This window comes from Streptomyces sp. MS06, assembly GCF_047200655.1.
GTDB lineage: Bacteria > Actinomycetota > Actinomycetes > Streptomycetales > Streptomycetaceae > Streptomyces.
Genome location: NZ_JBJZOJ010000021.1, coordinates 1 through 114,531 on the forward strand (window position 1 = coordinate 1; position 114,531 = coordinate 114,531).

At 72.1% G+C, this 114,531-nt stretch carries 93 protein-coding genes, 1 tRNA gene and 1 pseudogene; 38 read left to right on the plus strand and 57 right to left on the minus strand.

Annotation, left to right across the window (positions count from 1 at the left end):
• Positions 1-215 precede the first annotated feature (215 nt).
• The gene (locus tag ACL02U_RS13735) at positions 216-1,628 is read left to right on the plus strand and encodes a maltokinase N-terminal cap-like domain-containing protein (protein WP_412791063.1); all 1,413 of its coding nucleotides are present in this window, start codon (positions 216-218) and stop codon (positions 1,626-1,628) included.
• Positions 1,629-1,657: 29 nt separating this feature from the next.
• A complete protein-coding gene (glgB, locus tag ACL02U_RS13740) occupies positions 1,658-4,249 on the plus strand; it encodes a 1,4-alpha-glucan branching enzyme (protein ID WP_412791064.1) in 2,592 nt (863 codons plus the stop codon).
• On the opposite strand, the gene ACL02U_RS13745 is transcribed toward glgB, so the two are convergent.
• The 3 genes from ACL02U_RS13745 to ACL02U_RS13755 all read right to left on the minus strand — a co-directional run bounded on the left by ACL02U_RS13745 (position 4,224) and on the right by ACL02U_RS13755 (position 7,387).
• Positions 4,224-6,509 (minus strand): HelD family protein, encoded by a 2,286-nt coding sequence (locus ACL02U_RS13745; RefSeq protein ID WP_412791065.1) that lies wholly within the window; start codon positions 6,507-6,509, stop codon positions 4,224-4,226. The two genes, glgB and ACL02U_RS13745, sit on opposite strands and share 26 nt — an antisense overlap.
• 120 nt (positions 6,510-6,629) lie before the next feature.
• Positions 6,630-6,962: a thioredoxin family protein gene (locus tag ACL02U_RS13750; RefSeq protein WP_412791066.1), complete on the minus strand. Its 333-nt coding sequence runs from the start codon at positions 6,960-6,962 to the stop codon at positions 6,630-6,632.
• A complete protein-coding gene (locus tag ACL02U_RS13755; protein WP_412791067.1) occupies positions 6,959-7,387 on the minus strand; it encodes a MerR family transcriptional regulator in 429 nt (142 codons plus the stop codon). The genes ACL02U_RS13750 and ACL02U_RS13755 overlap by 4 nt, the downstream gene beginning before the upstream one ends.
• Before the next feature lie 339 nt (positions 7,388-7,726).
• Between ACL02U_RS13755 and ACL02U_RS13760 the strand changes: the two genes are divergently transcribed.
• Positions 7,727-8,830 carry a hypothetical protein gene (locus tag ACL02U_RS13760; RefSeq protein ID WP_412791068.1) on the plus strand — a complete coding sequence of 368 codons (1,104 nt, stop codon included), beginning with the start codon at positions 7,727-7,729 and terminating at the stop codon, positions 8,828-8,830.
• 208 nt (positions 8,831-9,038) lie between these two features.
• On the opposite strand, the gene ACL02U_RS13765 is transcribed toward ACL02U_RS13760, so the two are convergent.
• Positions 9,039-10,793: an MFS transporter gene (locus tag ACL02U_RS13765; protein ID WP_412791069.1), complete on the minus strand. Its 1,755-nt coding sequence runs from the start codon at positions 10,791-10,793 to the stop codon at positions 9,039-9,041.
• Between the two features lie 130 nt (positions 10,794-10,923).
• Between ACL02U_RS13765 and ACL02U_RS13770 the strand changes: the two genes are divergently transcribed.
• Positions 10,924-11,553 carry a TetR/AcrR family transcriptional regulator gene (locus ACL02U_RS13770; RefSeq protein WP_412791070.1) on the plus strand — a complete coding sequence of 210 codons (630 nt, stop codon included), beginning with the start codon at positions 10,924-10,926 and terminating at the stop codon, positions 11,551-11,553.
• A gap of 109 nt (positions 11,554-11,662) precedes the next feature.
• Here ACL02U_RS13770 and ACL02U_RS13775 read toward each other — a convergent pair whose 3' ends face one another.
• Positions 11,663-12,586, minus strand: a complete 924-nt coding sequence (locus ACL02U_RS13775) for an RNA polymerase sigma-70 factor (RefSeq protein ID WP_412791071.1) — start codon at positions 12,584-12,586, stop codon at positions 11,663-11,665.
• Positions 12,587-12,946: 360 nt separating this feature from the next.
• On the opposite strand from ACL02U_RS13775, the gene ACL02U_RS13780 reads away from it, so the two are divergent.
• Entirely contained in the window at positions 12,947-13,333 is a 387-nt protein-coding gene (locus ACL02U_RS13780; RefSeq protein WP_412791072.1) for a DoxX family protein, read from the plus strand.
• Positions 13,334-13,572: 239 nt separating this feature from the next.
• Here the strand turns inward: ACL02U_RS13780 and ACL02U_RS13785 are convergent, their stop codons facing one another.
• On the minus strand, positions 13,573-14,985 hold the full coding sequence (locus ACL02U_RS13785) for a cation:dicarboxylate symporter family transporter (protein ID WP_412791073.1): 1,413 nt from the start codon (positions 14,983-14,985) through the stop codon (positions 13,573-13,575).
• 191 nt (positions 14,986-15,176) lie between these two features.
• On the opposite strand from ACL02U_RS13785, the gene ACL02U_RS13790 reads away from it, so the two are divergent.
• Both ACL02U_RS13790 and ACL02U_RS13795 read left to right on the plus strand, forming a co-directional pair.
• Positions 15,177-16,895 (plus strand): ATP-binding protein, encoded by a 1,719-nt coding sequence (locus tag ACL02U_RS13790; RefSeq protein ID WP_412791074.1) that lies wholly within the window; start codon positions 15,177-15,179, stop codon positions 16,893-16,895.
• Between the two features lie 95 nt (positions 16,896-16,990).
• Positions 16,991-17,635, plus strand: coding sequence for a response regulator (locus ACL02U_RS13795; RefSeq protein WP_412791151.1), 645 nt, complete (start codon positions 16,991-16,993; stop codon positions 17,633-17,635).
• A gap of 213 nt (positions 17,636-17,848) precedes the next feature.
• Here the strand turns inward: ACL02U_RS13795 and ACL02U_RS13800 are convergent, their stop codons facing one another.
• The 4 genes from ACL02U_RS13800 to ACL02U_RS13815 form a co-directional block, all read right to left on the minus strand.
• A complete protein-coding gene (locus ACL02U_RS13800) occupies positions 17,849-18,220 on the minus strand; it encodes a hypothetical protein (RefSeq protein WP_412791075.1) in 372 nt (123 codons plus the stop codon).
• 13 nt (positions 18,221-18,233) lie between these two features.
• Positions 18,234-18,791, minus strand: a complete 558-nt coding sequence (locus ACL02U_RS13805) for a hypothetical protein (RefSeq protein ID WP_412791076.1) — start codon at positions 18,789-18,791, stop codon at positions 18,234-18,236.
• Between the two features lie 481 nt (positions 18,792-19,272).
• Entirely contained in the window at positions 19,273-19,890 is a 618-nt protein-coding gene (locus tag ACL02U_RS13810; RefSeq protein WP_412791077.1) for a TOPRIM nucleotidyl transferase/hydrolase domain-containing protein, read from the minus strand.
• Positions 19,891-19,987: 97 nt separating this feature from the next.
• A complete protein-coding gene (locus ACL02U_RS13815; protein WP_412791078.1) occupies positions 19,988-20,488 on the minus strand; it encodes an ATP-binding protein in 501 nt (166 codons plus the stop codon).
• 305 nt (positions 20,489-20,793) lie between these two features.
• Here ACL02U_RS13815 and ACL02U_RS13820 point away from each other — a divergent pair, with 305 nt between their 5' ends.
• The 8 genes from ACL02U_RS13820 (at position 20,794) to ACL02U_RS13855 (ending at position 26,114) form a co-directional block, all read left to right on the plus strand.
• Positions 20,794-21,645 (plus strand): helix-turn-helix domain-containing protein, encoded by an 852-nt coding sequence (locus ACL02U_RS13820; RefSeq protein ID WP_412791079.1) that lies wholly within the window; start codon positions 20,794-20,796, stop codon positions 21,643-21,645.
• A 9-nt stretch (positions 21,646-21,654) separates the two neighbouring features.
• Positions 21,655-21,846 (plus strand): hypothetical protein, encoded by a 192-nt coding sequence (locus ACL02U_RS13825; RefSeq protein WP_412791080.1) that lies wholly within the window; start codon positions 21,655-21,657, stop codon positions 21,844-21,846.
• Positions 21,847-21,945: 99 nt separating this feature from the next.
• On the plus strand, positions 21,946-22,137 hold the full coding sequence (locus ACL02U_RS13830; RefSeq protein WP_412791081.1) for a hypothetical protein: 192 nt from the start codon (positions 21,946-21,948) through the stop codon (positions 22,135-22,137).
• 124 nt (positions 22,138-22,261) lie between these two features.
• Positions 22,262-22,981, plus strand: a complete 720-nt coding sequence (locus ACL02U_RS13835) for a helix-turn-helix domain-containing protein (RefSeq protein WP_412791082.1) — start codon at positions 22,262-22,264, stop codon at positions 22,979-22,981.
• A 359-nt stretch (positions 22,982-23,340) separates the two neighbouring features.
• Positions 23,341-23,637 carry an antibiotic biosynthesis monooxygenase family protein gene (locus ACL02U_RS13840; protein WP_412791083.1) on the plus strand — a complete coding sequence of 99 codons (297 nt, stop codon included), beginning with the start codon at positions 23,341-23,343 and terminating at the stop codon, positions 23,635-23,637.
• A gap of 17 nt (positions 23,638-23,654) precedes the next feature.
• A complete protein-coding gene (locus ACL02U_RS13845; protein WP_412791084.1) occupies positions 23,655-24,773 on the plus strand; it encodes an ABC transporter permease in 1,119 nt (372 codons plus the stop codon).
• Positions 24,770-25,498 carry an ABC transporter ATP-binding protein gene (locus ACL02U_RS13850; protein ID WP_412791085.1) on the plus strand — a complete coding sequence of 243 codons (729 nt, stop codon included), beginning with the start codon at positions 24,770-24,772 and terminating at the stop codon, positions 25,496-25,498. The genes ACL02U_RS13845 and ACL02U_RS13850 overlap by 4 nt, the downstream gene beginning before the upstream one ends.
• A gap of 28 nt (positions 25,499-25,526) precedes the next feature.
• The gene (locus ACL02U_RS13855; RefSeq protein WP_412791086.1) at positions 25,527-26,114 is read left to right on the plus strand and encodes a TetR/AcrR family transcriptional regulator; all 588 of its coding nucleotides are present in this window, start codon (positions 25,527-25,529) and stop codon (positions 26,112-26,114) included.
• A 92-nt stretch (positions 26,115-26,206) separates the two neighbouring features.
• Here the strand turns inward: ACL02U_RS13855 and ACL02U_RS13860 are convergent, their stop codons facing one another.
• Complete coding sequence (locus ACL02U_RS13860) at positions 26,207-27,232, minus strand: ATP-dependent 6-phosphofructokinase (RefSeq protein WP_412791087.1); 1,026 nt, start codon at positions 27,230-27,232, stop codon at positions 26,207-26,209.
• A gap of 177 nt (positions 27,233-27,409) precedes the next feature.
• Here ACL02U_RS13860 and pta point away from each other — a divergent pair, with 177 nt between their 5' ends.
• From pta to ACL02U_RS13885, 5 genes are all read left to right on the plus strand, one after another.
• Positions 27,410-29,512 (plus strand): phosphate acetyltransferase, encoded by a 2,103-nt coding sequence (gene pta, locus ACL02U_RS13865; RefSeq protein WP_412791088.1) that lies wholly within the window; start codon positions 27,410-27,412, stop codon positions 29,510-29,512.
• Positions 29,509-30,720 carry an acetate kinase gene (locus ACL02U_RS13870; protein WP_412791089.1) on the plus strand — a complete coding sequence of 404 codons (1,212 nt, stop codon included), beginning with the start codon at positions 29,509-29,511 and terminating at the stop codon, positions 30,718-30,720. Before pta ends, ACL02U_RS13870 begins: the two co-directional genes overlap by 4 nt.
• 83 nt (positions 30,721-30,803) lie before the next feature.
• Positions 30,804-32,234, plus strand: coding sequence for a pyruvate kinase (gene pyk / locus ACL02U_RS13875; RefSeq protein WP_412791090.1), 1,431 nt, complete (start codon positions 30,804-30,806; stop codon positions 32,232-32,234).
• 578 nt (positions 32,235-32,812) lie between these two features.
• The gene (locus ACL02U_RS13880; RefSeq protein WP_412791091.1) at positions 32,813-34,147 is read left to right on the plus strand and encodes a hypothetical protein; all 1,335 of its coding nucleotides are present in this window, start codon (positions 32,813-32,815) and stop codon (positions 34,145-34,147) included.
• 148 nt (positions 34,148-34,295) lie between these two features.
• Positions 34,296-34,901 (plus strand): hypothetical protein, encoded by a 606-nt coding sequence (locus ACL02U_RS13885; RefSeq protein ID WP_412791092.1) that lies wholly within the window; start codon positions 34,296-34,298, stop codon positions 34,899-34,901.
• Between the two features lie 228 nt (positions 34,902-35,129).
• On the opposite strand, the gene ACL02U_RS13890 is transcribed toward ACL02U_RS13885, so the two are convergent.
• The 4 genes from ACL02U_RS13890 to ACL02U_RS13905 form a co-directional block, all read right to left on the minus strand.
• Positions 35,130-36,425, minus strand: coding sequence for a hypothetical protein (locus ACL02U_RS13890; RefSeq protein ID WP_412791093.1), 1,296 nt, complete (start codon positions 36,423-36,425; stop codon positions 35,130-35,132).
• Positions 36,426-36,543: 118 nt separating this feature from the next.
• On the minus strand, positions 36,544-37,314 hold the full coding sequence (locus tag ACL02U_RS13895) for a DUF6114 domain-containing protein (RefSeq protein WP_412791094.1): 771 nt from the start codon (positions 37,312-37,314) through the stop codon (positions 36,544-36,546).
• A 138-nt stretch (positions 37,315-37,452) separates the two neighbouring features.
• A complete protein-coding gene (locus tag ACL02U_RS13900; RefSeq protein ID WP_412791095.1) occupies positions 37,453-38,106 on the minus strand; it encodes a DUF6230 family protein in 654 nt (217 codons plus the stop codon).
• Positions 38,107-38,779: 673 nt separating this feature from the next.
• A complete protein-coding gene (locus tag ACL02U_RS13905; protein WP_412791096.1) occupies positions 38,780-39,751 on the minus strand; it encodes a tetratricopeptide repeat protein in 972 nt (323 codons plus the stop codon).
• Between the two features lie 231 nt (positions 39,752-39,982).
• On the opposite strand from ACL02U_RS13905, the gene ACL02U_RS13910 reads away from it, so the two are divergent.
• Both ACL02U_RS13910 and ACL02U_RS13915 read left to right on the plus strand, forming a co-directional pair.
• A complete protein-coding gene (locus ACL02U_RS13910) occupies positions 39,983-40,612 on the plus strand; it encodes a TetR/AcrR family transcriptional regulator (RefSeq protein WP_412791097.1) in 630 nt (209 codons plus the stop codon).
• Positions 40,613-40,915: 303 nt separating this feature from the next.
• The gene (locus tag ACL02U_RS13915; RefSeq protein ID WP_412791098.1) at positions 40,916-41,653 is read left to right on the plus strand and encodes a hypothetical protein; all 738 of its coding nucleotides are present in this window, start codon (positions 40,916-40,918) and stop codon (positions 41,651-41,653) included.
• Positions 41,654-41,753: 100 nt separating this feature from the next.
• Here ACL02U_RS13915 and ACL02U_RS13920 read toward each other — a convergent pair whose 3' ends face one another.
• The 7 genes from ACL02U_RS13920 to ACL02U_RS13950 all read right to left on the minus strand — a co-directional run bounded on the left by ACL02U_RS13920 (position 41,754) and on the right by ACL02U_RS13950 (position 53,584).
• A complete protein-coding gene (locus ACL02U_RS13920) occupies positions 41,754-42,221 on the minus strand; it encodes a hypothetical protein (RefSeq protein ID WP_412791099.1) in 468 nt (155 codons plus the stop codon).
• Positions 42,222-42,225: 4 nt separating this feature from the next.
• A complete protein-coding gene (locus tag ACL02U_RS13925) occupies positions 42,226-49,347 on the minus strand; it encodes a hypothetical protein (protein WP_412791100.1) in 7,122 nt (2,373 codons plus the stop codon).
• A 398-nt stretch (positions 49,348-49,745) separates the two neighbouring features.
• Positions 49,746-51,446 carry a methylmalonyl-CoA mutase gene (locus ACL02U_RS13930; protein ID WP_412791101.1) on the minus strand — a complete coding sequence of 567 codons (1,701 nt, stop codon included), beginning with the start codon at positions 51,444-51,446 and terminating at the stop codon, positions 49,746-49,748.
• A 386-nt stretch (positions 51,447-51,832) separates the two neighbouring features.
• Entirely contained in the window at positions 51,833-52,171 is a 339-nt protein-coding gene (locus tag ACL02U_RS13935) for a DUF3817 domain-containing protein (protein WP_412791102.1), read from the minus strand.
• A 43-nt stretch (positions 52,172-52,214) separates the two neighbouring features.
• On the minus strand, positions 52,215-52,724 hold the full coding sequence (locus ACL02U_RS13940; protein WP_412791103.1) for a MarR family winged helix-turn-helix transcriptional regulator: 510 nt from the start codon (positions 52,722-52,724) through the stop codon (positions 52,215-52,217).
• Positions 52,725-52,949: 225 nt separating this feature from the next.
• Positions 52,950-53,243, minus strand: coding sequence for an MTH1187 family thiamine-binding protein (locus ACL02U_RS13945; protein ID WP_412791104.1), 294 nt, complete (start codon positions 53,241-53,243; stop codon positions 52,950-52,952).
• Positions 53,240-53,584, minus strand: a complete 345-nt coding sequence (locus ACL02U_RS13950; protein ID WP_412791105.1) for a DUF3817 domain-containing protein — start codon at positions 53,582-53,584, stop codon at positions 53,240-53,242. The genes ACL02U_RS13945 and ACL02U_RS13950 overlap by 4 nt, the downstream gene beginning before the upstream one ends.
• A 1,150-nt stretch (positions 53,585-54,734) precedes the next feature.
• On the opposite strand from ACL02U_RS13950, the gene ACL02U_RS13955 reads away from it, so the two are divergent.
• Positions 54,735-55,211, plus strand: coding sequence for a MarR family winged helix-turn-helix transcriptional regulator (locus ACL02U_RS13955; protein WP_412791106.1), 477 nt, complete (start codon positions 54,735-54,737; stop codon positions 55,209-55,211).
• Positions 55,212-55,673: 462 nt separating this feature from the next.
• Here ACL02U_RS13955 and meaB read toward each other — a convergent pair whose 3' ends face one another.
• The gene (gene meaB, locus ACL02U_RS13960; protein ID WP_412791107.1) at positions 55,674-56,630 is read right to left on the minus strand and encodes a methylmalonyl Co-A mutase-associated GTPase MeaB; all 957 of its coding nucleotides are present in this window, start codon (positions 56,628-56,630) and stop codon (positions 55,674-55,676) included.
• An 89-nt stretch (positions 56,631-56,719) separates the two neighbouring features.
• Positions 56,720-57,919: an acetyl-CoA C-acetyltransferase gene (locus tag ACL02U_RS13965; RefSeq protein ID WP_412791108.1), complete on the minus strand. Its 1,200-nt coding sequence runs from the start codon at positions 57,917-57,919 to the stop codon at positions 56,720-56,722.
• A 149-nt stretch (positions 57,920-58,068) separates the two neighbouring features.
• Between ACL02U_RS13965 and mce the strand changes: the two genes are divergently transcribed.
• From mce to ACL02U_RS14000, 7 genes are all read left to right on the plus strand, one after another.
• On the plus strand, positions 58,069-58,509 hold the full coding sequence (gene mce, locus ACL02U_RS13970; protein WP_412791109.1) for a methylmalonyl-CoA epimerase: 441 nt from the start codon (positions 58,069-58,071) through the stop codon (positions 58,507-58,509).
• A gap of 210 nt (positions 58,510-58,719) precedes the next feature.
• Positions 58,720-62,634 carry a polarized growth protein Scy gene (scy, locus tag ACL02U_RS13975; RefSeq protein ID WP_412791110.1) on the plus strand — a complete coding sequence of 1,305 codons (3,915 nt, stop codon included), beginning with the start codon at positions 58,720-58,722 and terminating at the stop codon, positions 62,632-62,634.
• Between the two features lie 183 nt (positions 62,635-62,817).
• The gene (locus tag ACL02U_RS13980; protein ID WP_412791111.1) at positions 62,818-63,753 is read left to right on the plus strand and encodes a cellulose-binding protein; all 936 of its coding nucleotides are present in this window, start codon (positions 62,818-62,820) and stop codon (positions 63,751-63,753) included.
• Positions 63,754-63,836: 83 nt separating this feature from the next.
• Positions 63,837-64,787: an ABC transporter ATP-binding protein gene (locus tag ACL02U_RS13985; RefSeq protein WP_412791112.1), complete on the plus strand. Its 951-nt coding sequence runs from the start codon at positions 63,837-63,839 to the stop codon at positions 64,785-64,787.
• 3 nt (positions 64,788-64,790) lie between these two features.
• A complete protein-coding gene (locus ACL02U_RS13990; RefSeq protein ID WP_412791113.1) occupies positions 64,791-65,561 on the plus strand; it encodes an ABC transporter permease in 771 nt (256 codons plus the stop codon).
• Between the two features lie 378 nt (positions 65,562-65,939).
• Entirely contained in the window at positions 65,940-67,115 is a 1,176-nt protein-coding gene (locus tag ACL02U_RS13995) for an ABC transporter ATP-binding protein (protein ID WP_412791114.1), read from the plus strand.
• The gene (locus ACL02U_RS14000; protein ID WP_412791115.1) at positions 67,112-67,978 is read left to right on the plus strand and encodes an ABC transporter permease; all 867 of its coding nucleotides are present in this window, start codon (positions 67,112-67,114) and stop codon (positions 67,976-67,978) included. Before ACL02U_RS13995 ends, ACL02U_RS14000 begins: the two co-directional genes overlap by 4 nt.
• 142 nt (positions 67,979-68,120) lie before the next feature.
• Here ACL02U_RS14000 and ACL02U_RS14005 read toward each other — a convergent pair whose 3' ends face one another.
• Positions 68,121-68,453 carry an ATP/GTP-binding protein gene (locus tag ACL02U_RS14005; RefSeq protein WP_412791116.1) on the minus strand — a complete coding sequence of 111 codons (333 nt, stop codon included), beginning with the start codon at positions 68,451-68,453 and terminating at the stop codon, positions 68,121-68,123.
• Positions 68,454-68,707: 254 nt separating this feature from the next.
• Here ACL02U_RS14005 and ACL02U_RS14010 point away from each other — a divergent pair, with 254 nt between their 5' ends.
• On the plus strand, positions 68,708-69,736 hold the full coding sequence (locus tag ACL02U_RS14010; RefSeq protein ID WP_412791117.1) for an LLM class flavin-dependent oxidoreductase: 1,029 nt from the start codon (positions 68,708-68,710) through the stop codon (positions 69,734-69,736).
• 81 nt (positions 69,737-69,817) lie between these two features.
• Here ACL02U_RS14010 and ACL02U_RS14015 read toward each other — a convergent pair whose 3' ends face one another.
• Complete coding sequence (locus tag ACL02U_RS14015) at positions 69,818-70,210, minus strand: SCO5389 family protein (RefSeq protein ID WP_412791118.1); 393 nt, start codon at positions 70,208-70,210, stop codon at positions 69,818-69,820.
• A 269-nt stretch (positions 70,211-70,479) separates the two neighbouring features.
• Between ACL02U_RS14015 and nucS the strand changes: the two genes are divergently transcribed.
• Positions 70,480-71,151 carry an endonuclease NucS gene (gene nucS / locus ACL02U_RS14020; RefSeq protein WP_412791119.1) on the plus strand — a complete coding sequence of 224 codons (672 nt, stop codon included), beginning with the start codon at positions 70,480-70,482 and terminating at the stop codon, positions 71,149-71,151.
• Positions 71,152-71,369: 218 nt separating this feature from the next.
• Here nucS and ACL02U_RS14025 read toward each other — a convergent pair whose 3' ends face one another.
• The 4 genes from ACL02U_RS14025 to ACL02U_RS14040 form a co-directional block, all read right to left on the minus strand.
• The gene (locus ACL02U_RS14025; RefSeq protein ID WP_412791120.1) at positions 71,370-73,988 is read right to left on the minus strand and encodes an ATP-binding protein; all 2,619 of its coding nucleotides are present in this window, start codon (positions 73,986-73,988) and stop codon (positions 71,370-71,372) included.
• A 296-nt stretch (positions 73,989-74,284) separates the two neighbouring features.
• The gene (locus ACL02U_RS14030; protein WP_412791121.1) at positions 74,285-74,608 is read right to left on the minus strand and encodes an STAS domain-containing protein; all 324 of its coding nucleotides are present in this window, start codon (positions 74,606-74,608) and stop codon (positions 74,285-74,287) included.
• Positions 74,609-74,765: 157 nt separating this feature from the next.
• Complete coding sequence (locus ACL02U_RS14035; RefSeq protein ID WP_412791122.1) at positions 74,766-75,614, minus strand: 3-hydroxyacyl-CoA dehydrogenase family protein; 849 nt, start codon at positions 75,612-75,614, stop codon at positions 74,766-74,768.
• 374 nt (positions 75,615-75,988) lie between these two features.
• Positions 75,989-76,855, minus strand: coding sequence for a DUF3152 domain-containing protein (locus ACL02U_RS14040; RefSeq protein WP_412791123.1), 867 nt, complete (start codon positions 76,853-76,855; stop codon positions 75,989-75,991).
• A gap of 832 nt (positions 76,856-77,687) precedes the next feature.
• Here ACL02U_RS14040 and ACL02U_RS14045 point away from each other — a divergent pair.
• The 4 genes from ACL02U_RS14045 to ACL02U_RS14060 all read left to right on the plus strand — a co-directional run bounded on the left by ACL02U_RS14045 (position 77,688) and on the right by ACL02U_RS14060 (position 82,385).
• Positions 77,688-78,728, plus strand: a complete 1,041-nt coding sequence (locus ACL02U_RS14045) for a L,D-transpeptidase family protein (RefSeq protein WP_412791124.1) — start codon at positions 77,688-77,690, stop codon at positions 78,726-78,728.
• Positions 78,729-78,978: 250 nt separating this feature from the next.
• Entirely contained in the window at positions 78,979-79,551 is a 573-nt protein-coding gene (locus tag ACL02U_RS14050) for a cob(I)yrinic acid a,c-diamide adenosyltransferase (protein ID WP_412791125.1), read from the plus strand.
• Between the two features lie 535 nt (positions 79,552-80,086).
• Positions 80,087-81,919, plus strand: a complete 1,833-nt coding sequence (locus ACL02U_RS14055; RefSeq protein ID WP_412791126.1) for a glycosyl hydrolase family 18 protein — start codon at positions 80,087-80,089, stop codon at positions 81,917-81,919.
• 268 nt (positions 81,920-82,187) lie between these two features.
• The gene (locus ACL02U_RS14060) at positions 82,188-82,385 is read left to right on the plus strand and encodes a hypothetical protein (protein WP_412791127.1); all 198 of its coding nucleotides are present in this window, start codon (positions 82,188-82,190) and stop codon (positions 82,383-82,385) included.
• Here ACL02U_RS14060 and ACL02U_RS14065 read toward each other — a convergent pair.
• From ACL02U_RS14065 to ACL02U_RS14190, 26 genes and pseudogenes are all read right to left on the minus strand, one after another.
• Positions 82,372-82,818: a DUF2550 domain-containing protein gene (locus ACL02U_RS14065; protein ID WP_412791128.1), complete on the minus strand. Its 447-nt coding sequence runs from the start codon at positions 82,816-82,818 to the stop codon at positions 82,372-82,374. The genes ACL02U_RS14060 and ACL02U_RS14065 overlap by 14 nt on opposite strands.
• A gap of 168 nt (positions 82,819-82,986) precedes the next feature.
• Positions 82,987-83,361 (minus strand): F0F1 ATP synthase subunit epsilon, encoded by a 375-nt coding sequence (locus tag ACL02U_RS14070; RefSeq protein WP_412791129.1) that lies wholly within the window; start codon positions 83,359-83,361, stop codon positions 82,987-82,989.
• Between the two features lie 110 nt (positions 83,362-83,471).
• Complete coding sequence (gene atpD, locus ACL02U_RS14075) at positions 83,472-84,908, minus strand: F0F1 ATP synthase subunit beta (RefSeq protein ID WP_412791130.1); 1,437 nt, start codon at positions 84,906-84,908, stop codon at positions 83,472-83,474.
• Complete coding sequence (locus tag ACL02U_RS14080) at positions 84,909-85,826, minus strand: F0F1 ATP synthase subunit gamma (RefSeq protein ID WP_412791131.1); 918 nt, start codon at positions 85,824-85,826, stop codon at positions 84,909-84,911.
• 21 nt (positions 85,827-85,847) lie between these two features.
• Positions 85,848-87,437 (minus strand): F0F1 ATP synthase subunit alpha, encoded by a 1,590-nt coding sequence (gene atpA / locus ACL02U_RS14085; RefSeq protein WP_412791132.1) that lies wholly within the window; start codon positions 87,435-87,437, stop codon positions 85,848-85,850.
• A gap of 155 nt (positions 87,438-87,592) precedes the next feature.
• Entirely contained in the window at positions 87,593-88,414 is an 822-nt protein-coding gene (locus ACL02U_RS14090) for a F0F1 ATP synthase subunit delta (RefSeq protein ID WP_412791133.1), read from the minus strand.
• Positions 88,411-88,974 carry a F0F1 ATP synthase subunit B gene (locus ACL02U_RS14095; RefSeq protein WP_412791134.1) on the minus strand — a complete coding sequence of 188 codons (564 nt, stop codon included), beginning with the start codon at positions 88,972-88,974 and terminating at the stop codon, positions 88,411-88,413. Before ACL02U_RS14095 ends, ACL02U_RS14090 begins: the two co-directional genes overlap by 4 nt.
• Before the next feature lie 42 nt (positions 88,975-89,016).
• Complete coding sequence (gene atpE / locus ACL02U_RS14100) at positions 89,017-89,256, minus strand: ATP synthase F0 subunit C (protein ID WP_018571456.1); 240 nt, start codon at positions 89,254-89,256, stop codon at positions 89,017-89,019.
• A gap of 79 nt (positions 89,257-89,335) precedes the next feature.
• Positions 89,336-90,154 (minus strand): F0F1 ATP synthase subunit A, encoded by an 819-nt coding sequence (gene atpB / locus ACL02U_RS14105; RefSeq protein WP_412791135.1) that lies wholly within the window; start codon positions 90,152-90,154, stop codon positions 89,336-89,338.
• 225 nt (positions 90,155-90,379) lie between these two features.
• On the minus strand, positions 90,380-90,817 hold the full coding sequence (locus ACL02U_RS14110) for a hypothetical protein (RefSeq protein ID WP_412791136.1): 438 nt from the start codon (positions 90,815-90,817) through the stop codon (positions 90,380-90,382).
• A gap of 301 nt (positions 90,818-91,118) precedes the next feature.
• On the minus strand, positions 91,119-92,510 hold the full coding sequence (locus ACL02U_RS14115; RefSeq protein WP_412791137.1) for an MraY family glycosyltransferase: 1,392 nt from the start codon (positions 92,508-92,510) through the stop codon (positions 91,119-91,121).
• A gap of 308 nt (positions 92,511-92,818) precedes the next feature.
• Positions 92,819-94,057: pseudogene (glyA, locus tag ACL02U_RS14120) on the minus strand (serine hydroxymethyltransferase); the annotation flags it as partial.
• A 77-nt stretch (positions 94,058-94,134) separates the two neighbouring features.
• Positions 94,135-94,863 (minus strand): protein-tyrosine-phosphatase, encoded by a 729-nt coding sequence (locus ACL02U_RS14125; protein ID WP_412791138.1) that lies wholly within the window; start codon positions 94,861-94,863, stop codon positions 94,135-94,137.
• On the minus strand, positions 94,860-95,507 hold the full coding sequence (locus tag ACL02U_RS14130; protein ID WP_412791139.1) for an L-threonylcarbamoyladenylate synthase: 648 nt from the start codon (positions 95,505-95,507) through the stop codon (positions 94,860-94,862). The genes ACL02U_RS14125 and ACL02U_RS14130 overlap by 4 nt, the downstream gene beginning before the upstream one ends.
• A gap of 52 nt (positions 95,508-95,559) precedes the next feature.
• Positions 95,560-96,405 carry a peptide chain release factor N(5)-glutamine methyltransferase gene (gene prmC / locus ACL02U_RS14135; RefSeq protein ID WP_412791140.1) on the minus strand — a complete coding sequence of 282 codons (846 nt, stop codon included), beginning with the start codon at positions 96,403-96,405 and terminating at the stop codon, positions 95,560-95,562.
• Positions 96,406-96,468: 63 nt separating this feature from the next.
• Positions 96,469-97,539 carry a peptide chain release factor 1 gene (prfA, locus tag ACL02U_RS14140; RefSeq protein ID WP_412791141.1) on the minus strand — a complete coding sequence of 357 codons (1,071 nt, stop codon included), beginning with the start codon at positions 97,537-97,539 and terminating at the stop codon, positions 96,469-96,471.
• A 106-nt stretch (positions 97,540-97,645) separates the two neighbouring features.
• Complete coding sequence (gene rpmE, locus ACL02U_RS14145; protein ID WP_129306556.1) at positions 97,646-97,870, minus strand: 50S ribosomal protein L31; 225 nt, start codon at positions 97,868-97,870, stop codon at positions 97,646-97,648.
• A 338-nt stretch (positions 97,871-98,208) separates the two neighbouring features.
• Positions 98,209-99,312, minus strand: a complete 1,104-nt coding sequence (locus tag ACL02U_RS14150; protein ID WP_412791152.1) for an LCP family protein — start codon at positions 99,310-99,312, stop codon at positions 98,209-98,211.
• A 390-nt stretch (positions 99,313-99,702) separates the two neighbouring features.
• Positions 99,703-101,505, minus strand: a complete 1,803-nt coding sequence (locus tag ACL02U_RS14155) for a trypsin-like serine protease (protein WP_412791142.1) — start codon at positions 101,503-101,505, stop codon at positions 99,703-99,705.
• 220 nt (positions 101,506-101,725) lie between these two features.
• Positions 101,726-103,765, minus strand: a complete 2,040-nt coding sequence (rho, locus tag ACL02U_RS14160; protein ID WP_412791143.1) for a transcription termination factor Rho — start codon at positions 103,763-103,765, stop codon at positions 101,726-101,728.
• A 435-nt stretch (positions 103,766-104,200) separates the two neighbouring features.
• Complete coding sequence (thrB, locus tag ACL02U_RS14165; RefSeq protein WP_412791144.1) at positions 104,201-105,118, minus strand: homoserine kinase; 918 nt, start codon at positions 105,116-105,118, stop codon at positions 104,201-104,203.
• 685 nt (positions 105,119-105,803) lie between these two features.
• Entirely contained in the window at positions 105,804-106,862 is a 1,059-nt protein-coding gene (gene thrC, locus ACL02U_RS14170) for a threonine synthase (RefSeq protein WP_412791145.1), read from the minus strand.
• A 6-nt stretch (positions 106,863-106,868) separates the two neighbouring features.
• A complete protein-coding gene (locus tag ACL02U_RS14175) occupies positions 106,869-108,158 on the minus strand; it encodes a homoserine dehydrogenase (RefSeq protein ID WP_412791153.1) in 1,290 nt (429 codons plus the stop codon).
• A gap of 347 nt (positions 108,159-108,505) precedes the next feature.
• Complete coding sequence (gene lysA, locus ACL02U_RS14180; RefSeq protein ID WP_412791146.1) at positions 108,506-109,897, minus strand: diaminopimelate decarboxylase; 1,392 nt, start codon at positions 109,895-109,897, stop codon at positions 108,506-108,508.
• Between the two features lie 18 nt (positions 109,898-109,915).
• On the minus strand, positions 109,916-111,052 hold the full coding sequence (gene nrtL, locus ACL02U_RS14185; protein WP_412791147.1) for an ArgS-related anticodon-binding protein NrtL: 1,137 nt from the start codon (positions 111,050-111,052) through the stop codon (positions 109,916-109,918).
• Positions 111,053-111,344: 292 nt separating this feature from the next.
• The gene (locus ACL02U_RS14190) at positions 111,345-111,818 is read right to left on the minus strand and encodes a response regulator (protein WP_412791148.1); all 474 of its coding nucleotides are present in this window, start codon (positions 111,816-111,818) and stop codon (positions 111,345-111,347) included.
• A gap of 196 nt (positions 111,819-112,014) precedes the next feature.
• Between ACL02U_RS14190 and ACL02U_RS14195 the strand changes: the two genes are divergently transcribed.
• Positions 112,015-112,086, plus strand: a tRNA-Arg gene (locus tag ACL02U_RS14195).
• A 226-nt stretch (positions 112,087-112,312) separates the two neighbouring features.
• Entirely contained in the window at positions 112,313-113,395 is a 1,083-nt protein-coding gene (locus tag ACL02U_RS14200; RefSeq protein ID WP_412791149.1) for a hypothetical protein, read from the plus strand.
• 39 nt (positions 113,396-113,434) lie between these two features.
• On the opposite strand, the gene ACL02U_RS14205 is transcribed toward ACL02U_RS14200, so the two are convergent.
• Positions 113,435-114,531, minus strand: a 1,097-nt coding sequence (locus ACL02U_RS14205; RefSeq protein WP_412791150.1) for a tyrosine-type recombinase/integrase, incomplete at its 5' end; no start/stop codon positions are given.

Consider the following 114,531-nt stretch of genomic DNA (forward strand, 5'->3'; position numbering starts at 1 on the left):
CCGCACCGACGCCTGAACGTTCCGCCGGGCGCCGGGAGGCGTCCGGCGGAACGCCCGCGGCACCTCCCGCGGCCGGTCCCGCGGCTGCCGGCGGACCTCCGGGACGACCGGCGGCCCCGGTGCGCGGCCCACCCGGGCGAGGCGGTTTCCCCCGCGCCGCCCGGGGCACGCATCAGTAACACCCCGACCCCTCGCGGGGGAGAGGACGTGACGCCATGGCGGAAACGGTCACCGAGTCCGGCACCACCAGCCCCGGCCTGCTCGCGTCACTGGACCCGCTGCTGCGGGAGTGGCTGCCCAGACAGCGGTGGTTCGCCGGCAAGGGCCGGCCGGTCACCGGGTTCTCACTGGTCGCGGCCACCGAGCTGCTGCCGGTGAGCGCCCGGCTGGGGCTGTACCACGTGCTGGTGCGCGCCCATCAGCCCAGCGTGCCGGTACCGGGCGCGGTCGCCCACCCCGCCGACTGCTACCAGCTGCTCATAGGGGTGCGCGAGGCGTTGCCGCCCCGGCTGGCGCCCGCGCTCATCGGCCATGTCGCTCGGGGCCCGCTCGCCGGACGCACCGTGTACGACGCACTGCACGACACCCGGCCCGCCGAGGTGCTCCTGGAGGCCCTGCGCTCCCGGGCCCGCATCGGCGGGCTCCGCTTCGACCGGGACCCGCACCAGGAGATCCGCCCCGGGCTGGTGCCCCGGATGGTGACCGCCGAGCAGTCGAATTCGTCGGTCGTCTACGGAGATACGTTCATTCTGAAGCTGCTGCGCCGGGTCGTGCCCGGCGTGAACCCCGACCTGGAGCTGCCGCTGGCACTGGCCCGCGAGGGCTGCGCCCGGGTCCCCGCACCGACGGCCTGGATACGCGCGGACCTCGGGGAGATCTCCGCGGACCACCCGGAGCCGTACGTGCTCGGTGTGCTGCAGCCGTTCCTGCAGGGCGCCGCCGACGGCTGGGAGCTCGCGCTGCGGCAGCTCGCCAAGCACGAGGACTTCAGTGCCGAGGCCCGGGCGCTCGGCCGGGCGACCGCCGAGGTGCACACCGCGCTCGCCCGCGCGCTGCCGACGGTGACTCTCGGCCACGCGCAGGTGGAGCCGCTGGCCGAGGGGATGCGGGAACGGCTGGACGCCGCCGTGCAGGCGGTGCCCGCGCTGCGCCCTCACGCGCCCGGCCTGCGGACCGCCTTCGACGCGCTGTCCGCGCTCGCCGCCGAGGGCCACACCTGGACGGCTCAGCGCGTGCACGGCGATCTGCACCTCGGGCAGTGCCTGCGCGCGCCGTCCGGGGACTGGTCGGTGATCGACTTCGAGGGGGAGCCGGCCAAGCCGATGGCCGAGCGGCGGATGCCGCAGTCGGCGGTGCGGGACGTGGCGGGGATGCTGCGCTCCTTCGACTACGCCGCGCACTCGGCGGACCCGCCGGACCCGGACTGGGCGCACGCCTGCCGGTCGGCGTTCTGCACCGGCTACGCGGAGGCCTGCGGCCGCGACCCGCGCACCGAGCCGGTGCTGCTGCGGGCCTACGAGACGGACAAGGCCGTCTACGAGGTCCTCTACGAGGCCCGGCACCGCCCCGACTGGCTCCCGGTGCCGATGGCCGCGATCGAGCGGTACGCCACCTCAGACCTGATCTGACCCGACCCTCGCCCGAGGAGGCTGCACCCGTGACTCCCCGCCCTCCCACCAGCGGCCCGGATCCGAACGAGACGGCCGGCAGGATGCCCGAGAAGAAGGCCGGGAAGACGGCCGGGGGAAAGGCCCGCGCGCCCGGCAAGGCGGCAGCCGAGCCGACGGCGGCCGCGAAGAAGGCCACGCCCGAAAAGGCCCCGGCCAAGAAAGCGGCCGCCAAGAAGGCGACGACCAGCAAGGCGACGGCGAAGAAGGCGGCCGCCGGGAAGACCACGGCCGGGAAGGCCCCGGCCGGCAAGGCGACGGCGAAGAAGGCGGCCGCCAATAGGACCACGACCGGGAGCACGGGCGGGCGGCCCGGCCGGGAGCCGGCCGTGCGGCAGCCGTCCGCGCCGGAGGCGGCCGGGCGGCGCACCGCGCCGGAGCCCGTACCCGTCGCCGTCTCCCCCGCCCTGGACGCGGCCGACCGCGCCCGGCTGCTCGACGGCACCCACCACGCCCCGCACTCCGTGCTGGGCGCGCACCCGGCGCCCGGCGGGGTGGTCTTCCGGGCGTTCCGTCCGTACGCGCAGTCCGTCACGGTCCACGCGGAGGACCTGCGGGCCCGGCTGCACGACGACGGGGACGGCTTCTTCTCCGGGCTGCTGCCGCTGCGCGAGGTACCGGAGTACCGGCTGCTGATCGGCTACCGGGACGCGGTCCACGAGACCGAGGACGCCTACCGTTTCCTGCCCACGCTGGGCGAGCTGGACCTGCATCTGATCGGCGAGGGACGGCACGAGCAGCTCTGGGAGGTGCTCGGCGCGCACCCGACGGTCCACCAGGGCGTGCCGGGCACCCGTTTCGCGGTGTGGGCGCCGAACGCGCGCGGTGTGCGGGTGACCGGCTCCTTCAGCTTCTGGGACGGCACCGGCTGGCCGATGCGGTCGCTGGGCTCGTCGGGGGTGTGGGAGCTGTTCGTGCCCGGCATCGGCGACGGCGAACTGTACAAGTTCGACATCACCCGGCCGGACGGTTCGCGGACGCTGCGCGCGGACCCGCTGGCCCGGCGCACCCAGGTCCCCCCGGACACGGCGTCCGTCGTGACGTCCTCCGCGTACCGGTGGGGCGACGGGGAGTGGCTGGCCCGGCGCGCCGAGCGGCCCGCGCACGAGGCGCCGTTCTCCGTGTACGAGGTGCACCTGCCGTCCTGGCGTCCCGGGCTGACGTACCGCGACCTCGCCGAGCAGTTGCCGGCGTACGTCGCGGACCTGGGCTTCACCCACGTCGAGTTGATGCCGGTCGCCGAGCATCCCTTCGGCGGCTCCTGGGGCTACCAGGTCACCGGCTTCTACGCGCCGACGGCCCGGCTGGGCACTCCGGACGACTTCCGGTACCTGGTGGACCGGCTGCACCGGGCCGGGATCGGGGTGCTGATGGACTGGGTGCCGGCGCACTTCCCCCGCGACGAGTGGGCGCTGGCGGAGTTCGACGGGCGCCCGCTGTACGAGCACGAGGACCCGCTGCGCTCGGCGCACCCCGACTGGGGGACGCTGGAGTTCGACTTCGGCCGGCGCGAGGTGCGCAACTTCCTGGTGGCCAACGCGGTCTACTGGTGCGAGGAGTTCCACATCGACGGGCTGCGGGTGGACGCCGTCGCCTCGATGCTCTACCTGGACTACTCGCGCGAGCCGGGCCAGTGGGTGCCGAACGCGCACGGCGGCCGGGAGAACCTGGACGCGGTGGCGTTCCTGCAGGAGATGAACGCGACCGTGTACCGCCGGGTGCCGGGGGTGGTGACGGTCGCCGAGGAGTCGACGGCCTGGGACGGCGTCACCCGGGCCACCCACCACGAGGGGCCGAGCGGTTTCGGCGGGCTGGGCTTCGGGCTGAAGTGGAACATGGGCTGGATGCACGACTCGCTGCAGTACCTGTCGCACGAGCCGGTGCACCGCCGCTACCACCACCACGAGATGACCTTCTCGATGGTGTACGCCTACAGCGAGAACTACGTGCTGCCGATCTCGCACGACGAGGTGGTGCACGGCAAGCGTTCCCTGGTGTCGAAGATGCCGGGCGACTGGTGGCAGCAGCGCGCCGACGAGCGGGCCTACCTGGGCTTCATGTGGTCCCATCCGGGCAAGCAGCTGCTGTTCATGGGCCAGGAGTTCGCCCAGGGCGCCGAGTGGTCCGAGCAGCACGGGCCGGACTGGTGGCTGCTCGACCCGCACTACGGGGCGGAGGCCGACCACCGGGGCGTGCGCGACCTGGTGCGCGACCTGAACGCGGTGTACCGGGCCACGCCCGCCCTGTGGGAGCGGGACGTGCACCCGGACGGCTTCCAGTGGGTGGTCGGGGACGCGGCCGAGGACAACGTGTTCGCGTTCCTGAGGTTCGACGCCGACGGCGGTCCGCTGCTGGCGGTGTCGCACTTCTCCCCCGTCGTCCGGCCCGACTACCTTCTCGGCGTCCCCGACGAGATACCGGCCTGGCGCGAGGTCCTCAACACCGACGCCGCCCGCTACGGGGGCAGCGGCGTCACCAACCCCGACCCGGTCAAGCCGGAGCCGCTCGGCCGGCACGGCCGCCCCGCGAGCATCCGGCTGACCCTGCCGCCGCTGGCTACGGTGTGGCTGCGGCCCGCCTGAGCCCCTCGGGCAGCGTGCCGGTGTGCAGCACGCCGAGCCGCTGCGTGGCCCGGGTCAGGGCGACGTAGAGGTCGCTGGTGCCCCAGTGGCCCGGCTCGACGACGAGGACGGAGTCGAACTCCAGGCCCTTGGCCTGCCGGGCGTCGAGCAGTACGACGGTCCGGGTGAGGTCGGGCTCGGCGCCGGCCGTCACGCCGTCCAGGCGGGCGGCGAGCGACCGGTGCAGCCCGCGCGGGGCGATGACGGCGAGCCGCCCCTCGGCGGGGGTCAGTTCGGCGACGGCCTTCCCGACCGCGCCGGGCAGGTCGTCGGTGGCGCGCACCCAGGGCGGTACGCCGGTGGAGCGGACCGAGGCGGGCGGTGCGAAGCCGGGCTGCTCGGCGCGGACGACGGCCGCCGCCAGCGCCATGATCTCGCTGGGGGTGCGGTAGTTGACGCCGAGGCGGGTGTGGGTCCAGCGGTCCTGGACGTAGGGGTCGAGGATGTCCGCCCAGGAGCCGACGCCGGCCGCCTCCGCGGTCTGCGCCGGGTCGCCGACGAGGGTCATGGAGCGGGTGGGGCTGCGGCGCATCAGGAGCCGCCAGGCCATCGGCGACAGCTCCTGCGCCTCGTCGACGATGATGTGCCCGAACGCCCAGGTCCGGTCGGCGGCGGCGCGTTCGGCGGCGCTGCGGTGGTCCTGCTCCTGCTGCCGTTCGGCGAACCGCTCGGCGTCGATGACGTCGTGCGCGGAGAGGACCTCGGAGGCCTCCGGGTCGTCCTCCTCCTTGTCCTCGAACTCGTAGGTGCGGGAGGCGTAGGAGACGTCGAGGACGCCCTGCGCGTAGGCGATCCGGGTCTCCCGCGCCCGCCGGGCGCGGGCCTCGGCCGGCCGGTCGTCCTCGCCGAGGAGTTCGGCGGCCTCGTCGAGCAGCGGCACGTCCGCGGTGGTCCAGGCACGGGTCACCGGGCGGCGGACGGCGGCGGCGTCCTCCTCGCCGAGGTACCCCTCCGGGGCGGCGAGGAAGTCGGCGACCAGCCGCTGCGGGGTGAGTCGCGGCCACAGCTGCTCGACGGCGGACCAGACCTCGGGGTTCTCTCCGAGTTCGTCGCGGATCTGGGTGAGGTCGGCGGCGTCGAGCAGCATCGTGCCGTCGTAGGGGTCGGTGCCGACGCGTTCGGCGTACAGCTCGGTGAGGGTGTTGAGGACGTGGCCCTCGAAGACCTCGCGGGCGGCGTTGTGCGGCAGCCCCAGGGCACGGGTGCGGTCGCGGGCGACCCGTACCAGGCCGTCGTCGAGCAGCAGGACCTCGCGTTCGTGCGGGACGGCGACGACCGGGTCGGGCAGGGACTGCCGGTCGCGTACGACGGCGGCCAGCACGTCGGCCATGGCGGCGCGGCCCTTGACGGCCGCGGCGGCGGGGGTGTCGGCGGCGGTCGCCCGCACGCCGGGGAACAGTTCGCCGACGGTGGCGAGCAGGACACCGGTCTCGCCGAGCGAGGGCAGCACCTCGCCGATGTAGCCGAGGAAGGCCGGGTTGGGGCCGACGATCAGCACGGCCCGCTTGGCGAGCAGTTCGCGGTGCTCGTAGAGGAGGTAGGCGGCCCGGTGCAGGGCCACCGCGGTCTTGCCGGTGCCGGGGCCGCCCTCGACCACCAGCACGCCGCGGTGCGGGGCGCGGATGATCTCGTCCTGCTCGGCCTGGATGGTCTGCACGATGTCGTTCATGCGGCCGGTGCGGGCGGAGTTCAGCGCGGCGAGCAGCACGGCGTCGCCGGTCGGGTCCTCGTGGCCGGTCCGCTCCCGGTCGCCCAGGTCGAGGATCTCGTCGTGCAGGGCGGTGACCCGGCGGCCCTCGGTGCCCAGGTGCCGGCGGCGGCGCAGCCCGAGCGGGGTGTGGCCGGTGGCCAGGTAGAAGGGCCGGGCGACGTCGGCGCGCCAGTCGATCAGCAGGGGGGTGCGGCCGGTGTCGTCGGCGCGCAGGCCGATCCGGCCGATGTGGTGGCTGTCGCCCGAGGTGAGGTCGATGCGGCCGAAGCAGAGGGAGCCCTCCACCGCGTTGAGCGCGGCGAGCAGTCCCGAGCGCTCGGTGACCAGGATGTCCCGCTCCAGTCGGGCCTGCCGGGGGGTGTGGCCCTGCGCGAGCGCGTCCGAGACGGACGACTCGGTCTCGCCGCGCAGGGCGTCGACGCGCGCGTACAGCCCGTCGATGAATTCCTGTTCGCTCCGCAATTCATCGTCCGGAAAGTCGATGTTTGACAATTCCACTCCCGCGCGCATATACTGTGCCCACTGAACTTGCTTATGCCTTCGTTCCATTGAGGGCATGAATCATCGAATATACGCAACGAAATCCCCCGAGCGCAATTGCCCGGGGGATTTCTCGTGGGTGCGGCCGGACTACAGCACCTCGGCCAGCTCCTCCAGCAGCCGCCGCTTCGGCCGGGCACCCACCATCGCCCTCACCGGCTCGCCCCGGTGGAACACCATGAAGGTCGGCATCGAGAGCACCTTGTAGGCGTTGGTGGTCTCGGGGTTGGTGTCGACGTCGAGCTGGACCACCTTCAAGCGGCCGCCCTCCTCCTCGGCGAGCGCGGCGAGCACCGGCCCCATCTGCCGGCATGGCGGGCACCAGTCGGCCGTGAACTCGACCAGCACCGGCCGGTCCGCCCCGATCACCTCCTCGGCGAAGTCCGCGTCGGTCACCGTCTCGACTCCCGCGACTCTGATCACGTTTCCTGCCCTCCCAGTTCGCACCCGGGTTCCGGACCTCCCGGACCCAGCGCCTCGGCGGCCAGCGCACCCATCGCCCGCTCGGCCCGGTCGAGCTGCGCGGCCACCGTCGCCCGCACCCCGCTCAACTCACCGATCAGCGCGTCCAGCTCGGTCAGCTTGCGCCGGTAGACCGCGACCGACGCCGGGCAGGCGTCGCCCTCGGGATGCCCGGCGCGCAGGCACTCCACGAAGGGCCGGGTCTCCTCCAGCTCGAACCCGAAGTCCTGCAGCGTCCGGATCTGCTCCAGCAGTCGCAGGTCCCGTTCGTCGTAGGTGCGGTGGCCGTTGCCGTCGCGACGTGCGGGCAGCAGGCCCCGGGACTCGTAGTACCGCAGCGTCCGGGTCGTGGTTCCGGCCCGGGCGGCCAGTTCGCCGATGCGCATGCGGACGAACGTACGCCTTGACGCCGACGTCAGGGCAAGGCCGAACGGGCCGGCCGCCCCGCCTCGGCAGCGGTGGGCCCGCGCCACGCCCCGAGGGCCTGCACCCCGGCGCGCGGACCCTCGGGGCGCGGTGCGGGCCCCGGCGCGCGGACCCTCGGGGCACGGTGCGGGCCCCGGCGCGCGGGCCCTCGGGGCACGGTGCGGGCCCCGGCGCCCTCCCCCGGCCCGATGTCGGCGGCTGCCGCGCCGGGTTCCCGCGCGACGGCCGGGGACGGGGCCTGTCGGCGGTGTACGGCATCATGACGGTGCCCCGCCCCCGGCCCAGTGAAGGGTTCCCGCGTGAGTACCGTTCCGCCCCCGCCCGCAGAAGGTCCCGGCGAAGACCCGGACGAGCCCTCGGGCATATCCGACGAGCAGTGGGACGCCTTCCTGCGGGACACGGTCGAGGGCAGCGGAGCCGCCGCGCCGAAGGAGCCGTCCGCGCGCGCCCGGATGGTGGCCCGGCGGCTGCGGGAGGAGGCCGAGGCGGAAGCCCGGGTCCAGGCCCGGCCCCAGCCCCGACCGCGGCGACGAGGGCTCGGGCGCGGGCGCGGCTGGAAGGGCGGCACGGTCGGGGGGTGGCTGCGGGGCGCCGTCCCCTGGATCGCGGCGGGGGTCGTCGTGGTCCTGGGCGCCTTCCAGCTCCACCTGTTCCCGTCGGGCGGCGGTACGGGCTCGGAGCCGGACGCCTCCGGTCCGGCCGAGGCCGTGGCGCTGACCGGGGGCGGGGTCACCGACGGGGACCGCTGCGGGACCAGGGGCTACCACTACTTCCCGCTGCCGGCGACCGCCTCCGAGCCGGCCCCGCCGCAGTCCGGCGCCCACCCCGCCGCCGGCCCGCAACTGAAGCTGGGCAGCCTCGGGTACCTCCGGGAGAGCGGGGCGGACCCCGGCCACTTCAGCGTCGGCCTGCTCTTCGCGCCGGGCCCGAAGGGAGCGTTGGAGGTGTCCCGCACCCTCGGCGGCGAGGGCGTCGCGGTGGAGATCGAGGGCCCGGACGGCCTGGTCGGCGGGGCGCACGGTGTGCCCGTCACCTGGGGTTCGTCCGCTCGGAACGGCGGTACCGACCCGAACGGCATCGACCTGTCGGAGGGCGGCAGCGCCTCCGTCACCCTGCCCACCCTGATCCTGTGCCCCGGGTACGACGCGAACACCGTGATGACGAAGCTGCAGGCTCCCACGGACTCCTCGAACACCATCACCGGGCAGCCGGCGTACACCCTGATCGTCTCGGTCCGCGACGCCGGCATCGGGAAGCTCCGCACCTCCCTCGGCCTTCCGGGCGGCGGGAACCTGCTCAGTGCGAACAACCTGGTGGGCGAATCGGACACCGCCGCCTTCCCGGCCGGGCTCCGGCGGCAGCCGGGCACGCTCGGGGCGGCGGACCCGATGCGTACGGCCTGACGGACGGCGGACGGATGGCGGCAGCCGGCAGGCGGCCGACCGCGACCCGCCGACCGCGACCCACCTGCGGCGACCGACCGGCGGCCACTGACCTGCGGCGACCGACCGGCCGCGACCGGCCTGTCCCGGCCGGAGGGCGGCGACCGGCCGGCGACCGAGCCGCGGGGCGGCTCGGCTCGGCTGGACCGTGCGCCTGCGGCTCGGGTGGTCAGCGGGCGCTGCTGGGGGCGGATTCGCGTTCCGCCCCCGCCTCGGACCGCGCTCCCGCATCGGACCGCGTTCCCGCCTCGGACCGCGTTCCCGCCTCCGTTTCCGTGTCCGTCCCGGCGGTGGACTTCCCGGACCGCTGCGACCGGCTCGGCAGCAGGACGGCGACGAGCAGCGTGCCGGCGCCCAGGATCACCGCGCCTACCAGGCTGGTGTGGGCGACCGCGTCGGAGAAGGACGAGCCGACGGCGTCGGCCATCCGGCCGGCGCCCGCGGCGAGTTGGTCGGCCTGCTGCTTGAGCTGCGCGGCCTGCTGCGGGTCGCCCGCGGCGGCCGCCTGCTCGGCGAGGTGCCGGGCCTTGTCCCCGATGCCCTGGGCGACGGCGTACCCGGCTCCGACCGAGTCCTGCGCGGTGGCCAGGGTGCCCGGCGGGAGCTTGCTGCCGGCGGTGGCGTCGGCGAGGTGGTCGGCGTAGGAGGTGCCGAGCAGCGAGCCGAGGATGGCGATGCCCAGCGAGCCGCCCAGTTCGAGCGAGGTGTCGTTGACCGCACCGCCGACGCCCAGTTCGGCCTCGGGGAAGGAGCCCATGATCGCGTCGGTGCAGGGCGAGAGTGCCAGCCCGATGGCGAGGCCGAGCGCCACGAGCGGGACGACGAAGTCGCCGTAGCCCGAGCCGCCGTCGACCCGGGTCAGCAGGGCCAGGGCGGCGGTGCCGCCGACCATGCCCGCGCCCACCGTCCACTTCATGCCGACGCGCGGGGTGAGGTAGCCGGTCAGCGCCGAACCGACGAAGACCGCTCCGGCCAGCGGCAGCATCCGCAGGCCGGTGTCGAGGGCGCTGTAGCCGAGCACGAACTGGAGGTGCTGGGTGAGGTAGTAGAAGGCACCGAAGACGGCCAGGAAGAACAGGGCCACCGCGAGGTTGGAGCCGGCGAAGCGGCGGTCGGCGAAGCGGCGGACGTCGATGACCGGGCGCGGGTGGCGCAGCTCCCACAGGACGAAGGCCAGGAGGCCGGCTCCGGCGACGGCGGCCGCGGTGATCGCCTTGGGGCCCCAGCCGAAGTGCGGCCCCTGGATGATCATGTAGACCAGCGCGCCGATCCAGGCGACCGACAGCGCTCCGCCGACGTGGTCGATGGGGTCGTGGTGGTCGGCCTTCGACGGCGGCACCAGCACCAGGGCGCCGACCAGTGCGGCGGCCGCGACCGGGACGTTGATCAGGAACGTCGAGGACCAGCCGTGGTTCTGCAGCAGCGCGCCCGCGACCAGCGGCCCGGCGGCGATGGCGAGCCCGGCCGTGGCGGTCCACAGGGTGATGGCCTTGGCGCGCTCGGCCCGGGGGAAGGTCGCGGCGAGCAGCGAGAGCGTGGCGGGCATGATCAGCGCCGCGCCGACGCCCATCACGGCGCGGGCGGCGATGACCGCGGCGGAACTGCCGGCGAGGCTGCCGAAGACGGCGCCGCCGCCGAAGACGAGGAGTCCGAGGATCAGTGCCCCGCGGCGGCTGTACTTGTCGCCGATCGCGCCGAGCAGCAGCATCAGCGCGGCGTAGGGGACGGTGTAGCCGTCGATGACCCACTGGAGGTCGGCGCTGGACAGGCCCAGGTCGTGGGTCATGGCGGGCGCGGCGACGGTGAGGGCGGTGTTCGCCATCACGATGATCAGCAGGCTGAGGCAGAGCACGAGCAGGGCCCACCAGCGCCGCCGGTAGGGGCCCTCCATCCTCTCGACCGGTTCGGTGATCACGAGTCGCATGGCAGGGGTCGCCCTCCTAGGACGTACGGGGTTCGGCAGCACGCCACGACTTGCACACGAGCGTGCAAATGCACAACAGTGTGCAATGTACGCTGCTGCACAATGATGTGCAAATGGAGGGACGTGCAGAATGGCTGCCATGACCACGGGTAACGCCACGGGCAGTCCGTCCCGCGCGGACGCCAACCGCCGCCGCATCCTCGACGTCGCGCTGGCCGAGCTGCTGCGCGACCCCGACGCGTCCATGGACCAGATCGCGCGCGCCGCCGGCGTGGTGCGCCGAACGGTGTACGGGCACTTCCCCAACCGCGAGGCGCTGATCAGCACGCTGGTCGACGGGGCGCTGGAGACGGTGGCGGCCGCGCACGCGGCGAGCCGCGAGGGCGTCGGCGACCCGGCGGAGGCGGTGGCCCGGTCCGTGCTCGCCGTCTGGGAGATCGCCGACCGCTACCGGCTGCTGGTCGCGCTGGCGCAGCGCACGGTGACCGTGCAGGGGCTGCGGGAGCGGCTCGCGCCGGTGCGGGAGAACAGCGTCCGGGTGCTCCAGCGCGGACTGGACGAGGGCGTCTTCACCTCGCCGCTGCCGGCGCCGGCCCTGGCCTACGTGCACGAGCAGATCCTCTTCGCGCTGACCGAGGCGGTGAACGACGGGCTGCTCGACGCGCGGGAGGCGGGCCGCTCCGCCGCGGTCACCGTACTGACCGCGGCCGGCGTGCCCGCCACCCGCGCCGCCGGACTGGTGGCGGAGCTGGGCCGATAGCCCGGGAGGGCCGCCCTCCCCGGGGCGCGGGCCCGGTCAGGCGCGAAGCGTCCCCGCCCCGCCGGGGGCACCGGTACGGGCCGACGCCCGCACCCGGCCCCCCGGGGGATCACTCCGACTGCCGGCGTGCCCGCCTCACCTCACCGTCGACGGCCCAGGCGTCGGCAACCGGTCCGAGGTGGCCGAGCTTGTCGGGGTTGATCACCGAACGGATGGTCCGGATCCGCCCGTCGAGCACGTCGAGGGCCAGCACGTGCAGCACCCTGCCGTCCCGGTCCCGGAAGACGGCGCCGGGTTGGCCGTTGACCTCCTGCGGCTCGCACTTCACGTCGACCCGGGGCAGCAGCGGGAAGACGGAGGCCAGCAGCCGGGCCACGTTCTCGGCGCCGACGACGGCCCTGGCCAGCTGCGGCGCCCTGCCGCCACCGTCCCCGGCCATCTGCACGTCGGCGGCCAGCAGTTCCCTCAGGCCGGCGACCTCGCCCTCGCGGAGGGCGTCGAAGAACCGCTCCGCCAGCTCCTGCCGCTTCCGGCGGTCCGCTTCGAAGCGTGTCCGCCCGGCCTCCATGTGCCGCCGCGCCCGTACCAGAAGCTGCCGGCACGCCGCCTCCGAACGCCCCACCGCCGAGGCGACGTCGCCGAACCCGAAGCCGAACACCTCCCGCAGCACGAACACCGAGCGCTCCAGGGGGCTGAGCCGCTCCAGGAGGATCAGCGCCGCCATCGACACCGAGTCGGCCAGCTCCGCCGAGCGCGCCGGGTCCTGGTACGGATCGCTCAACAGCGGCTCGGGGAACCACGGGCCCACGTACTGCTCCCGCCGCACCCGCGCGGAGCGCAGCACGTCGATCGAGATCCGCGTCACCGTGGCGGACAGGAACGCCCTGACCGACGCGGCAGGGGTCGTCGAGCGGTCGAAGCGCAGCCAGGTCTCCTGCACCGCGTCCTCGGCCTCGCTCACACTGCCCAGCAGCCGGTAGCTGATCGAGAACAGCAGCGGCCGCAACTCCTGGAACTCCTCGACCTTGCCCATGCCGCCCCCTCCGCGAGTTCGCCTCGCCCTCCACCGCTCCGTCGGTCCGGGCGCCGCCCCTTCCGGTCCGGGCACCGTTCCCGTCCGGTCCGGGTACGGCCCCGTCCGGTCCGGGTACGGCCCCATCCAGTCCGGTTACGGCCCCGTCCCGGTGATCTTGCCGTCCGTCTGCGGGACGCGCAACGCCCGCGACGAGGTCCTCCCCTGGCGGCCCTCCGGCGGCCGCACCGGGGCCGGGGCGGCCCCGCACCCGGTGACACGGGCGTGCCGCGTCCCGGACTCGGATGCCCGGGGATGTCACAGCCGGCGGCGCCGTCTCGTCCCAGGGGCAGCAGGCAATTCTCGACCAAGGAGCTGAAGATGAACCTCGCACTCTGGATCGTCGCCGGACTGATGGCCGCCGTCTGCCTGGCCGGCAGCTCCAAGATGTTCGTGCCGAAGGAGAAGATCGCGGCCCTGGGCGGAACCGCCACCGGGTGGGTCGAGGACTTCAGTCCCGGGGCCCTCAAGACCCTCGGCGCCGTCGAGTTGCTGGCGGCGGCGGGCCTGATACTGCCAGGCGCTCTCGGCATCGCGCCGGTTCTGGTGCCGCTGGCCGCGACCGGGCTGGTGCTGCTGTTCGTCGGCGCGCTGACGGTGCGCCTCCGCCGCGGCGAGCGGGCGACGATCGCGGGTGACCTGGTCTACCTCGCGCTGGCCCTGTTCCTGGTCTGGGGCCGTTTCGGCCCCGAGTCCTTCACCGGCTGACCGGCGCCGGGTGTTCCTCGCTCGCGGCGGACGGCGGCCGCCGGTACGCGGCCGGGCACCCGGTCCGGGTTCAGGCGGGACCGGGTGCCCGGGGCATGGGGCGGCCCGTTCGGCGGGACGGCCCGGCCGGCGAGGCGGCCCGCTCGGCAGCCCATCCGGTGGGGGCGGGGGTTCCCGGGCGGGGCCGCCCGGGGTTGGAGGCGGTTCCCAGGGGCCGGATCGCCCGGCCCCTGGGCGTTTCAGGCCAGGGCGGGCTCCTTCTCGCCGTCGCCGCGCTGCGGCGGCACGGCCGGGGCCGCCTGCACCTGCTCGTCCAGCAGCGTCGTCTCGTCGAACGGCAGCTCACCGGCGAGCACCCGGCTCACCCGGTCCTTGTCGACCTCGCCGGTCCAGGTGCCGATCAGCAGGGTGGCGACGGCGTTGCCCGCGAAGTTGGTCAGCGCCCGGGCCTCGCTCATGAAGCGGTCGATGCCGACGATCAGGCCGACGCCGTCGACCAGCGCGGGCTTGTGGGACTGCAGGGCACCGGCCAGCGTGGCCAGTCCGGCGCCGGTGACACCGGCGGCGCCCTTCGAGGCGACCATCATGAACAGCAGCAGCCCGATCTGCTGGCCGATGCTCATCGGCTGGTCCAGGGCGTCGGCGACGAACAGCGAGGCCATGGTCAGGTAGATCATGGTGCCGTCGAGGTTGAAGGAGTAGCCGGTCGGCACGGTGATGCCGACGACGGGCCGGCTGACGCCCAGATGCTCCATCTTCGCGATCAGCCGCGGCAGCGCCGACTCCGAGGAGGACGTCGACAGGATCAGCAGGAACTCCCGGCCGAGGTAGCGGAACAGGCGCAGCACGCTGACGCCGGTCACCACCCGCACCAGGGCTCCGAGCACGACGAACACGAAGAGGACGCAGGTCGTGTAGAAGCCCAGCATGATCGTGCCGAGTGCCTTCAGCGCGTCCACGCCGGTGCTGCCGACGACGGCGGCCATGGCACCGAACGCGCCGATCGGCGCCGCCCACATGATCATGGCCAGCACGCGGAAGACCAGCCGCTGGAGGTGCTCGACCCCGCGCAGCACCGGCTCGCCGGCGCGGCCCATGGCCTGCAGCGCGAACCCGACCAGCAGGGCGACCAGCAGCGTCTGCAGCACCTCGCCCTCGGTGAACGCCGAGACCAGCGTGGTCGGGATGATGCCGAGCACGAAGTCGACGGGCCCCTCGGCGGCGGCCTGCGCCTGCTCGTGGCCGACTCCCCTGACCGCCTCCGTCAGGTGCATGCCGCTGCCGGGGTGGATGATGTTGCCGACCAGGAGGCCGAGGGCGAGCGCCACGAACGACATCGCGAGGAAGTAGCCGAGCGCGAGGCCGCCGACCCGGCCGACCTTCGCGGCCCTGCGTACCGAGCCGACGCCCAGCACGATGGTGCAGAAGATGATCGGCGAGATCATCATCTTGATCAGGGCGACGAAGCCCTTGCCCAGCGGCTTGAGCTCCTTCGCGAAGTCCGGGACCGCGAAACCGACCGCGATGCCCAGGAGCACCGCGACGATCACCGCGAGGTAGAGGTAGTGGGTGCGGTCCCGCTTCGCGGGGGGTGCGGCTGGTGCCGTAGGGGAAGTGCTGGCGTCGGCCACGGCTGCCCTCCTTGACGTCATCGTCGGCAACACCGGCGTGCGGCTCACGACCGGGCTCTCCCGGGGGGACGGGGAGTGCAGAGACCTTCTCCCGCCCTGTGAGCGCGGTCACCCTTGCGTTCATTGAGTTCACGCCTCGTTCGGTTCGCGCCGGGAGGGAAGGGCGGCACACTGGCGTGGTTCGCTCCCCCGCCGAGAGGCACACTGACGCCATGCGCCTGCCCCGCCCGACGAGACCCCGCAGCCTGGCGGGGCAGCTGTTCGCCATGCAGGCCGTGCTGATCGCGGTCGTGGTGGCCGGGTACGCGCTGTTCACCTACTTCAGCGACCGCGGCCAGGCCGAGGCGGCCGCGGGCCGCCACGCCAGGGCGGTCGCCCGCACCGTCGCCGACTCGCCCTCCGTACACGCCGCGATCGGCACCGCCGCGCCGACGCGGCAGCTCCAGCCGTACGCGCTGCGCGTCACCCACGACACCGGCGTCGACTTCATCACGATCATGGATCCGCAGGGGATCCGCTGGACCCACCCCGACCCGGACCGGATAGGCGGCCACTTCCTCGGTCACATCGGCCGGGCGCAGCACGGCGAGACCTTCACCGAGACCTACACCGGCACCCTCGGCCCGTCCGTCCGCGCGGTCACCCCCGTCGTCGACCCGGACGGCCGGGTGATCGGCCTGGTCAGCGCCGGCATCAGGGTGGAGGCGATCAGCGAGCGGGTGCAGGGCCAGGTGGCGGCACTGATCGGCGTCGCGGGGGCCGCGCTGGCGCTGGGCGCGATCGGCACGTACGTCGTCAACGCGCGGCTGCGCCGCCACACCCACGGCATGAACGCGGCCGAGCTGAGCCGCGTGCACGACTACCACCAGGCGGCCCTGCACGCCGTGCGGGAGGGGCTGCTGCTGCTCGACGGGCGGTACCGGATCGCGCTGGTCAACGACGGCGCGCGCGAGCTGCTGGGGGTGGCCCCCGGGGAGGACGTGGTGGGCAGGTCGGTCGCGGACCTGGGGCTGCCTGCCCCGCTGACCGGCGCGCTGCTGGCGTCGGGCCCGCGGGTCGACGAGGTGCACCTGACCGCGGACCGTGTGCTGGCCGTCAACACCTCACCGGTGTCCGGCGGGGAGCACCGCGGGACGATCGTCACCCTGCGGGACGTGACGGAGCTCCAGTCGCTGATGGGCGAGCTGGACTCGGAGCGCGGCTTCACGCAGGCGCTGCGCTCGCAGGCGCACGAGGCGGCGAACCGGCTGCACACCGTCGTCTCCCTGATCGAACTGGGCCGCGCCCGGGAAGCGGTGGACTTCGCGACCGCCGAGCTGGAGCTGGCGCAGGCGCTCACCGACCGGGTGGTGGCCGCGGTGGGCGAACCGGTGCTGGCCGCGCTGCTCCTCGGCAAGGCCGCGCAGGCCAACGAGCGGGGAGTGGAGCTGGTGGTGTCCGAGGACGGCGGACTGGACGACGGACTGCTCCCGGACAGCCTGCCGGCGCGGGACCTGGTGACCATCCTGGGCAACCTGATCGACAACGCGGTCGACGCGGCGCAGGGCCGTGTTCCGGCGCGGGTCACGGTGACCGCGCTGACCGAGGACGCGGACCTGGTGCTGCGGGTGGCCGACACCGGAGCGGGCGTCGCCCCGGACCGCGCCGACGCGGTCTTCCGGCGCGGTTTCTCCACCAAGCCGGCCGGTCCGGGCGGGCGCGGGCTGGGGCTGGCGCTGGTCCGGCAGGCCGTGCACCGGCACCGGGGCGCGCTGACCGTGGCGCGGGCCGAGGGCGGCGGCGCGGAGTTCGAGGTGCGGCTTCCGCTGACGGCACCGGCCGCCGAGGACTCGGTGGGGGCCGCCGAGAAAACCGAGGGAACCGACGGAACCGACGGAACCGAGGGAACGGTGGGGGCCGCCGGGTGCTCCGCGGCGGGAGGCCGGGCGTGACCGGCGGCGGACGGCAGCCGAGCCCGACCGGTCGAGAGCAGCCGATCCGGGTCCTGGTCGTGGAGGACGATCCGGTCGCCGCGGACGCGCACGTGATGTACGTCGGGCGGGTGCCGGGCTTCACCGTCGTGGGCCGGGCCCGCACCGGCGCGGAGGCGCGCCGCGTGCTGGAACGCACCCCGGTGGACCTGCTGCTGCTGGACCTGCACCTGCCGGACGTGCACGGCCTGCAACTGGCCCGGTCGCTGCGGGCCGCCGGCCATCACGCGGACGTGGTCGCGGTGACGTCGGCGCGGGACCTGGCGGTGGTACGGGAGGGCGTGTCGCTCGGTTTCGTGCAGTACGTCCTGAAGCCGTTCACCTTCGGCACGCTGCGGGACCGGCTGCTGCGGTACGCGGAGTTCCGGGCGACCGCGGGTGAGGCGAGCGGTCAGGACGAGGTGGACCGGGCGCTGGCCGCGCTGCGGGCCCCCTCCCCCGCGGCGCTCCCCAAGGGCCTCAGCGCGCCGACCCTGGAGCGGGTGACGGACGCGCTCCGCGCGGCGGAGGCCGGGCTGACCGCGGCCGGGCTCGCCGAGGCGGTGGGCATCTCCCGGATCACCGCCCGGCGGTACCTGGAGCACCTGGCGGGCACCGGCCTCGCCGCCCGGAACCCCGTGTACGGGCAGGTGGGCAGGCCGGAACTGGTCTACCGCTGGGAGCGGGCCGGGGGCACGGGACGGCATTCGCCCCCGGCGTGAAATCCGGTGTCCGGATTCGGCCGCCCACTCGGGGAGTACTTCCATCCGTGCGGCCGACGGGCCCCTGGAGGAGTCCTGTCGGCGCGGTGCAGAAGCACTGCCCGGGCCCGGCTGTTCGGGCAGGGACCGGGCAGGCTCATGAGCGCCCGAGGCGACACCGCCCGGCACCGGCCGGCACCGGCCGGTGCCGGCCCCACCTCCGCGCCCGGCGAACTAGCCTCTCTGCCGTGCCATTTCCTGGATCAGGTGGTAGCCACCGGCCAAGTCCACGTCCGTACGCTCGCGCAGCAACTTGATGGCGGCGGTTGTGTCGTCCCGGACGAGCAGGGAACTCAGCTCGGTGAACAATTCCGGATCCATGGACCGCAGATTGGCCAGGGCCTGCGCACAGTCCACCGGCAGCCGGCGGCCGGATGTCAGAAACTCCAAGGCCACCCGGGCGTCGGCCAGTCCGAGCCCCGATGCCTTGCGCAGCCGGGACATCGCCTTGGCGTCCCGGCCGTCGCCGGCCAGCGCCGTCGACTCCTGCTGAACCTCGGCTCCCACCGGTGTGATCAGCACCGTCAGTTCCTGCTTGCTGGTCATTGTTCCCCCATTTTCACCTGCAGTGCCTGGCAATGCTGTCGATTCCGATGATCGAACCCGCGAGGCCGCCGAGCGTCGCGCCGAGTTCGCTGAGCTTCTCCTCGCCCTTGGCCACGCGGATCAGGAGGTAAGCGGCTTCCTTCACGCTGCCGGCCTTCTTGATGAACGCCTTCAGCTTGAGGATCTTCGCGGCCGGAACGGCGGCACTGGCCACGGCCATGGTGATCGCGGCAACGCACTTGGTGGTCTGCCACCAGCCGGCCAGAGCGATCTTCTGCTTCCTCGGCAGGTGCTTCGCCAGGTAGGCCTGCACCACCGCGTCCCCCTGCTCGGCGACGCCTGCCGGCATCGCGTCGATGACGGTCAGGGCATCGATGAGTTCCTGTTCCTCACTCGAGGGCTCCGCAGAAGCATCCTCAGAGGCGCGGACAGCCGCAACCGTGAGAGCACTTGAGTCGGTGGCAGCCGAGGGTGTGCGGTCGGCGGCCATGGCGGCACCGGAGAGGCCGGTGCTGAATACCGCTGCCGCGACGACGGTTGCGGCCAGCGTGGTGGTGCGGTTGGACTTCAAGGTGTTCCCCCACCTTCGAGACCCGGAGTATCCGGGCAGTTGTACGTTTCACGACCGTTGCACGGGTGGTCGGCCCGCGAAGCAGTCGGTGTGCGAGGAGTCAATCAAGGTGCCCGGCCCGAGCGCAATGATCTTGAGCGTCCTCTGAGGTGGGGGAGGGAAACGGACCCCGGATTGGATTCCGTCCGCCACCGGAAACCCCGGCCCGGTGCCGCCGCGTGAATTCCGATCTCCGATTCCGGGCGGAGTGCGGCGAGGTCGACGCTCCACTCCGACGGGCACGCCGGAACAGTCCCGGGAGGCATCCGGCCCCGACGTGAACGCCGGGGCCTTCCGCGTGAATCCCGTGCGGACCACGCCTGCTGAGGGGACCGGGAGACGCAGACGCCGACCTCCTGCTCGGCAAGCAGGGCGTGGCACCGGTCCGCGAACCGGTCCAGGCAGGCTTCGCCGCGGTCGGCCGCCAACGTGGGTCCGGCGGTCAGAGGCAGGAGAGCAACGCGTCGAGCGGGTCCGGGACGCGGCCGGGGTCGAGGGCCTCGACGAGGACCCGGCCGTAGTGGACCTTGCGGCCCTTCTTCGTCCCGAGGAAGCGCCGTAACTGCTGCTGCGGAGGACGGCCCAGTTGAGCGGGCTGGCGCAGGAAGGTCCGCAGGGCACGCAGGTCGCCCTCCTCGCCGACGAGTTCCTCCACCCGCGCCACACCCAGGGCGCGGATGAGCTCGTCCTCCAGGTCCGCCGCGCAGACGAAGAAGTCCCGCGGGGACGCACCGACCTGTTCGAAGGCGCGGACGTAGTAGGGGTGCTCCCGTTCGTCGCACAGCCCGGTGAGGCGGAGGCCCAGGCCGGGCGGGCCGAGGAGCCGGGCGTGGCGCCCGACGCTCATGGCACCGCCCATCGACAGGACGCAGACCCCCTCGGCCTCCGGGTCCCGGCCGCGGATCGCGGCCAGCGCGTCGACCGCCGCGACGTCGCTCCGCCCTTCGAGCAGGACGGCCGTCCGCACGGCGAGCCGGTCGGCGAGCACCCGCGCCGGGTCGCCGGGGCCACCCGCCGCCCACGCGGCGACGGCATCCCGGAACGCGTCCATGTCGGCCATCGGACAAGTCTCGGCCCGATCCGCCGGTCGCGCGAGGGGTTTTCGCGGGCGGCGTCACCGGCGGTGAGCGGGCACCCCGGACCCGGGAGCCGACCGCTCACCCCCTGCCCGCGTACGCCCGCGCTCCCCGCCAGGGCACCACCGCCCACATCCGCGTGCCTCCCCCGGGCTCACGCGCCTCCCCGAAGCCCCACTCCCCCGCACAGGCCCGCACCACGCACGCAAGCACCCGCAGGGCCGCCCGCCTCCGCGCGTCGCAGGCGGCGGAGAGCCGGGGGTGGACGTGCCGAGGGTGCCCGTCGTAAAGGACCACTCGCAGGGCCCCGTCGCGGTACCGCAGCGACACGTACACCTCGCAGCCCGGAGTGAACCGGTCTGCGCAGGCGGCGAGTTCGCCTACGACCTGCACGGCCGCGTTCGTCATGTCCGCGAGGCCGTGTGTGCGCAGGGCGGTGCGGGTGGCCGCCCGCGCCACCCCCGAACTCGCCGGTCCTGCGGGCAGGGTGAGGCTGTAGGCGAGGGTGTCGGGGGACGGTGGCGGTGTCCCGTGGTCATCGGTGGAGAGCGGGCAGGCCGAGGCGGTCACGGGTGCGTTCATGGACGGGCTCCTCCGGGTGTGCGCGAACGCGCGGGTGTTGCGCGCGACGACGGTCGAGCCGACGACCCGAGCGGCAGCCGGTGGCCTGTCTCCCCGGCGCGGACCCGCCCCTCCCGGGGAAGGAGGTTCCGGGCAGGCCCGCGCGATGCACTTCCGACTGCACCTGGTCGTATGCGGCTCATCACCGACCGTAAGAGACAGCAGTGGCTCTTTGCCACCGCACAGCGGCAATTACCACTCCAGAGTTGGACCAACTCACGAGCTTGACGGCAGACTTGGCCCGGAACAGCTGGAGGAGCGAACAGATGCCACCGAGGTCGACCCCCACGCAGCGACAGAAACGAGTGGGTGCAGAACTCCGAAAGATGCGCCTCGCCGCAGGCGTGACGACGGAGTACGCAGCCGGACTGCTCGGGATCGACCGCACGAAGGTGTCCAACATGGAGGCGGGTGTTCGTGCGATCACGCCGGAACGGGTCCGCGTACTGGCCTGCAACTACGCCTGCCGCGACGAGGCGTACATCGACGCCCTCGCCGACATGGCCGGTAACCGGAAACGCGGCTGGTGGGAGGCATACCGTGGCCAACTCCCCGCCGGACTGCTCGACATCGCGGAACTGGAGTGGAACGCCAGAAACATTCGCGCCGGCTTGGCCATGCACGTGCCAGGCCTACTCCAATCCGACGGATACGCGCGAAGCCTGTTCACTGCCGCGCTCCCTCCCCTGTCAGCCGCAGAGATCGAACTGCGGGTGGCGCAGCGCATGCAGCGTCAGCAGGTACTGCACCGCGAGCATCCCGTCGCGTACACCGGCTACGTCCACGAGGCCGCCCTGCGCGTGGAGTTCGGCGGCCCGAAGGTGATGCGGGCGCAACTGAGTCATCTGTGCGACGTGTCCGAGCACGACAACATCACCGTGCGCGTCATTCCTTTCAAGGCAGGGGCCTTCCCCGGCGCAGGGCAGTCCGTCGTCTACGCCGAGGGACCCGTGCCTCAACTGGACACAGTGGAGCTGGACTCAGCCCACGGACCCGAGTTCACTCACGGACAGTCACAACTGGACAAGTACCGGTCCCACTTGGACTGGATGGAGACGGCATCGCTCTCACCGGAAGCATCACGCGACTTCATTCATGAACTCACCCGCCAGCCCTGAGGAGGCACCATGCCGGACATCACCTGGGAAGAGCCCTTCTGCGCCGAAGGCGCCAACTGCTTCCGCATAGGCACCGACGCCGCCGGCAACGCCTACATCGCCGTGGCCGGCCGGGAGGACCACCCCCTCACCGACTCCCGCGAGGCACTCCGCGCCCTCATCCACGGCATCAAGGCCGGCCACGCCGACCACCTGCTGTAGCCACCGGGACGGCGACCGGCCGAACAGCAACTGCCCCCGTGCCAGTACTCCGACGCGACTTCATCCACACTCTGGCCGCCGACCTCTAGGAGAACCGCCATGGCCGACATCACCTGGGAGAAGCCCTTCTGCGGGGAGGGCGCCAACTGCTTCCGCATAGGCACCGACGCCGCCGGCAACGCCTACATCGCCGTGGCCGGCCGGGAGGACCACCCCCTCACCGACTCCCGCGAGGCACTCCGCGCCCTCATCCACGGCATCAAGGCCGGCCACGCCGACCACCTGCTGTAGCCACCGGGACGACGGCGGAGCAGGTCAAGGCGCGTTACCTACGGAAGCGTAGGTTCGCACAACACGTGTTCCTGGGCGAACCGACCGTAGTCAGCACAGCGGGCGTTGCCCTAGCTTGTCGCGGATGCGCCATCCCTCCGCTCCACCGAACCAGCCCGGGCCGCCGCCGGGTCTCCCGTTCAACGCCCCCGCCGCCCGACGCCTCCGCGCCGGTCTCGGAATGGGCCCCGAGCACGTCGCCCACCACATGCGGGTGTCCTACGGGCTGCTCCACGTCAGCCCCGACCTGGTGATCGCCTGGGAGCGCGGGATCGCCTCCCCCGCGGGTCCGGAGCTGACCGCGCTGGCGGGCGTGCTGTGGTGCTCCCCCGGAGAGCTGCTCGGCAGGCCACGCACGCTGCGCGAGCACCGCATCGCGCGGGGCGTCGCACCCGAGGACGTGGCCCGGGCGGTCGGCGTCGCCCTGCCCGCGTACCTGCGGATGGAGGAGAGCGGGTCGTGGCGCGGCAGCGAGCGCCAGTCGGCGGCGCTGGCGGAGGTGCTGGCGCTGGCGCTGCCGGACTTCGTGGCCGTGACCGGGCGGGAGGAGAAACTCGCCGAACTGCTGCGCAGCGCGGCGAGCACGCGCTGGCAGGGGTACGTACGGCCGGTGGGGAAGATCGCGCCGCTGAGCCGGCGCATGCTGGAGGAGGTGCTGCAGGAGCTGCACCTGGACTACCAGGGACACATGGCCGCCACCCTGAGCTGGGGCGGCGGCAGCGGGGACTCCAGCCGGTCCGGGCGGGACTTCCTGGACCGGATCGTGGACACCTTCTGGACCGCGGTCGGCGAGCGGACCGGCTGAGCGAGGCGGCGAGCGGACCGCCTGAGCGGACCGAGGCGGCGAGCGGACCGGCCGAGCAGGGCTCGCGGCCGATCCGCGGCGGAGCGCACCCCGACGCCACGCCCCCGCGGTACACCGACTCCACTCGCGCCCGCTCCACGAACACCTGCCGACCTGCCGACGCACCCGCCGTGCGGTTTCCGGCGCGTCTGCGGTGCGGATTCCGGCCGCGTCTGCGGTGCGGTTTCCGGCGCGAGGCGACCGCCCGACCACCCTTACCGACAGGAGTGTCGACAACCTCGGCTAGGATGCCGACACTGGCGTCGGCAAACCCTGCCGGTGTCTTCGCTCTGCCCTGGAATGGAACAGGTGATTGTCGGATGTACACGGTCATGAACCGGATACCGGTCCCCACGGCCGGCGCGGCGGCGTTCGAGGAGCGGTTCGCGGCCACCATGCGCGAGACGCTGCCCCCGGTGGCGGGACTGCTCGGCGCGCGGCTGCTGCGCCCGCAGCAGGAAGGCGGGGCGTACGTGGCGGTCATGGACTTCACGTCCCGTGAGGCGTTCACGGCCTGGACGAGGTCCGACGCCTTCCGCGCCGCCCACGGGCCGTCCACCGGTGGGACGGGCGGCGGCGTGGAGACCTTCGAGACCGTCGCCGCCGTCGGCGCCTGAACCGAAGGATCCCTCCCGTGTTCCTCGCTCTGCGCGATCTGCGCTTCGCCCGCGGGCGGTTCGCCCTCATCGCCGCCGTGGTCGGCATGATCGCCGTCCTCGGTGTCATCCTCTCGGGACTCGCCAGCGGCCTCGCGGACTCCGGCATCTCCGCCCTGCGCGCCCTCCCGGTCTCCCACATCGCCTTCGACAAGTCCGCCACGGGGGAGCTGTTCTCCCGCTCCACCGTCACCACCGACACCGCGCACCGGTGGGCCGGACAGCGCGGCGTCCGCAGGGCCGAGCCGTTCGGACAGCAACTGGTGCACGCCCAACTCGGCGGCCCGGACGGCAAGCAGCTCGACCTGGCCGTGCTGGGGGTGCGGCCCACGGGGTTCCTGGCCCCTTCGCCGTCGTCCGGCAAACCGCTGTCCGACGGCTCGACCGGTGTTCTCGTCAGTGAGGAGATCACCCAGGAAGGCGTCGGGATCGGCGACCACCTCACCGCCGGCCAGGCCGGGACGGAACTGACCGTCATCGGCACGATCGGCCACGCCTCCTTCGGACACGTGGGAGTCGTCTACGCGCCCCTGCCGCTGTGGCAGCGACTCCACTACGGTCTGCCCGGCACGCTTCCGGCCGCCGCCGCCCACCAGGCGACCGCCGTCGCCCTGCAGCTCGCCCCCGGCGCCGACACCGCGGCCGTCGACCGCCGGCTGGGAACGCACACCGTCGGCAAGACCGGCACCTACGCCGCCTCCCCCGGCTACACCGCCGAGTCCAGCACGATGGCACTCATCCGCGGCTTCCTCTACGCCATCTCCGCGCTGGTGGTCGGCTCCTTCTTCACCGTGTGGACCATTCAGCGCCGCCATGAGATCGCCCTGCTCAAGGCGATCGGCGCGTCAACCGGCTACATCCTGCGCGACGCCCTCACCCAGGCCGCGACCGTCCTCCTCGCCGCCACCGCCGCAGGAACCGCGGCGGGCCTGGCCCTGGGCGGAGCCATGAACGGGTCGGCGCCCTTCTCCCTCCAGGCCGGCCAGGTCACCCTGGCCGCCGTCCTGCTGATCGGACTGGGACTGGCCGGTGCCGCCGTCGCCATCCGCCGCATCACCAAGATCCAGGCCCTCAGCGCACTCGGAGCCGACCGATGAAACCGACGAACCGTCCCGCCCCCGCACCCGAGCACACCGCCGAGGCGCCGCCGCGGTCCACCGTGCTGCGCCTGACCGGCGTCACCCTGCACCTGGGGCACGACCGGCAGCGCGTCACCGCACTCGACCACGTCGACCTGGCCGTCGCCCGGGGGGAGTTCGTCGCCGTCACCGGGCCCTCCGGATCGGGCAAGTCCAGCCTCCTCGCGGTCGCCGGCGGTCTGCAGACCCCCGGCGACGGGTCCGTCCACGTCGCCGATGTCGACCTGACCGCCCTCAAGGAACACCGGCGCACCGCCCACCGCCGCCGCCACATCGGCTACGTCTTCCAGCAGGCCAACCTCTTCGCCTCCCTCACCGCACGTGAGCAGCTGCTGCTCACCGCTCACGTCGCCGGCCGCCTCACCGCGGAAGTGCGTCGCCGCGCGGACGAGCTGCTCGAGGCCGTCGGCATGACGGCCCGTGCCGACCGGCGCCCCGACCAGCTCTCCGGGGGTGAGCGCCAGCGCGTCGGCATCGCACGTGCGCTCGTCCTCGCCCCCGAGGTCCTGCTCGTGGACGAACCGACCTCCGCGCTGGACCGCGCCCGTGCCCGCGACATCGTCGACCTGCTCGCCGAGCAGACCCGCACCCACCGCACCGCCACCGTCATGGTCACCCACGACCACGAGATACTGGACGCGGCCGACCGCGTCCTGAACCTGCGGGACGGCCGCCTCAGCTGAACCCGTCACCGGAAGGCCGTCCCGCCCCATGCCGAAGATCAACGCAGCCACCGTCGCCGAGCACCGTGCCCAGCAACGCGCCGCGCTGATCCAGGCCGCCGTCGACGTCCTCGTCGAACAGGGCGCCGCCGCCGTCACCCCGGCCGCGGTCGGCGCCCGCGCGGGACTCGCCCGGTCCAGCTTCTACCAGTACTTCCCCTCCGCCGCCGCGCTGCTCGCCGCCATCGTCGAAGAGGCGTTCACCGCCGCCGACACCGCCACCGCCCGGGCCCTCACCGACGTGCACGAACCCGCCGCTCAGGTCGACGCCTTCGTCCGCGCCGAACTCCACCTCGCCGCCCGGGGCGCCCACCGTCCGGCGAAGGCGCTGATGCAGGCCGACCTTCCGCCCGAGTGCCTGGCCCGCGTCCACGAACTCCACCGGCAGCACTACGCCCCTCTCGGAGAAGCGATCACCGCCATGACGGGCGCGACGTCGGCGCTGACCGGCCAACTCGTCGGCGGCACCGTCCAGGCGGCCATGGCGGCCGTCGAGCAGGGCGGCGACCCCGACCGGGTCGCCGACCGCGTCCTCGCCCTCCTCCACCACGGCCTGACCCCGGCCACCGACGAGTAGCCCGACCGGCTCCCGGGCCCCACCCCGCTGAGAGCGGCACCGGGACCCCGGGGCGTGCGGGGAAACCTCCGCGCGGGGCCTTCGGGTCACCCCTAGTAGACCGACTCCGCCTCGTCCATCCGGTCCTTCGGCACCCGCTTCAGCTCGGTGACGGCCTCCGCCAGCGGCACCATCATGATGTCGGTGCCGCGCAGCGCGGTCATCCGGCCGAAGTCGCCGCGGTGCGCCGCCTCCATCGCGTGCCAGCCGAAGCGGGTGGCGAGGACGCGGTCGTAGGCGGTCGGGGTGCCGCCGCGCTGGACGTGGCCGAGGATGACCGGCCGGGCCTCCTTGCCGAGGCGGCGCTCCAGCTCGTGGGCGAGGGCGGTGCCGATGCCCTGGAAGCGCTCGTGGCCGAACTGGTCGATCTCGCCCTTGCCGTAGTCCATGCTGCCCTCGGCGGGGTGGGCGCCCTCGGCGACGCAGACGACGGCGAACTTCTTGCCGCGGGCGAACCGCTCCTCGACCATCTTGACCAGGTGGGCGGGGTCGAAGGGGCGCTCGGGCAGGCAGATGCCGTGCGCGCCGGCGGCCATGCCGGACTCCAGCGCGATCCAGCCGGCGTGCCGGCCCATGACCTCGACGACCATGACCCGCTGGTGGGACTCGGCCGTGGTCTTCAGGCGGTCCATGGCCTCCGTGGCGACGCCGACGGCGGTGTCGAAGCCGAAGGTGCGGTCGGTGGCGGAGATGTCGTTGTCGATGGTCTTGGGGACGCCGACCACCTGCAGGCCCGCGTCGGAGAGCATGCGGGCCGCGGTCAGCGTGCCCTCGCCGCCGATCGGGATCAGCACGTCGATACCGAATTCGCGGGCGACGTCGGGGGCGTTCTCGCAGGCCTCGCGGAGCCGGTCGCGCTCCAGGCGGGAGGAGCCGAGGATGGTGCCGCCGCGGGCGAGGATGCCGCTCACCGCGTTCAGGTCGAGGGTGCGGTAGCGGCCGTCGAGCAGTCCCGCGTAGCCGTCCTCGAAGCCGATCACCTCGTCGCCGTAGTGGGTCACCGCGCGGTGCACGACCGATCGGATGACGGCGTTCAGCCCGGGGCAGTCGCCGCCTGCGGTGAGGACTCCGATGCGCATCGTGCTCTGTCTCCTGCTCGCTGTGGGTACCGGTGAGCCGGGTCGATTCTTTCACGTCCCCGGTACGACCACGTCCTGGCGGGCGCCTTACTTGTGCCCAGGGGTACTGTCAAGAGGATTCTGCTCACCTCGGTGGGCGATTTTCGTGCAGCGACGGAGACGGAACGGAGATCACACGTGACGCGCAGCGTGTACGTGACCGGTATCGACCGCGGCGACGGGCGTCAGGTCGTCGAACTGGGGGTCATGGAGCTCCTGACCAGGCAGGTCGACCGGGTGGGTGTCTTCCGTCCGCTCGTGCACGACGGGCCCGACCGGCTCTTCGAGCTGCTGCGCGCCCGCTACCGGCTGGCCCAGGACCCGGCGACGGTGTACGGCATGACGTACCCGGAGGCCTCGGCGCTCCAGGCCGAGCAGGGCACGGACGAGCTGCTGTCCACGCTGGTGGACCGGTTCCACCTGGTGGCGCGGGACTACGACGTGGTGCTGGTCCTGGGCACCGACTACGCCGACACCCAGCTCCCGGACGAGCTGTCCCTCAACGCGCGGATGGCGAACGAGTTCGCCGCCTCGGTGATCCCCGTCGTGGGCGGGCGGAAGCAGTCCGCGGAGGCGGTGCTCGCCGAGACCCGCAACGCCTTCCGCGCCTACGACGGGCTGGGCTGCGACGTGCTCGCCATGGTGGCCAACCGGGTGGCCCGCGAGGACCGCGACGAGATCGCCGGGCGGCTCGCGGACCGGCTGCCGGTGCCCTGCTACGTGCTTCCCGACGAACCCGCCCTGTCGGCACCGACGATCGCGCAGATCACCCACACGCTCGGCGGGGAGGTGCTGCTCGGCGACGACGCCGGTCTGGCCCGGGACGCGCTGGACTTCGTCTTCGGCGGGGCGATGCTGCCGATCTTCCTCAGCGCCCTGACCCCGGGCTGCATGGTCGTGACGCCGGGCGACCGCGCCGACCTGGTGATCGGCGCCCTGGCCGCGCACAACGCCGGGACCCCGCCGATAGCCGGGGTGCTGCTGACCCTGGACGAGCGGCCCGGCGACGAGATCCTCGCGCTCGCCTCCCGGCTCGCCCCCGGCACCCCCGTGGTCTCGGTGCCCGGCTACAGCTTCCCCACCGCCGAGCAGTTGTTCGCCCTGGAGGGCAAGCTGAACGCGGCCACCCCGCGCAAGGCGGAGACCGCGATCGGCCTGTTCGAACGGCATGTCGACACCGCCGGCCTGCTGAAGCGGGTGTCGGCGCCGAGCACCGACCGGGTGACGCCGATGATGTTCGAGCACAAGCTGCTCGAGCAGGCCCGTTCGGACCTGCGCCGGGTGGTCCTGCCCGAGGGCACCGAGGAGCGGGTGCTGCACGCGGCGGAGGTGCTGCTGCGGCGCGGCGTCTGCGAGCTGACCCTGCTGGGGCCGGTCGAGCAGATCCGCAAGAAGGCCGCCGACCTCGGTATCGCCCTCAACGACACCCAGCTGATCGACCCGGCCACCAGTTCGCTGCGCGACTCCTTCGCCGAGCAGTACGCCCTGTACCGGGCGCACAAGGGGGTCACCGTGGAGCTGGCCTACGACGTCGTGTCCGACGCCAACTACTTCGGGACGCTGATGGTGCAGGAGGGCCTGGCCGACGGGATGGTGTCGGGGTCGGTGCACTCCACGGCCGCGACGATCCGGCCCGCGTTCGAGATCATCAAGACCGACCCGGACGCCTCGATCGTGTCGTCGGTGTTCTTCATGTGCCTGGCCGACAAGGTGCTCGTCTACGGGGACTGCGCGGTCAACCCCGACCCGGACGCCGAGCAGCTCGCCGACATCGCCGTGCAGTCGGCGGCGACCGCGGCGCGGTTCGGCGTCGAGCCGCGGATCGCGATGCTGTCGTACTCCACCGGCACCTCCGGGTCCGGTGCGGACGTCGACAAGGTGCGGGAGGCCACCGAGATCGTGCGCGGCCGCCGGCCCGACCTGAAGATCGAGGGGCCGATCCAGTACGACGCCGCGGTCGAGCCGACCGTCGCCGCGACCAAGCTGCCCGGATCGGAGGTCGCCGGGCAGGCCACCGTGCTGATCTTCCCCGACCTGAACACCGGCAACAACACCTACAAGGCCGTGCAGCGCTCGGCCGGCGCCATCGCCGTGGGGCCGGTGCTCCAGGGTCTGCGCAAGCCGGTCAACGACCTCTCCCGGGGCGCCCTCGTCCAGGACATCGTGAACACCGTCGCCATCACGGCGATACAGGCCCAGTACGCCCTGGCGGCCCCGAGCCGGAAGGCGGCGCAGCAGTGACCGCGACCCGCGTCCTCGTCCTCAACTCCGGTTCCTCGTCGGTGAAGTACCGGCTGCTCGACATGCGCGACGGAAGCCGGCTGGCGGCGGGTCTGGTCGAGCGGATCGGCGAGCAGACCTCCCGTCTGAAGCACACCCCGCTCGCCGCGGGCACCGGGACCCGGGAGGTCACCGGTCCGATCGCCGACCACGACGCCGCGCTGAAGGCCGTGGCCGGGGAACTCGCCCGGGACGGCCTGGGGCTGGACTCCCCGGAGCTGGCCGCGATCGGGCACCGGGTCGTGCACGGCGGCAGGCGGTTCACCGAGCCGACCGTGATCGACGACACCGTGCTCGCGGAGATCGAGCGGCTGATCCCCCTCGCCCCGCTGCACAACCCGGCCAACCTCACCGGCATCCGGACCGCCCGGGCGCTGCGCCCGGACCTGCCGCAGGTGGCGGTCTTCGACACTGCGTTCCACACCACGATGCCCGAGTCGGCCGCCCGCTACGCCATCGACGTGGAGACCGCCGACGCGCACCGCATCCGGCGCTACGGCTTCCACGGCACCTCGCACGCGTACGTCTCCCGTGCGACGGCGGAGCTGCTGGGCAGGTCGCCGGAAGAGGTGAACGTCATCGTGCTGCACCTGGGCAACGGGGCCTCCGCCTCCGCCGTGCGCGGCGGCCGGTGCGTGGACACCTCCATGGGCCTCACCCCGCTGGAGGGGCTGGTGATGGGTACCCGCTCGGGGGACCTGGACCCGGCCGTCATCTTCCATCTGATGCGTGTCGGCGGAATGTCCGCCGACGAGATCGACACCCTCCTCAACAAGAGGAGCGGGCTGATCGGACTGTGCGGGGACAACGACATGCGGGAGATCCGCCGCCGCGTCGACGAGGGCGACGAGCGGGCCCGGCTGGCCTTCGACATCTACGTCCACCGCTTGCGGAAGTACATCGGCGCCTACTGCGCGGTGCTCGGCACGGTGGACGCCGTGGCCTTCACGGCGGGGGTCGGGGAGAACGCGGCGCCCGTGCGGGAGGCGGCCGTGGCGGGCCTGGAGGGGCTGGGGCTGGCCGTGGACGGCGAGCTGAACGCGGCGCGGGCGGACGGGCCGCGGCTGATCTCGCCCGCGGGTGCGCGGGTGGCGGTGGCCGTGGTACCGACGGACGAAGAACTGGAAATCGCGACACAGACCTACGCGCTGGTCGGAAAGCACGACTGAGCCCACCTGAGCACCCGGTTCCTCATTTGTAGCTTCCGCCAGCCGGAATATTCCGCAGCGATACAAACCGATAGGATCGCCCCATGCGCCGTTCGAAAATCGTCTGTACCCTCGGCCCCGCGGTCGACTCCCACGAGCAACTCGTCGCCCTCATCGAAGCCGGCATGAACGTGGCCCGTTTCAACTTCAGCCACGGCAGCCACGCCGAGCACCAGGGACGCTACGACCGCGTCCGCGCCGCGTCCAAGGAGACCGGCCGCGCCATCGGCGTCCTCGCCGACCTGCAGGGCCCGAAGATCCGCCTGGAGACCTTCGCCGAGGGCCCGGTCGAGCTGGAGCGCGGTGACGAGTTCGTCATCACCACCGAGGACGTGCCCGGCGACAAGCAGATCTGCGGCACCACCTACAAGGGCCTGCCCGGCGACGTGACCAAGGGCGACCAGGTCCTCATCAACGACGGCAACGTCGAACTGAAGGTCACCGAGGTCGACGGGCCGCGGGTGCGGACGATCGTCATCGAGGGCGGCGTCATCTCCGACCACAAGGGCATCAACCTGCCCGGCGCGGCCGTGAACGTGCCCGCGCTGAGCGAGAAGGACGTCGAGGACCTGCGCTTCGCGCTGCGGATGGGCTGCGACCTGGTCGCCCTGTCCTTCGTCCGCGACGCCCGGGACGTCGCCGACGTCCACAAGGTCATGGACGAGGAGGGCCGCCGCGTCCCGGTCATCGCCAAGGTGGAGAAGCCGCAGGCGGTGGCCAACATGGAGGCCGTCGTGATGGCCTTCGACGGCGTCATGGTGGCGCGCGGCGACCTGGCCGTGGAGTATCCGCTCGAGAAGGTCCCGATGGTGCAGAAGCGCCTGATCGAGCTGTGCCGGCGCAACGCCAAGCCGGTGATCGTGGCCACCCAGATGATGGAATCCATGATCACCAACTCGCGGCCGACGCGCGCCGAGGCCTCCGACGTGGCCAACGCGATCCTGGACGGCGCCGACGCGGTCATGCTGTCGGCCGAGTCGAGTGTGGGCGCGTACCCGATCGAGACCGTCAAGACCATGTCGAAGATCGTCTCGGCGGCCGAGGACGAGCTGCTGAGCAAGGGCCTGCAGCCGCTGGTCCAGGGCAAGAAGCCGCGCACCCAGGGCGGTTCGGTGGCCCGTGCGGCCTGCGAGATCGCCGACTTCCTGGGCGCGAAGGGCCTGGTCGCCTTCACCAAGTCCGGCGACACCGCCCGCCGCCTGTCCCGCTACCGCGCCACCCAGCCGATCCTCGCCTTCACCACCGAGGAGAGCACCCGCAACCAGCTCGCGCTGAGCTGGGGCGTGGAGTCGCACGTGGTGCCGTTCGTGAACAGCACCGACGAGATGGTCGACCTGGTCGACCAGGAGGTCGTCCGGCTGAACCGCTTCAACAACGGCGACACCGTCATCATCACGGCCGGCTCGCCCCCCGGTGTCCCCGGCACCACCAACATGGTCCGCGTCCACCACCTGGGCAGCGGCGAACGGGACTGACCCGGGCGACTCCGCCACGGCTTCCGCATACACCACCGAGGGCACCCCTTCCGAGGGGTGCCCTCGGTGGTGTGTGCGGCATCGGCACGGCGGCCCCCTTCGCCCCTCACGCACGGAGGAGGCCGAGCGCCCGCGCCGACCCGACGGGGGTGGTGCACCTCACAAGGTGCGCACAGCTGTCGGCCGGTCACTCTCGCGACCGCCGCAACCGTCGGTAACCGCTGTTCAGGGAAATGCTCTTGTCCGTGGATCTTGGGTGTGCCTAGGGTGGTGACCGTTCCCGGACGGACCTGACCAGTCCGCACGTGTCCCGGTGCACGACAGAGCGGCGCAACGGGGGGAGCGGCCCCGCGGAGACTGCGGGGAACGAGGGCCGAGCAGTCCTCAAGAGGTTGCCCGGCAAGAACGGCCACGAGGGCGTCATCGTGTCCAAGCCCTCCCCCCTTGCCCAGGTAACGGGCACCTATTCGGCGTGCATCGAGACACGTGGCGTGAACGACCTATATCCACGTTGGGTGGGCCCGTCCAGGCAAGAACACGGGCCCACCCAGCAGTCTCCGGAGGCAGGGGGCACTCTCATGGCGAGACAGCGTGAGCAGTACGGCAGCTTCTACGAGGACGACTTCGGCCTCAGCGCACTCGCCCGGAAACTGTCCGCGACGGCCAGGGCTCCCGACGCGGCGCAGTCACTGCGTCTCGCGTCCGAAGTGGCCGCTGTCTGTGAGGGCGAGGGCGCGCTCGAGCTGAGCGTAGATGTGCACTGTCTGCTGGACTCCGCCCTGCCGGACGGGGTCATCCGCACTGCGTGGCTCGCGGCCACGCACGGGCAGTTTGATCCGGCGGAGTACGAGTCGGGCGTCCGCGGCTGGCTGCGTCGACTCGCGGAGAGCTGGCCGGAGCACAACCGTGAGCCGGATCCCGGGCACTGGCTCGTTCGGCCGGTCATCGCGGAGGAGGGACTACGCGAGGCCGTCGCCGCGGAGATCCGCGCATCCGCGGACCCGCTGGCCCGCGCCGTCGCAGAGAACGACCGCGTCGGCCTGCCACCTGATGCGGTTGCCGAATCACTGGAGGCGGTCGCCCGTGAAGGCGACGGCGACCTTGGGCTCAGGCTCCTCCTGCGCGTGCTGAAGGTGTACGACGTACCTGTCGGCAAGGAACAGTACGACCGCCTCATGGCGTTGGACACCGCACTCGGCTGGCCGGGACCGCTGGTGTACGACGGACTGAACGTACTGTGGCCGCCCATCGACACGGCGCGGCGTGACGCGTCGGACGACTTCGGTCTCTCAGGGCTCACGGCGTGGTTCGAAGGAGTCTGGCAGGAGGACACCGCACGCGAACGTGTCCGGCAGGCCGCGGCCGCCGACGACAGCGCCCAAACCCCGGGCTCGGCCGCGGCACTGCTGCTCGCGGACGCACGCCGCCTGATCGACTCCTCACTGCGCGCCGAGACGATCACCGCTCTGTGGTTGTCCGCCTCGGGCCGGGGCTACAACATCGACCACCTCGGTCTCGACGCACGAGACTGGCTCCGACTGATCGAAGACGTGTGCGAAGAGCGCCTGAGGGGCGTTGCCCCGCACTACCACCATGCCGAGGTACCTGTCCGGACCGATCTCCGGGACGCCGCATTGCGGGCGCTGCGGGAGGCGACACCGCTTCTGAGAGAAGCGGCCATCGGCCCGCACTGGGATGCGATTCCCGGTGCGAGTGCGCTGGGCGCCGTGGAGGAGGTCGTCACCGACGTGGATCCCGACCTGGGCTTCCGGCTGCTGTTGCGGTTGCTCACGCTTGCGGCCCCGTACCTCACCCAGGAGCAGTACAGCCACTACCAGGCACTCGGCAGGCGGTTCGGGTTTGGCGAGCACCACGTCATGGAGGCGCTGGAACAACTGGTACGGCCCGCTTGACCGCCTGACGACCCAGGCAAGGCCTACCACCCGGATGAGACCGTCAAGGTCGCGGGCAACAGCTACTGCATCAACCTCGTTCGCGCCAAGGGCCACAAGGGTGGTTTCTACGTGCAGACGTGCTACCCGAAGTGAGGAGGTGGGGTCCATGCCACGCTTCACGGAGTTCGACTTCGGTGTCTCGTGGGTGATGGGGTTCTTCCACCAGGACTGGATCCACGAAGGGGCCACAGCGGCCGACGTAGTCGCCCGGCACCTCGAGGAGCCGGTCGCCGAAGAGGAGGCCCTGGCAGTGCGCCGTGACGCGCGGGCTCTCAGAATCCTTCCCTCGCAGACGCTGGAGGTGCTGTGGTACGCCGGTGCCCCGTACATGCCGTGCCTGCAATCTCTGGGGGGAGGAGCCGAGTGGACGCGGACCGTCGTCGACCTGTGTGATGCTCGACTGTCGGCGAGCACGGAAGGCCGCCCGTTGAGCGGGCCCGACGCGGAGGACGGTAGGGCTGTCCTCGACCCGGTCGTCACCGAGATCGAAGCCGCACGGTTTCTGGAGACTGAGGTGCGGGCAGCGCTCATCGACTGCGCACGAGCCTGCACCCCGGACGTGGCGTTCCGAGTACTGCTGAGAGCGATCAACTGCGCCGCAGATGCCTCGCTTTCCCTCGAGGAATACGCGAGGCTGGACGCCATCGGGACGACTCTCCAATACGGCGAGTACGTCGTGGACTGCGTCAAGTACCTGGTCGAACCAGGATAACGACACGGACGGCGTTCCCCTCCAGGGCCTTGTCGGGGAGGAACGCCGTCTACCTCCCGCACCGCGCAGCCGAACTCGACGACGCCCCGGCCGGGCGCGGAAGCCGGCCCGTCCGGCCGGCAGCGCTCCGGCCGGAACGGGACTGCTCCGGTGCACGCGGCTGAGGGCGCCCCCTGGAGGGGGCGCCCTCAGCTCTTGTGCGGCTCCCGAACGGGTCTGCGGGAATGCTCAGTCGGTGGTGTAGACGTGCATTCCGGGGATGTGCAGGTCGCCGCCGAACTGGGCGGCCTGGACGACCTTCACGTGGGTGAAGTAGATGAGCGGGATGTTCAGCGGCGGCGGGCTGTCCGGGCTGAACGTGATCGGGATCAGCCCGAAGAGGTTGCCGGAGATGGACTCGGTGTACATCACCGTGTCGCCGTTGCGGATCGTGGACGTCGATCCCTTGGCCGCCTGCACGTGGTAGGTCTTGCCGATCTTGTCGTCCTTGACCAGTTGGTGCAGGTCGCCGATGTCGGTGCCGCCGGAGATGACGTACTTGAGCACCTTCTTGGTCTTGCCGCCGGCGGTCCTCACCTCGACCACGCCCTGGTAGTCCGCGCCCTTCAGCAGCAGCGAACTGGCCTCCAGGTACCAGGGGTGGTCCGCCACCGCCACCTTGTTGTCGACGCCGCTCACCGCTTCGGTGGCGGCCTGGGCCTGGCAGTCCGGGTCCGCGGTCGTGGACGCCGTGGGGCTCGGGGACGCGGCGGCCGCCGCCTCCTTGACCGTGCCGGCGGTGTCCCCGGCGGCCTTGGTGGCCGTGCCGGTGGTCTTCTCGACCTTCGCCGTGACCTTGCGGGCGGTGTCCCGGACCGGGTCCGCAGTCTTGCCCGCGGTCGGCTCCGCGGCCTTGGCGGTGCTCGTGTCCGCGGTGTCGGACGTGCCCGCGCCGGTGCTCGCGGAGGGCGAGGAGGAGGCGGAGGGAGCGGGGGTCTGCCCGCCGGTCGTGGTGGCGGAGTCACCGCCGCCCCCGGTGAACACGTCGGTGATGGCCTGCCCGACGTCCTTGAGCGCGTCGCCGACGGTCTCCAGCAGGTTCTTGTCGGTCTCGGTGGGCGACGGGCTCGGCGTCGCGGTGCCGTCCGAGGACGTACCGCCGGAGGAGCCGCCGTCGGAGGCCGCGGTGCTCGGGGAGGGCGAAGCGGACGGCTGGGGCGCGGCCTTGTCGTCGGCACCTGAAGCCGGCGAAGAGGTCTTGCTGCCGGAACCGTCGCCCGTCGAGGACTTCGCCTTGGACCCGGACGTACCGCCCGAGGAGCTCTTGGCTCCCCCGGAGTCCTTCGAGTCCGTCGCCGTGGTGTTCTTCGACGCGGTGGGCGACGGGGTCGCCGAGGCGTCCGCGGAGCCCTGGTCCAGGGCGGTGACGCAGTCCTTGTAGTCGTCGGCCAGTTGGCTGTTGGAGGGCGACGGGTTGCCGTCGGCCACCGCGAGCGTCGGGGTGAACCCCATGCCCATCAGGACCGCCGTCGGCATCGCCGCCATGGCTATCGCCTTGCCGGCCGGCATGTGGAACCTGGTGAACAGCGGCCTCCTGGGCGCCGCGTGGCGCGGGCCGGTCCTCACCCGGGACGCGTCCGCGTCCGTCCCGTGAGTCACCTCGTCAGCCGGCACTGTGCCTCCCGTTCGCCCCGTTCGCCGGGCTCGTTCCTGACAGGTCGTTCGGCTCGCCCGCCTCCACCGCGGCGTCCTGCGCCGGGGTATCCACCGGGTGGGGCGCGTGCGACGGCTCGGGCTCCTGCCCGGTCACCGGCTGGAGCTGGTGTTCGGTCGTCGGCTGGGGCTCGTGTTCGGTCGCCGCCTCGTGCCCGTGCACCGGCTCGGGCCCGGTCGCCGGCTCGGGCCCGGTCGCCGGCTCGGGCCCGGTCGCCGGGGCGAGTACCGCGGTGTCGGGGTCCTCGGCCGCCGCGCCCTCGGGGGCGCCGTCGACCGTTCCGGCGGCTTCCTCCGCTGCGGCCGCCGGCTCCGCCTCCGGCGGAACGCCCGGCGCCCACGACACGGCCATCGCTCCGCCGATGAGGGCGAAGAGGAAGCCGACGACGAAGCCGCCGAAGTTGGACACCGGGATGGAGACCAGCCCGAGCAGGATCGCCGCGACACCGGCGAAGACCTGCACGTGCCTCTGGAACCAGAGGCTGATGCCCAGGACGACCAGCAGCACGCCGATGATCAGGGAGCCGGCGCCCGCGGTGGTGGACATCGCGAGCGTGAGGTGGCCGAGCTGCAGGTGCGCGTAAGGGAAGTACATGATCGGCAGACCGCCGATCAGGACGAACAGGCCGGCCCAGAACGGTCGCGTGCCCCGCCAGGCGCGGAACTGCAGCCTCCGGCGGGTGAACTGGCCGGGTGCGGCGGCAGGAGTCTCGGCGCTCATGGAAAAAGCTCCCTGGTGCGGCGTAGCTGTGGTGAGGGTCTCGCGTGGGGGGCGCGAGGAGCGTGGGGGTGGAGACGGAGTGGAGCGGAGAGGGAACAGGCGGGGGCGCCGGCGGCGTCCCCGCCCGTCACAGCATGCTCAGGGGCACTCGTGCGTGCCGGCCATGAGCTTCATGTGCAGGCCCGGCAGCTTGAAGGTGCCGGCGGTGGTCGCCCACGCACGCTGCGAGACGCCGGTGAGGTCGGCCGAGGTCGCCTGCTGGGCGAAGCCGTACGGGTTGGCGCGCTGCTGGCTCACCTCGCCCGGCTTCATCTTGGGGCCCTTGCTCAGGTCCCCGCCGGCCACACCGATGTCGATGCCCTTGAACGTGGCATCGGCGCCGAGGTCCTCGACGTCGATGTACAGGTTCTCGGCATGGACCTGCTTCGCCTCGTCACTGCTGTTGCCCGCGGTCAGCTGCAGGCTCACCGAACCCAGCACCGGAACGTTGGGCGTGACGACGGACTGGCACATGTTCTTGATCCGCGCGGTGTTGAACGCCGACACGGCGACGGGGTGCATCGCGCTCTTACCGGCCAGGGTGTAACCCTGGTCGATGGCCCCGTACTGGGAGAAGCCGTCCCCGTGCAGCGAGTCGGCAGTCACCTTGAAGGACTGCCCCGACACGCTGAACGACGCGGCCAGCGCACCCTGTGCCAGGGCGACGCCTATCGCGGCCGTCGCGGCGACGCTGGGCACCATGACCACAGCGAACCGCTTCCATCTGGTCCCGCCACGCACCTGGGACTCCATATTTCCTCCTTCTCGGACGTACATCGCCTGACTCCGGCTCGCCCCTCGACGGCGGCTCGGCCGGGCAGGGATGGGAGAAGTGCGACGTCCTCGGGAAGGAGAGCACCCGCGCTCGGCGGCGCTGCAACAACGCCCCGATCACCGGCGATCACCCCCGAGCGACAACCACTGGTCGCGCCTGACACGCATCACGCACAACCTTGCTGGACAGGCTCCGCCGGGTGGGCGAAGACCCCCCTGTCCGAGAGCGGACGTCACTGCCGCCCGCTCTGCTCGGTGGGGACCCAAGGATGTCCGCGGCCCGACCGGGTGCCGGGGTACGGGTATTGGACCGAGCGTCGCCGATCGTGGTGCATTCTCGCCGCCCGCACAAGGGGGTTCGTTACTCGCTAGTAACGGCCGGATAACCGGGCCGTGCCGCAGCGGGCCCGTTCGGCGACGCAGGGTGCAACTGGGGGCCGGTACAAAATCGTTGATTGCCGGACAGAGTCCGACAGGTCGACGCCGTCGACTTACTGGAAGTAACAGCGGCCGCGATTGCCAAGTTTTGGCAAAGCGCGGCCGCTGTCACCGACGGGCGGCGGAACTTTCAGCCGGGCCTCACAGGGCCCGGCGTTCAGCAACCGTTCAGAACGGGGTCACCACCCCGCTCGGGAGCGGGCCCCGGCCCGACTCAGAAGAGGGCACGCGCCAGCGCGCGCCGGGCGGCGGCCACCCGCGGGTCCTCGGCCCCCACGACCTCGAACAGCTCCAGGAGCCGGCGCCGCGCGGCGTCGCGATCGTCACCCGCGGTCCGCCCCACCGTCTCGACGAGCCGGCCGAAGGCGTCCTCGACGTGTCCGCCGACCAGGTCCAGGTCGGCCGCGGTGATCTGCGCCGGCACGTCGGTCGGGCGTTCGGCGGCGTCCTTGCGCACCTGCTGCGGGTCCAGGCCCTGCACCCGCTGGAGCAGTTCCGCCTGTGCCAGGCCCAGTTTGGCCTCGGGGTGCGCCGGATCGTCGGCGAGGACGTTCTTGTACGCCTGGACGGCGCCGGCCAGGTCTCCCGCGTCCAGGGCCTGCGCGGCCGCGTTCAGTGCGGCGTCGTACGGGCCGGCGGGCTGCTCGGCCGGGGCGTCGCCGCCCGGGGCGGCGTCCGCGTCGACGTTCAGGCCGGTCAGACCGAAGCGCTGCTCGGCGACCTCGACGAGTTGGTCGAGCGTCTCCCTGATCTGCTGTTCGCCGGCCGCCCCCTGGAAGAGGGGGAGCGCCTGCCCGGCGACGACGGCGAAGACGGCCGGGATCCCCTGGATGCCGAACTGCTGCATCAGCATCTGGTTGGCGTCGACGTCGATCTTGGCGAGCACGAACCGTCCGCTGTACTCGACGGCCAGCCGCTCCAGGACGGGGCTGAGCTGCTTGCAGGGCTGGCACCACTCGGCCCAGAAGTCGATGACGACGGGTACCTCGGCGGAGCGCTGCAGGACATCGCTCTCGAATCCGGCTTCGTCGACGTCGACGACGAGGTCGGCCGGCGAGACGGCCCCCGTCCCACCCTGCCGGGCGGCCTCGGCGCGCGCCTGCTCGGCCTTGGCCTTGGCCTCCTGGGCCGCCTTCACCGCGGCGAGGTCGACGACGCCGCTCATGGACATGTTCCGTGGCTGCATACGCCTATCCTCCCCCGTCCGCGCCCGTGCGTGAAAACGGTCCGGTCCGAGCCCGTCCCGCGGTGTGCTGTCGGCGCCGGGTCCCCACCCGCGCCAGTGGTCGTCGCCCGTGGAAGTCCACCACGAGCTTTCGCTACGAGTCGTAGCGTAATACCGCCGACGGCCTCCGCGACACCCCGCCCCGGTGATCTCCCTCACCGACGCCGGGGAACGGCCGGTTATCGTCATCGCATGCAGAGCCGCACCCCCGCCACCGGACGCCCCGGGCGTCCGCGCAGTGCCGCCGCGGACACGGCCATCCTGGCCGCGACGCGGGCGGCGCTGGTCGAGCTGGGCTGGTCCAAACTCACCCTCGGGGACGTGGCGACGCGGGCCAAAGTGGCCAAAACGACGCTCTACCGCCGTTGGTCCGGGAAGAACGAGCTGGTGGTCGACGCGGTCGCGGAACTCTTCGACGAGCTGACCCTGCCCGACCGCGGCAGCCTGGCCGCCGACATCGAGGGCGTCGTGCTGCAGTTCGCGGCGATCCTGTCCCACCCGGAGGCCAAGAGCGGCCTGATGGCGGTGGTCGCCGAGTCCACCCGGGACGAAGCCCTGCGCACCCGCATCCGCGAGTCGATCGTGGACCGCCAGAAGCGACTGGTCCTGGCCGGCCGCGCCCGCGCCCAGCGCCGCGGGGAACTGCCGCGGGAGAACGACCCGGTGGAGGCCGCCCGCACCGCCGACCTCATCTTCGACGTGGTCGCCGGCGCGGTCGTCCACCGCGCACTGGTGAGCGACGCCGTGGTCGACGCGCAGTGGGCCCGGGACCTCACCCAGCTCCTGCTCAACGGGCTGTCCGCCACCTCCGCAACCGGCTGACGCCTGCTTCGCCGCTCACGGGCGCCGGGCGGCCCGGCCGCACCGGCGGCACGCGGGATGTCCCGCCGCCACTCCCACCGGGAGGGTCCACCGGACCCGACGGGCCACGAGCGGTTCGCCCGCGTCCGGGCGTCCACGGGCGTCGCGGAAGTGCGCTGCTCGCAGATCCCCGCGCCACGGCCGCGGGCCGTGGCGCGCGGTGTTCGCCGCATCGATGAACGCAGGCGGTGGAGAAAACCCGGCCGTCCGATTTCCTGGGTAAGATCAATTCGCCGATGCTCCGACCGAAGAGAAATGTCAGGAATGACCACAAGAATACGTAAGGCCGTTGCCGTGGCCGTCCTGCTGCCGGGACTGCTCGCGGTATCCGCGTGCAGCAGCGACAAAGACACCGACGGAGCCAAGAACGAAAAGGCTTCACCGACCGCCGAGAGCTCACCGACCAGTCCGGCGGCAAAGGCCTCCGCCGAGGCGAAGCGGATCGGCGCGCTGGACCCGCAGAAGCTGAAAACGGCGACGCTCTCCGGGAAGAGCGGGGGATACGAGTTCAAGCAGGTTTCCGAGGCCGATGCGGAAGCGGGCCTGGACATGAAGGCCGACAAGGCCGAGTGCCAGCCGCTGGCCAGCCTGGCCGGCGGCTACACCCACATCCCGGCGGTGAGCGTGGAACACCGCTCGCTGGAGCCCTCGGAGGCGAAGAACGCCACGGTCGGCTCGATGTGGCTGGCCTCCCACTCGGAGAAGAACGCCAAGCAGGTCATGTCCGACCTGCGCACGTCACTGGAGAAGTGCCCGAAGGGCTTCAAGACCCTCGGCCTCACCTACAAGGACGCGAAGCGGCTGAAGGACCCCGCGCTCGGCGACGAGGCGGTCGGCTACCGGATCACGATGACCGTCGCGAAGAAGTCCGTGCCGATGACGTACACGGTGGTCCGCAAGGACGGGGTCATCGCCGCGTTCTACGGCGTCAACATGCTGACGCCGGAGAAGAGCGCGATTCCGGAGGCGACCATCAAGGCGCAGCTGGCGAAGCTGAGCTGATACGGAACGCTCTGATGCGGGGCGCCCAAGCCCGCTCGACGCAGGCGCAACGAATTCCCGGCCCGATGAATCGGGCCGGGAATTCGTCATTGCGGATCGGTCAGGCCCCGATCATGATTTTCTCGACCACACGGCCGAGTTCGCCGCCGCCTGCGTCTGCGGACAGATGCACCGTGGCGGAAACCGCAGGAATCCGGTATCGCGCACCGTAGGGCGACTGATCGACGGCCACGGCACTGTCCCCGACGGCGGGAGTGAGCTGGCCCCAGGTCACCGGTCCGGGAAATTCGAGCCCGAATCGGGCAGCGCATTCACCGGCGAGTCCCGGCATCTCCGCCAACCGGTGGGTGTGGACGGCCAGCCAGCGGCATTCCCAGTCGGGCTCGCCGCCGAACGTGACCTCCACCAGACCGAAGTCCAGCCGGAGGTAGCGGTGCGGCTTGCTGCCGTGCAGCTGACGCACATGGTCGCCGAGGAGCGTCTCGGCAACCTTCGCCGACGTGCCGGGCCCGACCCCGAGGAACGTGCCGGTCACCAGTGCCTGTGCGATCGCTTCCGCGCCGAGCAAGGGATCACCCCAGTTTCTTCAGGAGTCGGATCAGGCGAGCCATCTCGGCGGCTCTGTTCTGTGCCATCCCCCAGTTTCCACCCTTCTCCAGCGGCGTGTTCATGATGTTCATCGCCTCGGTCGCCTTGGCGATGAAGTCGGCTCGCAGGGCCGGGGTGGCCTTGATCGCCGCGATGGTCGCATCGATCTCGGCCTTGGAGGCGAGCCCCGCCGTGACGTTGATGGCCTCGCCTGCGAGCTGACCGTTGTGGTCCATGAAGATGCGGACCTCCCTGCCGTTCTTCAGGTTGATGTGTGCGCCCTTCACCGCCCAATCCTGGTCCACCATGGAGACCCATTTGATGCCGCAGAACTTCTTGCCGCCGGCCGCGAACGGAGCCCTGCCGAAACCGGCAGTGAGCAGCGCGACATGACCCCCCGCGGGGCGGTACACGGCGCTGCTGACCATGGCCCGGGCGCCGTTGGTACTGGCCGAGGTGGCCCCTTGGACCAGGCACTCGGAGGCCTTGTAGTCCGAGATGACCTTGCGCAGCCACTTCAGCGTCTTCGCCGCGGTCCTCGACTCCTCGAAGAACTTGGCGATTCCGGTCGTGACCTTCACCACCGCCTTGCTCACCGCTGGTAGTTTGCCGACCGCGACGATCAGGGACCCGATGTCGATGATCGACCAGAAGCAGCTCTCGATGTCGCCCGAGCCGATGCAGCGCCGTACGTCGTTGACTCCGAGGACCTCGAGCAGGATCTCGGCTCCGTTGTCCTTGACCCAGTCGATCACGTCCATCGAGGCCAGTTGCCTGGCGCTGCGGAACTGGTCGACGCAGTCCTGTCCGCACTGCTCCAGGAGGATCGCCTCTTCCTCGGCGGTGAGGTCGCCGCCGACGTCGACCGTTCCGGCGTCCGCGCGCGCCGCGTTCTCGGCCTCGAGTCGTGCGCGCTCCTCTGCCTCAGTGCGGTCGGCGGCTGCCTGAGCGTCCTCGGCGGCGCCCTCGGCGTTCGCTGCGGCGCCCTCGGCGGCAGTGGCGTCCGCGTCGGCCTGGTCTGCGACGCCATGTGCGGTCACCGCGTCGGCCTCGGCGGCCGTCGCGGCGGAGCGTGCACTCGCCGCGTCGTGTTCGGCCTCGGCGGCCGCGTTGTCGGCCGCCGCCGCGTCCGATTCCGCCTCGTTCGCCGCGAACCCGGCGTAGAAGGCGTCGTCTCCGGCCTGCTGCGCGTAGCCGGAGGCGTGGTCGGCGGCAACCTGCGCCGCCTTCGCGGCAGTCGCCGCCGCCTTCGCCGAGGTCTGGGCGCGCTTCACGGCCTGGGCGGCCCGTTCGGCGTCCGAGGCCGCCGAAGCAGCGGCTTCGGCGGCCAACTTGCGGTCCGCGTCGGCCTGCTCGGCGAGATGTTGCGCCTCGGTGGCGAAGCCCGCCGCTTCGAGCGCCCTGGCCTCGGCGGCCGCGGCCTGCTGCTCGGCCAGGCTCAAGGCGTTCTGCCCGGTGAGAACGGCGAAGGCGGCCGAGGAATCGGTCTCCTGGTAGGGCATGCCGATCGCGACGGCCTCCGTGGCCGGTGCCGCGGCCTGGGTGGCCGTGTCCCGTGCCGCTGCCGCCGACACCGCGGTGGCGTAGGCGTGGCCTGCCGTCTCCGCGGCCCACCTGGCCGTCTCGGCGGCTTCGCCCTCGGCGGCCTCGGCCTCGGTCTTGGCGGTCTTCGCGGCCTCGGAGGCGGTTCGGGAATCGGCTTCGGCGTTCCCGGCGTTCTGGGCCGCCGCTTCGGAGGCATCGATCGCCTCGGCAGCCGCCGCATGGGCACTGGCGGCGGCTCCCGCCGACGTCAGGTACGCGGCCCAGGCGGAGTCCGCCGAGGCCCGTGACCGGGCGGCCGCCCCTTGGGCCTGGGTCGCCGCGGTCCGGGACGCGACTGCGGCGGCGGTGGCGTCGTCGGCGGCGGAGCGGGCCAGGCCGGCAGCGGTGGCGGCCTGATCAGCGGCCGTTCTCGCGTCGGTCGCCGCCTGGCGCGCCTCCGTGGCGTCCTCCGTGCCCTCGGCTGCGGCGGCAGCCGCCTCGAGCGCGGCGGCGCGGGCAGCGAGCGAGTCACGCTCCTTCTCCGCGCGGTCGGCCCGGTCGCGGGCCAGGAACGCCTCGGCCTCTGTCTGTTCCGCGGACTCCCGGCGGTCGGACGCGGTCGTTCCCGCAGCGTCCGCGGCCGACAAGGCGGCAGCCGCGGCGGACCGCTGCTCCTGTGCGCGTCCCTCGGCCTCGGTCGCCTTCGCGCGTTCGTTCTCCGCGGTCGCCCGGTAGGCGGCCGCGTTGGCGCGCTCCATTTCGGCGACCGCGCGCTGGCTCTGCGCTGTGGCCGCGGCCTTGCGGGCCTTCTCCTCCTCCTGTTCAGCGGTGGTCTGCGCAGCCTTCGCCTTGACCGCGTTGGCCTCGGCCTCGGCGGCCTGCTCGTCGGCGCTGTCCGCGGCGGCCTTCGCCTGGGCGGCGGCCTCCTCGGCGGCGATGCGGCGGAACTCGGTGTTCACCGCGTGGGTCTCGGTCTGCGCCAGGGCGAGCAGCGTCCGGACGTCGGACACGGTGGCGTCGGTGGCGTTGCCGGCCGTCCGGGTCGCCTTGGCGGCGGCCTGGGCGGCTGCGCCAGAGGCGCGGGCGACCTGGACCGACTGCTGGGCGTAGCTCAGACCCCGGCCGCGGGGCTCGTGGCGGGCGTCGGCGATGTCGTAGGCCTGCTGCTGGGCGGTGGCCGCGCGGGTGGCGGCGTCCTGGGCTGCGGCGGCCTGCTGCTGCGCCGAGGCGGCGAGCGCCTCGGCCTTGCCGCGGGCGCGGGCAAGGTCGGTGCCGGCCTGGTCGAACAGGGCCTGTTCGGGCTTGAGGATGTTGTCCGGGTCGGCCTTGAGCAGGTCGTGCCAGTACTTCTGCCAGAGCAGGATCTGCTCGGCGAGCCAGGCCTGGCCGACGGCCTCGATCATGTTGTCGGTGGCCGCCCGGGTGGCGGCCGAGGCGTCGGCCTCCGCCTGGATGATCGCCGCGCGCGGGGCGGCCTGGGCGGCGTACTCCGCGTTCCACTCGGTGGTGGCGGTGGAGACGACCTCGGCGAGCGCGTTGTGCGGGTCGACCGGGTCCTGGTGGTCGCAGGACGACCAGGCCTGCTTGAGGTTCTCGACCTCGATGCGGAACTCGGCCGAGTCGGGGGCGGGGCCCTCGACGAGGAAACCGCCGTGCCGGAGGTAGGAGGCGACGTCGGTGGCGGTGGTGCCGCCGGAGTAGCGGGTGTTGTGCAGTGCGGCGTCGCGCAGCATCCACGCGGCGGCGAAGTCGTTCCAGGAGTCCTTGCCGTCGTTCTGCGCGGTGATCGCCTTCGCCTGCGCGATGGCGTCGGGGCCGGCGTTGCTGTGGCCGTCCCAGCCGAGGCGTCCGGCCAGTTCCTCCTGGGTGAACAGGGTGAACTGGAGGACCCGGGCGTCGAACTCGGGCGGGTGGAGGGTGATGTCGTCGCTGAACGAGCTGAGCGCGTAGGGGCGGTTGGCGTCCTCCAGGCCGGCCTCGCGGGCAGCGAGGAGGTCGCTGTAGGCGCGGCCTGCGGCGCTGTCCCGGTCGCCGGCCTGACCGAGGGGTTCGAGTCCGACCCAGCCGATGTCGCCGACCACGGCGCGCAGTTCGGCGTCGGTGCCGGTGAGGCCCTCGATGGCCTTGGCCTTCATCTCGGCGCCGCCCGCGTGCAGGGCGACTCCGGCGACGCACTGGTCGCGGCGGGGGGTGGAGCGGACCGTGCTGACCAGGTCGGTGAGTTCGGTGAGCCTGCGCTGGGCGTCGTAGGCGTCGATGAAGACCTGGCGGATGCCGGTGCTGGTCTTCTCGATGGCCTCGGCGAGGGCGGGGACCCGTCCGACGATCAGCGAGGAGGCGGGGATGTCGACGAGGGCCCAGAGGCAGTTCTCGGTGCCGTCGAGGGCGAGGCAGTCCTTGACCTGCTGGACGCCGAGTTCGTCGAGGAGCAGTCGGCCGCCCTGGTCGGCGGTCCACTCGACGAGGTCGACGGAGACCGCGGCGAGTCCGTCCCGGTACTCGTCCACGCAGGTCTGGCCGCACTGGTCGAGCAGGATCTGCTGTGCCCGCCCGCGGAGGGCGGGCCAGTTGCGGGCGCCGCCCGCGATGGGCGTGTTGCCCGCTTCGAGGGCGGCGCGCCGGTCCGCCTCGTTCTGTTCGCGCTGCTCCTGTTCGGCCTGTGCGGCGGCGTCCTCGGCGGTGGCGCTGTCGGCGTCCGCGTCGGCCGCCTTGGCCTCCGCGGCCCGAGCGTCCTCCTCGGCGCTGGTGGCGGTGTTCCCTGCGTCCCCGGCCGCGCCGGCGGCGCGCTCGGCGGACTCGCCGGCGCTGACGGCGTCCCGTTCGGCCTCGGTGGCCTCGCGGTCGGCCTGGGTGGCCTCGGTGGCCGCCTCGTTGGCGGTGAGCCGGGCGCTGGCCGCATCGGTGCCGGCCTGTCCGGCGTAGTCGGCAGCGGCCTCGGAGGCGGTGCGGGCCGCCTTCTGGGCGGCAGCCGCGGAGGCCGCGGAGGCCTGGGCCCGGGAGACCGCCCGGGCGGCGCGCGCCGAGTCGGCGGCGGCCGCGGAGGCGGCGTCGGCGGCGAACTTGGCGTCGCCGGAGGCCTGGTCGGCGGCCTTCTGCGCTGCCTCGGCTGCTGTGGCGGCCTCGGCGGCCTTGGCTTCGGCCGCGGCGGCCTGCTGCTCGGCGAGCGTCTTGGAGGACTGCCCGGCGAGCACGGCGAAGGCGGCCGAGGTGTCGGTCTCGCGGTAGGGGGTGCCGACCGCGACGGCCTCATCGGCGGCGGCGACGGCCTGGGCGGCGCTGTCCCGGGCGGCGAGTGCGGCCTGGCCGGCGGCGTAGGCGCGGCCGGCCGCGGTGGCGGCGGTCGCGACGGCGGCGTCGGCCTCGGAACCGGCGGCGGTGGCGTCCGCGGCGGCCTTCTTGGCGAGTTCGGTGGCGTTGTCCGCTGCGTTGGCGGCGCTTCCGGCGCGGAAGGCGGCGTCCTGGGCGTCGTCGAGGGCGGTGGCGGCGGCCGCGTGGGCGGTCGCTGCGGCGCCGGTGGCGTCCAGGTAGTCCGACCACGCCGCGTCGGCGTCCGCCTGGGCACGGGCGGCGGCGGCCTCGGCCGTGGTGGCCGCAGAGCGCGCGGTGACCGCGGCATCGGTGGCCGCCTGGGACGCCGTCCGGGCCCCGGCGGCGTCCGTGGCGGCCTGTGTCGCGGCGGCCTGCGCCTGGTCGGCGGCGGTACGGGTCTCGGCGGCGGTCTCGGTGCCCTCGGCGGCGGTGGCGGCCGCCTGGAGTGCCGCGGCGCGGGCCGCGGTGGCCTGCTTGCGCTGCAGCGCGGCGGCGGCGGCCTTACGCGCGGTGGCCGCGGCCTCGGCCTTGGCGTCGGCGGCGGTGCGTTTGTCCTTGGCCGTGTCGGCGGCCGTCCGGGCCGAGTTCCTGGCCTGCTCGGCGGCGGTCTGCCGGGACGCGGCCCGGGTTTCGGCCTCCTGTGCCTTGGCCCGCTCGGTGGCGGCGGTGGCCCGGGAGGCGACGGCGGTGGCGTGTTCGAGTTCCGCGGTGGCGCGCTGGGTCTGCGCGGAGGCGGCGGCCCGGCGGGCCTTCTCGCCCTGTGCCTCGGCGGTCGCCTGGGCGTCGCCGGCGCCGGTCGCGCTGTCGGCGGCGGCCTGGGCCTGCGCGTCGGCGGTGTCGGCGGCGGCCTTCGCCTGGGCGGCGGCCTCCTCGGCGGCGATGCGGCGGAACTCGGTGTTCACCGCGTGCGATTCGGTCTGCGCCCGGGCGAGCAGGGTCGCGCTGTCGGCGACGGTGGCGTCGGCCGCGTTCAGGGCAGTCCGGGTCGCCTTGGCGGCGGCCTGGGCCGCGGCGCTGGAGGCGCGGGCGACCTGCACGGACTGCTGGGCGTACATCAGGCCGCGGCCGCGCGGCACGTTGTCGGTGTCGGCGATGGCCCAGGCTTCCTGCTGGGCGGTGGCGGCCCGGCCGGCGGCGTCGGCGGCGTCGGCGGCGTGCTGGTCGGCGGAGGTGACCAGGGCGGCGACCTTGCCGCGGGCGTCGGCCAGGTCGGTGTCGGCCTGGTCGTAGAGGGCCTGTTCGGGCTGGCCGAGCGCCTCGGGGTCGGCGGCGAGCCTGTCCTGCCAGTACTTGCGCCAGGTGAGGATCTGCTCGACGCGCCAGGCCTGTCCGACGGCTTCGATCAGGTTGTCGGTGGCCTCGCGGGTGGCCTGCGCGGCGTCCGCCTCGGCCTGGACGATCGTGGCGCGCGGTGCGGCCTGGGAGGCGTACTCGGCCTCCCACTCGGTCATCGCGGTCATCAGCGGGGCGTTGAGGACGCGCCGGGCGTCGACCGGGTTCTGGCTGTCGCAGCCGGCCCAGGCCTGCTTCAGCGCCTCGACCTCGATGCGGTACTCGGCGGTGCCCTGGACCGGGGTCTCGGTGAGGAATCCGCCGTGTCTCAGGTAGGCGGCGACGTCGCTGGCGGTGGTGCCACGGGAGTACTCCGTGACGTTGAGCGCGGAGTCCATGAGCATGTTCGCCGCGGCGGCGTCGTTCCAGTTGTCCTGGCCGTCGACCTCGGCAGCGATGTCCCTGGCCCGGGCGATGGCGGCCGGGCCGGCGTTGGAGTGTCCGTCCCACCCGAGCCTGCCAGCCATGGCCGGCTGGGTGAACAGGGTGAACTGGCGTACGTCTGCGCCGAACTCGGGTGCATGCCACTGCATGTCGTCGCTGTCGAAGGCAGACTTGACGTACGGCGCGTTGGCAGCGTTGAGTGCCTCGGTCCGGGCATCCAGTCGGTTGCTGTAGTCGCGGCCGGCCTGGCTGTCCTCGTCCCCGGCGATACCCAGCGGGTACATGCCGATCCAGCCGATGTCGCCGACGACGGCGCGCAGTTCGTCGGCTGTGCCGGTCAGCCCCTCGATGGCCTTGGCCTTCATGTGGGCGCCGCCGTAGTGCAGCGCGACCCCGGCGAGGCAGCGGTCGAGCCGCGGCACCTCACCGATGCTGTTGCGCCAGTAGCCGGTGTCTTCGGGCTCGGTGTCGGCCGCCGCGGCCGGCACCGCGTGCACCAGGCTGGTCAGTACGGCTGCCGCGGTGACGAGTGCCGTCCCGCCGATGCCTCGTGTCACGGCATCGCGTAGGCGTCGTCGACGTCTGCCGACGTCTTTGAACGATCGCATGGAGGTCTGCCCATCCGTCTCGTGACTGGTCGGCACCGCCAATCATGGGCATGACAGATGAGTCGGTTCCCCCGCCCGCGAACCCCCCGTACTGCATGCGCCGCCACTCACCCCCAGAACCGGCGGCGCCGCTTACGTCACGACAATGTCATGATCAATGCTTCAAGGGCAGGTCAAAAAAACCCCACCAAGATCACAGAGTCAGACCAAAAAGGGGGCAAAGGAACGCAATATTTTACCCTGCCTTTACCCGCTTCCGGGCGGAGACGGCCGCCCGCACACCGCGGCCCCCGTCGAACCCAAGGTCCAACGGGGGCCGTGACGCGCCTGGGGCGAGGCGGTGGGGTTCAGAAGCCGGGGGGCTCGGTGTAGACGCCCCACTCGTCCCGCAGGACCCCGCAGATCTCGCCGAGCGTCGCCTCCGCGCGCACCGCGTCCAGCATCGGACCGATCATGTTGGAGCCGTCCCGCGCGGCGGCCACCATGGCGTCCAGGGCGGAGCGCACCCCGGCGTCGTCGCGCCGCACGCGCCGCTCGCCGAGCGCCCGCACCTGCTCCCGCTCCACCTCGTGGCTGACCCGCAGGATCTCCAGGTCGCCGGTGACCGATCCGGTGTGGACGTTGACGCCCACCACCTTCTTGTCGCCCTTCTCCAGCGCCTGCTGGTAGCGGAACGCCGACTCGGCGATCTCGCCGGTGAACCAGCCGTCCTCGATGCCGCGCAGGATGCCGGAGGTGATCGGGCCGATGGGGTGCCGCCCGTCGGGGTGGGCCCGCAGACCGCGCTCCTTGATCTGCTCGAAGATCTTCTCGGCGTCGGCCTCGATCCGGTCGGTGAGCTGCTCGATGAACCAGGAGCCGCCGAGCGGGTCGGCCACGTTGGCGACCCCGGTCTCCTCCATCAGCACCTGCTGCGTGCGCAGCGCGATCTCCGCGGCCTGCTCGCTGGGCAGCGCCAGGGTCTCGTCCAGGGCGTTGGTGTGGAGCGAGTTGGTGCCGCCGAGCACCGCCGCCAGCGCCTCGACGGCCGTGCGCACGACGTTGTTGTACGGCTGCTGGGCGGTCAGCGACACACCGGCGGTCTGGGTGTGGAACCGCAGCCACTGCGCCTTCTCGCTGCGTGCCCCGTAGACGTCCCGCATCCAGCGGGCCCAGATGCGGCGGGCCGCCCGGAACTTGGCGATCTCCTCGAAGAAGTCGACGTGCGCGTCGAAGAAGAAGCTGAGCCCGGGAGCGAAGACGTCGACGTCGAGTCCGCGGCTGAGCCCGAGTTCCACGTAGCCGAAGCCGTCCGCGAGGGTGTACGCCAGTTCCTGTGCGGCCGTCGCCCCGGCCTCGCGGATGTGGTAGCCGGAGACGGACAGCGGCTTGTAGGCGGGGATGCCGGCCGCGCAGTGCTCCATCAGGTCGCCGATCAGGCGCAGGTGCGGCTCCGGCTGGAACAGCCACTCCTTCTGGGCGATGTACTCCTTGAAGATGTCCGTCTGGAGGGTGCCGTTCAGCACCGACGGGTCCACTCCCTGCCGCTCGGCGGCGACCAGGTACATGCAGAAGACGGGCACCGCGGGCCCGCTGATCGTCATGGAGGTGGTCACGTCGCCCAGCGGGATGTCCCGGAACAGGACCTCCATGTCGGCGGCGGAGTCGATGGCGACCCCGCAGTGCCCGACCTCGCCGAGCGAGCGCGGGTCGTCGGAGTCGCGCCCCATGAGGGTCGGCATGTCGAAGGCGACCGAGAGGCCGCCTCCGCCGTTGCGGAGGATCATCTTGTAGCGCTCGTTGGTCTGCTCGGCGTTGCCGAACCCGGCGAACTGCCGGATGGTCCACGTGCGCCCTCGGTAGCCGGTCGGGTAGAGACCGCGGGTGAAGGGGTACTCCCCGGGCCAGCCGATCCGCTCGAAGCCCTCGTACGCGTCCCCCGGCCGGGGTCCGTACACCGGCTCCACGGGGTCGCCGGAGAGCGTGGTGAAGTCAGCGTCGCGCCGGCGTGCGGCGTCGTACCGGGCCTGCCAGCGTCGGCGGCCCTCCTCGATGGCGTCAGCGTCCATACCCCCAAATTTACTTGGACGTCCTAGTAAATGTCGACGGTTCACGGCGGTTAACTAGGACGCCCCAGTATTTCTGCGGGCGCCACCCCCGTGCGACCTGCGGATACGTGCCTTTGACGGGTGCGGCGACTTTCCTGCCGCGTCCGGATCCACCGAGGCAGACGGGGGACGCGAAGCGCCCGGAGCGCCCGCTCGGCGGTACGCGGCACCCCCGGGCAGGTCCCGCGGACCGGCCCCGCACGGCGCGGGCCCCCAAGCCCTGACGGACCCCGGAGAACCGCGGGCCTCGGCAGGCCCGGGAAGACGGGCAGCAGGCCCGGGAGGACGGGCAGCCGGGGAGCATGGGCAGGCCCGCCGAGGCCCGGGCCTCGGAGGGTCCCGAAGCCCTAGGCCTGCGCGGGCTCCGGAGCGGCCTCGGCGGCCCCGGCCTCCAGCTCTCGGGTGATGCTGCGCTCGACGAAGAAGGCCGCCGTGGGGACGGTCCCGGCCAGCAGCACCCACAGCTGCTTGCCGACCGGCCACTTCGCCTTGGAGCCGAGGTCGAATGCGAAGATCAGGTAGACGACGTACAGCCAGCCGTGCGCGATACCGACGACCTTGACGAAGCCGTCGGCCCCGTCCATGTCGATGCCGTACTTGGCGATGCAGCCGAGGGTCAGCAGGACCAGCAGCACACCGGTCACGTACGCCATGACGCGGTAGCGGGTCAGCACGCTCTTCTTCATGCGAACGAGAGTAACCGCCCGTTCCGGGAGATCTTGCCCCGGGTCAGGCCTCGTCGAAGTCGCTCGCCGCGACCCGCAGCGGACGCAGCATCGCGAAGATCTCCGCGCACTCCTCGGCGTCGTAGGCTCCGAGCCCGAAGTCCATGGCCATCAGGTCGCGGGTGGCCGCCTCGACGACCTCGCGGCCCCGGTCGGTGATGGACGCGAGGATGCCGCGGCCGTCGTTGGGGTTGGGGCGCTTGTCCACCAGACCGGACCGCACCAGACGGTCCACGGTGTTGGTCACGGACGTGGGGTGCACCATGAGCCGCTCCCCGATCTTCGACATCGGCAGCTCCCCCTCCTTGGAGAAGGTGAGCAGCACCAGCGCCTCGTAGCGCGCGAAGGTCAGTCCGTACGGCTTGACCACGGCGTCGACCTCGGCGAGCAGGATCTGGTGCGCCCGCATGATGGAGGTGATGGCGGCCATGGACGGCACGCTCCCCCAGCGCTGCTTCCACAGTTCGTCGGCGCGGGCGATGGGGTCGAAGGGGAGGCTGAGAGGCTTCGGCACGTCAGCAGACCCTACCCGCCGGTCATATTCCGGTCAGCCCCGTCTCGCACTTCGGTCCCCCAGCCCTGCGGCCGCCCATCGCCCTCCAGCGGGGTGAGGGAGAGACCGAAGCGATCTCTCCCTCACGAAAGTGGAGAGCCCGGGGCGTGTCGACCGGGAGGCGGCCAGCCGGCTGGGCGGCCGACGCGCCCCGCGGGCGCCTCGGCGGGCGCGGCCGCGGGGCGGCTAGGGGGCGAGGTGGCGCTCCACGGTGGCGACCTTGGAGGTCAGTCCGTCGGTCACCGCGGGGCGGATGTCCGCCTTGAGGACCAGGGACACCCGCGGCGCCCGCTCCTCCACGGCGGCGACGGCGCGCCGGACCACGTCCATGACCTCGTCCCACTCGCCCTCGACGGAGGTGAACATGGCGTCCGTCCGGTTCGGCAGGCCGGACTCTCGGACCACCCGGACGGCGTCGGCCACGTACTCGCCGACGTCCTCGCCGACGCCGAGGGGCGTCACGGAGAAGGCGACGATCATGCGCTGACGACTCCTTCCTCGGGGGCACGGGAGGCGGTCACCGCGTCCTCGGACTCGCGGCGCAGGCGGCGTTCGGCGAAGAAGCCGCCGGTGGGCAGCACGGAGAGGACGAAGTAGAGCGCCGCGGTCCGCAGGGGCCACTTGGTGCGGTTCCAGGCGTCGGCCCAGAAGAGCACGTAGAGGACGAACAGGATGCCGTGCACCGCCCCCATCACGGGCACCGCGTTGAAGTCCGTGGTCCGCTTCAGCACCGAGCACAGCAGCAGGATCAGGAAGGAGACGGCCTCGGGGGCCGAGACCAGGCGGAGGCGGCGGAGGGCGGTGGCTGTCTTGAGGTCCACGGGTCACCTTCGGGGAGTCGAGGGGTGGAGGAAGGGTCGGGGCCGGTCGTATGCCCGGGGAAACAGCGGGCGGCGCGGGTCCGGGTTTGTGAACGTGTGCACAAACGTTCTCCCATTGTGGCAAACGGTCGGGCGCACCCGGGAGAGGGGTAGCCGCGACACCGGCGGAGTCGACGAGAACGGGGGTGGTGTTCCGCACACTCCTCGGAGCGGGCGGCGGCGACACCTCCGGCCGGGGCCGAGCGGAGTCCGGTGTGGCTCAGCGTCGCCCGGCGGGCTCCAGCGGAGTCCGGCGGAGTCAGGCGGAGTCCGGTGGAGCCTGGCGGGCACCGGCGGAACCCGGTGGACCCCGGGCTCCGGCGGAACCCCGGGCTCCACCGCAAGGGGAAGATGATCGACCGCTGCGGGACGGCCGGGGTCCGCGGCATCGGGCGCGGCCGTTTGGTGCGCCTTGTCCGTTCCCCGCTTCATTCACCTCTGCACGCGAGCGACCGGATGGCGGTCGGGCGCCCGAACGGGGGCGATCGCCGCCGACCGGGCCTTCGACGTGAGTTCCGACACCTTCACGGGCCGAGGTCCGACCGTTCACTGAGGCAATCTGCTCACTTTTCAGCCAAGTCCGGCACTCAAGCGGTCGATCGTGTCAGGTTTTTCCGCACTCAGCGGAACCGGAGAGTCCGCAGCCGCGTCTAAGGGGCCGGCCGCGCTCGGAGGGCCGCCGATCGGGGCGGCTCGGCGGGCGCGTACCGGCCGGGCCGACCGTCCGCCACCGCCCCCTCACCGCACCGACGTGCGCCCGGCGGGTACGCCGGGCGGCCCACATGGGACGACGCACCCGGGCGGCACCTCCGCGGAGGGACCCGTTCCGGGTTCACCGGGGAGGATGCGATGCCGCTCCGGCCGACCGGGGGGAGCGACGGCCGGGCAGGCCACGGGGGTGATCCCGGCACGGTCGGGGTACCCGGCACCGGCGGGGCGTACGGCACGGGGGACCGCGGCCGGAGGCACCGCACCTTCCCGGACAGCCGGGGGATCCCCGGCGCCACTCCGGGCTGTGAGCGGTAGTCTGCGGAGTGTGACATCGAACGCATGCACGCCGTCACACCACCTTCATTAGTTAGCTTTTCAACTTCTTAGGTAGACTTCATTCATGGAGACCGAAACGGCCACCCGCTGGCTGACCGACGCGGAGCAGTGCGCCTGGCGCACCCACCTGGAAGTCAACAGGCTGTTGATGCACCAGCTCGAGAGAGACCTGCAGCCGTTCGGCCTGACAATGAACGACTACGAGATCCTGGTGAACCTCTCCGAGTCGGAGAACCTCCGGATGCGAATGAGCGACCTCGCCTCCGCGACCCTGCAGTCCAAGAGCCGGCTCTCGCACCAGATCACCCGCATGGAGAACGCCAACCTGGTGCGCCGCGAGAACTGCGAGTCCGACCGGCGCGGGCTGTACGCGGTCCTCACCGACCACGGCCTGGAGACGATGCAGCACGTCGCACCCCATCACGTGGCATCGGTGCGCAGGCACTTCATCGACCTGCTCTCCCCCGAGTCCCTGACGGACCTGGACAAGGCGCTGAAGCCCATCGCGGAGCACCTGCGGGGGCAGCGCGGCCTCGGTTGAGGCACATGAGCCCGCGATCCCGCGTGCCTGCGCGTGCCGCCCCTGCGGGCGCCGCCCGCAGGCACGCGGGAGACTGCGGCTGCGGGGCGCGCGGCGCCGAGGAGCGGGCGTGGCTCCGGCGCCGCCGGGTACGCGCGGCGCCGGGTACGCGCGGCGCCGGGTACGCGCGGCGCCGGGTACGCGCGGCGCCGGGTACGCGCGGCGCCGGGTACGCGCGGCGCCGGAGGACACACGTGGAACCGAGGGGCCCTGCTCCCGGGCACCGGCCCGCCGGGCACCCCTCCGGCGCAGGGCGCGGGACGCCGGAGGGAACCGCACGTGGCGGCTCACCGGCCGCGACCCGGGCCGGAGCCGGTGAGCGCCCGGCCCCACCAACGGCCGGACGGGGGCGCCACGCCCCGAGCAGGGGGCGGGCGGCCCTGAGCGCCCCCGACCGCGCGGAAGGGTGGTGGGGCGGTGGGGTCAGCCCTGCGTCAGGCCCGCCACCAACTCGTCGGCGGCCCGGTACGGGTCCAGTTCACCGGCGACGATCCGCTCCGCCAGCGCGCTCAACCGCCGGTCGCCGTGCAGGTCGCCGATTCGCTCCCGCAACGCCGTGACCGCGATCGTCTCCACCTCGCGGGCCGCGCGGGCCCGGCGGCGCTCGACGAGCACGCCCCGCTCCTCCATCCACGCCCGGTGCTTCTCCAGCGCCTCGACCACCTCGTCGACGCCCTCGGAGCGCGCGGCGACCGTCTTGACGATGGGCGGGCGCCAGTCCCCGGCGGCACGTGACTCACCGAGGCCCAGCATGTGGTTCAGCTCGCGGGCGGTGGCGTCGGCACCGTCCCGGTCGGCCTTGTTGACGACGTAGACGTCGCCGATCTCGAGGATCCCGGCCTTGGCGGCCTGGATGCCGTCGCCCATACCGGGGGCGAGCAGCACCACGCTGGTGTCCGCCTGGGAGGCGATCTCGACCTCGGACTGCCCGACGCCGACCGTCTCCACCAGGATCACGTCGCAGCCGGCCGCGTCCAGGACCCGGATGGCCTGCGGTGCCGCCCAGGCGAGTCCGCCCAGATGACCGCGGGTGGCCATGGAGCGGATGTAGACGCCCGGATCGGAGGCGTGCTCAGACATCCGCACCCGGTCGCCGAGCAGCGCGCCTCCCGAGAACGGCGAGGACGGGTCGACGGCCAGGACGCCGACCCGCCTGCCCTGCCTGCGGTACGCCGTCACCAGGGCGGAGGTGGAGGTGGACTTGCCCACGCCCGGCGACCCGGTCAGACCGACGACGTAGGCGTTCCCGGTCAGCGGGGCCAGCGCGGCCATGACCTCCCTCAGCTGCGGGGACGCGCCCTCCACCAGCGAGATCAGCCGGGCCACCGCCCGCGGCCGGCCTTCCCTGGCCTGTGCCACCAGTGAGGAGACGTCCTGCATTCCAGCTCCGATCCGAGGGACGGCGCCACGGGAGGCGCCGGGAAACTACGTACTGACGTACCGGCCTACTGACTGCTGAACACGGGGGCTCAGGCCTTGGGTACCCGCAGGATCAGCGCGTCACCCTGGCCGCCGCCGCCGCACAGCGCGGCCGCCCCGACTCCGCCGCCGCGCCGCTTCAGCTCCAGCGCCAGGTGCAGCACCAGACGGGCGCCGGACATGCCGATCGGGTGGCCCAGCGCGATGGCACCGCCGTTGACGTTCACCTTTTCCGTGGACACGCCGAGATCCTTCATTGACTGCACGGCGACCGCGGCGAAGGCCTCGTTGATCTCGATGAGGTCGAGGTCGCCGACGCCCAGGCCCTCCTTGCCCAGCGCGTGCTGCACGGCGTTGGACGGCTGGGACTGCAGGGAGTTGTCCGGGCCGGCCACGTTGCCGTGGGCGCCGATCTCGGCGATCCACTCCAGGCCCAGCTCCTCGGCCTTGGCGCGGCTCATCACGACGACGGCGGCGGCGCCGTCGGAGATCTGCGAGGAGGAGCCGGCGGTGATGGTGCCCTCTCGGGAGAAGGCCGGGCGCAGCCTGCCCAGGGACTCCGCCGTGGTGTCGCCGCGGATTCCCTCGTCCTTGCTGAACAGGACCGGGTCGCCCTTGCGCTGCGGGATCTCCACCGGGGTGATCTCGGCCTCGAAGACGCCGTTCTTCTGCGCGGCGGCCGCCCGCTGGTGGGAGAGGGCGGCGATCTCGTCCTGGTCGGCGCGGGCGATGCCCAGCCGGGTGTTGTGCTTCTCCGTGGACTCGCCCATGGCGATGTTCTCGAAGGCGTCGGTCAGCCCGTCGTGGGCCATCGCGTCGAGCATCTCGACGGCGCCGTACTTGTAGCCCTCCCGGGACTTGGGCAGCAGGTGGGGGGCGTTGGTCATGGACTCCTGGCCGCCCGCCACCACGATGTCGAACTCACCCGCCCGGATGAGCTGGTCGGCCAGCGCGATGGCGTCCAGGCCGGACAGGCAGACCTTGTTGATCGTGAGCGCCGGGACGTTCATCGGGATGCCGGCCTTGACCGCGGCCTGGCGCGCCGGGATCTGCCCTGCCCCGGCCTGGAGCACCTGCCCCATGATCACGTACTGGACCTGGTCGCCGCCGATGCCCGCACGGTCGAGGGCGGCCTTGATCGCGAAGCCGCCGAGGTCGGCTCCGGAGAACGACTTGAGGGAGCCCAGCAGTCGTCCCATGGGCGTGCGCGCGCCCGCGACGATCACCGAGCTGTTCGTTGCAGATGCCATGAGGTGCAATCCCCTTACCGGCCTGCACAGCCGAGGAGTGAACGAGGGTTTACCTCGAATGTACTGAGACGCCGGCCACCCCGTCACCGGCCCGCCGGTGTGATCGCGCGCACGTTGCGTAACCATCCCGGGAGCGCTCCACTGGCAGCATGCTGACGCGAATCGACCACATCGGGATCGCCTGCCACGACCTCGACGCCACCGTCGAGTTCTACCGGGCCACCTACGGCTTCGAGGTGTTCCACACCGAGATCAACGAGGAGCAGGGAGTGCGCGAGGCCATGCTGAAGATCAACGAGACCTCGGACGGGGGTGCCTCCTACCTCCAGCTCCTGGAACCGGTCCGGGAGGACTCCACCGTCGCCAAGTGGCTCGCCAAGAACGGCGAGGGCGTCCACCACATCGCCTTCGGCACCGCCGACGTGGACGCGGACGCCGCGGACATCCGCGGCAAGGGCGTGCGGGTGCTCTACGAGGAGCCCCGGCGCGGCTCCATGGGGTCGCGCATCACCTTCCTGCACCCCAAGGACTGCCACGGTGTGCTGACCGAACTCGTCACTTCGGCCCCCGTTGAGTCGTCGGAGCACTGACCCGCGTACATAGGGGCCGGTAGGGTTGGGTGCGGTCGCCGCCCACCCAGCGGCGGCCGCGTTCCGGGGTCCGGGTTTCGGGGGGCGAGCACAGGGCAGACGCCCCTTCTCCGCCGTTGATCTGACACCATTTCCCCGGGGGCCCCGTTCGGCGTATGGACGGAGCTCGTTTGGCCAGACTTGCGACCAGGGGACGGATGGGACCGCGCAGTGCGGGGCTACGAGAGCCAGGAGCGGGAGCCGGCGGCTGACGTCGACCACCTCACTCGGTTCGAAGCCGAGATGAAGCGGCTGAAGACCGAGCGGGAAAAGGCGATCCAGCACGCCGAGGACCTCGGCTACCAGGTCGAGGTGCTGCGCGCCAAGCTGCACGAGGCGCGGCGCACCATCATGTCCCGGCCCGCGTTCGACGGCGGGGACGTCGGCTACCAGGCCGAGCAGCTGCTGCGCAACGCCCAGGTGCAGGCGGACCAGATCCGTGCGGACGCCGAGCGGGAACTGGGCCAGGCCCGGGCGCAGACCCAGCGCATCCTCCAGGAGCACGCGGAGCAGGCGGCCCGGCTCCAGGCCGAGCTGCACCAGGAGGCGGTGAACCGGCGCCAGCAGCTCGACCAGGAGCTGGCCGAGCGCCGGCAGACCGTCGAGTCGCACGTCAACGAGAACGTGGCCTGGGCGGAGCAGCTGCGCTCACGCGCGGAGCAGCAGGCCCGACGGCTGCTGGAGGAGTCCCGCGCCGAGGCCGAGCAGGCCCTGGCGGCCGCCAGGACCGAGGCCGAGCGGCTCACCGGCGAGGCCCGGCAGCGGCTCCAGGGCGACGCGGAGGCGGCCCGCGCGGAGGCCGAGCAGATCCTGCGCCGGGCCCGCGCCGACGCCGAGCGGCTGCTGAACGCCGCGTCCACGCAGGCCCAGGAGGCCACCGACCACGCCGAGCAGCTGCGCACCTCGACCGCCACCGAGTCGGAGACCGCGCGCCGCCGGGCGACCGAGCTCAGCCGGTCCGCCGAGGAGCGGATGGCCGAGGCCGAGGAGGCCCTGCGCAAGGCGCGGAGCGAGGCCGAGAAGCTGATCTCGGAGGCCGAGGAGTCGGCGTCGAAGGCGCTCGCCGGCGCGGAGGCGGCCAACGAGACGCGCACCCGCACGGCCAAGGAGCAGGTCGCCCGGCTGGTCGGCGAGGCCACCAAGGAGGCCGAGACCACCCGGGCGGAGGCCGAGCAGCTCGTCGCCGACGCCCGCGCGGAGGCGGAGCGGATCGTCGCGGAGGCCGGCGAGAAGGCCCGTACGGTCAGCGCCGAGGAGGCCGCCACCCAGCTCTCGCAGGCTGCCCGTACCGCCGAGGACGTGCTGAACAAGGCCTCCGAGGAGGCCAAGCAGACCACCAGGTCCGCCGCCGAGGAGGCGGAGCGGATCCGCACCGAGGCGGAGACCGAGGCGGACCGGCTGCGGGCCGAGGCGCACGACATCGCCGAGCAGCTCAAGGGAGCGGCGAAGGACGACACCAAGGAGTACCGCGCCAAGACGGTCGAGCTGCAGGAGGAGGCCCGCCGGCTGCGCGGCGAGGCCGAGCAGCTGCGAGCCGACGCGGTCGCGGAGGGCGAGAAGATCCGCGCCGAGGCCCGCAAGGAGGCCGTGGCGCAGATCGAGGAGGCGGCCGGGTCCGCCGAGGAGCTGCTGGCGAAGGCCAAGGCCGACGCGGACGAGCTGCGCCAAAGCGCCACGGCGGACAGCGAGAAGGTCCGCACCGAGGCCATCGAGCGGGCGACGTCGCTGCGCCGGCAGGCCGAGGAGACGCTGGAGCGCACCCGCCGGGAGGCCGAGCGGCAGCGCACCGAGGCCGCCGAGCAGGCGGAGGAGGTCACGACCCGGGCCGAGCAGGCCGCCCGCGAGCTGCGCGAGGAGGCCGACCGGGCCGCCGCGACCCGGCAGCGGGAGGCCGAGCAGGAGCTGGCCCGGCAGGCGGCGGAGGCCGAGCAGCGGCTGGCCGACGCCGAACAGGCGCTCGGCGAGGCGCGCGAGGAGGCCGGCCGGATCCGCCGGGAGGCCGCCGAGGAGAACGAGCGGCTGCGCGCCGAGGCGGCGGAGCGCATCCGCACGCTCCGCGAGCAGGCCGAGGCCGAGGCCGAGCGCATGCGCACCGAGGCCGCCTCGGACGCGTCGGCGGCCCGCGCGGACGGAGAGGCCCTCGCGGTCCGGCTGCGGTCGGAGGCCGCGACGGAGGCCGAGCGGCTGAAGTCGGAGGCGCAGGAGAGCGCCGACCGGAAGCGGGCGGAGGCGGAGGCCGCCGCCGAGCGGATCGCGGCCGAGGCGTCCGAGGCGCTGACCGCCGCGCAGGAGGAGGCGGCCCGGCGGCGCCGGGAGGCCGACGAACTGCTCGGCGCGGCCCGCGAGGAGGCCGACCAGGAGCGTGGACGGGCCCGGGAGCAGAGCGAGGAGCTGCTGGCCGCGGCGCGCACCCGGGTGGAGGAGGCGGAGGCGGAGGCCGCCCGTCTCGTCGAGGAGGCCGACCGGCGCGCCGGCGAGATGGTGGCGGCGGCCGAACTCCACGCCCAGCAGGTGCGGGACTCGGTGGCGGGACTGCACGAGCAGGCGCAGGAGGAGATCCAGGGGCTGCGCAACGCGGCCGACCTCGCGGCGGAGCGCACCCGGCGCGAGGCCGACGAGGAGGCGGAGCGGGTCCGCGCCGACGCCTACGCCGAACTCGAGCGGGCCGGCGAGGACGCGGCGCGCCTGCGGACCGAGGCGCGGGAGGAGACCGAGGCGGCCAAGGCGCTCGCCGAGCGCACGACGGCGGAGGCCATCGCGGAGGCCGAGCGGGTCCGCACCGAGGCGTCCGAGCACGCCCAGCGGCTGCGCACGGAGGCCTCCGACACCCTCGCGCAGGCCGACCAGGACGCCTCCCGTACCCGGGCCGACGCCCGCGGGGACGCCAACCGGATCCGCTCGGACGCGGCGAACCAGGCCGACACCCTCGTCACCGAGGCGCGCGCCGAGGCCGAGCGGCTCACCGCCGACACGGTCGCCGAGACCGACCGGCTGCGCGCCGAGACGTCCGCCGAGGCCGACCGGGTGCGCACCGAGGCGCTGGAGGAGGCCGAGCAGGTCCGGACCTCCTCCGTCGCGAAGGCGGAGAAGCTGATCGGGGACGCGACCGCGGAGGCGGAGCGGCTGCGCGCGGAGGCCGCCGAGACGGCCAAGTCGGCGCAGGCGCACGCGGGCCGGGTCCGCGACGAGGCCGAGCGGGTCGGGACCGAGGCGGCCGAGGAGGCCGAGCGGCTGGTGACGGCCGCCCGCGACGAGGCCGACCGGACCCTGGACGAGGCGCGCAAGGACGCCAACAAGCGCCGCTCGGAGGCGGCCGAACAGGTCGACACGCTCATCACGGAGACCACCTCCGAGGTCGACAAGCTGCTGGCCGAGGCGCAGGAGCAGGCGCACCGGACGACCGCGGACGCGGAGTCGCAGGCGGACACGATGGTCGGCGCGGCCCGCACCGAGGCCGACCGGATCGTCTCCGAGGCGACCGTCGAGGGCAACACCACGGTGGAGAAGGCCCGTACGGACGCGGACGAGCTGCTCGTCGGAGCCCGCCGGGACGCGACGCAGATCCGGGAGCGCGCGGAGGAGCTGCGCGACCGGATCACCTCCGAGATCGAGGAGCTGCACAAGCGGGCCCGGCGGGAGAGCGCCGAGACCATGAAGTCGGCCGGGGACCGCTGCGACGCGCTGATCAAGGCCGCGGAGGAGCAGGTGGCCAAGGCGGAGGCGAAGGCGAAGGAGATCGTCTCGGAGGCCAACTCGGAGGCGGGCAAGGTGCGCATCGCCGCCGTGAAGAAGGCGGAGGGCCTGCTGAAGGAGGCCGAGCAGAAGAAGGCGACGCTCGTCAAGGAGGCCGAGGAGCTCAAGGCGGAGGCGGTGCGCGAGGCGCGCCGCACGGTCGAGGAGGGCAAGCGGGAGCTGGAGGTGCTGGTGCGCCGCCGCGAGGACATCAACGCCGAGATCTCCCGTGTCCAGGACGTGCTGGAGGCGTTGGAGTCCTTCGAGACCCCGTCGTCGGGCAAGGACGGCGCCGTCAAGGCGGGCGCGACCGTGGGCGCGCCCCGTTCGGGTGGCAAGTCGTCGGGCACCTAGCACCGGCCATCGATTCCGGTATCCTCCGGGACCTTTGACCAGGTTTCTGGCAAGCTGTCCGTCGGTTAGCCACTCAAAAGGGGTGTCATTCTCCAGATCAAACACGTATCCGCTCGATGACACGCCGTCCTGGCCCCTAGGATTCCCCTTATCACCTCACCGGTCTCATTCGACAGGAACCCCATGAGCGACACTTCCCCCTACGGCTTCGAGCTTGTGCGGCGTGGGTACGACCGCGCTCAGGTGGACGAACGTATCTCCAAGCTCGTCTCCGACCGTGACAGCGCTCTCACCCGCATCACCGCTCTGGAAAAGCGCATCGAGGAGCTGCACCTCGAGACGCAGAACGCCCAGGCGGCGGTGACGGACTCCGAGCCGTCGTACGCCGGCCTCGGCGCGCGCGTCGAGAAGATCCTCCGCCTCGCCGAGGAGGAGGCGAAGGACCTGCGCGAGGAGGCCCGCCGCGCGGCCGAGCAGCACCGCGAGCTCGCCGAGTCGGCCGCCCAGCAGGTCCGCAACGACGCCGAGTCGTTCGCCGCGGACCGCAAGGCCAAGGCCGAGGACGAAGGCGTCCGGATCGTCGAGAAGGCCAAGACCGAGGCCGGCCAGCTGCGTGCCGAGGCGCAGAAGGACGCGCAGTCCAAGCGTGAGGAGGCCGACGCCCTCTTCGAGGAGACCCGCGCCAAGGCCGCCCAGGCCGCCGCGGACTTCGAGACCAACCTCGCCAAGCGCCGCGAGCAGTCCGAGCGGGACCTGGCCTCCCGTCAGGCGAAGGCGGAGAAGCGCCTCGCCGAGATCGAGCACCGGGCCGAGCAGCTCCGCCTGGAGGCGGAGAAGCTGCGCACCGACGCCGAGCGCCGCGCCCGCCAGACCGTGGAGACGGCCCAGCGCCAGGCCGAGGACATCGTCGCCGACGCCAACGCCAAGGCGGACCGGATCCGTTCCGAGTCCGAGCGCGAGCTGGCGGCCCTCACCAACCGCCGCGACTCCATCAACGCCCAGCTGACGAACGTCCGCGAGATGCTCGCCACGCTGACCGGTGCCGCGGTGGCCGCTGCCGGCGCACCGGCCGACGAGGAGTCGGTCTCCCGCGGGGTCCCGGCCCAGCAGTCCCGATAACATTCGGGATATTTCGGCCGAATACCTGTCGAAGCCCTCTGCCAGCGGTGGCAGAGGGCTTCGCCGCGTTCTAGCGTGTCGGCATGATCGAGCTGACGGGGCTGACCAAGCGGTACGGCGAGAAACTCGCGGTGGACAATCTCACCTTCAGCGTCCGCCCGGGCATCGTCACGGGGTTCCTCGGCCCCAACGGGGCGGGCAAGTCGACCACGATGCGGATGATGCTCGGCCTCGACCGGCCGACCGCCGGCGGCGTGCGCATCGACGGCAAGCGGTACGACGAGCTGAAGGACCCGCTGACGTACATCGGCGCCCTGCTGGACGCCAAGGCGGTGCACGGCGGGCGCAGCGCCTACAACCATCTGCTGTGCCTGGCGCAGAGCAACGGCATCCCCTCCGCGCGGGTGCACGAGGTGCTGGACACGGTGGGGCTGACCGCCGTCGCCCGCAAGAAGGCCAAGGGGTTCTCGCTCGGCATGGGGCAGCGCCTCGGCATCGCCGCCGCGCTGCTCGGCGACCCGCGGATCCTGATGTTCGACGAGCCCGTCAACGGCCTCGACCCCGAGGGCATCCACTGGATCCGCACCCTGATGAAGTCGCTGGCCGCGCAGGGGCGGACGGTGTTCGTCTCCAGCCATCTGATGAGCGAGATGGCGCTGACCGCCGACCACCTCGTCGTCATCGGCCAGGGCCGGCTGCTGGCCGACACCTCGATGGCGGACTTCATCGCCGAGAACTCCCGCTCCTACGTCCGCGTCCGCACCCCGCAGCCGGAGCGGCTGCTGGACGTGCTGCGGGAGGCGGGCGTGACCGCCGTGACGACCTCCACGGGGGCCTTCGAGATCGACGGGGGCAAGCCGGAGCAGATCGGTGAGCTCGTCGCGAAGCACGGCATCGTCCTGCACGAGCTCAGCCCGCAGCAGGCCTCCCTGGAGGAGGCGTTCATGCAACTGACGGCGCAGTCCGTCGAGTACCACGCACATTCCGGGACGCCCGAACGGCAGTGGGGCGCCGACTGGCAGGAAGGGAACTGAGCCATGGCGGCGACCCAGGTCATCCGCTCCGAATGGACCAAGATCCGGTCGGTGGCATCCACGATGTGGACTCTGTCGCTGGCGCTGGTGGTCACCCTCGCCCTCGGCATGCTGATCGCCGCGCTGTCCAGGAGCCAGTTCGACAAGATGAGCGAGCGCGACCGGCTCTCCTTCGACCCGACGTTCATCAGCTTCGCCGGTATGAGCCTCGGTCAGCTCGCGATGATCGTGTTCGGGGTGCTGGTCGTCTCGAACGAGTACAGCTCGGGCATGATCCGCACCTCGCTGGCCGCCGTGCCGCAGCGCGGCACGTTCCTGTTCAGCAAGATCTCGGTGGCCACCGGTCTGGCGCTCGCCGTCGGCATGGTGACCAGCTTCGCCGCCTTCTTCCTCGGGCAGGCGATGCTCGGCGAGCACCGGGCCGCCATCGGCGACACCGGCGTGCTGCGCGCGGTGTTCGGCGGCGGCCTCTACATGGCGCTGATCGCGGTGTTCTCCATGGGGGTCGCCGCGATGCTGCGCTCCCCCATGCTGTCCCTCGGCATCCTGATGCCGTTCTTCTTCCTCATCTCCAACATCCTCGGCAACGTCGACGCGACCAAGAAGGTCGGCCAGTTCCTGCCCGACCAGGCCGGCAGCCGGATCATGCAGGTGGTCACGCCGATCGGCGACGACACGCCCTACGGCCCGTGGGGCGGGCTGGGGATCATGGCGCTGTGGGTGGTCGCGGCACTGGCCGGCGGCTACCTGCTGCTCAAGCGGCGCGACGCCTGACCGCGCCCGCGGGCACCGCGGGCGGCCTCCGCGCGCGAGCCGGGCCCTGCCGTCCGCCGCTCCCACCGTCCGGGGGCGTACGGGGCAGGGCCCCGTACGGGCGGTGTGCGGGGCAGGGTCCCGTCCGGGCGGTGTGCGGGGCAGGGTCCCGTCCGGGCGGTGTGCGGGGCAGGGCCCCGTCCGGGCGATGTGCGGGGCAGGGCCCCCGTACCGCGCACGGCGCCGGCGGTGTGAACGACCCGCACTGTGTGACGGCACAGGCGTTCGGTTTCGGGCGGGGTGGAACCGGCGGCGAGTGGATATCCTCCTTATTCCTATGGGGGCGTGCGCCCCGTTGTCCTGAACTTACCGATGGGTACCTTCCGACGGGTGGGGAGCATGATCGAGGCAGTCGGCCTGACCAAGCGCTACGGCGACAAGACCGCTGTGCAGAACCTCTCCTTCCGGGTGCGGCCGGGTGCCGTCACCGGCTTCCTGGGTCCCAACGGTTCGGGCAAGTCGACCACCATGCGCATGATCCTCGGCCTGGACAACCCCACCGCCGGGACGGTGACGATCGGCGGCCACCCCTATCGCAGGCTGCCCAACGCGCCCCGCCAGGTCGGCGCCCTGCTGGACGCCAAGGCCGTGCACGGCGGGCGCACCGCCCGCAACCATCTGCTCTGCCTGGCCCAGCTGTCCGGCATCCCGGCCCGCCGGGTGGACGAGGTGCTCGGCGTGGTCGGCCTGCAGGACGTGGCGCGCAAGCGCTCCAAGGGCTTCTCGCTGGGCATGGGGCAGCGGCTCGGCATCGCCGCCGCGCTCCTCGGCGATCCGCAGGTGCTGCTCTTCGACGAGCCGGTCAACGGCCTCGATCCGGAGGGCATCCTCTGGGTGCGCAACCTGATGAAGGCGCTGGCGGCGGAGGGCCGCACCGTCTTCGTCTCCTCGCACCTGATGAGCGAGATGGCCCTCACCGCCGACCACCTCATCGTCATCGGACGCGGGCAGCTCATGGCCGACATGAGCGTGCGGGACTTCATCTCCGCCAACTCCGCCGGGTTCGCGCGGGTGCGCACCCCCGACGGTGAACCGCAGCTGCGGGAGAAGCTGGCCACCGCGCTGGCCGAGGCGGGCGGGCACGTCATGCCGGAGCAGGACGGGGCGCTGCGGGTGACGGGGCTTGCGCTGCCCCGGATCAGCGACCTCGCGCACGAGGCGGACGTCCGCCTGTGGGAGCTGTCGCCGCACCAGGCCTCGCTGGAGGAGGCGTACATGCGGATGACGCAGGGCGCGGTCGACTACCGCTCCACCACCGACCAGAAGGCGGGCCTGCAGCAGCCGCTGCCGGCCGGTGCCCAGCCCCCGATGCCGGTCGCCGGCCAGGGCCAGCCCGGCTGGTACGCCCCGCCGCCGCCCCAGCAGGGCGGGCAGCCGTTCGCGATGCCCGAGGCACAGCCCGGTACGGCCCCGCGGCCCGGTACGGCCCCGCGGGCCGCGCCGCAGGACCAGCCGCAGGCGCCTGCCGCCCCCGCCGCCGAGTCCGCTCCGACCACGCCCGAGGACGCCCGATGAGCACGCCCCCGCCCCCGCCCCCGATGCCGCAGGACGCCGCACCCGCCTGGCAGACGGCGCCCCCCGGCTACACGTCGCCGATCCCCGTGGTGCGGACCCATCTCGGGCACGCCGTCGCCTCGGAGTGGACGAAGATCAGATCGGTGCGCTCCACGATGTGGACGCTGGGCGTCTTCGTACTGCTCGTCCTCGGCATCGGTCTGGGCGCCGGCGCCCTGGTCGCCGCCAACTCCACGGCGGGCAGCGAGGAGGACGCCAATCTGCTGGGGCTCGGCTTCCCCGGGCTGCTGCTGGGGAGCATCTGCGTCATGACCCTGGGCGTTTTGACCACGGCGTCCGAGTACGGCACCGGCATGATCCGGACCACCACGGTGGCCTGCCCCTCCCGGGTGCGGGTCCTCGCGGCGAAGTCGATCGTCTTCTTCGCCGTCGCCTTCGCGGTGACCCTGGTCGGCTCCACGCTCGTCGGCCTCGCCCAGGTCGGCATGATCGACAGCGTCCGGGAACCGACCGGCGACGAGTGGATCCGGGGCACCGTCGGGGTGTCCCTCTACATCGCGCTGCTCGGACTGCTCTCGCTGGTCGTGGGCTCGATCATCCGCCACTCGGCGGGCGCCATCACGCTCATGATCGGCGTCCTGCTGGCCCCGCTGGTCATCGCGCTGTTCCTGTTCTCGGAGTCGCTGGCCGGCCTGCGCCAGGGGCTGATCGACTTCTCGGTGCCGAACCAGCTCAACGTGCTCTACGGCCAGTCCCTCACCGACTCCGGCCCGGTCGGCTGGGATCCGCTGTGGATCGTGCTCGGTGTGACCGCCGCGGCCTTCGCCGGAGCCGCGGCACTGCTGCACAGCCGGGACGTCTGACGGCGGACGCCGTCGCCGGCACCGCGCCCGGCGGGTCCCGTACGCGGGGAGGGCGCCGCTCTCCGGGCGGGCCCCGGGACACGTGGCGAACGCGGGCGCCCGTCCGCCCGCCGGTCCGGCGGGGCGTTCGGCGAGACGCCCGCTAAGGGAACCTCGGCGCGTTACGGGACCGCTGCACCCGGGTGGTGCGGCGGTCCCGTGCGTTCCAGCAGGCCTTGTGCCAGTGCCGGCGGTCGTCGACGCCGGCGTGCTCGGGCCAGGCGACGACGTGCGGGACGCCGTCCGGGATCAACTGGTCGCAGCCGGGGCAGCGGTAGGACTTCCCCTGGGCGCTGGCGCCGGCCACGTGCCGCACGCTCCACTGCTCGCCCTGCCAGTCGGCCGTGGACTGCCAGCCGCCGTAGCGGCCCCGGTCGTCCTCGGCACCGCGGCCTGGAGATCCGGAGCCCTTGGGGCGGTTGCGACGCGGAGACACGGGACACCTCACGGAGCGGAACGGGGGCACGGGCCGTTTCCAGCGTACGCGGCCCGTCGCCGGGTACCCGCCGCCGACGACGCCCGCGATCCGTACAAGTCCCGCTCCGGTGCGGCCGCTTCCCGCCGTGCCGCCCTCCGCGCATTCTCCAGACAATCGGCAAATCTCTCCGCCAGGCCGTGTCCTCGTCACGTGTCAACCGGTTATGCCGTGTGGGGGAGCTCCGCGTCGGAGCCCAGGAACAGGAAAAGCGCATGCGTGTGGGAAGTTTCGTGTTGGCGGCCCGGTTCCCCGGCCAGGGCCCGGGAGAGGCACTGCACCGGGCGGTCCGCTCGGCGGAAGTGGCCGAGGAGGCGGGGCTGGACGCGGTCTGGCTGGCGGAGCACCACTTCGTGCCGTACGGCACATGTCCTTCGGCGATCACTCTGGCCGCGCTGCTGCTGGGCCGGACGCGCCGGATCGGGGTGGGCACGGCGGTCTCCGTCCTTCCCACCACCCATCCCGTCGCCCTCGGCGAGCAGGCCGCCCTGCTGCACCTGACGAGCGGGGGGCGTTTCACCCTCGGCGTCGGGCGGGGCGGGCCGTGGGTCGACCTGGAGGTGTTCGGCACCGGCCTGGGGGCCTACGAGCGCGGCTTCCCGGAATCACTCGATCTGCTGATGCGCTGGTTGCGCGAGGCGTCCGTGGGGGCGGACGGCGAACGGTTCCGCTTCCGCGAGGTCCCGGTCGTGCCGCGGCCGTCGGAGTCGCTGGTCGAGACCGAGGGCCCCGGGGTGGTGGTGGCGTGCACCTCGCCGGCGAGCGTGCGGCTGGCCGCCGAGCGCGGACTGCCGATGCTGCTCGGCATGCACGTCGGGGACGAGGAGAAGGCCGAGATGGTCGGCCTGTGGCGGCGCCACGCACGCGCGGCGGGCCGGTCGGGGGACGAGATCCGGGACGCCGCCCACGTGTCCGCCGGCGTGTGCCAGATCGCGGACCGGCGCACCGACGCCGTCGAGACGCTCACCAAGGCGATGCCGGGTTGGCTCAAACAGGGCCTCGACGCGCATATGACGGTCGACGGGCGGAAGCGGGGGATGCGCGATCCCCTGGCGTACACCGAACTGCTCTGCGGCCTCCATCCGGTGGGCACACCGCGGCTGTGCGCCGACCGTCTCGCGGCGACCGGCGAACGCACCGGCATCTCCCGGTTCGCCCTGCTGGTGGAAGGTTCGGGGGACCTTGCGGCGACGGAGGACAACGTCCGGCGGCTGGGCGCCGAGGTGCTCCCCCACCTCGGCTGACTCCACCGCCGTCCGAAGGCTTGCCGCTCCGGCACTCGAAGCACCTCCCGCGTAAGGAGCGGCAAGCGGACGACTCACTGCTCAGCAGTCGCGGAGTTCCGGGGACTGGTTCAGCAACTGGCTGCGCACCGAGGTGAACCGGGCCAGCGTCTCGTCGACCGAGGCGTCCGGCGGGAACACCGCGACGCGGTGGCAGTTCTGGAAGGCCAGCCGCACACCGAAGTGACGCTGCAGCGCACCGCGTATCGCGTCACTCGCGAGCGCACGCAGCAGCTGACCGCGTGCCTGCTCGTCCGGCGGGGGCGTCTGGTTGTCGGCGAACGCACCGCCGTCGACCTTCAGCTGTGCCACCAGGGAGCTGACCATCTCCCATGCATAGGGCAGGGAGGTCCGGACGCAGTCGACGAAGGCGGCTTCGTCGACCTCGCCTCGCTCGGCCTGTTCGAGTAGGGCCGGTGAGACGTCGAGCGACATGGGTTCTCCTCTCGCACCCCCGCACAGCAGGGGTTGCCGGACACGGAATCGGGAGATCGCCGTGCCGTTTCACCGGACACGCTGAGTACATGCATCGCGACCTCCCGTTCTCTACGGTAGGCAACGGACGGTGACCGCACCAGGCGAATGCCGAGATGAGGCAGGGTCGTTGGGCACACATCCGGCCATCGCGGCGACGCGGGGTCCGGCGGCCGCCGCGGGGTGGGCGAATCGCGTGCACCGGGCGCGGTCGAGTAGCGTTGCCGACCATGCGTCTCGTCATCGCCCGGTGCTCCGTCGACTACGCGGGCCGGCTCACCGCCCACCTCCCCTCCGCTCCCCGCCTCATCCTGGTGAAGGCGGACGGCAGCGTCTCCGTGCACGCGGACGACCGGGCCTACAAGCCCCTGAACTGGATGTCCCCGCCGTGCACCCTGAAGGAGGGCGGCGGCCCGGACGAGGGGGTGTGGACGGTCGTCAACAAGGCGGGCGAGAAGCTGATCATCACCATGGAGGAGGTGCTGCACGACTCCTCGCACGAACTCGGCGTGGACCCCGGACTGATCAAGGACGGGGTGGAGGCGCACCTGCAGGAGCTGCTCGCCGACCGCATCGAGACCCTCGGCGACGGCTACAGCCTCATCCGCCGCGAGTACATGACCGCGATCGGCCCCGTCGACATCCTGTGCCGGGACGCCGAGGGGAAGACCGTCGCGGTGGAGATCAAGAGGCGCGGGGAGATCGACGGGGTGGAGCAGCTCACGCGCTACCTCGACCTGCTCAACCGCGACCCGCACCTCGCCCCGGTACGCGGCGTCTTCGCCGCCCAGGAGATCAAACCGCAGGCCCGGGTCCTCGCCACCGACCGCGGCATCGGCTGCCACGTACTGGACTACGACGCGCTGCGGGGCATCGAGGACGACAAGCTGCGCCTGTTCTGAGCACGTTCCGGGCGGACGGCGGACAGGTTCCGGGCGGACGGCGGACGGCGGACACGTTCGGGCGGACGGCGGATCCGCCGGTGACCGCCCCGGGCGGGCCCCGCCCCGGTCCTCCCGCGGCGCGTCGGGCAGGGGGCGCTCCCCCGCCTCGGGCCGCCGGGGGATCCGGAGCACGCGCGGGGCGTCGCCTGCGAGCGAGCAGGCCCCCTGGGGCGCCCCTAGATCACCAGCGGTGAGCCCGTCGGCGTTCCGTCCGGGGAAACCGCGGCGCTGCTCGTCGCGGTCTGCGGCGCCCCCGGGGAACCGCTGCTCTCGGCGGCCGTGGCGGTCGACGGGCCGCCGGCGGAGCCGCTGGGGGCCGACGCCGACGACGACGGCGATTCCGTGGGCGAAGCGGAGGCCGAGCCGGTCGGGCTGGCGCTCGCCGAGGACGAGGACGTGTCGGTGGGCGACGCCGAAGCGGAAGGGCTCGCCGACTCCGAGGACGTACTGCTGGGCGAGGTCGTCGCCGACGGGGAACCGGAGTGCTGACCACCGCCGCCTTGCGGGGTACCGCTCGCCCCGGCGGTGGGCCGCGCCGACTCGGACGGGGTCGGGTCGTCGGAGGTCCCGTAGGTTCCGTCGGCGCCCGGGTCCGTCGGCCGGGCGGTCGCCTGACCGGTGTCGCCGCCGGCCCCGGGGTCGTCCGTGCCGGACGTGTCGGTACCGGGGTCGCCGTCGTCCACGTCCTGGCTGACCGAGGGCTGCACGCCGACCCCGTCGGACGGGCTGTTGGCGTCGTTGTCGGAGGTGGCGCCCAGTGTCACCACCGTGCCCAGGACCGCCACGAGCAGCGCACCGGCGCCGGCCGCGACCAGGTTCCGGCGGGCCAGTCCGCGCAGCCCGCCCTGCGGTCGGTCCGGGGCGGTCTCGTACGGGACCTGGGTGACCAGTGTCTCGGCGTCGGCGGGGTGTTGCAGCGCCGGGAACGCCGCGGGCAGCGCGCGCGGCGGCGAGGCCGGTCCCTCCCGGCGGGAACCGGGCGCGTCGTCCCCGGGCGTCGGGCCGAGCAGGGCCGCGACCCCCGGCAGGTCGCCCGCCCGGTCGGCGACCAGGGCGAGGGCGCGGCGGCCGGCGACGGTGCCCCGCTTGTCGGACATCGCGCCGCGCAGGCCGATGGAGGCCTCCAGTTCGGCGCGGGCGCGGTCGAGTTGTCCGCCGCAGCAGGCGAAGATGCCGAGTTCGTGGTGGAAGTAGGCCTGTTCGCCGACCTCGCCCGCGAGCCGTGAGGCCTCCGCGCCGGACCGGAGGGACCGCTCCCAGGCCCCCCACTGCAGGCCGGCTGCGAAGGCGGGCGCGGCGGTGCGGGCGAGCCGTACGGCGAGGCTCTCCTCGTCCTCGTCGGGCGCCGTGGTGAGCGGGACGAGCACGCCCAGCGCGGCCAGCACGGCGTCCGCCTCGGCACACACCCGTTCCGGGGTGACCGAGGGGTGCCCGGCCCACCAGGCGTAGTGCCGGGCGGCGGTCCGGGCCCGCTCCTCCTCGTCCTCGCCGTAGCCGGCGGCCTCCAGTTGGGTGAGCACGCCGGCGGCGAGCCGGTAGCGGCAGCCGACCGGGGACACCAGCCCGCAGTCGGTCAGCTCGCCGAGTGCGGCGTCGGCGTGGGTGTCGCCGACCAGCGCGGGCAGGTGGGCCTGGTGGGGCACCTCGCCGCCGAGCGCGACGGCGAGGCGGAGGGTGTCGCGTGCGGAGGCGCTCAGTCGGGAGGCGAGCAGCGGCGCGGGAGCGGCGGCCTCGCCGAGGGACGGCAGCGGTATCTCCTCGGACGCGTCGGAGAGCAGGGGTTCGTCCTCCGGCGGCTCGTCCTCGAAGACGCCGAACTCGTCGACGGCCTCCGCTTCGGCCCGCTGCCGGTCGCGCTGCCCGAGCAGGACGCCCGCCTGCACGAAGCGCAGCGGCAGCCCCTCCGACTCGAACCACAGGTCCCCCGCCCAGTTGGCCTCCTCCTCGGTGAGGACCCGGCCGACGGCCCGTTCGATCAGTTCGACGCCGCCGGCGCGGTCGAGTCCGCTGAGGGCGACCTCCTCGACGTCCGACTCGGCGGACGGCGCCGGGACGTCGGGGGTGGCGGCGAACAGCCACGCGCACTCGGGGGTGGCGTCCAGCAGATCGTCCAGCGCGCTGCCGCCGAACTCCAGGTCGTCCAGGACGACGACGGCGCCGATCTCCCCCACGGAGGCGAGGAGGTCCTCGCGGTCGGGACGGTGCAGGGGCGCTGCGTGCACCGTGTGGAAGAGGTCGTGCAGCAGGTCGGAGGTGGTGCGGTGGAAGCCGTTGAGCCGGACCACGCCGTCGGGGGCGAGGTCCGTGCAGTCGTCGGCGACGAGGTCGAGGAGGCTGGTGCGGCCGGAGCCGCCGGGGCCGGTGAGCCGGACGGAGCGGCCGCGGGCGAGGAGGCGGACCAGTTGCTCGCGCTCGTCCTGACGGCCCAGCAGGTGCAGTACGGGCCGGGTCGGGCCGGGCGGTACGGGCGGTTTGGCGGCCCGGGCCAGTCGGGCCCGCTCGGCCGGGGTGCGTCTGGCGGGGCGGCCGGGGCGCTCGGCGGGCGGGCACTGCTCTATCTCGCTGCCGTCGACGGGGTTGACGGTGAGCAGGAAGTCGCCCGAGACGAGTTGCACGGTACGGGCCAGTGCGGGTGCGTGCTGGCCCAGGTCGGTGCGGGGTTCCCTGGCGGGACGCGGGCGCGACACGCCGGCAGTTCCGGTTCCGGTTCCGGTTCCGGTTTCGACGTCGGTCGGCCCGGGGGCACCGCCGTCCTCACGGCCGTACTCCTCGGGTCCCCAGGTGTTCGGGTCCATGGGTTCAAGCCCCCAAAAGCGTCGTGTGGCGGTAGCCCCTCCCGGCCGTGCTGCACACTGCGCTGTCGCTTCTGGTCCGGTGCCCGCTTGAGGGTCGCGGGCGGCGGGCAGTCGAACCGTAAACCTTGGCTCAGTATCCACGACAGCCCGGGGTGCCGCGTGGTCCGAGACGTCACAGTCTCATGAGGATTGGGCACGTCGGGCGTTTCGCCGCCACCTGCCCGGCTCCTCCGCCCCTTCGGGTGCCACCGGCACGGCGGATCACACGCGGGCCGGACGGTCCCGTGGTGCGGGGGTCACACCCGGGGCAGGGACTCGACGCCGAGACCGCCCTCGATCGCCAGGATGCGGTGCAGCCGGGTGGCCACCAGCAGCCGCTGCATCTGCGGAGGCACTGCGCGCAGCACCAGGCGCCGGCCGCAGCGCCCGGCCCGCCGGTGGACGCCCATGATCACCCCGAGTCCGGTGGCGTCCCAGGAGTCCAGTTCGGACAGGTCCAGCACCAGGTCGCCGACTCCGTCGTCGACGGCCGAGTGCAGGACCGTACGGGCGTCCGCCGCGCTGCGGACGTCGAGGCGGCCCCCGACGACCAGCTCGGCGTGGTCGCCCCTGATGTGCATATGCGCTCCCGTGCGTGCGTCTCGCTGCGCGTCGGCCGCGATGGCCATGTCCGGTGATGCAACCTCTGACGGCGAAATAGCGTCACAGGTTGCCGTCTGTAAGCGAACCGATACCTAATTCACCCTGAGGCGTGATGCACCGGTGGTGGGCAGAACCTCAGTAGGTGTAAAAACCCTGCCCGCTCTTGCGGCCGATGTCACCGGCATCAACCATCCGGCGCATCAGCTCGGGCGGGGCGAACTTCTCGTCCTGGGTCTCGGTGTAGATGTTGCCGGTGGCGTGCAGCAGGATGTCGACGCCGGTGAGGTCGGCGGTGGCCAGCGGGCCCATGGCGTGTCCGAAGCCGAGCTTGCAGGCGAGGTCGATGTCCTCGGCGCTGGCCACGCCCGATTCGTACAGCTTGGTGGCCTCCACGACGAGGGCCGAGATGAGACGGGTCGTCACGAAGCCGGCGACGTCCCGGTTCACCACGACGCAGGTCTTGCCGACGGACTCGGCGAACTGCCGCGCGGCGGCGAGCGCTTCGTCGCTCGTCTTGTGGCCGCGGACCAGCTCGACGAGCTGCATCATCGGCACCGGTGAGAAGAAGTGCACGCCGACCACCCGCTCCGGGTTCCCGGTCGCCGCCGCGATCTTGGTGATCGGGATCGCGGAGGTGTTGGAAGCGAGCACGGCGTCCTCGCGCACGATCTTGTCCAGTGCGCGGAAGATGTCGTGCTTGACCTCGAGCTTCTCGAAGACGGCCTCGACGACGACATCCGCGTCGGCGGCGGCGTCCAGGTCGGTCGTCGCGGTGATGCGGGCGAGCGCGGCCTCGGCCTCCCGAGGGGCGAGCCTGCCCTTGGCCACGAACTTGTCGTACGAGGCCTCGATGGCGTCGGTGCCGCGCCGGAGCGCCTCGTCGGTGACGTCGCGCAGCACGACCTCCCAGCCTGCCTGGGCGGACACCTGGGCGATGCCGGACCCCATGAGGCCGGCGCCGATGACGGCGAGCTTCCCTTCCACTCCCACTCCCCTGTGAAACCTGGAACGACTCCGCGAGCACGTGTCCGTCACCCGCTGCTTCCGTGTGCTCTCGGGCGGACACTAGCGCCCGTGAGGGGCGGCGGGGCTCGGTTAGTAACGCGTTTCACGTCTCAGGGGATGAGACGCCGGTCACGTCAACTTCCCACCGGGGCCCGGTATCGGGGAGTGGTGCGGCCGGGGCGCGGCGGGGCCCGGGAGGCGCGGCGGGGCCCGGGAGGCGGGGCGGGGCCCGGGAGGCGGGGCGGGGCGCGGACCCTCGGAGGCCGGGCGGGGCGGGGCCGGGCTCTGGAGGGGCGCACGGTGAGGGGCCGGGAGGCGCGGGGGGATTGGGCGGGTCGGGAGGCGCGGCCGGGTCAGGGGACGGCGGGGCCGCCCAGGTAGTGGCCGCTGCGGTCGTACGGCCAGGCGTTGGCGACGCAGCCGTGCAGGCCCTTGATCTGCTGCATCATCGCCGGGGCCGGCTTGCCCGGCCCGGGGCAGGTCTCGTGCCCGTGCCCGATGCGGTGGCCCACCTCGTGATTGATGATCAGGGCGCGGTACTCGGTGACCGGCCCGTCGAACTCGGGGGAACCGAGCATCCACCGCTTGAGGTTGACCACCACGTTCTTCCCCACGCTGCAGTTCAGGTCGCCGTGGGTGTTGAGGCCGCCGGTCGCGCAGATGGCGTCCGCCGTCCCGGGCGTGGCGATCTTCACCACGAAGTCGTACGAGCCGGAGCTGACGAGCCGGAAGGAGTCGACGCCGTTGCGGGTCCAGCCCCGCTGGTCGGCGAGGATGGCCGATATCTCGCCCGCGGCCCCCCGGGCCGAGACGTCGAGACCGTCCTCCACCATCACCTTGTAGCGCCGTACGCGGCTGCCGGTGCCGACCGTCGAACCGTCGGCCTGGGCGGTGGTGAAGGTCCCGGGGCCGGTGGCCGGGACGGAGGGACCGCTGCTCCTCGACGCGGACGGGGTCGGCACGGCGCTGGACGCGGAGGGCGAGGGGGACGGGGACGCGGACGCGGACGGCGACGCCGTCGGAGAGGTGTCGGGTTCGGCGGAGGGGGACCGGGTCGGGCCGGACGGCGTGACGGTGGCCTCTTCCAGGGTGTCCCCGGTGTCCGCGGCGGGCCGGGCGGCCGCCGGCACCGAACTCCGGTCCTCCCAGTAGGCGACGGCGACACCGGACGTGACCATCACGACCGCGAAGGCGACACCGGCGAGACCGAAGCGCGCCACTCGGGACCGCCCCTGAGGCGCGGACACCGTCCGGCGCCCGGGACCGCGCTTGGTCTTGGCACGCTTACCCACGACTGAAATCCCCCCGTTGCGCCGAACGAAGACCTGGTCAGGTCTTCCGAAGGACGCTGTCTTCGAACAAACTCTTGATCCATTAAAACGCTTAACAGGATATCCGACTCCAGGTCAACTGAATGAGCGAAAGCATCCTTTCCTCGCAAAAAGGACGAACTGCGGGCGGGTGACACCCCCTGCCCTCCTCGCACCGGCAGGCGGTGACAGGCGAAGACGGCCGCCGCGACCGCCGGCGGACACACCCCCGGCGACCGGGAGCGGAACCCCCCTCCCGTCACGGCCGATCCCGATTCGCCGCCCATGTTTCACCTCGCCGCCACCGCCCGTGCAGCGCGGGTACCGGGACCCCCGCGCCACGGGCCACGGAGCGCCGGGCGGCACTCCGGGCGCGACGCCCCACCCGGAGCCTCCCGGGCCGTACCCCACCGGGGCGGAACCACATCCCTGCGGGCCGACCCCGGCAGGGGTGCGTCCGGAGCCGCACGGGCAAGATCCACCCGGTCCGCAACGGTGGGGCCCGAACGGTCGGTCCCGCGCCGCGGACGGGCGCCCCCTCCTCACCGGCGCCGCGCCAACCCGTCTGCCGGCAGATCCTGGTGACGTTTCATCACATCATCGGCAGGGCTGATTCACCCGAATTGCGCCAACGGTCGCAGCGGGGTTGCCGGTTGTTGTATAACGACGCCTGTTTCGCGGGGCCCGTGCGACCGGTGCGGTGTGATGCGCACCGGCCCCGGCCCGGTCCTGGTCTCACCCGATGAAGGGTTCCTTCGTGCTCCCCGACAACTCCGCCCTGTCCGTTCGCACCCGCCGGCTGCTCGTCGCAACGGCCGCCGGCGGGGCGCTGCTTCTCACCTCCGGATGCGGGAGCGCAGGAGACGACTCCGCGGCCGGGGAGGTGGTGGCGGACGACGCGGGCGGCTCCTCCGCGACGGCGAGCGCCTCGCCGAGCGCCTCCGCAAGCGCCTCCGCTTCCGCTTCGGCATCGGCCTCGGCGTCCGCCTCCCCGCCGTCCGGGGCGAGCGCCGACGCCTCGCCGAGTCCCGGGGCCGGCGCCTCGGCCGGTACCGGCTCCGGCTCCTCGGGCGGCGGCAGCGGTTCGGGGACCGGTTCGGGTTCCGGGTCCGGGTCCGGGTCCGGTTCCGGTTCCGGGTCGCAGGACTCCGGGAGCACCCCGGCACAGGGCTCGGGGAGCGACAGCGCCCCCGACTTCCCGGTGCCCGTCCTGGTCGGCGACGCCACCCAGCTGATCACCGTCAAGTCCAGCGGCTCCTACGCCACGGTCACCGCCTGGGCCAAGGGTTCCGCCGGCTGGAAAGCGCAGTTCAGCACGAGCGCCGGCCGGGTCGGGTCCCACGGTGTCGTCGACGGGTCCACCCGGCAGCAGGGCACCTGGACGACGCCTTCGGGGACGTACACCGTCACCGAGGGCTTCGGAGTGGAGTCGAACGGTACGAGCATGCCGTACCACGTGGTCACCTCCGACGACTGGTGGGTGGAGGACCCGGAGTCGAAGTTCTACAACTCCATGCACGGTGAGTCGGGGGCCGACTTCCCCCTCACCGAGGCCGGCGACCGGGGCAGCGAGCACCTGGTCGACTACCCCACCCAGTACGCCGAGGCACTGGTGATCAACTTCAACCGGTGGCCCGCCGTGCCGGGCCGGGGCGCCGGCATCTTCCTGCACGTCAACGGGTCCGGGGCGACCGCCGGCTGCGTGTCGGTGCCGCGCTCCACCATGGACCGGATCATGTCCTGGATCAAGCCGGGCGCTCACCCCCGCATCGCCATCGGCTGAGGCGGTGCCGCCGGGGCGGGCGCGGTCCGGCGGACCGTGCGGGATGCCGCTGCGGGCCCTGGGGCAGGCCGGTCGCGGGGCGGTCGGCGGCCCCCGGCCGGGTGCGCCCCGGCCGGCGGCCCGGCGGGGCCGTCCCGCTGCACGCCCCGGAGCGGACACGCACCGTCCGCCGCGGTCACCCCGGTGGTAGAGGGCGTGACGGTGGGCACACGCGTCTCCCGAAAGGCCGGGGCGTAACTACGCTGAGCACATGGTCAATCTGACGCGTATCTACACCCGGACCGGCGACCAGGGCACCACCGCTCTCGGCGACATGAGCCGGGTGCCCAAAACCGACCTGCGGATCGCCGCCTACGCCGACGCCAACGAGGCCAACGCGGTGATCGGCACGGCCCTCGCGCTCGGCGGCCTGGACGAGGACGTCGTCAAGGTCCTCACCCGCGTGCAGAACGACCTGTTCGACGTGGGTGCGGACCTGTCGACGCCGGTGGTGGAGGAACCCGAGTTCCCGCCGCTGCGCGTGGAGCAGTTCTACGTCGACCGGCTGGAGGCGGACTGCGACCGCTTCAACGAGCAGTTGGAGAAGCTGCGGTCGTTCATCCTGCCGGGCGGCACCCCGGGTGCCGCGCTGCTGCACCAGGCCTGCACGGTGGTGCGGCGGGCCGAGCGGTCCACCTGGGCCGCCCTCGAGGCGCACGGAACCTCCATGAACATGCTCACCGCCACCTACCTCAATCGCCTCTCCGACCTGCTGTTCATCCTGGCCCGCATCGCGAACAAGCAGGTCGGGGACGTGCTGTGGGTGCCGGGCGGGGAGCGTTGACATGCTCCTCGCCCTGAAGGGCGAGGATTCCGGCCGTCCCGACCGGACACCGTGCCGCCACGCGGCACGGTGTCCGGTCTGAAGTCCGCGGCTACCTGTTTCTTCGCGCTGCGCCGGAACGGGTTCCGGTCCTACCGGCGCTCCGCAGGCCGTTGCCGCCGGTCCGGCGGCCGTCTTGATGTTGATCGCGACCCCGAAGGACTTCCGAGGCCGACCAACTTGGGTACGTCGTGGATCCGAGGCCGGTCCGGGTGCCGGGTGCGGTCCGCGGGGACGGCCGCCGCCGCCCGCCCTGATCGGCCGAGGGCGCGGCGAAGACGCACGTCAGCCGTGCGCAGGGGGGCGGGAAGGGGGCGCCGTGGCGCACAAGCGGGGCCGATCGTGGAGGAGTTGGGGAGCAGGCGCCCGAACCGGGACAGTGGTCCAGACCTATTGACCTATGGTCCAGACCTTTCTATTCTCGCGGCACTGTGGGCGTGGAGGCTCAGTCATGCCCACAACAACTCCAGATTCCCCACACCCGAGGAGGCGCACCATGCGCTTCAGGCACAGAGCGGCGGCCGGGTTCGCGACCCTGCTGCTCCCGCTGGCCGGCCTCGTCGGCCTGGCGAGTTCCGCCCAGGCCGCGACGAACGCCACCGCCGGCTACACCAAGACCCAGGACTGGGGCACCGGCTTCGAAGGCAAGTGGACGGTCAAGAACACCGGCACCACGTCCCTCAGCTCCTGGACGATCGAGTGGGACTTCCCGTCCGGCACCGCCGTCACCTCCGCCTGGGACGCCGACGTCACGTCCTCCGGCAACCACTGGACGGCCAAGAACAAGTCCTACAACGGCACCCTCGCCCCCGGCGCGTCCGTCTCCTTCGGCTTCAACGGCACCGGCTCCGGCTCCCCGTCCCACTGCACGCTCAACGGCGGCGGCTGCGACGGCGGCACCACCACCCCCGGTGACGAGGCCCCGTCCGCGCCGGGCACCCCGACCGCCTCCGGCATCACCGACACCTCGGTGACGCTGAGCTGGAGCGCGGCCACCGACGACAACGGCGTCAAGAACTACGACGTGCTGCGCGACGGCGCCAAGGTCGCCACCGTGACGGCCACCTCGTACACGGACAGCGGCCTGACCGCCGGCACCGACTACTCCTACACCGTGCAGGCCCGCGACACCGCCGACCAGACCGGTCCGGCCAGCGGCGCGGTCGCGGTGCACACCACCGGCGGCGGGACCACCCCTCCCCCGCCGCCCACCGGTGACAAGGTCCGGCTCGGCTACTTCACCGAGTGGGGCATCTACGGCCGCAACTACAACGTCAAGAACCTGGTGACGTCCGGCTCGGCCGCGAAGATCACGCACATCAACTACGCCTTCGGCAACGTCACCAACGGCAAGTGCGCCATCGGCGACTCCTACGCCGACTACGACAAGGCCTTCACCGCCGACAACTCCGTCAGCGGCGTCGCCGACACCTGGGACCAGCCGCTGCGCGGCAACTTCAACCAGCTGCGCGAGCTCAAGGCCATGTACCCGAACCTGAAGGTGCTGTGGTCGTTCGGCGGCTGGACCTGGTCCGGCGGCTTCGGCCAGGCCGCGCAGAACCCGGCCGCGTTCGCCCAGTCCTGCTACGACCTCGTCGAGGACCCGCGCTGGGCCGATGTCTTCGACGGCATCGACATCGACTGGGAGTACCCGAACGCCTGCGGGCTGAGCTGCGACACCAGCGGTGCGGCCGCCTTCAGGAACGTGATGTCCGCGCTGCGCGCCAAGTTCGGCTCGGACAACCTGGTCACCGCCGCGGTCACCGCCGACGGCACGGCCGGCGGCAAGATCGAGGCCGCCGACTACGCGGGCGCCGCGCAGTACGTCAACTGGTACAACGTGATGACGTACGACTTCTTCGGCGCCTGGGACAAGACCGGCCCGACCGCCCCGCACTCCCCGCTCACCTCGTACGCGGGCATCCCGAAGGCCGGGTGGACGACGGCCGACGCGATCGCCAAGTACAAGGCGATCGGCGTGCCGGCGAAGAAGCTGCTCCTGGGCATCGGCTTCTACGGCCGCGGCTGGACCGGGGTCACCCAGGACGCCCCCGGAGGCACCGCCACCGGCCCGGCGACCGGCACCTACGAGCAGGGCATCGAGGACTACAAGGTCCTCAAGACGTCCTGCCCGGTCACCGGCACCGTCGCGGGCACCGCGTACGCGCACTGCGGCAGCAACTGGTGGTCCTACGACACGCCGAGCACCATCGCCGGCAAGATGAGCTGGGCCAAGAGCCAGGGCCTGGGCGGCGCGTTCTTCTGGGAGTTCAGCGGTGACACCAGCAACGGCGAGCTGGTGAGTGCCATCGACAGTGGTCTGAGCTGACCCCGCTGCGGCACCGCACTGCGCGGGCAGGCCTGAGGGTCTGCCCGCGCAGTCGTGTCCGGAGCGGCCCGCGCCCCCGGCGTACGCCAGTGGGGGCCGTTCGGTCCGTCGGGGCGGTCCACCCGGCCGTGGGAAGCGGCCCCCGGACCCGGAAGACTGACCCCTCTCAACAGGAACGGAACGTCTCACTCGGGGGGAAGCAATGAAGCGCAGGTCCACCGCGACCGACAGGAGGGGCACCTCCGGCAGGGGCCGCAAGGCACGCAGGTTGCGCAGTTCCACACTGGCGTCCGCAGCCGCGTTCACCGGCACCACCACGGCCGCGCTGCTGGCGAGCCTCGCTCCGCTGAGCGTCACGGTCACCCTGGACTCGCCCCAGCGCAGCGTCGTGGTGCAGCAGGACTACTCCTACGACGCGGCCGGGCACCCGGTGTGCCCGGTCTCGCACACGGTCAGGCCACGTTGACGCGCTGGCCGGGCGGGGCCGCCTCCAGCCAGGCGAGGAAACCGGTCAGCGCGTCCTCGCTCATCGCGAGTTCCAGCCGCGTGCCCCGGTGCAGGCAGGTCAGGATGACGGCGTCGGAGAGCAGCGCCAGCTCCTCCTCGCCGTCGGGCTCGCGGCGGCCGGACACCTCGATCGAGGCGCGCTCCAGGACGCGGCGCGGGCGGGGGGCGTACGAGAACACCCGGTACCACTCCACGCGGTCCGCGTTGTAGCGGGCGACGCCGTAGCTCCAGCCCTTGCCGCCGGAGTCCGGCTTGTCCGCGACGTCCCAGCGCAGACTGCAGTCGAAGGTGCCGCCGGAACGCTGGATCAGCCTGCGGCGCAGACCGAAGACGAACAAGCCGAGCACCACGAGGGCGACGACGATTCCGCACACGGTCAGGGCGAGGACCATCGACTACCGACCTCCTCGTCTCCTAGTCGGCGGATCAGTGGCTGATCCGCTTCCACCGCAGGTAACGGAACGGAAAAAACTTCCAGATCTGCCTCAGCCGCGGCCGGCTCCGGATCGCTCCGGTGCCGGCCGCGGCTGAGAGTCGTCATCGCGTGCGCCGCGCTGTGGTCAGCGCGCCGCCGCCGCGCGCAGTCGTACGTCCGCACGGCGCTCCGCGGACGCGTCCGCGCCCGACTGGGCACGTTCCAGCGCCCGCTCCGCACGCTGGACGTCGATCTCGTCCGACAGCTCGGCGATCTCGGCCAGCAGCGACAGCTTGTTGTCGGCGAACGAGATGAAACCGCCGTGCACCGCGGCCACGACCGTCCCGCCGTCACTCGTCCGGATGGTCACCGGGCCCGACTCCAGCACACCGAGCAGCGGCTGGTGACCGGGCATGACGCCGATGTCGCCGGAGGTGGTGCGGCAGACGACCAGGGTGGCCTCACCGGACCAGACCCGGCGGTCGGCGGCGACCATCTCGACGTGCAGCTCAGCAGCCAAGGGTGGCTCCTCGGGTCACCACCCGGCGGGAGTGCCGGGTGTGGGGTACAAGTCTAGTGGGCGTGGCTGAGGGGGCGGGACGCGCCCGCCCCCTCAGTCGAGCGCGAGGCTCAGGAGACGCCCAGCTCCTTGGCGTTGGCCTTGAGGTCCTCCAGGCCACCGCACATGAAGAACGCCTGCTCCGGGAAGTGGTCGTACTCGCCGTCGCAGATCGCGTTGAAGGCGGTGATCGACTCCTCCAGCGGCACGTCCGAACCGTCGACGCCGGTGAACTGCTTGGCGACGTGGGTGTTCTGGGACAGGAAGCGCTCCACGCGACGGGCACGGTGGACGACGAGCTTGTCCTCCTCGCCGAGCTCGTCGATACCGAGGATCGCGATGATGTCCTGCAGGTCCTTGTACTTCTGCAGGATGTTCTTCACGCGCATCGCCGCGTTGTAGTGGTCCGCCGCGATGTACCGCGGGTCCAGGATCCGGGACGTGGAGTCCAGCGGGTCCACGGCCGGGTAGATGCCCTTCTCCGAGATCGGACGGGAGAGCACCGTCGTCGCGTCGAGGTGGGCGAAGGTGGTCGCCGGGGCCGGGTCGGTCAGGTCGTCCGCGGGGACGTAGATCGCCTGCATCGAGGTGATCGAGTGACCGCGGGTGGAGGTGATGCGCTCCTGGAGGAGGCCCATCTCGTCGGCCAGGTTCGGCTGGTAGCCCACCGCGGACGGCATGCGGCCGAGCAGCGTGGAGACCTCGGAACCGGCCTGCGTGAAGCGGAAGATGTTGTCGATGAAGAACAGCACGTCCTGCTTCTGGACGTCGCGGAAGTACTCCGCCATCGTGAGGCCCGCGAGGGCCACGCGCAGACGGGTGCCCGGGGGCTCGTCCATCTGGCCGAAGACCAGGGCGGTCTTGTCGATGACGCCCGAGTCGCTCATCTCGTCGATGAGGTCGTTGCCCTCACGGGTGCGCTCACCGACGCCCGCGAACACCGACACACCGTCGTGGTTGTTGGCGACGCGGTAGATCATCTCCTGGATGAGCACCGTCTTGCCGACGCCGGCACCGCCGAACAGGCCGATCTTGCCGCCCTTGACGTACGGGGTCAGCAGGTCGATGACCTTGATGCCGGTCTCGAACATCTCGGTCTTGGACTCGAGCTGGTCGAAGTTGGGCGCCTTGCGGTGGATCGGCCAGCGCTCGCCCTCGTACTCGGCGTCGACGTTCAGCACCTCACCGATGGTGTTGAACACCTTGCCCTTGGTGAAGTCGCCGACCGGTACGGAGATCGCCGAACCGGTGTCGGACACCGAGGCCTGGCGGACCAGGCCGTCGGTGGGCTGCATCGAGATCGCGCGGACCAGGCCGTCACCCAGGTGCTGGGCGACCTCCAGGGTCAGCGTCTTCTTCTCGCCGGCCTTCGCCGGGTCGTTGACCTCGACGTGCAGGGCGTTGTAGATCTCCGGGATCGCGTCGACGGGGAACTCCACGTCGACGACCGGGCCGATGACCCGGGCGACGCGGCCCGTAGCCGCCGCGGTCTCAACAGTGGTGGTCATTTATCGGTCACTCCCCGCGGTCGCGTCGGCCAGAGCGCTCGCGCCACCGACGATCTCGCTGATTTCCTGGGTGATGTCCGCCTGGCGGGCCTGGTTGGCCAGCCGGGTGAGCGTCTCGATGAGCTCACCGGCGTTGTCGGTGGCCGACTTCATCGCACGCCGGGTGGCGGCGTGCTTCGAAGCGGCCGACTGGAGCAGCGCGTTGTAGATACGGCTCTCCACGTACCGGGGCAGCAGGGCGTCCAGGACGTCCTCCGCCGACGGCTCGAAGTCGTACAGGGGGAGGACCTCTCCCTTGGGAGCCGCCTCCTCCTTCACCTCGTCGAGGCTGAGCGGCAGCAGGCGCGCATCCAGCGCCGTCTGCGTCATCATCGACACGAACTCGGTGTAGACGATGTGGAGCTCGTCCACGCCGCCCTCCGCCGTCTCCTTCTCGATGGCCTCGATCAGCGGAGCCGCGACGTTCTTGGCGTCCGCGTACGAGGGCTCGTCGGTGAAGCCCGTCCACGACTTCGCGATCGCACGCTCACGGAAGTGGTAGTGCGCCACCCCGCGACGGCCGACGATGTACGTGTCGACCTGCTTGCCCTCGCGTTCCAGCCGCTCGGTCAGCTGCTCCGCCGCCTTGATCGCGTTGGAGTTGAAGGCGCCGGCCAGACCGCGGTCGCTGGTCAGCAGCAGTACCGCGGACCGGGTGACCGTGTCGGCCTGGGTGGTGAGCGGGTGCCTGGTGTTGGATCCCGTCCCGACCGCCGTGACCGCGCGGGTCAGTTCCTGCGCGTACGGCGTGGACGCCGCCACCTTGCGCTGCGCCTTGACGACGCGCGAGGCGGCGATCATCTCCATCGCCTTGGTGATCTTCTTGGTCGCGCTGACGGATCGGATGCGACGCTTGTAGACCCGGAGCTGGGCTCCCATGAGTCAGGTCCCTTCCTTACGTCACTTGGCGGCGGCGGGGGTGTCCTCGCCGAGCAGCTTGCCGTCGCCCGTCTCGAACTGCTTCTTGAAGTCCGCGATGGCGTCGGCGACCGCCTGGAGGGTGTCGTCGGACATCTTGCCGCCCTCCTTGATGGAGGTCATCAGGCCCTGCTCCTTGCGGTGCAGGTACTCCAGCAGCTCCTGCTCGAAGCGGCGGATGTCGGCGACCGGCACGTCGTCCATCTTGCCGGTGGTGCCGGCCCACACGGAGACGACCTGGTCCTCGGTGGCCATCGGCTGGTACTGGTCCTGCTTCAGCAGTTCGACCATGCGCTGACCGCGCTCCAGCTGGGACTTGGAGGCGGCGTCCAGGTCGGAACCGAAGGCGGCGAACGCCTCCAGCTCGCGGAACTGGGCGAGGTCGACGCGGAGGCGGCCGGAGACCTGCTTCATCGCCTTGTGCTGGGCGGAACCGCCGACTCGGGAGACGGAGATACCGACGTTCAGCGCGGGGCGCTGACCGGCGTTGAACAGGTCCGACTCCAGGAAGCACTGGCCGTCGGTGATGGAGATGACGTTGGTCGGGATGAACGCCGAGACGTCGTTGGCCTTGGTCTCGACGATCGGCAGACCGGTCATCGAGCCGGCGCCCATGCCGTCGGAGAGCTTCGCGCAGCGCTCCAGCAGGCGGGAGTGCAGGTAGAAGACGTCACCCGGGTAGGCCTCGCGGCCCGGCGGGCGGCGCAGCAGCAGCGACACGGCGCGGTAGGCGTCGGCCTGCTTCGACAGGTCGTCGAAGATGATCAGGACGTGCTTGCCCTCGTACATCCAGTGCTGGCCGATGGCCGAACCGGTGTAGGGGGCGAGGTACTTGAAGCCCGCCGGGTCGGACGCCGGGGCGGCGACGATGGTGGTGTACTCCAGGGCGCCGTTCTCCTCCAGCGCGCGGCGCACGCCGGCGATGGTGGAGCCCTTCTGGCCGACCGCGACGTAGATGCAGCGGACCTGCTTGTTCGGGTCGCCGGTGCGCCAGTTGTCGCGCTGGTTGATGATCGTGTCGACGGCCAGGGCGGTCTTGCCGGTCTGGCGGTCGCCGATGATCAGCTGGCGCTGGCCGCGGCCGATCGGCGTCATGGCGTCTACGGCCTTGTAGCCGGTCTCCATCGGCTCGTGCACCGACTTGCGCTGCATGACCGTGGGGGCCTGCAGCTCGAGGGCGCGGCGGCCGTCGGTGTCGATCTCGCCGAGGCCGTCGATCGGGTTGCCGAGGGGGTCGACCACGCGGCCGAGGTAGCCCTCGCCCACGGCGACCGACAGGACCTCGCCGGTGCGGGTGACCGGCTGGCCCTCCTCGATGCCGCTGAACTCGCCGAGGACGATGGCACCGATCTCGCGCTCCTCGAGGTTGAGGGCGAGGCCGAGGGTGCCGTCCTCGAACTTCAGCAGCTCGTTGGCCATGGCCGAGGGCAGGCCCTCGACCTTCGCGATGCCGTCGCCGGCCAGGGTGACCGTACCGACCTCCTCGCGCGAGGCCGCGTCCGGCTGGTACGCCTGGACGAAGTTCTCCAGTGCGTCCCGGATCTCCTCCGGCCGGATCGTGAGCTCCGCCATCTGGGTTCCCTGCTCTCCTTGTTGGGCCCGAAGTTTCACTTGGGGGGTAGGGGCACACCCCCCGTCAGGAGGTGAATCCTCTGCACGGCCCAACCAGGGCCGTAAGTACGTTTGCGTGTTCGGTTGGCGCGGCTGCCGTGTCCGGCGTACCGCCGTCAGGCGGCCATCCGGCGCTCGGCGTCCGCGATGCGGTCGGCGAGTGAGCCGTTGATGACCTCGTCACCGACCTGCACCCGGATCCCGCCGAGGACCTCGGGGTCCACGTCGAGGTTGAGGTGCATCCGGCGGCCGTAGAGCTTGGCGAGGGCGGCGCCGAGGCGCTGCTTCTGCGTGTCGCTCAGCGGGACCGCCGAGGTGACGACGGCGACCATGCGGTCCCGCCGTTCGGCGGCGAGCTTGGACAGGGACTCGATTCCCGCTTCAAGGCTACGTCCCCGCGACGCGGTCACAAGACGCGTGACCAGACGCTCGGTGGTCGCCCTGGCCCGGCCGCCGAGGAGGCTGCGCAGCAGCTCGCCCTTGGCCGAGGCGGTGGCCTTGCGGTCGGTCAGCGCGGCCCGCAGCTCCGTGGAGGAGGAGACGATCCGGCCGAACCGGAACAGCTCGTCCTCGACGTCGTCGAGCGCGCCGGACTTCTGCGCGGCGGTGAGGTCGGCGGTGTCGGCCAGCTCCTCCAGCGCGTCCACCAGGTCGCGCGACTGCGACCAGCGGGAGCGCACCATGCCGGCCACCAGGTCCGCGGCCGGACCGCCGACCTGGGAACCGAGCAGGCGCTGGACCAGTTCGGCCTTGGCCTCGCCGGCCTGCGCCGGGTCGGTGAGGACCCGACGCAGCGACACCTCGCGGTCGAGCAGCGCGGTGACGGCGGCCAGGTCGTCGGCGACCCGGGCGGCGTCGACGGCGGTGCTGTCCGTGAGCGCGTCGAGGCGCTCCCGGGCGGCGGCCAGAGCCTCGCGGCTCGCTCCGTGCGCGGTCATCGAGTGGCCTCGGCCGTCGTCGCCTTGTCCTCGAGGTCGTCGAGGAAGCGGTCGATGACGCGGCTCTGCCGGGCGTGGTCCTCCAGGGACTCGCCGACGAGCTTGCCGGCCAGCTCGGTGGCGAGCTTGCCGACGTCCTGACGCAGCACCGAGGAGGCGGCCTTGCGGTCGGCCTCGATCTGGGCGTGACCGGCGGCGACGATCTCCTCGCGCTGCCGCTGGCCCTCGGAGCGCATCTCGGCGATGAGGGTCGCGCCCTGCTCCTGCGCCTCCTGGCGGAGGCGGGCGGCCTCGTGCCGGGCCTCGGCGAGCTGTGCCTTGTACTGCTCAAGGACGCTCTGGGCCTCGGTCTTCATGGCGTCGGCCTCTTCGATACCGCCTTCGATCGCCGCCCGGCGCTCCTCCAGAACCTTGTTGATGTTCGGCAGGAGCTTCTTGCTGAGGAAGAAGAAGACGATGGCGAAGGTGATGAGGCCGATGACCAGCTCGGGGCCGGGCGGGATGAGGGGGTTGTTCTCCTCCTCCGCGGCCAGCTGCACCAGCTGCTGTGTCAGCTGCATGTCATCAGTGCCTTTCCCTTAAGGGGTGTCGTCGGCCGCGGTTTACTTGTAGGTGTAAACGAAGGGCATGACGATACCGATGAGGGCGAGCGCCTCGCAGAAGGCGAAGCCCAGGATCTGGTTGGCGCGGATCAGGCCGGCGGCCTCGGGCTGGCGGGCGAGCGCCTGGGTGCCGTTGCCGAAGATGATGCCGATGCCGATGCCGGGGCCGATGGCGGCGAGGCCGTAGCCGACGGAGGCGATGGAGCCGGTGACGGCGGCAAGGGTCTCAGTGGCAGCCATGCTGAATCTTCCTTCTCTTTCAAGGACCGGTGGGGGTTGGCCACCGGACGTCTGGTGACGGAGCGGTTCGGGAGGGGGCTCAGTGGTGCTCGGCGAGAGCGCCCTGAACGTAGGAGCAGGCCAGCAGGACGAAGACGTACGCCTGGACGGCCTGGACGAAGAGCTCGAACAGGATCATGACGATGGCCATGGCGAACGAGACGGCGCCGGCGGCGATCAGCCAGCTGTTCATCAGGTACCAGCTCGCGACGGTGAACATCAGCAGCAGCAGGTGGCCGGCGAACATGTTGGCGAACAGTCGGACCGCGTGCGTGAACGGGCGGACCAGGACGTTCGAGAAGAACTCGATGACCACGACGAGCGGCAGTACCGCGCCGAGCGACTTGTCGTAGCCGGTGAGGTTCTTCAGTCCGCCGACGAAGCCGTGCTTGCGGAAGGTCAGGATCATCCAGGTCAGGTACACGATCCCGGCCATGGCGGCCGGGTAGGCGATGATCGCCGTGACCGGGAACTGGGCGACCGGGATGACCGACCAGAGGTTCATGATCCAGACGAAGAAGAAGATGGAGACCATGAGCGGGACGTACTTCTCGCCCTGGGCCTTGCCGAGCGTCTCGTAGACGACGCCCCGGCGGACGAAGTCGTACCCGGCCTCGCCGACCATCTGGAGCTTGCCGGGGACCACCTTGGCCTTGCTGAATGCGCTCCAGAAGAAGCCGACCACCACCAGGGAGGTCACCAGAGCGAGCAGCATCGGCTTGTCGATGTCGATGCCGCCGACCGTGAACATCGGCTTGAAGATAAAGGAGTTCAGCCCCGGCGCCGGAAAGCCGCAGCCGTTCTCGGCGAAGACGCGGCAACTCCAGTCGAAGGCGAGCGTGGTCTGGTCAGCACTCACCGCGGGCTCCTTCGGCGTGGCGCATGGAAACGGCAACCTCGTTGTGTCGGCGCGGCGTGCAGCCGCGGGTCGGCACCGGACTGGTGTGACGGATGTGGGGGCGGCTGGAGGGCTTCGCGCCTCGCGATCGAGCGGGCGTCGGCTCAGAAGCCCGCGCCCGCGATGCCGCAGTTGGCACCGGACGATAGCAGGAGATCTTCCACGCCTTTATCCCGGGCCTACCCCTCACGACGACGACCCGCTCCTCTCGGACTTCTCGCTCTTCCCCGATTCCGGTTCCACGTAGAGGATCTTCGCCTTCAGGTGGGCGCGGGCCTGTGCGGCCATCCACACCACGGTCGCGGCGATGAGTGTGAAGGCGAACGCCCGGGCGTTGAAGAGGGAGGTGCCCTTGAAGAGGGCCAGGAAGATCATGAGCAGCAGGAGTTGGGCGACGTAGAGCATCAGCCCCATCGCCTGGAACAGCTGCGGGAGCGTTTTTGCCGTCCACTGCAGGACGTAGAGGCCGATCCCCATGAACAGGAGGGCCAGTACCGCACCGACGGCGGCTCCCAGCGCACCCTTGCCTCCGGCCACCGCACCGCTGACGGCTACGGCGACCACACCGGCGGCGGCCGTGGGTACGGCGCACTGCAGAAGGTTCCGGACGTCGTTGGACGGCATGGCGGCAACTCCGCTTTCACAGGGGGGCAGGGGTGTCGTCATGGACGAGCGTAGCCCCGGGCCGAGTGGTGGAGACCTCGGGCCAAGAGACCCTCGCACTGCGGTCCTTCGGCTCTGTCCCGGGTTCTCGTGAACGGTATCACAAACTATTTGATGCAGTCTTTACCTGTTCGGTGTGCTCACTGTCACACATGAGAGTGACAGCGCGCGTCTGTGCAGAAACAGCGACCTTTTGTCTGGTATTAATGCGCTTTGCTTCCCCACGACTTGGCAATGCTCTAGTCAGATTCTTACCTTGCCGTCAGCGCGGGGTTCCCGCTTTACCCCGGTCCAGGAGCCGCGAACGAGTGCCCAGGGCGGTCGCTCCGTTGACCCGGCGGGCGCCGGCCGGGACCGCGGACCGCGCCCCGTCCTCCGGACCGGACCCGTCCTCCGGAGCGTCCGCCGCGGCGGCCTGCGAACCCTCGCCGGAACCGGCCTCGGAGCCGGCCGCGGCAGCGCCCCCCGGCCTCTCGGCCACGGCCCTGCGCCGCCGGTAGCGCGGCGGCACGAAGTGCTGCGCCCACCGCGGGGCGCGGGGCGTGAAGCGGGGCAGCAGGAGCAGCACCAGCCCCAGTGCACTCAGCACCACCACGCCGAGCACGATCCACATGGACGCCGAGTTCACCGAGTAGGCCAGCGCGCCGAAGGCGATCAGCGCCGACCAGAAGTACATGATCAGCACGGACCGGCTGTGCGAGTGGCCGATCTCCAGCAGCCGGTGGTGCAGGTGCCCGCGGTCCGCGGCGAACGGCGACTGGCCCCGCCAGGTGCGCCGCACGATCGCCAGCACCAGGTCGGCCGCCGGGATGGCGATGATGGTGAGCGGCATCACCAGCGGGATGTAGACCGGCACCATCTGGTGCACGGTGTTGCGCTCCGAACCGGAGAACAGGTTCATCACGTCCGGGTCGACCTGCCCGGTCACCGAGATCGCGCCGGCCGCCAGCACCAGGCCGATCAGCATCGATCCCGAGTCGCCCATGAAGATCCGCGCCGGATGCATGTTGTGCGGCAGGAAGCCCAGGCACATGCCCATCAGCACGGCCGCGAACAGCGTCGCCGGGGCGGCCGCCTCGATGCCGTACGAGTACCAGATCCGATAGGCGTACATGAAGAACGCGGCCGCGGCGATGCACACCATGCCCGCCGCGAGTCCGTCCAGCCCGTCCACGAAGTTGACCGCGTTGATGGTGATGACCACCAGCGCCACCGTGAGCAGCGTGCCCTGCCCCTGGGTCAGGGCGACCGTGCCGACGCCCGGCACCGGAATCCAGAGGATCGTCAGGCCCTGCACCACCATCACACCGGCGGCGATCATCTGACCGCCCAGCTTGATCAGCGCGTCGATCTCGAACTTGTCGTCCAGGACGCCGATCAGCCAGATCAGCGCCGCACCGGAGAGCAGCGCGCGCGGCTCCGCGGACTTGTCGAACACCTCGTTGAGGTTGGTGAGATGGTCGGCGACCAGCAGCCCCGCGCACAGGCCGAAGAACATCGCGATCCCGCCGAGCCGCGGAGTGGGTTCGCGGTGCACGTCCCGCGCCCTGATCTCCGGCATCGCTCCGGCCACGATCGCGAACTTCCGCACCGGCCCGGTCAGCAGGTACGTCACCGCGGCCGTGATGCAGAGCGTCAGCAGGTATTCACGCACGGGCTTCCCCACAGGTCTCGCTGGCCATCTCAGCCCCACACCCTAGCGACTGCCCGCCCGGGGGACGCATACGGTGGAGGACTCACGGGTAGCGACGATGGTTGCACGCGTTGCGCCCGCGGCTTGCGACGTCACGCGCCCGGCGGTGTGCGAGTACCCCCGTCCGGACCGCTCACGGGCCCGCCCGGGGCCGCGTGCCGGGCCCGCTCAGACGGACGGCCGCGCGCCGGGCCCGCTCAGACGGACGGCCGCGCGTCGGACGCCGCGGCGGGCGGATACGGCCCGGCAGCCCCTCGCGCCCCGGCGGGCGGATACGGCGGGAAGGCCTCCGCCGTCTCCCGCGCCAGCTCCCGGGCCCGCCTGACGTCGGTCTCCCCGCGCAGCACCCCCGCCAGCAGCGCCGCGATCCGGCCCATCTCCCGCTCACCCATGCCCTGCGTGGTCACCGCCGCGGTACCCAGCCGCAGCCCGCGCGCGTGGGCGTGCGGCAGCACGCAGCAGTCCAGCACCATCCCGGCCGCGGCCAGCCGGCCGCGCGCGGTGCGCGCGTCCACGCCGAGCGGCCCCGGGTCGGCGGTGATCAGGTGGGTGTCGGTGCCGCCGGTGGTGACGACCAGGCCCTCGGCGGCCAGCGCGGCCGCCAGCACCCGGGCGTTCGCGACCACCCGCCGGGTGTACGCGGCGAACGCCCCGGTGGCCGCCTCGCCGAACGCCACCGCCTTCGCGGCGACGGAGTTCATCTGCGCACCGCCCTGGGTGAACGGGAACACGGCCCGGTCGACCCGCTCGGCGAGATCGGCACCGCACAGCAGCATCCCGCCGCGCGGACCCCGCAGCACCTTGTGCGTGGTGGCGCAGACGATGTCGGCGTACGGCACCGGACTGGGTGCCGCTCCCCCGGCGACCAACCCGATCGGATGGGCCGCGTCCGCGATGAGACGGGCGCCCACCTCGTCGGCGACCTCGCGGAAGAAGCCGTAGTCGATGTGTCGGGGATAGGCGATGGACCCGCACACGATCGCCTTCGGACGGTGGCTGCGCGCCAGGGCGCGCACCTGGTCGTGGTCGAGCAGGCCGGTCTCCGCGTCCACGCCGTAGCCCACGAAGTCGAACCAGCGGCCGGAGAAGTTCGCGGGCGAGCCGTGCGTGAGATGCCCGCCGTAGGGCAGCCCGAGGGCGAGGACGGTGTCGCCGGGACGCAGCAGGGCGGCATAGGCCGCCAGCACCGCCGAGGAGCCGGAGTGCGGCTGCACGTTGGCGTGCTCGGCGCCGAACAACGCCTTCGCCCGGTCGATCGCGGTGCGTTCGGCGAGATCGACGATCTCGCAGCCGCCGTGGTGCCGCGCCCCCGGGTACCCCTCGGCGTACTTGTTGGCCAGCGGCGAGCCGAGCGCGGCCAGCACGGCCCGGGAGGTGAAGTTCTCCGCGGCGATCAGCTGGATCGTCGTCGACTGCCGCCCGAGCTCGCCCAGCAGGATGTCGGCGAGCTCGGGGTCCTGGCGGCGCAGGACGTCCGCGTCGGCGGCGGAGCCGCGGGTGACCGTCATGGGGGGCTCCCGGCGTGGGGGTGCGTACTGCCCAATGTAGGCCCGGGAACCCCGGCCCGCCCGGCCGCCTGAGCCGGTCAGGCCCTGGGCGACACGCCCGTCAGCGCGCTGACGACGGGGTCCAGCGCCTCGTGTATCTCTTCGCCGATGGAGCGGAAGAACGTCAGCGGCGCCCCGTACGGGTCGTAGACCTCGTCCGCCTCCGCGGTCGGCGCCAGCAGCCAGCCGCGGAGCGCGGCGGCGGCGCGGACCAGGGCTCGCGCGCGCAGCACCAGCCCGTCCTCCAGCGGCGGCAGCGTGGCCGGGTCTATCGCCCGGACCAGGCGGGTGAACTCCTTGAGCGTGAAGGTGCGCAGGCCCGCCGAGTGGCCCATGGAGATCACCTGGCCGCGGTGGTCCCGGGTGGCGGTCAGCACCAGGTCGGCCCGGATCACGTGCTCGTCCAGCAGCTCGCGGCCGGTGAAACCGGAGGCGTCCGCTCCGAAGTCGGCCAGCACGGTCTCCGCGTGGGACTCCATCGGTGCACCCTCGTGGCCCCAGGTGCCCGCGCTCTCCACGATCAGTCCGCCGCCCAGCACCCCGAGCCGCTCCGCGACGAAGTGCCGGGTCAGCCGTTCGGTGATGGGCGAGCGGCACACGTTCCCCGTGCTGACGTGCAGGATGCGGAAGGTGTCGCGCGGGAAGCCGAAGGTGGTCGTCTCCTCCGCGCTGCCGGGGCCCGCCGCATGGCTCGTGGGGCCCGCGGGACCCACACCGCGCGGCCGGCCCCCGTCGCCTATGCCGCGCCCCGCGTCAGGGGCCGTCAATTCGCCACCTCGAGGTCGGGTACGACCTTGCGCAGCTCCTCGGCCGACAGGGCGCCGGCACGCAGCAGCATCGGCACCTCGCGGGTGACGTCGACGATGGACGACGGCACGTTCCCCGGGGTGGGCCCGCCGTCGAGGTAGACGGAGACGGAGTCGCCGAGCATCCCCTGGGCGCTGTCGCAGTTCTCCGGCGCCGGGTGGCCGGTGAGGTTGGCGGAGGACACGGCCATCGGGCCGACCTCGGTGAGCAGCTCGATGGCGACCGGGTGCAGCGGCATGCGGACCGCGACCGTGCCGCGGGTCTCGCCCAGGTCCCAGGTCAGGGACGGCTGGTGCCGGGCGACCAGGGTCAGCGCGCCGGGCCAGAACGCGTCGACGAGCTCCCAGGCCAGCTCGGAGAAGTCGGTGACCAGGCCGTGCAGGGTGTTCGGGGAGCCGATGAGCACCGGCGTCGGCATGTTGCGGCCCCGCCCCTTGGCCTCCAGCAGATCGCCGACGGCCTCCTTGGAGAACGCGTCGGCGCCGATCCCGTACACGGTGTCGGTGGGCAGCACCACCAGCTCGCCGCGGCGGACGGCGGACGCTGCCTCGCGCAGACCGGTCACGCGGTCGGTGGCGTCGTTGGTGTCGTATCGCCGAGCCATGGCTAGCGGGCCTCCTCGTACACGTACTGCGGGATGGGAGTCGGACGGGCGCTCACGGCAGTGCCTTGCGGGCCGTGGCGAACCGCGGGCGGTTGTTGAGGTCCGGGTGGTCGGCGGCGTCGGCCCAGCCCTTCTCCTCCGTGAAGATCCACGGCACCTGGCCGCCCTGGGTGTCGGCGTGCTCGATCACGACGACGCCGCCTGGGCGCAGCAGGCGGTGCGCGGTGCGTTCCAGCCCCCGGATGAGCTCCAGCCCGTCCTCGCCGGAGAACAGCGCCAGCTCCGGGTCGTAGTCCCGGGCCTCGGGGGCGACGTACTCCCACTCGGTCAGCGGGATGTACGGCGGGTTGGAGACCACCAGGTCGACCTGGCCGTCGAGGTCCCCGAACGCGGTGAGGGCGTCGCCCTGGCGCAGGTCGACCCGGGAGCCCTCGGTGTTCCTGCGGGTCCACCGGAGCGCGTCCTCGGAGAGCTCCACGGCGTGCACGCGGGAGCGGGGGACCTCCTGAGCGAGGGCGAGCGCGATGGCGCCGGAGCCGGTGCACAGGTCCACGATGCACGGCTCCACGACGTCCATGGCCCGTACCGCGTCTATGGCCCAGCCGACCACCGACTCGGTCTCCGGCCGCGGCACGAACACGCCGGGCCCCACCTGGAGCTCCAGGTAGCGGAAGAAGGCGCGGCCGGTGATGTGCTGGAGCGGCTCGCGCTGCTCCCGCCGGGCGACCGCCTCCCAGTACCGGGCGTCGAAGTCGGAGTCCCGCACCGAGTGCAACTCGCCCCGCTTCACGCCGTGCACGAACGCGGCGAGCTCCTCGGCGTCGGTGCGCGGCGAGGGCACGCCGGCGTCGGCCAGCCGCTGGGTGGCCTGGGCCACCTCTGCGAGCAGCAGGTTCACGCAAGTCCTCCGTGTCGTACTGTCCGTGCCGTCCGTGCCGGCGCTACTGCGCGCCCTGGCGCGTCACGCGGCCGCGAGCTTCGCCGCCGAGTCCGCGTCGACGCACGCCTGGATCACCGCGTCGAGTTCACCGTCCAGGACCTGGTCCAGGTTGTACGCCTTGAAGCCGACGCGGTGGTCCGAGATGCGGTTCTCCGGGAAGTTGTAGGTGCGGATCTTCTCGGAGCGGTCGACGGTGCGGACCTGGCTGCGGCGGGCGTCCGCGGCCTCCCGCTCCGCCTCCTCCTGCGCCATCGCGAGCAGCCTGGAGCGCAGGATACGCAGTGCCTGCTCCTTGTTCTGCAGCTGGCTCTTCTCGTTCTGGCAGGAGGCGACGACCCCGGTGGGCAGGTGCGTGATGCGCACCGCGGAGTCGGTGGTGTTGACGGACTGGCCGCCCGGCCCGGACGAGCGGTAGACGTCGACCCGCAGGTCGTTGGGGTTGATCTCCACGTCCACCTCCTCGGCCTCGGGCGTGACCAGCACACCGGCCGCGGAGGTGTGGATGCGGCCCTGCGACTCGGTGGCGGGCACCCGCTGCACGCGGTGCACGCCGCCCTCGTACTTCAGCCGGGCCCACACGCCCTGCCCGGGCTCGGGCGTCCCGCCGCGGGTCTTCACCGCGACCTGGACGTCCTTGTAGCCGCCCAGCTCGGAGTCGGTGGCGTCGATGATCTCGGTCTTCCACCCGGCGCGCTCGGCGTACCGCAGGTACATCCGCAGGAGGTCCCCGGCGAAGAGGGCGGACTCGTCGCCGCCGGCACCCGCCTTGATCTCCAGGATGACGTCCTTGTCGTCGCTCGGGTCGCGCGGGACGAGCAGCAGGCGCAGCCGCTCGGTGAGCTCCTCGCGCTGCTGCTCCAGCTCCTTCACCTCGGCGGCGAAGTCGGGGTCGTCGGCAGCCAGTTCGCGCGCGGCGCCGATGTCGTCGCCGGTCTGCTTCCAGGAGCGGTAGGCGGCGACGATCGGGGTGAGCTCGGCGTAGCGCTTGTTCAGCCTGCGCGCGCCGGCCTGGTCGGCGTGGACCGACGGGTCGGCGAGCTGCTCCTCAAGGACGGCGTGCTCGGCGACGAGTTCCTCGACGGCCTCGAACATGTTCGGCTCCTGTACTGCGGACTGAGGGGAGGGCGAGCGACCAAAAACGCCGGTCCCGGCGCGCGCCCGTGCGGGGCGCGGCCGTGGACCGGCGGAAAGGGGCTCGCTACTTCTTGGAGCCGGCGGCAGCCTTGCCGAAGCGGGCCTCGAAGCGGGCCACACGGCCACCGGTGTCGAGGATCTTCTGCTTGCCCGTGTAGAACGGGTGGCACTCGGAGCAGACCTCGGCCCGGATGGTGCCGGACCCGATGGTGCTGCGCGTGGTGAACGACGCGCCGCAGGTGCAGCTGACCTGCGTCTCTACGTACTCGGGGTGGATGTCGCGCTTCAAGGTGTCTCCTAGGTTCCGGGAGGGCGCCGGGTCGCCGCCGCGGGATGCGGGGGCGTGAACCGGAGCCGACGTACCAGTCTGCCAGGACTGGCGTCATCTCCCCAAACCGGGTCCGGGCGCAGGCTATTCCCGGCGGGCGGAGCGCCCCCTCTCGACGGCCCGGCGGAAGCCGCGGGCCCGGGCGCCCGCACCGCCGGGGCGGGGCGGCGGAGGGGGCGGAGGAGACGGCGCCGAGGGGGCGGGGGGAAGGGGGCGGAGGAGACGGCGCCGGAGGGGGCGCGAGGGACACCGGGGCGGTGCCGGGGCGTCGTCCGGCGCCTCGGACGCCGTGTCCCGCGCTACGGGGTCACCACTCCCCTGGCGTCGCCGGTCGCCGTGCCCCGGGTGGCATCCGCCGGGATGGGCCGGTCGTTCTTCAGGGCCGCCCACACCTGCGCGGCCTTCGCCTTGTCGACGAGCACCCGGTTGCGGTCGGCGGGGTCGTACTGCACCGGCATCGTGATCATGTGCAGATGGGAGGCGCCGATGTCCTTCAGGCCGCCGGCGAAGGAGATGAGCGAGTTCACCGAGCCGAGGTCGGAGTCGGTGGTGAGGGCCTTGGTGGCGGTGTCGGCGAGGTCGTACAGCTTCTTGGGGCTGGTGAGCAGTCCGATGTGCTTCACCTCGTCGACCAGGGACCTGACGAAGGCCTGCTGCAGCTGGATGCGGCCGAGGTCGGAGCCGTCCCCGACGCCGTGCCGGGTACGGACCAGTCCGAGCGCCTGCCTGCCGTCGAGCCGGTGGGTGCCGGCCTTCAGGTGCAGGTGGCTCTTGGCGTCGTCGATGTTCTCACTGGTGGTGACCGTGACACCGCCGAGGGTGTCGACCAGCTTGCGGAATCCGGCGAAGTCGACCTCCAGGTAGTGGTCCATGCGGATGCCGGTCAGCGCTTCCACGGTCTTCACCGCGCAGGCCGCGCCGCCGGTGGAGTAAGCGGAGTTGAACATCACGGCGTGGGCGGCCCCGTGGGTGGCGCCCGCGGAGTCGGTGCAGGCGGGGCGGAGGACGAGGGTGTCCCGCGGGATCGAGACCACGTCGGCGCTCCGGTGGCCCCGGCGGACGTGGACGATCATCGCGGTGTCGGAGCGGGCGCCGCTGACGTCACCGCCCCCCAGTTTCCGGTTGCCCCCGGAGCGGCTGTCGGAGCCGAGCACCAGGATGTTCTCGGAGCCGTCAGGGGACTTCCGCGGCCGGTCGGACCCGAGGACCCGGTTGATGTCGATGCTTCTGATGTTGCCGTTGAGCTTGGCGTACACGAAGCCGACGCCGGTCCCGCCCACCACCACGATGGCCACCGCGGTCCAGGCGGCCACGAGCAGTCCCCTGCGGCGCCGGCGGCCCTTGCGGGGGCCTCCGGCGGGACGCTGCGGGCCGGTGGACTCCGGCGTGCTCTCGTCGGACATGTACTCCTCGGTTCCCTGAGGCTCCATCATCACTCTGTCCGGTCTGATCTTCTTCACGAACAAAGGCATGGGAAGAAACAGGTACCCGTTGTGCTGCGATCCACGGCTTCTGCGGCCATATCGCAAAGGAAAGCCAGGAGGGGCCGGGAGACGATCAAGGTGCGCCCGGGTGCGAATCGGGGCAGGGGGGCCGCGGGCACGGGGAGCGCGGTGCGGGGAGCGCGGTGCGGGGCGCAGGACACGGGGTGCGGAGTACGGCGGCCTCGGGGACGGGGTGCGGAGTACGGCGGCCTCGGGCACGGGGTGCGGCGGTAGCGGGTACGGCGAAGGCCGCCTCCGGGGAGACCGGAGGCGGCCCTCAGTGCAGGCGCCCGGGGCGCGACCGCGGGATCAGCCGAAGAGGTTGAAGCCCTGGTAGCCCCAGCCGACCTTGACCCGCGTGCTGCCCGTGAACGGCGCCGAGGCGACACCGCGTCCCGGGTACAGCCACAGGTTGCCGGAGGAGTCCCGCGTCAGCAGGTCGGCCTTGCCGTCGCCGTTGACGTCACCGGTGGTGACGTAGTCGGCGTAGTTCCAGCCCCAGCCGGCCTTGACGCGCGTGCTGCCCCGGACCGGAGCGGCGGCGTTGCCGCTGCCCGGGTAGAGCCACAGGTCGCCCGAGGAGTCCCGGGCCAGCAGGTCGGCCTGGCCGTCGTTGTTGTAGTCACCCTTGCCGAAGATGGTCATACCGCCCCATCCCCAGCCGACCTTGGCGCGGGAGCCGAAGAACCCGTTGCCCAGACCCGGGTACAGCCACAGGTCGCCGTTGGTGTCCTGGGCGAGCATGTCGGGCAGACCGTCGCTGTTGAGGTCGCCCGGGACCACGATGTTCTTCATCGCGTTCCAGCCGCCGCCGATCTTGGTGAACTCGTAGCTGTCCACGCCGTTGAACCCGTAGAAGTACAGGGTGCCGTCCGACGTGCGCACCAGGTAGTCCTGGTAGAAGTCCCGGTTGAGGTCGGCCTGGCGGACCAGGGTCGCCCCGCTCCAGTCGCCGAGCGAGAACCGGTCGCCCAGGGTCTTGCCCGGACGCGCGTAGTACTCGTAGGCGTCGCCACCCGACGTACGGGCGAACAGGTCCGCCAGTCCGTCGAAGTTGAGGTCGGTGTCGTCGATGCGGGGGTTGATCGCGCCGACGTAGGACCGGGTCTTGGCGAACACGGAGTACGCCCCGGACTGCACGCAGTCCTCGACGCCCCAGGACACCACACCGGCGATCCGGCCGTTGACCACGAGCGGGCCACCGGAGTCGCCGTTGCAGGGCGAGACGGTACCGGCGTCCGCACCGGTGGCCGGCTCGCCGGCGCAGACCATCTGGCCGGCCTTGAAGTCGGTGCCGTAGTACGAGGTGCAGGCGGAGTCCGGCTGCACGGGTACGGTCGCCTTCTTCAGCGTCAGCGAGATGTCGTTGCTGGTGGAGCTGGTGCGCCCCCAGCCGTAAACCGTCGCCGGGGTACCGCTGTTGTACGAGACGGTGTCGGAGCTGGGCGTGACCTGCAGCGTCTTGTACGGCAGGTCCGAGCTCAGCGTCAGCACGGCGAAGTCGCCGCCCGAGGGGGCGCCGTTCGCGCCGAGGCTGTACGTCGGGCTGACCCACTGGCGCCACACACCGGCGACGGTGCCGCCGTGCGTGTCGCTGCCGTCCGGAAGCTGGGTGGTACCGCCGAGGACGGCCCCGTGGTCCTTCCAGTCCAGTCCGGCCACGCAGTGCGCGGCGGTGAGGACCTTGGCCGGGGCGACCAGGGTGCCCCCGCAGAAGTAGCCCTCGTCGTCGGAGGTGTCCGCAGTGCCCTTGTCGTCGTAGTAGTGCAGCTGCACCATCCACGGCGCCTCGGCCAGCGTCGCGTCCGTACCACCGATGATCTTCGGATCGGTGGTTCCGGACGAGCTCGGAGCCGTCGGGGACGGGTCGGTGTCCGAACCGGCCGCCGGCGTGGTGGTGTCCGAGGCACCCAGCGTGGCCTCGGCGTCGTGGATGCGCTGCAGCAGCTCCGGCTGGGAGGCCGCGGGCATCTTCTGCGCGGCCTGCGGGGCCGGCAGCGGGGCCGCGTCGGACGCCTCGGCCGGAGCGGCGGTCAGGACCGCGCCCCCCAGCGCGAGTGCGGCGGCGGCCGCGGGAAGAGCCTTGTACGCTCTTCGTGAAGTTGAAGTCACTCAGTGTTCTCCTGTCGCAGCAAGGATGTCCGCAGGAGAGAGAAGACCCGACGAGGCATGGCTGACGTGCGTTCAGAGCACGCTCCGACCCCCGTGGGCGTATCCGAAAACACGTTCCCCCCCACTTCAAGTGGGCTGATCTTACAAGCCGGAAGCCCCGACCTGTCACGTGGGTAACAGGTCGGGGCTTCCGGGGGTGCGAGAACCGGTCAGACGGTGCTCAGTCGCCGTTGCCGGGCGTCGGCGTCGTCTTCTGGATCTGCATCAGGAACTCGACGTTCGACTTGGTCTGCTTCATCTTGTCGAGCAGCAGCTCGATCGCCTGCTGCTGGTCCAGCGCGTGCAGCACCCGGCGCAGCTTCCACACGATGCCGAGCTCCTCGGCGCCGAGCAGGATCTCCTCCTTGCGGGTGCCGGAGGCGTCCACGTCGACCGCCGGGAAGATGCGCTTGTCGGCGAGCTTCCGGTCGAGCTTGAGCTCCATGTTGCCGGTGCCCTTGAACTCCTCGAAGATCACCTCGTCCATGCGGGACCCGGTGTCCACCAGGGCGGTGGCGAGGATGGTCAGCGAACCGCCGTCCTCGATGTTCCGGGCCGCACCGAAGAAGCGCTTCGGCGGGTAGAGCGCCGTGGAGTCGACACCACCGGAGAGGATGCGGCCGGAGGCGGGCGCCGCCAGGTTGTAGGCCCGGCCCAGACGCGTGATCGAGTCCAGCAGGACGACCACGTCGTGCCCGAGCTCCACCAGGCGCTTGGCGCGCTCGATGGCCAGTTCGGCGACCGTGGTGTGGTCCTCGGCGGGGCGGTCGAAGGTCGAGGAGATGACCTCGCCCTTGACCGACCGCTGCATGTCGGTGACCTCTTCCGGACGCTCGTCGACGAGGACGACCATCAGGTGGCACTCGGGGTTGTTGTGCGTGATCGCGTTGGCGATCGCCTGCATGATCATGGTCTTGCCGGTCTTCGGCGGGGCCACGATCAGACCGCGCTGGCCCTTGCCGATGGGCGAGACCAGGTCGATGATGCGCGTCGTCAGGACGCCGGGGTCGGTCTCCAGGCGCAGCCGGTCCTGCGGGTACAGCGGCGTGAGCTTGTTGAACTCCGGTCGGCCGCGGCCGTGTTCGGGCGCCATGCCGTTGACGGAGTCCAGCCGGACGAGCGCGTTGAACTTCTCGCGCCGCTCGCCCTCCTTCGGCTGGCGGACCGCACCCGTGATGTGGTCGCCCTTGCGCAGGCCGTTCTTGCGGACCTGGGCGAGGGAGACGTACACGTCGTTCGGGCCGGGCAGGTAGCCGGACGTCCGGATGAACGCGTAGTTGTCGAGGATGTCCAGGATGCCCGCGACCGGGATCAGGACGTCGTCCTCGGTGATCTGCGGCTCGCCGGCCTCGTCGCGGCCGCGGCGGCCCCGCCGGTCGCGGTAGCGGCCGCGACGGCCGCGACGGCCGCCGTCGAAGTCGTCGTCGCCCTGGTTCTGCTGGCGCCCGCCGCCCTGCTGCTGGCCGCCCTGCTGCTGGTGCTGGTCGTCGCCCTTGCTGCGGCGGTCGCGGCCTCGGTCGCGGTCGCGGCGGTCGCGCCGACGGCCCTCGCCGCCGTCCGCGCCCTCGGACCTGGCGCCGTCACCCTGCTGGCCCTGCTGGCCCTGCTGGTTCTGCTGAGCCTGCGCCGCGGCCTCGCCCTTCGACTCCTTCTTGGCGTCCGCGGAGACCGTCTCGGGGCTGCCCGACTCGGCGGTGGCCCGGCGGCGGCGCCGCTCGGTGGGCGCGTCGTCGCCTCCGCGCTCGGCCTCGCCCGCCCGGCCGGCACCCCCGGCGGGCTGACCGGGAATCTCGATCTGCTGCTGGGCAGCGGGCTTCTCGGCGGCGGGGGCCTCGGCGGTCTTGGCCGCCTTCTTCTCGGCGGCGGCCTCGTCACCCGTACGGGTGCGCGAGGTGGCGCGGCGCTTCGGCTTGGTCTCGGCGGCGGCCTCGTTCTTCGCAGGGGCCTGGCCACCTCCCCCGGAGCCCGAGGAGGCCTGGGAGCCGCCCTGGGCCTGCGCTTCCTTGATGACCTCGATCAGCTGGCTCTTGCGCATACGCGCGGTGCCTCTGATGCCGAGGCCGGATGCGACCTGCTGCAGCTCGGCCAGCACCATGCCCTCGAGGCCGGTACCGCGGCGCCGCCGGGAGCCCGCACCGCTGGCAGGCGCGGAGGCGTCCGTGGCGGGCGCGGCAGCGGTCTCCTCGACACGTGCGCCCATCAGATCGGTGGTGTCGCTCACGAAGGGTCCTTCCCTGGAGCGGACGTCGGCCTGTCTGGCTCGGCGACCGGTTGTGCTGTCCGGCTCCGGTGTCCTTGCTCTGCGGACGGAGCCGGGGCGGTGGTCCGCCAAAGCGGCGGAGAGATGACTGGTGATTGGCGCTCCCCCGAGCCGTGGCACCCAGTGTCACTTGGCGTGGTCGCACCGGTTCCGGAGCGTGCCCGGCGGCCTGCTCAGTGTGCGCGTGCGGCGTACTGCCGAGGTACGACATACGGAACACAGTGCAGCGTGGGGAGCTCCCGGAAGAATGTCTGTCCCGGACGGGGACACGAGGCACCTCGCCATGGTGAGGTCGGGTGCAGACTTGAGGTTAACACTACCGGATCCAACAAACATTCCCCCTCTCGTCGAAGTATCCGGCCGTCCCGGATGTCCGGGCCTCGCGCCGAGCGCGTCTCACGTGGCGAGCGGGAGCACGCTCGCTCCGTGGACGTCCAGGTCAAGCCGGTTGGCGGCCCAGTCCGCGCCCGCCAGCGCCTCCACCTTGTCGGCGGTGTCCTCGTCGGTCAGCGCCATGACCGTGGGCCCCGCTCCGGAGATGACGGCGGGGATGCCGTCACCTCTCAGCCGCTCCACCAGGGCCGTGCTCTCCGGCATGGCGGGCGCGCGGTACTCCTGGTGCAGGCGGTCCTCGGTGGCCGGCAGCAGCAGCTCGGGGCGCCGGGTCAGGGCCTCGACGAGCAGGGCGGCGCGGCCGGCGTTGGTCGCGGCGTCGACGTGCGGCACGGTGCGCGGGAGCAGGCCCCGCGCGGTTTCGGTCAGGACCGGCTTTCCGGGGACGAAAACCACCGGAACGATGGAATCGGCCGGGTCCATCCTGATCGCCCGGGCGGCGCCGTTCTCCATCCAGGACAGGGTGAAGCCGCCGAGCAGGCAGGCCGCGACGTTGTCGGGGTGGCCCTCGATCTCGGTGGCCAGTTCCAGCAGGCCGGCGTCGTCGAGCCGCGACTCCCCGCCTATGGTCACCGCCCGTGCGGCGACGATGCCGGCGCAGATGGCGGCGGAGGAGGACCCGAGGCCGCGGCCGTGCGGGATCCGGTTGGCGCAGACGATCTCCAGGCCGCGCGGCTGCCCTCCCAGGGCGTCGAACGCGGTGCGCAGGGACCGTACGAGCAGGTGGCTCTCGTCGCGCGGCAGTGTTTCGCTGCCCTCGCCCGCGATGTCGAGGTGCAGCCCGGAGTCGGCCACCCGGACGACCACGTCGTCGTAGAGCCCCAGCGCGAGGCCCAGGGCGTCGAAACCCGGGCCGAGGTTGGCACTGGTGGCGGGGACGCGCACCCGGACGGCGGCGGCGCGGAAGGCTGGACCGGCCATCGCTCGATGACTCTCCTTGAGCTGCGAAATTGTCGAATGGCGTTCGATTGGCATTCGAAGGTGTCCTGAGGCCCGCGAACCGCGGAGACGGCGCGGCACTTCGGCATATGCCGTTCAGGCATATGCGGCGGGCGGGTTCAGTACAGCCTATCGAAGGAAGGTTCCGTCGCGACACAGGGCGCACGGGAGGCGCACGATGCGTGTCGGAGACCCAGCTGTGCACCCCCTATAAGGAAGTTCCCCAGGTGACGGCCGTCTACGCGGTTTCCGTGCCGCCTCTTCGCCGGGACCGCTCGACCCCGGCGAAGGCAGCCCCGGCCGAGCCGCCGGGCCCGGGACCCGACCGGCACCCCGAGGGGCGGAAACCGCACCGCACCGCACCGAATCGGACCCGGCACCCGGCGGCTCCGACCCCACTTGCGCAACCGCGTCGGCGACTCCGGCCCGCCCGGCGAATCCAGGCCCGCAGACGCCAACACCCCAACGACCGGGGGCCGGTGGCGCCGATGCGCCGACGCGCCGACGGCCAGGGGACACCGGCGGCCGAGGAGCGCCGACGTCCCGGCGCCCGCAGGGCCGGCAGAGGTCGAGACTCCGCCCGTACCGGCCGGGAGTGTCCCGGGCCCGGCGGAGGAGTGCGGCCTGCGGGCCGGAAACGGCCCTGCGCGGCCCTCACCGGCACCGCCTAGGCCAGGCCGAGACGCTCCGCCGCGGTCGCCGCGTCGACGGGGACGGTGACCGGCTGCGGGGCGCCGGCGACGGCCCAGTCGGGGTCCTTGAGCCCGTTCCCGGTGACGGTGCAGACGATGCGCTGCCCGCGGTCGACCTTCCCCTGCTCCGCGGCCTTCAGCAGGCCGGCCACCGACGCGGCCGAGGCGGGCTCCACGAAGACGCCCTCCTGGGCGGCCAACAGCCGGTAGGCGCGCAGGATCTCACGATCCGTCACCTCGTCGATGACACCGCCGGACTCGTCCCGCGCCGCCAGCGCGTACTGCCAGGAGGCGGGGTTGCCGATCCGGATGGCGGTGGCGACGGTCGAGGGGTCCTTGACGACCTCCCCGCGCACGATCGGCGCGCTGCCGGAGGCCTGGAAGCCCCACATCCGGGGCGTCCCGCCGGCCACACCGTCGGCGGCGTACTCCCGGTACCCCCTCCAGTACGCGGTGATGTTGCCCGCGTTGCCGACCGGGAGGACGTGGATGTCGGGCGCGTCGCCGAGCATGTCGACGATCTCGAAGGCCGCCGTCTTCTGCCCCTCGATCCGCACCGGGTTGACCGAATTGACCAACGCGACCGGGTAGTTGTCACTGAGCGCACGGGCCAGTGTCAGACAGTCGTCGAAGTTGCCGTCGACCTGGAGGATCTTGGCACCGTGCACCAGGGCCTGCCCCATCTTGCCCAGCGCGATCTTGCCCTGCGGCACGAGCACGGCGGACACCATGCCCGCGCGTACCGCGTAGGCGGCGGCCGAGGCGGAGGTGTTGCCGGTGGAGGCGCAGATGACCGCCTTCGCCCCCTCCTCCTTCGCCTTGCTGATGGCCATGGTCATACCGCGGTCCTTGAAGGACCCGGTCGGGTTGGCGCCCTCGACCTTGAGGTGGACCTCGCAGCCGGTGCGCTCGGAGAGGACCTGCGCGGGTACGAGCGGCGTTCCGCCCTCGCGGAGCGTCACTACCGGGGTGGTGTCGGATACCGGCAGCCTGTCCCGGTACTCCTCGATGATTCCGCGCCACTGGTGGGTCATTGCTGGTTACTCTCCTTCAACCCGCATGATGCTGGCGACACCCCGCACGGTGTCGAGATTGCGCAGCGCCTCGACGGTTGCGCCGAGGGCCGCGTCGGACGCACGGTGGGTGACGACGACGAGGGAGGCCTCGCCGTCCTTGCCCTGCTGGCGGACGGTGTCGATCGAGACGCCGTGCTCGGCGAACACGGTCGCGACCTGGGCCAGCACACCTGGTTTGTCGGCGACGTCCAGGCTGATGTGGCAGCGCGTGACGACGTCGCCCATCGGCGACACGGGCAGCGCGGCGTACGCGGACTCGCCGGGCCCGGTGGCCCCGCTGAGCCGGTTCCGGCACACGGCGACGAGGTCGCCGAGCACGGCGGAGGCGGTGGGCGAACCGCCCGCACCGGGACCGTAGAACATCAGCTGCCCGGCTGCGTCGGACTCGACGAACACGGCGTTGTAGGCGCCGCGGACGGAGGCCAGGGGGTGGCTGAGGGGGATCATCGCGGGATGCACGCGCGCGGTCACCGACGCCCCGTCCTGGGCCCGCTCACAGATGGCGAGCAGCTTGATGGTGCAGCCCATGCCCCTGGCGGAGGCGAAGTCGGCGGCGGTCACCTCGGTCATGCCCTCGCGGTGCACGTCGTCGAGGCGCACCCGGGTGTGGAAGGCGATCCCGGCGAGGATGGCGGCCTTCGCGGCGGCGTCGAACCCCTCCACGTCGGCGGTCGGGTCGGCCTCCGCGTAGCCGAGCGCGGTGGCCTCGTCGAGGGCCTCCTGGTAGCCGGCCCCGGTCGAGTCCATCTTGTCGAGGATGAAGTTGGTGGTGCCGTTCACGATGCCCAGCACCCGGTTGACCTTGTCGCCGGCGAGCGACTCGCGCAGCGGGCGGATCAGCGGGATGGCACCGGCGACGGCGGCCTCGTAGTACAGGTCCTTGCCGTTCGCCTCGGCGGCCGCGTGCAGGGCGGCGCCGTCCTGGGCGAGCAGGGCCTTGTTCGCGGAGACGACGGAGGCGCCGTGCTCGAAGGCGGTGGTGATCAGCGTGCGGGCGGGCTCGATCCCGCCGATGACCTCGACCACGACGTCGAGGTCGCCGCGTTTGACGAGGGCGGTGGCGTCGGTGGTGACGAGGGCCGGGTCGATGCCCTCGCGGACCCTGTCCGGCCGGCGTACGGCGACACCCGCGAGCTCCACGGGCGCCCCGATCCGGGCGGCGAGGTCGTCCGCGTGCGTCGTCATGATGCGTGCCACCTCTGAGCCGACGACCCCACAGCCCAGCAGCGCCACCTTCAGCGGACGCGTACGCATCATCCGACCTCGTTTCCTCATACCGTCTACGGTGGAACCAGTCTCACGCACCGGACGGAACTTTCTGCCCCTCGTCCGGATCGTGAGATCTCAATTTCATTTGCACGGGGGTGCAGTGCAGGAGATCTTCCGCCTCCGCATCCTCCACCCCCACCGCATCCTCCGCCTACTCCGCACCCCGCGTCCTCACCGCGTCCTCGGCCTCCTCCGACTCCCCCGCTCTTCGGCCTCCTCCGACCCCCGCGCGTCCTCGGCCTCCTCCGGCTCCCCCGCGTCCTCGGCCTCCTCCGCCCTCGCCATGGCATCCTCCGCCCTCGCCACGGCATCCTCCGCCCTCGGCTCCCGCCTCAGCCCACGTCGAGCCGGAGCAGGTCCTCCTCCGTCTCCCGGCGGACGATGGCCCGGGCCTGGCCGTCCCGCACCGCGACCACCGGCGGCCGCAGCACGTGGTTGTAGTTGCTGGCCATGGACCGGCAGTACGCCCCCGTCGCCGGCACCGCGATCAGGTCGCCGGGCGCCAGGTCGGCGGGCAGGAACGCGTCCCGGACCACGATGTCGCCGCTCTCGCAGTGCTTGCCGACGACGCGGCCGAGCATCGGCTCCGCATCGGACCTGCGCGAGACCAGCGCGACGCTGTACTCCGCGTCGTAGAGCGCGGTACGGATGTTGTCCGACATACCGCCGTCGACGGACACGTACGTACGCAGCCCGTCGAGCGGCTTGACGGTGCCGACCTCGTAGACGGTGAACGCGGTCGGCCCGACGATGGCCCGCCCCGGCTCCACCGAGATCCGCGGCGTGCGCAGCCTGGCCGCCTCGCACTCCCGGTTGACGATCTCGGTCAGCGCCTTGGCGATCTCGTGCGGTTCGCGGGGGTCGTCGTCGCTGGTGTAGGCGATACCGAGCCCGCCGCCGAGGTCGATCTCGGGCAGTTCGACGCCGTGCTCGTCGCGGATGTCCTTCAGCAGGCCGACGACGCGGTGCGCGGCCACCTCGAAACCGGAGGTGTCGAAGATCTGCGAGCCGATGTGGGAGTGGATCCCGATCAGTTCCAGCCCGTCGAGCACCAGGGCCCGCCGCACAGCCTCGGCCGCCTGCCCGCCGGCCAGCGGAATGCCGAACTTCTGGTCCTCGTGCGCGGTGGCGATGAACTCGTGGGTGTGCGCCTCGACCCCGACGGTGACGCGGATCTGCACCCGCTGCCGCTTCCCGAGCGACTGGGCGGTGTGCGCCACCCGCACGATCTCCTGGAAGGAGTCGACGACGATCCGGCCGACCCCGACCTCCACCGCCCGGCGGATCTCCTCGGCGGACTTGTTGTTCCCGTGGAAGGCGATCCGCTCGGCCGGCATCCCGGCGGACAACGCCGTGGCGAGCTCGCCCCCGGAGCAGACATCGAGATTCAGCCCCTCCTCGTCGAGCCAGCGCACGACGGCACGCGAGAGGAACGCCTTGCCCGCGTAGAAGACGTCGGCGTCCGCACCGAAAGCGGTGCGCCAGGCGCGGGCCCGGGCCCGGAAGTCGGCCTCGTCGAGCACGTAGGCGGGGGTGCCGAACTCCTCGGCGAGCCGGGTGACGGACATCCCGCCGACGGTGACGACGCCGTCGGCGTCGCGGCCGACGGTCTGCGCCCACACCTTCGGGTCCAGGTCGTTGAGGTCCGCGGGCGGTGCGGCGTAGTGGCCCTCGGGGAGGACGTCGGCGTAGCGGGGCCCGGCGGGGTGTGCGGAACGGCTCATGATCTCTTCGGGGCTCTCTCAGAGGTGGTCGGGTGCGTCGATGCCGAGCAGGGACAGGCCGCCGGCCAGCACCGTCCCGGCGGCTTCGGCGAGCGCCAGCCGGGCGCGGTGGGCGGCCGAGGGTTTCTCCGCGCCGCACGGGAGCACACCGGGCAGGACCGGCATAACGGCGTCGGCCACGGCGACGAGATGCCGGGCGAGACGGTCGGGGGCGCGGCGCGCGGCGGCCGCGGCGAGGACACGCGGATGGTCGGCGAGGAGCGCCACCAGCGCCGACGACACCGACGACGCGTCATCACCACCGTCCACGGCCCCCGGTCGGGCCTCGAATCCCAGGTCGGCGGCGTTGCGGTGCAGGGACCGGACGCGAGCGTGCGCGTACCGAACCCGGAACAGCGGATTGGCCTCCCGCTGCACGAGGTGCTCGGCACCGACCCGCGGCCGGTCGTGCGCCGCGGGGTACAGCAGCGCCCACCGCGCGGCGTCGGCACCGAGCGGCGCCGGATCCTGCGGGGCGGGCACGGGGCGCAGCACGACGGGGGTGCCGCGGTCGCAGTCTGGGTCGGCGGGGGTGGCACCGGTGCCGGGGTGGGTGTCGCGGTCGGGGTGAGTGCCGTCCAGGGCGGCACCGGAGCCGGGACGGGTGCCGCCACCGGCATCGAGACGCCGGGCACCGTCCCCCGCAGCTCCCGCCTCGACCACCACTCTGCCCCCCTGGGAGGCGGCGATCCGCGCCACCGCATCCGCGACCACCTCGGCGCGCACCTCATCGGGGACGCTCAGCCGCAGCACGGGACTCCCGGCGAGCGCATCGCCGTGGCCGTACCGCGGCCCCTCGCGGAGAATCCGCCGGACCAGGTCAGCCCACCCCGACTCCACCAGGCTGATGTTCAGGAAGCCGGGCCCGGTGATCTCGACCCCGGTGACGCCCCGGGAGCGCAGGAGATGCGCACGAAGCACCGCGGCGACATCGCGGGGCGGCCTGCCTGCCGGCCGCGCGAGCTGCAGCGCGACGGCGGTCGCGTAGTCCCCGCAGCCCCCGGGCCCGGGGGCTGCGACCACCGCCCGCGCAGGCACGGCCACACTGAGTTCCCCCTGGTCGACGGCGCAACGCACGGCATGCAGCACGGTGCGGGACAGCTCGGCGGGGGTCACGGGTCAAGCGTAGGGGAGGGAGGGGGTGAGCAGGCGACTCCCTTTCCCCACTTCCCGGCATGTGGACGCCGACGGCACCTCGGCACGACCGAGCGCTCCAGCCCCTCGCACCTCCGGAGCCCACCAGCCCGCACCACCGCAGCACCAGCCCCAGCCCCAGCGCCGACGGCGACTGACTCGATGATGCTCCTACCTGACCTCAGGCACTTGCCCGGCACCCTGCCCCAGAGCCCCCGCGCCCTCGCACGGAGAGCGCCGGCAACGCCGGAAGGGATTCACCCACAGGTGGCCCTCACGGACAGCCCCGTCCGGCGCACTCGGGGCCTCCAGCCGACACGGCTCCCCCGATCACGGAAGCGTCCCCGCTCCCGCCGCCGCTCCCCGGCCGCCTACCACCTTCCAGCAACCGCCTCACCACCCGGACGAGTTCCGCCGGCTCGAACGGCTTGGCGAGGAAGGCGTCGACGCCGGCATCCACACCGACGTCCACCTCGTACTGCGTACAAGCGCTGACGATGGCGAGCGGCAGGTCCCGGGTACGGGCATCGGAACGGAGCCGGGCGGCGGTGCGCAACCCGTCCAGCCGAGGCATGACCACATCGAGGGTGACCACGTCCGGCCGCACCCGGTGCACGACATCCAGACACTCGGCACCATCGGCCGCGGTCACGACCTCGAGCCCTTCCAGCTCGAGATTGACCCTGATCAACTGCCGGATGACCTTGTTGTCGTCCACGACAAGGACCCGACCCGATGCGCCTGGCACAACTTGAGAGTAGGTCCAGACCGGCCACCGCGTCCGGCTTTTCCCCACTTCCACCCCGTGAGGGGGACAAGCCCGCCGCAGGCTGACCGACGCCCCACGGACACGCAGGCACGTGGCAAAAGGCGTTCATGACCACCCCGGAAGAGCTGGTAGTGTTCTACCCGTCGCCGCGAGCAACACGCACCGCGCCCGACACGCCCCCGTAGCTCAGGGGATAGAGCAACGGCCTCCGGAGCCGTGTGCGCAGGTTCGAATCCTGCCGGGGGCACTCGCAGGTCAGCAACCCAGAACAACGGTCTGACCAGGGCGGATGCCGAACGAAAAGGGCGGGAGTCAGTCTCACTGGCTCCCGCCCTTTCTCGTTGTCTCTCACGGTTTGTGTGTGAGGGGCGTGTGAGCCACACGCGGACGGCGGGCCCGCTTCGTCGTGAGCCAGGACCCGCCCGCTCATATTTGGCGGCGAGCGCGGGCGTGGATTTGCCAGAATGGCCGCCATGGCACGACGGCAAACCCCTGCATACGCCTGGCCTGTTCACCTGGTTCGACCTCAGACGGGACAGCGTCTCGTCTATCTGGACCTCAACCATTGGATCAGTCTGGCCAAGGCCGATACAGGACATCCGACCGGAGGGCCCTACCGGCCGGCGCTGACGGCTGTGCGAGATGCGGCCCGTTCGGGGCTGTACCTTTTCCCCCTGTCTCTGACTCACTACATGGAGATGTCGGGGATCCAGGACCCTCGCCAGCGAGCCGACATCGCCAAGGTCATGGAAGAAGTCTCCGGCTTCACGACCTTGCTGCCCCACTCGCACATCGCGCGACTGGAGGTGGAGGCAGCACTTGACCAGATGTTCGCCACCGGGTCACCCCACATTGCAGACATCGAGCTGCTGGGACACGGCATTGGCCACGCCATGGGTAAGCGCGGAGGTCTGCACATTCGTTCAGGTTCTGTTGATGTCACCGACAGAACCCGCGAAACGTGGCCAGAGGGGCCCGCAGCTTTTGATCTTATGCTGGCAAACGCCAATGCTCATCTTGAGCGCTCCGTGCTACGAGGGCCTACTGACGAAGAAGTGCCAGACCTCCAGGCAAATGGGTGGGACCCGACAGTCGCTAAGAGAATCGCCGAAAAGCGAGCAGAAGCAGAGCGTCAGCAAGCCGAACGGCTCGACAAGGATCCACAGTATTGGCACCGCCTGCGCGACGTCGTACGGGTCCGGTACATTACTAACGAAATCATAGACACGCTTGTCCAGGCACTCATCGACCGCGGCAGGAACCTTGACGAAGTAGCTACGAGCAAGGAATCGATAAGAGCGTTCGCAGACTCCATGCCAAGCGCCGACGTCTATGCAACTCTCGTGGAAGCGGCGCACCGTAATCGCCAAAAGTCATGGTCACCCAACGACATCTTCGATATTGACGCACTGAGCATCGCAGTGCCGTACTGCGACGTGGTCGTAACCGAACGCTATGCGTCCCATGTCCTCCACGCTGCACACCTACCGCGAGGGATGAAAACCGAAGTAGTTCCCAGGCTCAAGGACCTAACAGAATGGCTGGATCACCAGTGAGTGTGCGGCCACCCGTCCGCACACTCACACGGCGGCTTCCTACCCCCAGCCCATGGTCTTTTCGATCTTCTTGTTGTTTTCCTCCTCGCTGTCGTCGATGATGCCCGCGTAGCGGCGGTGGATGACCTCTGGGGAGTTGCCGGCACGCCGAGCCACCTCGGCTACCAGGAGGCCTGCGCGGAGCCAGTTCGTGATGCACGTAGCCCGGAGGTGGTACGGCTTCCGGGCCAAGGGCGAGCCCACCTTGTCCGGCGGAAGCGCCAGCGGTCTGGCTTCCTGCCACACCCGCCAGTAGCTGGAGGTGCCGAGCAGGTCCCCCCGTTCGTTCGGGAAGAGCCGCCCATCCTTGGCGGTGCCGAACTCCTTCAGGTGCGCGCGGAGCATCGCCACCAGCACGGGGGGAATCGGCACCGGCCGGTCCGTGCCTGGCTCGCGTGACTTCAGTCCCCGCTTATCGTGCCGCTCACCCGAGTCAGTCCACTTCTTTCCGGAGATAGGACGCGTCTCCCAGAGAGTGAGGGTTCCCCATCCCTTTTCGGGGAGATGGCAGTCAGACAGCCTGAGCCCGACTACTTCCGCCGGACGCATCGCCGCGTACAGGATGCAGGCGAAGAATGCCACAAGGCGCCGCCCCCTGTTCCGATGCACCGAGCCGACATACGAGACGGCCGTAAGGAGTTGCCGCCCCTGCACTTCGTTGACCAGTACTCGCGGGTCTACGGCATCGCTTCCATTGGAGGTAGGCCGTTTCAACCCAGCGAGCGGATTTCCGTCTAGGTATCCCTCCTCAATCGCGTAGTCCATGGCCGTGTTGAATCCACGACGACGGCGCTTGTACGTATCCGCTGCCGCTGGTTTGCCGTCCAGCTTGAACGACAGCCGATAGTGGACGTCTCGCACAGCCTTGGAGTCTCTGAGAGCCGACAGGGGAAGGGAATGGCTCGCCAGCCACGCGCAGACCTTCTCCAGGTCCGGCGGGGGCTCTTCGCCCTTGTGAGCCGGAACGACGGCCCACCGTACGGCGCGCCGCACGTCTTCCAGGTCCGGCACCCCAGGGCTTTCCCCCAACATGCCGAGTGCTGCGGTAGCGAGGCTGTCCGCCAACCCCTCACGAGTCTTTGCCGCGGCCGTGCGCC

Coding starts and splice junctions, on each gene's coding strand:
- ACL02U_RS13735 (WP_412791063.1), top strand. CDS start 216: ATGGCGGAAACGGTCACCGAGTCCGGCACCACCAGCCCCGGCCTGCTC.
- ACL02U_RS13745 (WP_412791065.1), bottom strand. CDS start 6,509: ATGCGCGCGGGAGTGGAATTGTCAAACATCGACTTTCCGGACGATGAA.
- ACL02U_RS13755 (WP_412791067.1), bottom strand. CDS start 7,387: ATGCGCATCGGCGAACTGGCCGCCCGGGCCGGAACCACGACCCGGACG.
- ACL02U_RS13765 (WP_412791069.1), bottom strand. CDS start 10,793: ATGCGACTCGTGATCACCGAACCGGTCGAGAGGATGGAGGGCCCCTAC.
- ACL02U_RS13770 (WP_412791070.1), top strand. CDS start 10,924: ATGGCTGCCATGACCACGGGTAACGCCACGGGCAGTCCGTCCCGCGCG.
- ACL02U_RS13775 (WP_412791071.1), bottom strand. CDS start 12,586: ATGGGCAAGGTCGAGGAGTTCCAGGAGTTGCGGCCGCTGCTGTTCTCG.
- ACL02U_RS13780 (WP_412791072.1), top strand. CDS start 12,947: ATGAACCTCGCACTCTGGATCGTCGCCGGACTGATGGCCGCCGTCTGC.
- ACL02U_RS13785 (WP_412791073.1), bottom strand. CDS start 14,985: ATGACGTCAAGGAGGGCAGCCGTGGCCGACGCCAGCACTTCCCCTACG.
- ACL02U_RS13790 (WP_412791074.1), top strand. CDS start 15,177: ATGCGCCTGCCCCGCCCGACGAGACCCCGCAGCCTGGCGGGGCAGCTG.
- ACL02U_RS13795 (WP_412791151.1), top strand. CDS start 16,991: ATGTACGTCGGGCGGGTGCCGGGCTTCACCGTCGTGGGCCGGGCCCGC.
- ACL02U_RS13800 (WP_412791075.1), bottom strand. CDS start 18,220: ATGACCAGCAAGCAGGAACTGACGGTGCTGATCACACCGGTGGGAGCC.
- ACL02U_RS13810 (WP_412791077.1), bottom strand. CDS start 19,890: ATGGCCGACATGGACGCGTTCCGGGATGCCGTCGCCGCGTGGGCGGCG.
- ACL02U_RS13815 (WP_412791078.1), bottom strand. CDS start 20,488: ATGAACGCACCCGTGACCGCCTCGGCCTGCCCGCTCTCCACCGATGAC.
- ACL02U_RS13820 (WP_412791079.1), top strand. CDS start 20,794: ATGCCACCGAGGTCGACCCCCACGCAGCGACAGAAACGAGTGGGTGCA.
- ACL02U_RS13825 (WP_412791080.1), top strand. CDS start 21,655: ATGCCGGACATCACCTGGGAAGAGCCCTTCTGCGCCGAAGGCGCCAAC.
- ACL02U_RS13830 (WP_412791081.1), top strand. CDS start 21,946: ATGGCCGACATCACCTGGGAGAAGCCCTTCTGCGGGGAGGGCGCCAAC.
- ACL02U_RS13835 (WP_412791082.1), top strand. CDS start 22,262: ATGCGCCATCCCTCCGCTCCACCGAACCAGCCCGGGCCGCCGCCGGGT.
- ACL02U_RS13840 (WP_412791083.1), top strand. CDS start 23,341: ATGTACACGGTCATGAACCGGATACCGGTCCCCACGGCCGGCGCGGCG.
- ACL02U_RS13850 (WP_412791085.1), top strand. CDS start 24,770: ATGAAACCGACGAACCGTCCCGCCCCCGCACCCGAGCACACCGCCGAG.
- ACL02U_RS13855 (WP_412791086.1), top strand. CDS start 25,527: ATGCCGAAGATCAACGCAGCCACCGTCGCCGAGCACCGTGCCCAGCAA.
- ACL02U_RS13860 (WP_412791087.1), bottom strand. CDS start 27,232: ATGCGCATCGGAGTCCTCACCGCAGGCGGCGACTGCCCCGGGCTGAAC.
- pyk (WP_412791090.1), top strand. CDS start 30,804: ATGCGCCGTTCGAAAATCGTCTGTACCCTCGGCCCCGCGGTCGACTCC.
- ACL02U_RS13880 (WP_412791091.1), top strand. CDS start 32,813: ATGGCGAGACAGCGTGAGCAGTACGGCAGCTTCTACGAGGACGACTTC.
- ACL02U_RS13885 (WP_412791092.1), top strand. CDS start 34,296: ATGCCACGCTTCACGGAGTTCGACTTCGGTGTCTCGTGGGTGATGGGG.
- ACL02U_RS13890 (WP_412791093.1), bottom strand. CDS start 36,425: ATGGCGGCGATGCCGACGGCGGTCCTGATGGGCATGGGGTTCACCCCG.
- ACL02U_RS13895 (WP_412791094.1), bottom strand. CDS start 37,314: ATGAGCGCCGAGACTCCTGCCGCCGCACCCGGCCAGTTCACCCGCCGG.
- ACL02U_RS13900 (WP_412791095.1), bottom strand. CDS start 38,106: ATGGAGTCCCAGGTGCGTGGCGGGACCAGATGGAAGCGGTTCGCTGTG.
- ACL02U_RS13905 (WP_412791096.1), bottom strand. CDS start 39,751: ATGCAGCCACGGAACATGTCCATGAGCGGCGTCGTCGACCTCGCCGCG.
- ACL02U_RS13910 (WP_412791097.1), top strand. CDS start 39,983: ATGCAGAGCCGCACCCCCGCCACCGGACGCCCCGGGCGTCCGCGCAGT.
- ACL02U_RS13915 (WP_412791098.1), top strand. CDS start 40,916: ATGACCACAAGAATACGTAAGGCCGTTGCCGTGGCCGTCCTGCTGCCG.
- ACL02U_RS13930 (WP_412791101.1), bottom strand. CDS start 51,446: ATGGACGCTGACGCCATCGAGGAGGGCCGCCGACGCTGGCAGGCCCGG.
- ACL02U_RS13935 (WP_412791102.1), bottom strand. CDS start 52,171: ATGAAGAAGAGCGTGCTGACCCGCTACCGCGTCATGGCGTACGTGACC.
- ACL02U_RS13945 (WP_412791104.1), bottom strand. CDS start 53,243: ATGATCGTCGCCTTCTCCGTGACGCCCCTCGGCGTCGGCGAGGACGTC.
- ACL02U_RS13955 (WP_412791106.1), top strand. CDS start 54,735: ATGGAGACCGAAACGGCCACCCGCTGGCTGACCGACGCGGAGCAGTGC.
- meaB (WP_412791107.1), bottom strand. CDS start 56,630: ATGCAGGACGTCTCCTCACTGGTGGCACAGGCCAGGGAAGGCCGGCCG.
- ACL02U_RS13965 (WP_412791108.1), bottom strand. CDS start 57,919: ATGGCATCTGCAACGAACAGCTCGGTGATCGTCGCGGGCGCGCGCACG.
- mce (WP_412791109.1), top strand. CDS start 58,069: ATGCTGACGCGAATCGACCACATCGGGATCGCCTGCCACGACCTCGAC.
- ACL02U_RS13980 (WP_412791111.1), top strand. CDS start 62,818: ATGAGCGACACTTCCCCCTACGGCTTCGAGCTTGTGCGGCGTGGGTAC.
- ACL02U_RS13985 (WP_412791112.1), top strand. CDS start 63,837: ATGATCGAGCTGACGGGGCTGACCAAGCGGTACGGCGAGAAACTCGCG.
- ACL02U_RS13990 (WP_412791113.1), top strand. CDS start 64,791: ATGGCGGCGACCCAGGTCATCCGCTCCGAATGGACCAAGATCCGGTCG.
- ACL02U_RS13995 (WP_412791114.1), top strand. CDS start 65,940: ATGATCGAGGCAGTCGGCCTGACCAAGCGCTACGGCGACAAGACCGCT.
- ACL02U_RS14000 (WP_412791115.1), top strand. CDS start 67,112: ATGAGCACGCCCCCGCCCCCGCCCCCGATGCCGCAGGACGCCGCACCC.
- ACL02U_RS14010 (WP_412791117.1), top strand. CDS start 68,708: ATGCGTGTGGGAAGTTTCGTGTTGGCGGCCCGGTTCCCCGGCCAGGGC.
- ACL02U_RS14015 (WP_412791118.1), bottom strand. CDS start 70,210: ATGTCGCTCGACGTCTCACCGGCCCTACTCGAACAGGCCGAGCGAGGC.
- nucS (WP_412791119.1), top strand. CDS start 70,480: ATGCGTCTCGTCATCGCCCGGTGCTCCGTCGACTACGCGGGCCGGCTC.
- ACL02U_RS14025 (WP_412791120.1), bottom strand. CDS start 73,988: ATGGACCCGAACACCTGGGGACCCGAGGAGTACGGCCGTGAGGACGGC.
- ACL02U_RS14030 (WP_412791121.1), bottom strand. CDS start 74,608: ATGCACATCAGGGGCGACCACGCCGAGCTGGTCGTCGGGGGCCGCCTC.
- ACL02U_RS14045 (WP_412791124.1), top strand. CDS start 77,688: ATGAAGGGTTCCTTCGTGCTCCCCGACAACTCCGCCCTGTCCGTTCGC.
- ACL02U_RS14050 (WP_412791125.1), top strand. CDS start 78,979: ATGGTCAATCTGACGCGTATCTACACCCGGACCGGCGACCAGGGCACC.
- ACL02U_RS14055 (WP_412791126.1), top strand. CDS start 80,087: ATGCGCTTCAGGCACAGAGCGGCGGCCGGGTTCGCGACCCTGCTGCTC.
- ACL02U_RS14065 (WP_412791128.1), bottom strand. CDS start 82,818: ATGGTCCTCGCCCTGACCGTGTGCGGAATCGTCGTCGCCCTCGTGGTG.
- atpD (WP_412791130.1), bottom strand. CDS start 84,908: ATGACCACCACTGTTGAGACCGCGGCGGCTACGGGCCGCGTCGCCCGG.
- ACL02U_RS14080 (WP_412791131.1), bottom strand. CDS start 85,826: ATGGGAGCCCAGCTCCGGGTCTACAAGCGTCGCATCCGATCCGTCAGC.
- atpA (WP_412791132.1), bottom strand. CDS start 87,437: ATGGCGGAGCTCACGATCCGGCCGGAGGAGATCCGGGACGCACTGGAG.
- ACL02U_RS14090 (WP_412791133.1), bottom strand. CDS start 88,414: ATGACCGCGCACGGAGCGAGCCGCGAGGCTCTGGCCGCCGCCCGGGAG.
- ACL02U_RS14095 (WP_412791134.1), bottom strand. CDS start 88,974: ATGCAGCTGACACAGCAGCTGGTGCAGCTGGCCGCGGAGGAGGAGAAC.
- atpE (WP_018571456.1), bottom strand. CDS start 89,256: ATGGCTGCCACTGAGACCCTTGCCGCCGTCACCGGCTCCATCGCCTCC.
- ACL02U_RS14110 (WP_412791136.1), bottom strand. CDS start 90,817: ATGCCGTCCAACGACGTCCGGAACCTTCTGCAGTGCGCCGTACCCACG.
- ACL02U_RS14130 (WP_412791139.1), bottom strand. CDS start 95,507: ATGGCTCGGCGATACGACACCAACGACGCCACCGACCGCGTGACCGGT.
- prfA (WP_412791141.1), bottom strand. CDS start 97,539: ATGTTCGAGGCCGTCGAGGAACTCGTCGCCGAGCACGCCGTCCTTGAG.
- ACL02U_RS14150 (WP_412791152.1), bottom strand. CDS start 99,312: ATGTCCGACGAGAGCACGCCGGAGTCCACCGGCCCGCAGCGTCCCGCC.
- thrB (WP_412791144.1), bottom strand. CDS start 105,118: ATGGCCGGTCCAGCCTTCCGCGCCGCCGCCGTCCGGGTGCGCGTCCCC.
- thrC (WP_412791145.1), bottom strand. CDS start 106,862: ATGACCCACCAGTGGCGCGGAATCATCGAGGAGTACCGGGACAGGCTG.
- ACL02U_RS14175 (WP_412791153.1), bottom strand. CDS start 108,158: ATGCGTACGCGTCCGCTGAAGGTGGCGCTGCTGGGCTGTGGGGTCGTC.
- lysA (WP_412791146.1), bottom strand. CDS start 109,897: ATGAGCCGTTCCGCACACCCCGCCGGGCCCCGCTACGCCGACGTCCTC.
- ACL02U_RS14200 (WP_412791149.1), top strand. CDS start 112,313: ATGGCACGACGGCAAACCCCTGCATACGCCTGGCCTGTTCACCTGGTT.